Here is a 115343-nt window from a genome sequence, read left to right on the forward strand (position 1 = left end):
CGCTCTGCGGTTCCACGGACTGAACAACCGGCACGCTGACAGGGTGCCCCTTGGTGATCAGGCCGTTCGCGTGGTCGGCATACATCTGACGCGACAGCACGGAAAGCGCGTCACCGGTCGTGTGATCGGCCAGCCGCGGCGACTGCCAGTCAGACGTCGCCGCCACCACCGCGACGTCGTCCCACATCGCCAGGTACGCCTTGGTGGCCTTTTGCGAAGCGGCTTCTGCAGGAGACGCGGTTGCGCGACTCGGGGTCGACGCCGGCACGCTTGGCATAGCGGAAGCGGGAGCCGAGGCTCCACCAGATCGGCAAGCGGTCACACTCAGGCCGATCCCGATCACGGTCACCAGCGCAGCCGTGTGCATGCCCTTGCTCGAAAGACGCGTCATCGTTGACCCCCCAGGTCGCCGGCATCGGTTGCCCACAGGTGCACGCGCTCCCCGGATGGAACACGTCGGGCTTGGCATTGGTGCGATGTCGACTTTCCCGTTTTGAACTCGGCACTCGTGAACTCGTCGGTGAAGTTCACCCGATGGGCTGAGGAAACCGACCAGCGCGCCACGTCCGGCCGCCGGCACGTACACCTTGGTCAAGTGAGAACCGAGGTCGTTGCGCAGTTCGCGCAAATCCATGGGTGGTCGATACTCGGCGCCGTCGTCGTTGGTTTCGCTCTGGGAGCAGCAGGAAGCCTGCTCACACGCCGGTTCGTACCGCTTGGCCGCGTTGCAGCCAGGTCTTGGTGGCTGGGAGCACTGATCACGGCCGTTGTGCTGGGCCTCGTGGCCTGGCGAGTGCGCCCCGGCGGCGAACTCGTGGTCGACGGATTCGTGGCCGTGCTGTCGGTGCCGCTCACAATCATCGACTGGTGCGAGCATCGGCTGCCGCGTGCTCTGGTGTGGCCACAGCTGGGCGGTGCTCTGGTCGGGTTCTCGATCTTGTGTGTCGCACGCGACGATGCTGGGCCCGGTGTACGTGCCGTTACCGCCTTCGTCGCGGTCGCCGGGTTGTTCCTTCTCCTGGCGCTGGTGACGGCCGGAGGCGTGGGAGCCGGGGATATCGGCGCGGCGGGAGTGGTCGGGTTGGTAACGGGCTGGATCGGATGGCCGCCGGTCGCCGGGGCGTTGTCGGTGGCATCGCTGCTGGCGCTTGTCCTCGTCGCGGTCCCGGCGGTCAGGCAGCGCACCGCCGAAGGCTCGGTCCTGGTGCCCTTTGGCCCGTGCCTCTACGCCGGCGCCCTCGCGATGGTCGCAGCGGCCGGATAGTGAAGCGACGGCTAGGAGTAACGAGCGGTGGTCGACCGCCCGCGCACCTGCAGTTCGCAGTCCCGCGCCGCCATTACAGATTGCTTGGGCTGGGGTGGCGCAAGATGGGAGGGGCGCCACCCCAGCGGGCGAAGTCGAGCGCAGCCCTGCCGGCCCCCCGACGGGATCGACAACTCGGACAGGTGACTCGATTCGCATGCCTCCACGATGGAGTGCCGAGGTTCGTTTGGGAACGGAGCGCCGAGCACACTGCTGTGACGTTCTTGTGCTAATTTTGTGCCGGACTTGGCAAGGTGAAAATGATTGCCAGCGGCTAGCTCGTCGCGTTCTCCAACGCTGCGGCGCCGGGCTCCGTTCAGCTCGAGCCGGTGGGTCGTCGGTTCGCAAACGACATAGCCGGACGCCAGCAGGCCATCGCATCCCTGCGCCACCCAGGTCGACACCCGCCCGCCCCTGTCGGCGATCAACGCTTCGCCATACCAGTTCAGGAACCCGCGCTCGACCCGACGCAGGACACATCGGGACTGCACATCGACCTCTGGCGACTCGGACATCAGGCCGCCTCGCCAACCACGAGACTCGGCTCGACGTAAGCGTGGACGCCACCGGTCACCGCACCGAACTCGCGTGAAAGCCGCACGCTCACTCGTCTGGCCGTTTCCGTCCCATGTCGGTTATCAGCCTCCGCGCCATGCGGGACAGGACAGGGACCAGGATGGCTTCGAGGCACCGCTTCCCCTTCGTGCGTGTGCCTGTCCAGCCGTGCGTGAACCTCGACCGCGGTTCGCAGCAGCGCGCGCAGCCGGCCAACCTCGTGCGGACGAAGACTCGCGGTGCCCGAAGCGTCGAACGTCAGCTGCGAACCTCGTTCATCGACCGAAACCCACACGCGCGCTCGGCGTCCCGCATGATCACGGCACCGCACCGCCCACCCACGTCGACCAGACTTCCACCCAGCCCTGAGCAGCACGCCAAGAACACCATGCCTGTCCGGTGACTTCCCAACCCGCGCCGGTCGCGCCTGCCCGACGGCACGGCCTGACTCAGACTCGGGCCGAGGTGCGGAACGCACATGCTCCTGGCCCGCCGGGCCGTGGCGTTTGTCTGCATCGACCCTCGGCACGAGGCCCGGGCCGTGCACCGGTTTCACCGTTGAGTTCACGTCGGGCAAGGTCGCCGCGGCGCGGCGACGGTCCGCACGAATCGGCACCACAGGAGTCGCAGCCTTCGGCCCACAGGTGGAGAACCATCGACTGTCCGAGTCGCGCCGATCCGGAAGCGAGGGCCGCGCCGAACGCCGAACCCGCTTCGTCAGAGTTGGCACCGGCCGCGCGAGCCGACTGCCTTTCCCCTGCGGCAGCACGGGAAAACACCATTCGCACGGGCCCAGATCAACGCATGCATTACCAGTCGGGACGCAGGCAACGCCGCACTCAGACAGGCCAAAAGACCGCCCGCCGCCATGCAGCCGATCTTCGTTGCCGGACACGACCTTGTGGAGAACCCGACCGCTCCACAAACCGGGCCACCTGATCTGCTCCTTGCAGACGTCGTCGTTCATCCGCCCGCTCCCGGAGCGGGAGCGGGGAACCCGGCAGCGCTCGGGGATTCGCCGCCAGGCCCGCCGCGGCTGAGGGAAGGGAGCGGCAGGACGGAGCCTCACAACCTCCGGAGATCCTCCGAAGGACCGGGTTCGACGCCCCGCCACTCGCCTGATGTACCCGGGCACCGGCGCGACAGGGCGTCGCCCAGGCGATTCAGGCAAAGGCGAAGCACGCCCAGATACAACAGGCGTATCTACGAGCCCCGGGCAACGGCGGAGCGGAGTCTCCACGTCGCATGTGCCATTTTCGATCACGGCCACCCCCTACACGAATTGCTCGCACATCTTTATCGGATGCCGTGAGCTTCTCGAATTCGAAGTTTCCAACCTGTCGAAATCAATGGAAACATCGTCAACCAACAGAGGGCAATGAACCCATTCAGGCGAAGCTGATTTTCGCACACCGTCATGTCCCTCATTGCACGCCCCGAGGCCTCACCGGCGAAAGAAATCCCAGAGCAGCCGACGACGTTCGAGACGATCAGGCCAGAACTCATTCCCGGGCTCAGCCTGTCACCACTGCCCCAGGCCTCGGGCTCCGCATACACACTCGGCGACCCTCCCAGGACAGTGGGCGGCCGGCGCTGTCGCACCACCTGGCCGACCCGCACGCGAGGCTCACTGAGCCCGAGACCGGAAGGCCTCCAGCCGCCCGGTAAACTAGCGGGGCGGGCCGCTAGCTCAGTTGGTAGAGCAAGGGACTTTTAATCCCTGGGTCCAGGGTTCGAGCCCCTGGCGGCCCACAAGTTTCCCCAGGTCAAGCTGCATATTTTCAGCGTGCCCAGCGAGGCCTTGGCGGTGAGGACGGTCCGGGCGACGTCGCCTGCTGGCCGGGCGGCTGGCTTGGTTGGAACCCAGCACGCTGGCATCTGCTCGAGCGGCCACGGTGGCGGCGGGCGGCGACCTCGTTCCGGTCGTAGAGCCAGCAACACGCGTCGCATCGAACACCATCCGCAGGATCGCAAGGACCGGACTGCAGCCCGTCACGGCTGTCCGACGACGTCGGTCAGCCGGTCGAAAGAAGCGACACGCCGCCGTGGACGCCGGCGAACAAGTCTCCGTACTCGCTTAAGCAGATGCCGGTAGCCGGGTCGTCAGGTGACGCCTGGCCAACGACGGTTCAGATCGAGGAGCTCGGGGTGGCACCGGCGCGCACCGTTCCGTAGTCAAACGGCAGCGTCGAACAGCGATTTGCCGAGGTACTCGCGACGGGACCGGTCGGCCCCGGGAAGTACGAAGTAGTAGCCGCCGAAGGGGAGGGTGTATTTGTCCAGGGCTTGGCCACTGAGGCGCCGCTGAACGGTGGCGAAGCCGCGCTCGAGGTCGTGCTGGAAGCAGGCGAAGATCAGGCCCTCGTCGCGGTCGGTGTCGGCGCGGCGGTAGGAGTAGCCGCGGTGGAGGATTCGGTTGGGCTCGGTGCCGGGGGTTCGGGGGTTGCCCGCCCACGGACGCGACCTGGTGCGGCTGGTGAGTTTCTTCGGTCTCCAGCAGCACACCATCGTGGTGATCGAACCACGCATCCACCACGTGCCCCTGCTGGCGATCCCCCCGGAAGCCAACCGGGTCGCAGCGGAACGCACGCTGATCGCGACCTCGGCCCCGGACACCACCGATTCGCCGCGCTGATCCTGACCGCCAGCGGCGGCACCGGCGAGGAATGAACCCACCCGGCCGGGAGTACCGAGGTGCCCAACCGTGAGCAACTCGCACGCCAGCTCCACGCGCCGAGCCGCCTCGGCCTCCGAATGAGCGTCGCGGCGGGGGTACGAAAGCCAGCCCTGCCCTGCGCTGGTGGCAGCGCAGGGCAGGGCTGTGCTTGCAGAATCGGCCCCTGCTAGAGGCGCTTCACGGACGAGTCGAAATTGTTGCCACCGTAGTAGGTGAAGTTGTACCTGGAGTTCGGCGGATCGCAGTTTCGTCGGCCGGTGTAGTTGTAGCCCTCGTACACGCAGAAGTTCCACGGCGAGCGGTTCCACTGGGAACTTGCCGCCTTGTCCAGGCCTTGGTTGGCGAGGTTCGGTGAGCCGGTCTTGAAGAAGGCCATCGCCCCGGCGCCGTCGTAGCCATCGAAGAGGCAGTAGTAGCCTTGTGGGCAGCGTTCCCAGCCGCCGGCCTGGCCGCTCATGACACCGTCGGTTTTCCCCGAATTGGCGATGGACTTCTGGACCTCGATTCCGGATGCGCTCACCGGCGAGTGCATCGTTGCGGCATGCGCGGGAGCCTGGACGACGATGCTGCCGGCGGCCAACAGCAGCCCGAGCGCGGGCAGGGCAAGCGGGACGGTTTTGGACATGGGTGTTCCCTTCGATGAATTGCAGAGTGCCTGGATTCGAAATGTTGGAGAGACGCTCTATGAGCTCGACGAGCTAATTATTTTTTCCGCGTAGCTATCACCTGAGCGGAGGCAGCGTCGCGGACCGCCTTCCATGACTGACAGGAGTCGCACCACGCGAATCCGGTGGCAGCACCAGGATCGGCCGCCAGGTCGTCAAGGGTGTTCTCGTCTGCGTCGGTGATCGGGCTACGGTGTCCGCATTGCAGCAGGTAGTGTGTCACGCTCCTCCTTTGCCGTTCTTCGGCGATGACTTGTCGCCCACGGGCCAGTGCGCCCGGCTAGAGGTGCCGCGCCGGGTGGCGCCCGACGACACAGGGCGCCACCCGACCGGCGTGCGGATCGACCGGGTGACGCCACGGACATCCGGTGGGGTGCGCGTCACGCGGAGGGGGTTGCCGATTCGCATATGTCCACTGTGGTCATTCACTCGCGCCCGTGGAAGCGGTGTGCGAACACAGCCGTGTCCTGTTTGTGTGCTGGCGTAGTGACGATCGTGGCAAGAAGAAAACCGTTGTCAAAGAACGGCACGTCGCGCGTTCGATCATCAACATCACGTCAACCGGCGCGGTTCGACCGAAAGATCCCTTTGTTCCGTACGCGGTGGCCAAGGCGGGCCTGAACACCTTGACGCAGGCGCACGCGCAGACGTTCGGCCCGATGGGTGTTCGAGTGAACGCCATTCAGTGCGGCCCATTTCGGACACGAATGGCCGCAGCGTGGGATGAGAAGGCTGTTGCCATGCTTGAACGCACTGCCGCCTTGCGCCGGATTGGCGACCCCGAAGAGATCGGGGCCGCAGCGCTGTACCTCGCGACCAGCGACTCGGCGTTCGTGACCGGCACGATCCTTCAGCTCGATGGTGGCGCGACCTTCTGAGCCCCCGACATCCGCTTCGCAGTGTCCCGAGTGGACACGGCAGATAGAATGATCTTGTGAGCGCCGCCGAACAGGTCGCATCTGGGCGACGGACCTTTCGCGACCTCGGGTCGTGGATGGTCTTCGACGCACAGAGCCGCTTGTACGCGATCGGCGATCGCCTGTACGACGGCGTCTCGGTCAACAACTGCGACAACGCGGCCCGAAAGCTGCTGCCACCGCTGATTGCCCTGGCTCGGCGGACCCGCGAGCCCGTCCGCCAGGAGCGCTCGTACGCCCGCAGCACGTTCGAGGTCGTAGTCAAGCCAGTGCTCGGCGGGCGAGACGCAACGCCCATCGCCTTCCTGGCCCGCTACGTCTACCCGGGCGACCCAGCCTCACCGGCACCCTTGGTCGCGGCCTGGGAGTGGGAAGAACCCGCCACTGGTTCCGACGGCTCGCTGCAGCACTGGTGTGGTGCTGACGCGCCCGCGCTCTACGGGGTGACCCCGCCATCGCCAGGCTGGGAGGGCGGGCGCAGCGGGCGCGATCCGTACCGGTTCATGAATTCGATCCTGGTCGAGGACCACCGCATCCCCACCACCGCGGTCATGTCCGACTTCCGTAGTTCGGCCGTCGGCACGCCCCTGATCAGGTACATGGAGCAGCAGCACGCGGCAAGCGGTGAACGACAGGTCATCCGCGCGGTGGGACAGAAGGAGTCCGACCGCCTCTACGCCGGTTTTTCGATGCGGGTCGACCCATCCGCGGCACGCCACGCCGTGGAGCCGCCGCTGCTCCAGCAGCTCAGCGCCTGCGCGGCCCTCATCGAGGACCCGCTGATCATCGTGGACTCGGTCCTCGGGGCGGTCGTGATGACCAGCCTGGACTACCCGGCCGAACAGTCGCCGATACCCGACACCAGCAAGCTCGCCGAGCTGCTGACACCAGAGGACGTCCCCGCCGTGCTCGAGCTCGTCCGCGACGCCGCAGCTCATCCGGCGAGCCGGCTGCCGGTGGTGGCCGCCCGCGTCAGGACAGCGGACGGCTCGGTGTGGCCGGTGCGCATCCACGCGGTGGGCATCAGCGCCGGCACCACGCCGACCGGTCAATTCGTCATGTGCCGCCTCGAACCTGGCGGCGACCAGCCTTAGGGACCGAGCGGTCGTCGTCCTGCTCACAGCAAGGGCGACGACCTCTCGGCCATCTGGTGGTCAAGACGGTGGCGCGTCCGGGGTGTTCAGGACCGCGTTGAGCGACGCGATCTGCGCTTGGATGTCGAACGCGCGCGGGTCGTGCAGCGTCTCGAGGATCTCGGCGGCCTCGCGATACGCCTCGCGGGCGTTGCGGTCGTGGCCGAGCTTGCTCAGGACGTCGGCCCGTAAGGTCAGCGTGTCGGCTTCGGCCCAGCGCTCGCGGCTCGTCCGCCGCAGTTCGAGAGCTTTGTCCAGATGTGTCAGCGCCGGCCGGTAGGACCCGTGCTGCATCAGCAGCAACCCGAGCTGGTGGTGGGCCAAGCTGATCGCGCTCTTCGTGCCAGACCGCTCCGCCAGCTCGAGGGCGTCGTAAGCCGTCTCCGCCGCCTTCTCGTCCTCCCCGAGCTGCTGCTGTTCGCCGGCGAGCATCGCCTTCGACACGGCGACGCCCAAGTCGAGGCCGGCCTCGGAGAAGAGCTGTTCGGCGCGCGCATACAACTCGCGGGCGTCGTCAGCGTGTCGAAGAGACGCGTGCGCGGAGGCAAGCGCGAACGCCGTCCAAGCCTCCAGGAGGCCGTCCCGGTCATCGGCCCCGAGTTCTCCCTGCAACCGCAGCCCCGTCTGGAGCAGCAGGATCGCGTCCTCGGTGTGGCCCACTTCGTGCCGGACCCAGCCCAGGCTCAACATGCTCCGCGCATGTCCGGCGCGGCTGTTGATTCGCAGGGCTGCCGCGCGTCCGTCCACCGCTGCCGTGAGCCAGGAGCGCCAGTTCTTGGTGATGTAGAAGTACGGGAGCAACATGGCCGGTAGCTTCCAGCCGAGATCGCCGGCAGCGACGCTGCGCGCGACCCCCAGGATGGCATCGGCCTCGGTTTCGAACCATATCAGCGCCGCGTCGTAATCCTTTGGCCCGAACGACAACGGCACGATGTCGTCGACCGGACCGGGGGTGAGCCCGACGCCGGCCCAGTTCGGTGCGAGAGCGTTGCTGGCCGCGTGGGTGGTCTCGGCGTACCAATGCATCAGCCGCGTGTGTGCCCGCGCGAGCTCGCGAGGCGGTTCGTCGGCGCCGGCTCGCTCGTGAGCGTAGGCGCGCAGCAGGTGGTTCATGCGCATGCGGCCGTGCTCAGCGAGTTCGACGAGGTGTGCGCGATGCAGGACATCGAGCGCCCGGCCGGCGTCGGCAACGGAGATCTCGCCCAGGGCCGCGGCGGATTCCGCGCTGATCACAGTGGTCGGGCTGGTGCCGAGCAGCCGGAAAATGCGCGCCGGTTGTGACGGAAGGGCCAGGTATGACACGTCCAGCACGGCGTGAATGTTGACGGCCGCGTCACGCGAGGAGAACAGTGCCAGCCGTTCCGGCATGGTGCTGAGCTGCTCGGCGACGTGGTGGAGGCTGTGTCCGCCGTGCTTCGCGTACTCGGCGGCGATGCGGATCGCCATCGGCAGCCGCCCGGCACACCGCACGACCTTCTCCGCGGCACGAAGGTCGGCGTTCACCCGCGCTTCCCCCACCCTGCGCCGCAACAAGGTCATCGCCTCGTCGATCGTCAACGCCGGCAGCTCGATCTGTACCGCGCCGGTGTGGGTCAGCAAGTCCCCTTGGTGCTCGCGGCTGGTCACGATGAGCACGCTGCCCGCACCCGGCAGCAGTGGCCGGACCTGCGCGTAGTCGGAAACGTTGTCGAGGATCACGATCGCCGGGCGGCTCGACAACCGGGAGCGATACCGGGCCGCGCGTTCGTCGACCGTCCCCGTGAGCTCGGAGCCAGGGGCTCCCAGCGCACGCAGGAAGCCGCCGAGCACTGCCCCGGGTTCTGCCGGCCTACCGGCCGCCAGCCCGTGCAAGTCGACGAACAAGCAGCCGCCCGGATATCGCTCCTGGACCTGTGACGCCCACTGAATCGCCAGTTCCGTCTTGCCCGCCCAAAAGCCTCCTTCGATGAGCACGGTGACCGCGGTCCCGTCCTCGTCCCGGGCTGCCACGGCATCATCCAGCTGACGGAGATACCCCCGGCGGCCAGTGAAGTCCGATGCCGGAGGCGGCAGCTGCATCGGACGAACGTGGTCACCGCCGAGCCGCTGCTCACTGGCGATCCGCACCAGTTCACCGTCGGCACCCAGCACGTCATCCAACCTGCTCACCACAGCCGGCCGACGGTCCCGATGACCGTTGAACACCTTGGAGACGTAACTTTCGCTGTAACCTGCCTCGCTCGCGATCTCCTTGAGCGTCAGGCCTTTCTCTCGACATAACCTCCGCGCGGCCAGCGCGAACACACTCTCATCCCTCATCGGTTGCCTCCCCAGCAACAGCGCGTTCCGGTCACCAGAACCCCACAGGAGCGCCGCGCCAGCGCATGATGTTTCGAACGGGTGTTCCGACGATCAATCGATGTGATCAACGAGCGCCGCGGCGATTACCGAGCGCAGATTTGAGAATGTGATTCACATCTAGATCGCGACCGAGCATGAAGGAACTTCATCACCGATCTCCCCTCACCCTGAAGACCGTGTCGTCAGCCAGCGGGCCAGGCTCAGCCACGCGGCCACCCTCCCCATGAGGCGACGTGATCAGCAGTGCTACATAAATACCTTGATCAACTTCATGGCAACAACGCCCCCGAGGAGCATTAACTCGTTCGGGTGATAAACGTCATGGGGGCGGCCAGCCGTACTGAGTAGATGACCCAAGACGGCGTACGTGGAAATACGTAGTCCATCGAACGCCAGTTTCGAGAACCAGATCAAGAGGTATCGGACATGGTCCGACCTCGAATGGCCGCAGCCTTCTGACGGTCGGCAACTCACAGTCATGGAGCGCCACGTGTACCTCCGCTACCGCATTGGCACTACGAGCCCGAGGCCCGGCCCCCGCTACCGGCAAGGGCCGGTCGAGTTGTGACGATCTGCTGGGCGTGGTGCCGCCGCAGGGCAGCACACTGACGGTCTACGGGACGGGCGGCTTCAAGACGGTGTACAGGGGAGGCAAGCGGTGGTGACGTTCGATGCGTGGTACGACCCGGGTCAGGGGAACCCGCTCCCGTTGAGCACGCCGGCTCAGGTGGATGAGCTGCTGGACCGGATGGTGGCCGAGTCCGAATCGCCGGAAGTCGAGGTGGGCCTCGTGGCCCAGATCGATAGCACGCGCGAGGGTGGCTGGTCGGTTCTCCAGTTTGGCGTGCGTGCGGCGAAGAGCGGCTTCGTCGGCTACATGGGCAAGGACGAGGCAAGCGCCATCAGCGACAGCGGCGCGACGCCGCCGGAACCCGTGGCCTACGACTACCAGTCCCATGAGCGAGAGGTGCCGAGCAACGCGGAGGTCTCGTGGCCCACGGTGCGCCAAGCGGTCCACGACTACGTGGCTTCGGGCGGTGCTCGGCCTGCCGGGGTGCGCTGGCGAGAGGTCTCCTACTAGGCCGTCAGCGGTTGCGGTCGGCCTTCCATCCGCCGGGCGTGGTGCGCGCAGTGTGCCGATTGTCGTAGGGCGTACAAAGTGGACGGAGCCCACTAAGCTCCAACAACAAGGGACGGGCCCCTGGCGTGGTTTCGACGCCAGGAACCCCTCCCGTCTTGTTGTGCTGCTTACTCGGCAGGGGAAACCTGAACCTTCGAGACGGAGGCCAGGAAGCCTCGCCATCCCGTGGCCGGCAGCGTGAACGCGCCGCCCGCCGGATCCTTGCTGTCGCGAACGAAGGCACCGGCTCCGTTGGGGTCGAACGCCACCTCGACGCAGTCGGTCTTGTCTGTGTCGTTGCCTGAGTAGCTGCTCTTGCGCCATGTCAGCGGAGCGTCAGGCATCTTGTCACTCATGACTTTTCAAGTACCTCTATCTGTTGGCGGATGAATTCAATCGACTTGTCGGGCGACAAGGCGATTCGTGCTGCGCGATCAAACAACTCGGCAAACCGCTGCACGTCTTCGGGATTATCCACAAGGTGGGAGTCCGCCAGTGACTCGAAGTAGACCCAGCTCGGCTCGCTGTTGTCGTAGTCGACGACGGTCATGCCGCCCGCGCCGCACCCGTAGTCTCCCGCCTCTTTCGGGACAATCTGGACGGTCACGTTCTCCCAGTTCTCGGCCACGTCGGCGAGGTGGTGAAGCTCGTCCAGCAACACCTCGGCGCCGCCAACCTGGCGGGTCACGGCGATCTCGTCCATGATCACGTGGTAGATCAGCGGCTTCGGGTCTGTCGGGTCGATCCGCTTCTGGCGTTTATTGCGCACGCCGAAGTGCTTGGGCTGAGCGGACTCCGGGTCGGCGAGAGTCGCCCTGAGTGCCTGCATGTACTTGTCATTCTGGAGCAGGCCGGGCACGAGGCCGCCGCCAACCTGGCGCATGCGCCATGCGACGCCAGTCTCGTAGACCAGGCGTCGGAACGCTGATGGCGTGCCCGAGGGAAGACGTACGGGCTTCGGCTCGCTCTTTGCGGCTTCGTACAGCTCGCGCACGCGCTCTGCCTGTTCGTCGGTCGCGCCGTAGAGGTTGGTCAGCATGACGACGACGGGCCACTTCGGCTTGAGCCTGCCGCCCTCGTAGCGACTGATCGTGCCCTTGTCCTGGTCGAGGTGGGCTGCGACCTCCTCAAGCGTCTTCTTGCAGGCGTCGCGCAGTTCGCGCAGGTAGCCACCAAGTCGACGCGAGCCTTGAGTCACGAGTTCGGCCATGTTCGGGAGCATATCGCCTCTTCAATTCAACGCCTTTGCGTTATTTAGTGTTGCTACCGGCGTGTGGCGCAGTCTAGTGTTGCGCGCGTTGGTCCAGTGACAACCAGTAGGCGGAGAACTCGGCAAACCGCTCATGCCCTGGTTGAGGACCAGCCGACGGCAGGTGGGGGCACTGAACTCTGCGTCAGCACCCCTACCTGCCCGGACCGACGACGACGAGCCGCTGGGGACCGTGTGCGACCTGGCGCTGAGGGGTTGATTCGCATGAGGGCAGGGTTCTGGGACGCAGTGCGCGAGGGCGATCCGGCGATCATCACGGTCGGCGTGATCCTGTTGCTGCTGGTCGCGGCGAGCGTGTACCTGCTGCGGGCACGGCGGCCGATCACCCCGAAGCCCGACCGCCTCACCGTGGACGTGCTGAAGGCGCGTTTGGCGAAGGAAGCCGAACACATTCAGTCGAAGATCCGCGACGCTCGCGAGGCGGAATTCGCGCGGCTTGCGGAGGCAACCGCCAGGCGCAACCTCGTCGACGAGGACACACAGGTCATGGACCGGATCCCTCCGGCCACGCCGGAGGAGCAAACCGTGGAGTTCCCCGCGGTCCCGGCGAATGCGGTGCCACAGCAGCAGACGCGGCTGTCACGCAAGCGGCGGCGGCCCTACGCCGGACTGACACCGCGTCCCCGGCCGACGCCGAGACCGGCGACCCTGGCATGAGCGTCTTTGTCTTCGGTTCCCGTCAGCACGCCCCGACGTGTCGTCAACACGGCGAGCATCCGCCGGTGCTCTGCGGGTGCACCGTCCTGGACGTGCCGGCGAAGCCGGACGCGCTCATCGACTTCGAGGACACCCGGCTCGGCCGGGCCTTCTCCGATCTTCTCCGCTCATTTCAACCTCCACCCCACCCGCCTCGGTCCGGCTAGAGCAACCCCGCGCCCGCTCGCCGCACCGATATGCCTGCCCCCGGCCTGGCACCCCTTTCCGGCCCGCCGGGGGCAGGCCCCCGATCTCCGGCCCCGTTTCCTCCTTGCGCGGGGCCGAACCAAACTCAACTGGAGCAGAATCCCATGCAGGACAAGGGAAGGCCGACGCGCGCCGACATCGCCGCCGCCGTGCCCGAGTGGACCAAGTACACCGGCCCGGCCGGGTTGAAGGGCGAGTACGGGGAGACGGCGGACCTCGGCGGGCCGCTGTGGATTACCCGCGTACCGAGCAAAGAGCGCGAGGGCGGCTACGCCTACACGATCTACGACGCCGCAGCCTGGCAGGCCTTCTCCGCGGCGCTGACTCGCGCCTCCGGCTGGGAGCTGCTCCATGCCTAGCCCTCTGCACCAGGAGGACGACCCGGCCGAGGTCGTGAAGGCCATCAAGCGCGGCAACGCGGCCATTTACCCCTGGGAGTGGGTACCGGAGGACGTCAGCCCGCGCGACGGGGAGAGGCAGATGGTCAACTACGGCACGCTCCTCGGAGTTGAGATCGAGGTCTTCCACGTCGACCGATTCAGGCTCTCCTTCGCGGTGAACCCCGTGACGGCTCCGACGCGGGAGCACATGGCGTTGGCGATGGCCGAGCTGAGTCACTACCGCGACGGCAACCCGAGCTGGTGGTCAGATGGCTTCGCGGCGAATCGGCGCCTCGACAGCCCGCCCACTTTTCTGTCACGCGTACGGGCTCGCACGCGTGTCTTGCGCAGGCCCCAGGCGTCGCTCCTGGGGCCTGCTGAGGTGCCCTGCGTCCGCGAAACGTCAGGGCACCAGTCTGGGGACGGGCTGCGTGAGCAGCAGCGCTTGTTCGGTGGGCATCGGCTTGTCGGTGCGCCGGATCACGCATGGCGGTGCGGCATCCCGAGCGAACAAGGACACGACCTCACCTTCGGGACACCGACGACGATGAACCATTCCCCCAGCACCCCCGCCGCTCGGCGCCGTCGCCGCCGGTTACCCCCACCGGACTGGCCGTCCGCTACGAGGCCGGGGAATCCCTCCAGGCTCTTGCTCGCGGCTACCGGATGTCCGCGGCGACCGTCCGCGCGCTACTGATCGACGCCGGGGTCCAGATCCGCCCGCCTGGTCGCAGAAGACGCACCGAACCGGCGCTCGCCGAGATAGCGGACGCCGCGATCAGTCACCCGACACATGCCGCAACCTCGGAACCGGCCACCGTCCATCCGCTGCCATCGCCGCCCCCAGCGCAGCGGAGACCCATCGCCAGGCCAATCAGACGATCTGGCCCTCGTTCGTCCTCGGGCCGCCATTCATGCCCAGGACGCCACAGCCAGTCGCGACAGCCATACCGGGCCAGCCGTGCATCGGGTTCAACACGCCGCACCTCGCACACGTGATCAGCGAGAAACCGGTGCCGACCAGGGCCGGCGAACACACCGCCGCGCTAACCCGGTGCGGACGCGTCGGCCTCGTCGACGCTCCCATCCCACCAAACACTCAGCCCTGCAAGGCATGCCACCCACGCGCCACCACCACGCAGTGACCACTGCGTCCGAAGGACTGGCCCCAGGCCGGAGCCACAGCATGCCCCTCCCACCCGCGACCGCAGACTCTCCTCTCGGCTAGCCCGCTCGCGCACCTCCTCCAGCGGCGTGCGGATCGGCTCGATCGGGTGCAGCGACCAACCCGCCACCGCCCCGGACCGGAGACCGCGGCCGACCTGGACGACTGGGTCCGCCGCCACCACACGCCCCGTGTAGCCTCTCAACACACGACGCGGGGTGGAGCAGCTCGGTAGCTCGCTGGGCTCATAACCCAGAGGTCGCAGGTTCAAATCCTGTCCCCGCTACTGCGAAAAGCCCGGTTTGCACATGGTGCAGACCGGGCCTTGGTCATTGGCGGATCTGTGGCGGATCCGCCAACTTTGTGAGACTGGTGCCTGAACCAGGCGACACGGCGTTCATCACGGTGGCGAGCTCTGTGGCCACGCCAGCCGGCCGGGAGATGTACAGCTGGGCGTACAGCCACCCGTCGGTCTCCAGGCCCTCCGGGTCCACACCCTCGCTCGAGAGCCTGTCCAGGATCTGAGTCTGCTCCTCCGCCGAGGCGAACCTCCGCTGCCGGAACACGCCGTCGACGCCGGCGCTCTGGTAGCCCAGCTCGGCCAGGCGTGCCGCGACCGGGTCGTAGGAGAACATCCGCAGCACGAAATGCGCCATCCACGGCCGTGACCTGTGCGCGATCCGGGCGATGGTCTTGTCCGTGACGTACCCGACGCAGCCGGTTGAGATGACGAGATCGACGCCGCCCAGCAGGTCCTGTTGCTCCGGCGTCGGATCGTCCCGCTCAAGGTCCGCGTGGATCGCGGCGTCGATGAAGCCGGCCGATTGCGCATAGGCCAGCGCCGGACCCGAGTTGTCGAGACCGATGAAACGGATGTCTTCGGTACCCGCGTGCGAGCGGACCCACCCACGGTCGGCCGCGAGCAGTGCTTCGTGGTCGAGGGCGAGCACATCCGGGCCCGTGTAGTAGTCGTAGAGCTGGTCCATCGTCACGTCGCACCGTTGCAGGACCGCGTTGACGCCATACGAGCAGCCGACGTCGAGCACGGTCGGTGCCGCGACGCCGCGTTCGGCGCGGTATTCCTCGATCAGCTTGCTGAAGTAGGGCTTGGCCAGCTGTGGAATGAGGTAGTCGACCCGGCCCAGCGTGCCGAAGAAGGCACGCGGATCGGGCTCGGCATAGATATGGTCGAAGGAGATCTTGCCGGTCGAGTCGAGGGGCACCCCGGTCTCCCTACTAGACGGTATGGCGTGACTGCCTCGGATGAGACGGTCGCGGGCTGGGCTCGCTCACGCATGTTCGGGTTGCTGGGCAGCGGCTGACGGCTCGGCCTGAGCGTACGAGTGTGGGCCTCGATGTCCATGCCCGCTCGGTCGCGGCTGCGGCGATTGATGGTGTGCGAGGCGGGCGCGGCGGCTGACGCCGTCGCATGATCACATCCGGTCTACGAAATTGGCCTTTGTAGCCAAGTTTCCGCACAAAGACTTGGCTACCGATATCACAGGTTATCGGTAGTGTCGGCGCTCGCACGCCGCCATGCGAGTGGTTGTCATCAAATTTATGACATTTGGCTGATCGTCATGGTTTAGTTGACATCATGACGTTGACGGAACTGGAGCCGGACGACGCGGCTCCCTACACCGACGCGACCCGAGCGCGGATGGCGCTCGCGGCCGCCGCGCAGGAGCTGGCCGACTCGGCCCGGTCCTTCGTCCCGATCCACCCGGGCAGCCTGCGCTCCAGCGGCGGCAGTGACGTCGACGCGGTGGACATCGAGGACGCTGTCCGGCTGGTCGCACGTGCCGAGGAGGTCCTCGAGTGCATGGTGGTGTTCGCGGTGATCTCGGGGGCCACCTGGGATGTGGTCGGCGACGGGCTCGGCACCGCGAGGCAGAACGCGAACAAGAAGTACAAGGGGGCGGTCGCACGCTTCCGTGAGGCGCTCGCGCAGCCGATGGCCCTCAAGCCCGACGGCACCGAATACCTGCGCCTGGCGGACGCCGCGCACGAGCCGGAGGTCTGGGCCAGCCGGCTCGACGCGTGGGTGGAACGGCATCACGAACCGCACGAGTTCCGCATCGCGGCTCGTCCGGTGTCCGACGGGCTGGCGCGCCTGCATCCGCAGCTGGAGCTGATGCGTCTGCAGGCTCGGCGCCGGGAATTGACCGACGAGCACCTCGTGCCCCCGGCCGAGGAGATCCTGCCGATCGCCGAGCGTGAACTGGCGCTGTGGAAGCAGATGGGGAAAGCCGGACACGACGTGGCCGAGTCGGTCGAGCGGATGCAGCGGCAGATCACCGAGCTGCGCGCCACCCTCCCGCCGGCGCCAGCCGGCGATCCGGACGCCGCGGGAGGCACCAGCACGTAAGCGCCGGCGACACCACCCGATCGCTGGCCTGGCCGGCAGCCACGACGCCGTCCGTCGCAATCCGAGAGGAAACACCGTGCCCAGATCGACGACCAACCCCCGAATCCCCGAGCCCTACGCGAAGCGTCTGCTGAGCGAGCTGGACGAGATCCACACCGCGTACTCCGCGGTGCTGTCCTCGTCGCAAATCATCAACGTCCATCCGGGTCGTGACAACCGCAACAGCGGCATGGTCTTCATCGGCTACGCGACGTGGGGATGGGCACCGAGTTCGTAAGGCCTCGAGGCGGACCGGATGACGCTGCTGCGCCGAGTTCGTGACTGGGAACCGCGGTTCCGGCTGCTGTTTCCTCACCCCACGCCGTCGGTGAGCGAGCGACTCGAGGAGAACATCGGGCTCTTGGAATCGTGGCTGGTCCGGGCAGGTGGAGAGCGAGACGTGCCCTCCACCGTGGAGCAGGCGAGGCAGCAGCTCGGTGAGGTCGTGGCGGACCTTCGCGGCCTGCTTGGCCTCCTGCCACCCGACGAGTACGCCACCCGACTCACCGTCGACACCAACACGCTCATTGACAACCCGGATCTGACCGTGCACGTCGGCACGCTCGGCACCAAGTACATGGTCCACCTCCTTCCCGTCGTGCTCCGGGAAATCGACGACCTCAAGCGCGGGGGCAGGACTCAGGACCTGCGCGATGCAGCCAAACGAGCCGAGAAAAGGCTCAAGGGCTTGCGAACGAACGGCGACGTTCGTACCGGCGTGCGCGTGGCAGGCGAGGTGTGGGCAGTGTTCGAGCACATCGAGCCGCACAGCGACCGACTCCCGTCCTGGCTCGACCTCACCGTGCCCGACGACCGCTTCGTCGCCTCCACCCTGCTCCTGCAGTCAGATCACCCGGGATCCGCGCTCTACGTCGCAACCGGCGACATCAACATGCAAACCAAGCTCGCAGCCGTCGGCGTGCCGTTCGTCGAACTGCCCTGAGCACGCGATCACGTGTTCCGGTCCACCGAGCAGAACGGTCGTGCTACGCCCTCAGCACAGAAAGGTCCCTTGACCATGAGCTCCTACGACGACACGCCCCGCCGCAGCAGCCTGCCCGCCGCTCTCGACAACGCACTGGCCCGCCAGTTCCCCGACGACACCCTGGACTCCTACGCCTCCCAGCAGGCGCTGGAGGTGCTGGACCGTGTGCTGCCCCATGTCGAGGACGTCGGCGACGTGATCCACACGCTGTTCCCCTACGACGGCCCGCACTCGGCGGACACCGTCGCCGATGCCGCCCGGGCGATGGCGAAGATCGGCCGCTACCTCAACAACGCCACCCAGCGCGAGCGCACGCTGCCCTACGGCAGCTCGATCGGCACGGTCATCGGCAACGTCAAGGCCACTCTGTTCCAACTGGACCAGCTGCTCGACCAGCTCGCCTCGGCCGCGCTGCACCTGGCCGAGGACCCCGCCCTCTACTCCGACCAGGTCCCCTACGACGCGGACATCCCCCGCGCCAAGTGGATGGCCGCCCGCCACGACGCCGACGTCACCACCGCGATGCAGGTCGCCGACGAGCTGCACCAGATCCGCCCAGGCCTCGTCACCTGGGACAGCCAGGGATACCTCCCCGTCGGCGGGATCGCCCACCAGCTCGAGCACCCGCACGCCCTGGCCAACCAGCTCAGCCACAACGAGGACGAGGTCGCCGACGAGACCAAGGACGCATGAGCACCCCGGCCACGCTCTTGCGTACGTCAAGGAACCTTGGCCACCGGTCCCGATACGCAGTTGCCGTTTGTCCCCCCATAGCCCTGTCCCCCTCATTGAGCGGCGAAGCGCAACACGGAGCGCGAGGTTAGCGCGCCCAAACGCCTCAGGCCCCGAGCTTCTTGGCTCACCGACGTCGACGAGGTCGTGCGCTCAGGGGACGAGCGCGAGCGGATGGCGTTGCGCAACACAGCTAGGGCGTCTTGTGCGATTGCTAGCTGCCGCCACCGGCTACCGCGCCGGCTTGTCAATCGAGTCCCGGCTCGCCACCGGAGCTGATCGGCCCGGCTCAGTAGCATCCAGCACATGACCATCAAACTTGAGAACGTCGGCATCGCCGTTCGCGACCTCGAAGCAGCGATCGCCTTTTTCACCGACCTCGGTCTCACGGTTGTCGAGCGTGCCACGGTCAGTGGTGAGTGGACCGAGACTGCTGTCGGCCTTGATGGGAACCACGCCAACATTGCGATGCTTCAGACGCCAGACGGTCACGGTCGCCTTGAGCTCTTCGAGTACATCCACCCCGAAGCGATCGAGACGGATCCCACTCGTCCCAACGAGATCGGCATGCACCGTGTCGCCTTCTCGGTCGAGGACATCGACGAAGCCCTTGAGATAGCCGCGAAGCACGGATGCCGTCCGCTTCGCGGCGTGGCCACCTATGAGGACATCTACAAGCTCACCTACCTCCGCGGTCCCAGCGGCATCATCGTGATGCTCGCCGAGGAGCTGAAGAAGAACTGACGTCCGATCGGCACACCTAGGATGTGTTGCCAACGCCCTCAGGGCTGAAAGTCCGTCCAGTACGCCATCACATATCGCGCCGTCGACGGCGTGCGGGAGTGCCTGCCCGCCGACTTCTCCCACGCCGACCTGCTGGTCTCCTACACCCGCACGTCACTCGGCGACTTCTACGGTGGCTGATAGCTGTAAAGCATGCTCAGTGACGTAGACATCAGAGCAACATGATCATTGCGTCGCATTCCCTTCAGGCCTCGTACCTGATCAACGACCTGCACTACGACGGAACCAAGTACCGGCCCGAGGCCCCCGGCCAGCATCACCGGCCCGAGGCCCCCGGCCAGCATCAGCGGCGACCCCCACGGCGCCGCGTACGTCGGAGACATCCCCGGACCGGCATGGCCACCAGTGGCCGGGTCTACCCCCATGGGCGGATAGCACCAACCCGCATCGACGCGTGGCTCCGCGCCGAAGCACATCCCACAGCGGAAGCCTAATCACCGCTGGTCAGGCATATCCGCCCGCCCGATTTTTCGCGGATGCTACGGCGACCCCTGCACGGTCCGGCGGCGCGCCTTCGGCGCTTGGACTACAGGTCGAGCTTGCTCAGGGCGTTGTTGGTCCAGCGGTCGACGACGCGGAAGTACAGCTGACGAGCCTGGGCCAGGATCGTGCGGTTGCTGCCATGGTGTCTCCCCTTGGTCCTTTTGTCCGGCCCACCGGCTACCCCACGAGCAGGCGTGTACACCTTCGCGAATCCACCGGCGCATGCGCAGGACGGTTCACCGCGCGGTTTCCCGGCTCTTGCGGCGCACGTACCGCTCCTCGCGCATGCGCTCCGCCATCGCGGGGTAGTGCAGTTCGAACGCCGGACGCTCGGACCGGATGCGCGGCAGCTCGTGGAAGTTGTGCCGCGGCGGTGGGCACGTCGTGGCCCACTCCAGGGAATTGCCGTAGCCCCAGGGATCGTCCACGACGACGACCTCGCCGAAGCGGTAGCTCTTCACGACGTTCCAGACGAACGGCAGCATCGACGCGCCGAGCACGAACGAGCCGATGGTCGAGACGGTGTTGAGCGCGGTGAAGCCGTCGGAGGACAGGTAGTCGGCGTACCGGCGCGGCATGCCTTCGGCGCCCAGCCAATGCTGCACCAGGAACGTCAGGTGGAACCCGATGAACGTCAGCCAGAACTGCCACCGGCCCAGTCGCTCGTCGAGCATGCGGCCGGTCATCTTCGGGAACCAGAAGTAGATCCCGGCGAACGTGGCGAACACGATCGTGCCGAACAGCACGTAGTGGAAGTGGGCCACGACGAAGTAGCTGTCGTGCACCTGGAAGTCGAGCGGTGGTGACGCGAGGATCACCCCGGTGAGACCGCCCAGCAGGAACGTCACCATGAACCCGACCGACCACAACATCGGCGTCTCGAAACTGAGCGTGCCCTTCCACATCGTGCCGATCCAGTTGAAGAACTTGATGCCCGTCGGCACGGCGATCAGGAACGTGAGGATCGAGAAGAACGGCAGCAGCACCGCGCCCGTGGCGAACATGTGGTGCGCCCACACGGTCGCCGACAGCGCGGTGATGCCGATGGTCGCGAACACCATCAGCCGGTAGCCGTAGAGCGGTTTGCGGCTGAAGACGGGGATGATCTCCGTGACGATCCCGAAGAACGGCAGTGCGACGATGTAGACCTCCGGGTGGCCGAAGAACCAGAACAGGTGCTGCCACAGGATCGCGCCGCCGTTGGCCGGGTCGAACACGTGCGCACCGAGCCGCCGGTCGGCCTCCAGCCCGAACAGCGCGGCCGTGAGGATGGGGAACGCGAGCAGGATGAGGATCGCGGTGAACAGGATGTTCCAGGTGAACAGCGGCATCCGCCACATCGTCATCCCGGGCGCGCGCAGGCACACGATGGTCGTGGTCATGTTCACCGCGCCGAGGATGGTGCCCAGCCCCGAAACGATGAGCCCCATGATCCACAGGTCGCCGCCGATGCCCGGCGAGTGCACCGCGTTCGACAGCGGCGTGTAGGCCGTCCAGCCGAAGTCGGGCGCGCCACCCGGCGTGAGGAACGCGCTGAGCACGATCAGCCCGCCGAAAAGGAAGAGCCAGTAGGAGAACGCGTTCAATCGCGGGAACGCCACGTCGGGCGCTCCGATCTGCAGCGGCAGGATGAAGTTGGCGAACCCGAACACGATCGGGGTGGCGTAGAGCAGCAGCATGATCGTGCCGTGCATGGTGAACAGCTGGTTGTACTGCTCCTGCGACAGGAACTGCAGCCCGGGACGGGCCAGCTCCGAACGCATCAGCAACGCCATCGCGCCGCCGGCCATGAAGAACGCCGTCGCAGTGACGAGGTAGAGCACGCCTATCTTCTTGGGATCGGTTGTGCGCAGCAACGCCAGGAACACCGAGCCGCGAGGCGTGCGCCTCGGGCTCAGCCTGACGGGTTCCCGCCGGACGCTCGTCTTCGTCTCGGTCACCGTCGGCCTCCCACTCTGGACGCGCTGGACGAGCGCCGATTACCCCGGTGCGTGCCCGGATATACCCGCGGCCGGTGAAGAACCTCGCCGGTTCTGTCGTCGATCATTTGCTCGGCGCAACCGTTTCGAATCCGGCGGCGGCGTCGGTGAAAAGCCCCAGCGCGACGACCATCGCCGAACGCTGCTCCGGTTCCAGGCGGCTCAGCACCAGATCCAGCACGCGGCGGCGCTCCTCGTCGACGCGGTCGACGAGCTGGCGCCCTTTCGCCGTCGGCGCGAGGAGGATCTCGCGCTTGTTCAGCGGGTTCTGGGCTTTCTGGAGCAAACCGAGAGAAACCAGCCGGTCACACGCCCGGGTGACCGTCGACGGGTTCATCGTCAGCTCGTCCGCGACCCGGCCCATCGTGACCGGCGTGCGGTCGGCCGTCACGCGCAGCGCGCGGAACTGCGTGAGTGTCAGCTGCCCGGTCGCGTGCTCGACGCTGGAGTCCGCGATCGTCACCATCGCGCGCAGGGCGGCGAGCGCGACGGCGGAATCGGGCGCAGAATTTTGCGTCACGCAAGCATGGTAGGCCCGGAAAGCGGGTACAGCGACTTCAGAGGCGTAAAAGACGCGACGACGAGGAGCTGTCATGACCCAGACCGTCGGCGACTACCTGCTGCAGCGGCTGCGCGAGTGGGGTGTCGAGCAGGTGTTCGCGTATCCGGGCGACGGGATCAACGGCATCGTCGCCTCGTTCGGGAAGGCGGACAACCGGCCACGGTTCGTGCAGGCGCGCCACGAGGAGATGGCGGCGTTCGAGGCCGTCGGGTACGCGAAGTTCAGCGGTAGGCCCGGCGTGTGCCTGGCGACATCCGGGCCGGGCGCGATCCACCTGCTCAACGGCCTCTACGACGCGAAACTCGACCACGTACCCGTGGTGGCGATCGTCGGGCAGACCGCCCGCAGCGCCATGGGCGGCAGCTACCAGCAGGAGGTCGACCTCCAAGCGCTCTACAAGGACGTCGCGAGCGAGTACCTCGTCGAGGTCAACGTGGCCGAGCAGCTGCCCAACGCACTGGACCGCGCGTTCCGCACCGCGATAGCGGGCCGCTGCCCCACCGCGCTCATCATCCCGGCCGACCTGCAGGAAGAGCCGTACTCGCCGCCGCAGCACGCGTTCAAGCAGGTGCCCTCCAGTCCGCCGAGCACGTCGTGGCCGCGGCCCGTGCCGCCGGAGGCCGACCTCGACGCCGCCGCCGAGGTGCTCAACGCCGGAGAGAAGGTCGCCATCCTGGTCGGCCAAGGCGCCCGTGGCGCCGCAGCCGAAGTGAGCCAGGTCGCGGAGGTCACCGGGGCCGGAGTCGCGAAAGCGCTGCTGGGCAAGGACGTCCTGCCCGACGACCTCCCGTGGGTCACCGGCGCCATCGGACTGCTCGGCACGCGCCCGAGCTACGAGCTCATGCGTGACTGCGACACCCTGCTGATCGTCGGTTCGAACTTTCCGTACTCGCAGTTCCTCCCCGACTTCGGCCAGGCGCGCGCCGTGCAGATCGACCTCGACGGCCGGTTCATCGGGATGCGCTACCCCACCGAGGTCAACCTCGTCGGCGACGCCGGCGCCACCCTCCGCGCACTGCTGCCCAGGCTGGCGAGCAGGGAAGACCGGTCGTGGCGGGAAAAGATCGAGAAGAACGTCGCGTCGTGGTGGGACACCGTCGATCGCGAAGCCGCCGTCGACGCCGAACCGGTCAACCCGATGACCATCGTCTCCGAGCTGTCGCGCCGCCTGCCGGACAACGCGATCGTCACCGCCGACTCCGGTTCCTCCACCAACTGGTACGCCCGCAACCTCCGCATCCGCGGCGACGTCCGCAGCTCCCTGTCGGGCACGCTCGCCACGATGGGACCGGGCGTGCCCTACGCCATCGGCGCCAAATTCGCGCACCCCGACCGGCCCGTGATCGCGCTCGTCGGCGACGGCGCCATGCAGATGAACGGCCTGGCCGAGCTCATCACCATCGCCCGCTACCGCCACCTGTGGAGCGACCCGCGCTGCGTGATCTGCGTGTTCCACAACAACGACCTCAACCAGGTCACCTGGGAGCTGAGGGCGATGGGCGGCGCCCCGAAGTTCGAGGAGTCGCAGAGCCTCCCGGACGTCGACTACGCCGGGTTCGCGCTGTCACTGGGGCTGACCGCAGTCACCGTCGACAAGCCCGGGCAGCTCGGGTCCGCGTGGGACACCGCGCTCACCGCGGACAAGCCCGCGGTGCTCGACGTCCGCTGCGACCCGGAAGTGCCGCCGATCCCGCCGCACGCCACGTTCGAACAGATGAAGTCCGCCACCGAGGCGGTGCTCAAGGGCGATCCTGACGCGATGCACCTCGTGGTGCAGGGCGTGAAGACCAAGGTGCAGGAGATCCTGCCTGGCCGGCGGGACAAGTGACGCGCGGCTCGCCGGCGGTCGACCGGATCACGGCCCGCGCCCACCGCGTGCCGACCGAGACGCCGGAGGCCGACGGCACGCTCGAGTGGGACAGCACCACCATCGTCGTGGTCCACGTTCACGCCGGCCCGGTGCGCGGCCTCGGCTGGACCTACGCCGACGCCGCGTGCGCGTCGCTGATCGAAAAGACTTTGGCGCCGGCCGTGCTCGGGGCGCCGGTGGGCGACGTCCCGGCGTGCTGGGCGGCGATGCAGCGCGCCATCCGCAACCTCGGCCGGCCGGGGCTCGTGTCGTGCGCCCTGTCCGCAGTGGACATCGCGCTCTGGGACGCGGCCGCGCGCTCGCTCGACGTGCCGGTGAGCCGTCTGCTCGGACGCGTGCACGAAGACGTCGCCGTGTACGGCAGCGGCGGGTTCACCAGCCTGAGCGACGACGAACTCGCCACCCGGCTCGAAGGGTGGGTGCACCGGCGGCGGATCCCGCGCGTGAAGATCAAGATCGGCGAAGCCTGGGGCACGCGCGTCGAAAGGGACCTGAAGCGGGTCGAGCTCGCGCGCTCCGTCGTCGGCGACGATGCGGCGCTCTACGTGGACGCCAACGGCGCGTATTCGCCCGGCCAGGCACGCCGGTTGCTGCAGCCGCTGCGCGACGCCGGCGTCGTCTGGTTCGAGGAGCCGGTGTCCAGCGACGACCTCGACGGGCTCGCGAGCCTGCGTTGCCCGGGTGGACCGGACATCGCCGCGGGCGAGTACGGCTACGACCTGCCCGCCTTCGCGCGGCTGATCCCGGTCGTCGACTGCCTGCAGGTGGACGTGACCCGCTGCGGTGGGTTCACCGAGTGGCGCCGCGCCGCGGCCTTGGCGGCCGCCGCCAACCGCGCCGTGTCCGCGCACTGCGCCCCGAACCTCTCGGCGCACGCCGCGGTGGCGACTCCGAACTTCCGCCACATCGAATGGTTCGCCGATCACGAGCGCCTCGAGAACCTGCTCTTCGACGGCTGCCTCGATCCGGCCGGCGGCCGGGTCAACCCATCCCCATCCGTCCCCGGCCTCGGGTTGACCTTCCGGGCCGACGTCGCGGCCGGGTACCCGGCCTAAGGAGGACCGACGATGACCCAGGTGGACCTGCCCGACCCGGTCGTGCGCCACCCGGCCACGCCCGACATCGACCGCGCGGCGCTGGACGAGGCGTTGCGTGCACGTGTACAGGGTGAAGTCCGGTTCGACGACGGCACCCGCGCCGCCTACTCGACCGACGCGTCGAACTTCCGGCAGGTGCCGCTCGGCGTCGTGGTGCCGCGCTCGCCGGACGACGCCGTCGACGCCCTCGAGGTCGCGCGAGAGTTCGGCGCCCCGGTGCTTTCGCGGGGCGGCGGCACCAGCCTCGCCGGGCAGTGCACGAACACCGCGATCGTGCTCGACTGGTCGAAGTACTGCACGAAGCTCGAGTCGGTCGACGAGGCCGCCCGCACGTGTGTGGTCCAGCCGGGGATCGTGCTCGACGAGCTCAACCGGCAGCTCGCCGGTACCGGCCTGCGGTTCGGGCCCGAACCGGCCACGCACATGAACTGCACCCTCGGCGGCATGATCGGCAACAACTCCTGCGGTGCCACCGCCCAGCGCACCGGCAAGGTCGTCGACAACATCAGCCGCCTCGAGGTCCTGCTCGCCGACGGCACGCGGTTCTGGTGCGGCAAGACCACCGACGAGGAGTACGCGGACATCGAGCGGCGCGGTGATCCGCGCGCCGCGATCTACCGGCAGCTGCGGCAGCTGCGTGACGAGTACGCCGACGAGGTCCGTCGCCGCTTCCCGGACATCCCCCGGCGCGTGTCGGGCTACAACCTCGATTCCCTGTTGCCGGAGCACGGCTTCGACGTCGCCGGGCTGCTCGTCGGGTCGGAGTCCACTTTGGTCACCGTGCTGCGCGCGGAGCTGAAACTGGTGCCGGTGCTGCCCGAACGGACGCTGGTCGTGCTCGGCTATCCCGACATCGCGAGCGCCGCCGACGCCGTGCCGAAGATCCTGCCGCACGAGCCGATCGCTCTGGAAGGCGTGGACCACAAGCTGATCCGCGACCAGCGGCTCAAGGACATGAATCCCCAGGCGCTGGGTGACATGCCGCAGGGCCGCGCGTTCCTCATGGTGCAGTTCGGCGGGCAGAGCAGTGACGAGGTCGAACGCCGCGCCCACAAGATGCTGGAGGCGCTGCACGACACCGAACACGAGGCCGACGTCGCCTTCCTCGACGACCCGGCCCGCGAAGACGAGCTGTGGCAGGTCCGCGAGGCCGGGCTCGGCGCGACCGCGCACGTGCCCGGCAAAGCCGACACCTTCGAGGGCTGGGAGGACTCCGCCGTCGCCCCCGAACGGCTGGGTGAATACCTGCGCAAGCTCACTGCGCTGTACGAGGAGTTCGGTTATGCCAGCGACACCGGGCCCAGCCTGTACGGCCACTTCGGCCAGGGCTGCGTGCACACCCGCATCCCGTTCGACCTCTACACCGCCGACGGCGTGGTCACCTACCGCCGGTTCATGCACCGCGCCGCCGCTCTCGTGGCCGAGCTCGGCGGGTCGTTCTCGGGCGAGCACGGCGACGGCCAATCACGGGGTGAACTCCTGCCGAAGATGTTCGGCGAAGAGCTCGTCACCGCCTTCGGCCGGCTCAAGGCGATCTTCGACCCGGCCGATCGGATGAACCCGGGCAAGGTCGTCGCGCCCTACTCGCTCGACGAGAACCTGCGTCTCGGCGGAACGTGGTCGCCGGCCGACCCGCAGGACCTGTACTTCCGCTTCCCCGAGGACGGGGGCTCGTTCGCCCAGGCGGCCAACCGTTGCGTCGGCGTCGGGCGGTGCCGGCAGCACGACACGTCCTCGGGCGACGTGATGTGCCCGTCCTACCAGGTCACCGGCGAGGAGGAACACTCCACGCGCGGCCGCGCACGCCTGCTCTTCGAGATGCTCCACGGCCACGGCGACAGCCCGATCGGCGACGGGTGGCGCTCGGCCGAGGTGAAGGACGCCCTGGACCTGTGCCTGGCGTGCAAGGGCTGCAAGACCGATTGCCCGGCCAATGTGGACATGGCCACTTACAAAGCGGAGTTCCTCGCCCACCACTACGAGGGCCGGCCGTGGCGACGGCCACGTTCGGACTTCACGATGGGCTGGCTGCCCGCGTTCGCCCAGGTGGTCGGGCGGCTGCGGGCCGGGAAGCCGGTCAACGCGCTCACCCGCACGCCCGGCCTCGCGCGGCTGGCGACGCTCGTGGCCGGCGTCGAGGACCGCGAGATCCCGGCGTTCGCCGGCGAAACCCTGCAGCAGTGGTTCGCCCGGCACCACCCGGCCGGCGACGGCGCGCGCGGCACCGTCCTGCTGTGGCCGGACTCGTTCACCAACCACTTCCACCCCGCTGTCGGCCGGGCCGCGGTTCACGTGCTGGAAGACGCCGGGTGGCGGGTGACCATGCCGGTGAAACCCGTGTGCTGCGGGCTCACCTGGATCTCCACCGGCCAGCTCGGCCTCGCGAAGCACATCCTGCAGCGGACCGTCCGCGAACTGGCGCCGCACGTGCGCGACGGTGGCCTCGTCGTCGGCATGGAACCCAGCTGCACCGCGGTGTTCCGCTCCGACGCGACCGAGCTGTTCCCGGGCGACCAGGACGCCCGGCGGCTGCGGAACCAGACCGTGACCCTGGCCGAGCTGCTCACCGAACACTCCCCCGGCTACCGCCCGCCGCGCGTCGACGCGAAAGCGCTCGCCCAGGTCCACTGCCACCAGCACGCGGTCCTGGGCTGGGACGCGGACCGGCGGCTGCTCGAGGCCGCGGGTGTCGACGCGGAACGCCTCGGCTCCGGCTGCTGCGGCCTGGCGGGCAACTTCGGCTTCGAGAAAGGACACCGCGAGGTCAGCGAGGCCTGTGCAGAGCGGGTGCTGCTCCCCCGGGTCCGCGACGCCGACGACGGCACGGTCGTGCTCGCCGACGGCTTCAGCTGCCGCACACAGTTGCACGAACTCGACAGCGGTGGCCGGGAAGGAACGCACCTGGCGGAGCTGCTCGCGTCGGGCCTCGGCCGGCCTCCGGAGCCGCCTCGGCGGCGCAAGCTCGCGGCCTTGGCCGCGACGGTCGCGCTGGGCGCGGCGGGAGCCGCGGTGGCCCGGCGGGTGAGGGCGCGATGAACCCGCGCGGACTGGCGGTCGCGCGAGCCGCGTGGGGCGGCGCGTTGCTCACCGTCGCGAGGGTCGCCGAGGAAGACGAAGTAGCGATGGTGCTCGTCGCGCTCGGCGTTCGGCACCTGGTGCAGGCGACGGTGACGCTGAAGTGGCCGCACAGCGCCGCCTCGCGGTGGGCGTGGCTCGTCGACGGCGCCCACAGCGTGAGCATGCTCGCGCTCGCCGGAGCCTCGAAGCGGTGGCGAACGCCCGCGATGACCAGCGCGGCGACCGCGGCGGCGTGGGCGCTCGTGTCCCGGACCACGAGCAAGTGACGGATCGGAGGAACCCCATGACCGGCAATCCTGTGGTGGTCGTGACCGGCGCCAGTGGCGGGATCGGGCGCGCGGTCGCCCGCGCGTTCGGCGCACGGGGCGCCGGCGTCGCGCTGCTGGCCCGCGGCCGGAAGGGACTGAGCGCCGCCGCCGAAGACATCCGGCGCGAAGGCGGCACTGCGCTGCCGCTCGAAGTGGACGTCGCCGACTTCGACCAGGTGGACGCCGCCGCCACGCGCGTCGAGCAGGAGCTGGGTCCGATCGACACGTGGGTCAACGTCGCGTTCACCTCGGTGTTCGCGCGGTTCTCCGACATCCGGCCCGAAGAGTTCCGCCGGGTCACCGAGGTCAGCTACCTCGGCTACGTGCACGGCACGATGGCCGCCCTCAACCGCATGAAACCACGCGGCCACGGCACCGTCGTGCAGGTCGGCTCGGCGCTCGCGTACCGCGGAATTCCGTTGCAGAGCGCCTATTGCGGTGCCAAGCACGCCATTCAGGGCTTCAACGAAGCCCTGCGCTGCGAACTGCTGGCCGAGCACAGCGGTGTGCACGTGACGATGGTGCAGATGCCCGCGGTCAACACCCCGCAGTTCTCCTGGGTGCTGTCCCGGCTGCCGCACCACGCGCAGCCCGTGCCGCCGATCTACCAGCCCGAGGTGGCCGCCGACGCGGTCCTCTACGCGGCCGATCACCCGCGCCGCCGTGAGTACTGGGTCGGTGGCAGCACGGTCGGCACCCTCCTCGCGAACGCCGTCGCGCCGGGGATCCTCGACTGGTACCTCGCGAAGACGGGGCTCAAATCGCAGCAGACCGGACAGCCGACGCCGGACGACCAGCCCGCCAACCTGTGGCAGCCGGCCGACGGCCCGCGCGGACACGACTTCGGCGCTCACGGCGAGTTCGACGACAAGGCCACGCCGCGCAGCGTGCAGCTCTGGGCCAGCCGGCACCACGGCCTGCTCGCCGCGGCGGGCGGTGCTCTCGCGGTGACGGCGGCCGGGCTGTGGCGATGGGCCCGGACGTGAGCGACTGGCGGGACTTCCCGCCCCACGTCCTGCGCGAGTACGCCTTGCTGGCCGACGGGGAACGGGGAGCGCTGTGCGGCCCCCGGGGCGACATCGCGTGGCTGTGCGCGCCCGGCTGGGCCGACAGCGCCGTGCTGTCCACGCTCGTCGGCGGCCGCGGCGTGTACTCCGTCAGCCCGGTGGAATCGAGCGTGTGGGGCGGGTACTACGAACCCGGCACCCTGATCTGGCGCAACCGCTGGGTCAGCGCCCGAACGGTCGTCGAATGCCGTGACGCGCTCGCCTATCCCGCCGACCCCCGCCGCGTCGTGCTCCTGCGACGTGTCGAAGCCGTGGAACGGGACGTCGCGATGCGCGTGCAACTGGACCTGCGCGACGGGTTCGGCGCTCGGTCGATGCGCGAGCTCTCCCGCGGCGACGACGGGGTGTGGACCGCACGCACCGGCGACCTGCGCATCCGCTGGCGCGGCGCCGGCGACGCGCGAGTCGACGACGAGGACCGGCTCCTCCTGGACCTCGACCTGCCGGGCGGGACCACCCACGACTTGGTCCTCGAGATCAGCCCCGATCCTCTGCCCGAGCCCCCCGGCGCGGACGAGTTGTGGACGGCGACCGAACACGCGTGGCACCAGGCGGTGCCGAGGCTCGACGACACCGTCGCCCCGCGCGACGCCCGGCACACGTACGCGGTGCTGCGCGGCCTGACCACGGCAGGCGGCGGCATGGTCGCCGCCGCCACGCTCGGCCTGCCCGAACGTGCCGAAGCCGGGCGCAACTACGACTACCGCTACGTGTGGCTGCGCGACCAGTGCTACGCCGGGCTCGCCGCCTCGGTCACCGAAGCGCACCCGCTGCTCGACGACGCCGTGGCGTTCACCTCGGCGCGGGTGCTGGAGCACGGGGACAAGCTGCTGCCCGCCTACCGCACCGACGGCCGGCCGCCGCCCGGGGAGACCCCCCTGCGCCTGCCGGGCTACCCCGGCGGAACCCCGATCACCGGCAACCACGTGCGCGGCCAGTTCCAGCTCGACACCCTCGGCGAACTGCTCCAGCTCTACGCGGCCGCCGCCCGGCACGACCGGCTCACCCCCGACGCCGAACACGCCGCCCACCTCTGCGTCGACCTCATCGTCCGCCGCTGGGACGAACCCGACGCCGGCGTGTGGGAACTGCAGGACGAGTGGTGGAGCCACTCCCGCCTCGCCTGCGTCGCCGGCCTCCGAGCCCTCGCCGCGCAGCGCTCCGCCGCCCCCGCGGCGGAGCTGTCCGGCCTCGCCGACAAGCTGCTCGCCGAAACGGCGCGCCGGTGCATCGACGACCGTGGCGCCTGGCAGCGCGCGCCAGGACTGCGCGGGACCGACGCCGCCCTGCTCCTGCCGCCGGTTCGCGGCGCCTTGCCCGCCGCCGATCCACGCACCCTCGCCACCCTCGACGCCGTCCGCACCGACCTGTGCCAGGACGGCTACGTCTACCGCTTCGCCCCCGACGACCAGCCCCTCGGCGAAGCCGAAGGAGCATTCCTGCTGTGCGGCTTCGTCATGGCGCTGGCCGCGTGGCACCAAGGCGACCGCGTCGGCGCGTTCCGGCGGTTCGAACGCACGCGCGCCGCCTGCGGGCCGCCGGGCCTGCTGGCCGAGGAGTACGACGTCCGCCAGCGCCAGCTGCGCGGGAACCTGCCGCAGGCGTTCGTCCACGCCCTTCTCCTGGAAACCGCGCACCGCCTCGCCGGCGACCCGCCCTGACCCGCAACCACTTCTGCGCGCGGCATCACGAGTGCGTGCCTTTCGTCCGGATGAGGACGGTCCGGAGTGGACCCGCACCTGACCGGGTATCCCGTCGCGATGAGGCTGATCTTCGTCCGGCGGGGTCGTCGCGCCGGCGGCGCTTTCCTACGGCTCGGCCGGCGACACGGCCGTCTGCGAAGCCGCGCATCGGTTTGTCGACTCGGTGACAACCGGTGAGCCGGCACAACGCCGGGCAGCCGAGCGACTTCGCCGATCCGTCTCCTGGGCCGAGCACCTCGGTTCGGCCGGCTTCTGGAACCGCACCCTGCGGAACGGGCAGCCGGAGTTCCTGGCGATCGGCTCCATGGCCCTCCGCAGCGTCTACTTGCGACAGCGTGGCTCCCCGGAGGCCACACCGGTCGGCGCGCCGCACCAGGCCGCGGACGAAACCGGCTGAAACCCCGGGATACCACGTATATCGCCGACGGGCGCGGGTACGCGGGAAGCAGACCACGTCCAGCCGACCTCGAGGAGTGGCCGTGATGTGCCCGGCGAGCGTCCCGCAGAACCGCTCGGCGTCAGCACGCTGGGACGGCGTGACCTTCGGGGACCGCACGACCCGCTCCGCGCGGCCCACGATGGTCATGATCGCGACCTGCCGGGCGTATCGGCGCCGCCACCTGTACGCGCGCGCCGCGCACGCGTTGCCGCAGTAACGCCTCCGCGACGAGGCGCCCCGCGGCAACGGGGTCTGGCAGGCGGCACAGCTCCGCCGGCGACGCGCGCCCATGCCCTCCAGGGTCACCCCGCGACCGCCGGCGCCACAACCCGGGGGAACGCAAAAAATCAGCGAGGTGAGCGCACTGACCCGTGGACCCCGAAACTTTTGCTGCGCCCGCCTTGCGGCACGACGTGCCGCCGGAGCTGTCGAGCCGACCCACGAAAGGCCACTACAACACCGACATCCACCGCGGGTGGTGTCCCCTACTCCGGCACCCAGACCGCCTACACGAAGGACGGCACCGAGACCAAGCTGAAGAACGCCGTCTGCGCGGGCACCATCACGCTGTCCGCCGCCCGATCGGCGATCAAGACCAACTGGACCACTGCCCTGCAGGTCACCGGCATCGGCTGAGCCATCGAGCGCTGTGGCACGCCGTCACCGCCGGCGCGGCTCGCACGACGGCGGTGACGACCGGTTCCCGTGCGGACTGGTGAGGTCGCGTATTCGCCTGTCGCGAGTTCGTCGTGGGGATGACGGTGTGTGGTTGTCGGTGGTGTGTCGGTCCCCGGGTAGCTCCGGCACACCTCGCTGTCGAGGATGGGGCCCACAGGCGGCAAAATGCGGCGATGAGCGCACTGCAGGATGCCGTTTGGGTCGTGGGTTTGGTTGGCGGTGGCGGACTGGCCAGCTGGGCTGGCCGGGGCATTGCGAAGGTCGGCTCGTATCGGGAACGACGCCGAGCTCGTAAGCTGCGGTGCTGGTCCGGCTACATCGACCAGGGGATGATCTCCAGCTGGTACGTGCGGCTGGTCGAGGAACCCACTACGCCGACTGCCCGCGTGGTCCTGGAGGTTTGCCAGGGAGGCCCGGACGGCAAGCCAGACTTGGTGAACGCGCACACGATGCGCCAGCGGATCAAAGCAGACAAGATGCTGGCGCGGGTGCCCACGACGAGCGAGTACGAATTCCTGGCCGACCTGCACAAGCAGCGCGGCTACGGCCGCGACCCGGACGCCCAGCCGATTCACTGAACCTAGCGCCGCTTGTTGCGCTCGGCGGGGGCCGGCCGGGTTTTGGCCTGGCCAACAGGGATCGGTCTCCGGCTCACCACGTGATCCCCGGCTGCATAGCGGTCCCAGGGGATGCCGGCCAGCTTGGCGACCTGGGCGAGGTGGTGGTCGGTGAAGCCGAGCATCGCGCGGCGCCGGGCAATGGCACCGCGTCCGCAGCGCTGACCCGCGCTTGCCCGGCGCCGGCGGGTCAGCCGGGAATGGAGCGGGGGTCGTGGCCGTAGGTGTTGCGTTCACCGATCCGCCCGTCCTGGTTGCGGATGAAGTGCTCGACCTTGCGCTCGCGGGCCATGTCGCGGCCCTTGCTCGCGGCGTCTTTCTTGGTGGCGTGGCTGTTCGCGGCCCGGCTGCTGCCCTCGACCTTGTTTTTCCACTGCCCGTCTTCGAAGTAGGTTTCGATGTCGCCCTTCACCGCACTCGTCTCCTTCCCAACCCAGGGCACCACCGTGCCCCTTCTCCGGGGGATACCCGGCATGATCAGCTGAAACACCTGATCGTCACTGGACGGTTCAGTGAGCCGAGTCCTCAGATGTAGAACGCTGCTCCACGATGGGTCTGCCGCAGCGAGCGTGCCGTCGGCGGTACCCGCACGCCGACGCCACAAAACCACACTTGAGAGCCTCTGACCTGCACTGTTCCTCTCAGCACGGTGTCGTCTTCGGGGTTAGGCTCCCGTCAGATGCCAGGTTCGAGCCGGGGAGGTCTGGTGGCAAAACGCACGTCGGATGACCGGTCGCTGGTGCCGGGCTACGTCGAGCCCATGCTGGCCTCTCCGTACGGCGGCCGGCTGCGCGACGACCCGAAGTACGCCTACGAATTCAAGTGGGATGGCTACCGCGCGATCATGCGGGTCGCCGCCGACGGCACGACGGTGTTGACCAGCCGCAACAACAACGACTTCACCGGCCGCTTCCCCGAGTTCGCCGGCGCCCTGGCTGACACGCTCGGCGGGCGGCGCGCGGTGCTCCGGGCGAGGTCGACGCGTCGGCGCTGCCCAACAGCTATCCCCACAACGTGACCCTTGCGCGAGGCGGCAGCGTTGTCGTGATCCACGCCGAGCTGGGTGGCTGCAAACACGTCACGGCGACCGCCGGAAAACAGACCGCGCAACAGGTGGTCGGGCTGATCACCGTGACGACCGCGCCTTCCGGGCAGCTGTGCGCGCCGTACGTGCGCGAACTGTCGCTGACAGAACCGCTCGGCGGCCGGAAGCTGGTGCTGCGTCCTGGTCATGATCTCGTGCAACGCGTACGGCATGCGTTCCGTCTTAGAAGCATGCGGTACTTGACGAAGTTAGTCGGCGCAGTCTCGGCCCTCGTCGCGGTGATGGCCTGTGGCGGCCCGACGACCCAAACCCCACCTGGTTCGGGCGGCGTCTCCGGGGCGCCGAGCGGTACCGTCTCGACCTCGCCGCCCTCGGCGTCTTCGCCATCAGCCAGCCCGCCTGGCGACTCGCGATACGACGTACCCGCCGACAGCACGCCAGTGCCCGCGGGGCAGGTCGACGCGACCGCCCTGCCACCCAGGTTCCCAGCCGAGGCGTACATCACCAACGGAGGCACCGTCCTCTACGTCCGCGCGATAGAGGGCGGTTGCCAGCACGCCCTCGCGGAGGTGACACAGCAGAACGCACAGCACGTGGTCGTGGACCTCAGCCAGACCAAGGTCCCACCCGGCCAACTGTGCACGAAGGATCTGCGATACCCGTACATCTCCGTGACGCTCGCCGCACCGCTTGGCGATCGCACCGTGGTACTGACTCAGTCACCGCCTCGGTGACCAGGTCCACGGCCCCTCAGCAACACAGCCTTGGCAGACTCAGCGGCGAAACAGTGAGCTGACGATGGCATCGCGACCGTTAGTTCAGCCGGTCAGTAGTGAGCACGTCCCATCACCGCGAGACCGCGCGTCATGGCGACGATGAGGCGGGCTGATTCAAGACGGCTTCGGCACCGATGAGGAGGCGAGCGGCGTGCTCGCCGAAGGCGCGTAGGAAGATTATCTCTTTGCCGCCGCAAGTGTGGGCCGGGGAGCCACGCGTGACGCCGGTGATCGTAACCAGGCCAACCATCATCGCGGCGCGGAAGCTCGTTCGGTGACGACGTCGAGCACGCGCTCGTCGAACTGGTGCGCCCGACCATGAGGCCCGCAGCTGTGCTCACTGTCGTGGCCGAAGAGGCGGCGATGAAGCCATCAGCGGTGAAGAAGTTGACCTGGTCACGAAAAGCAGCGCCGGCGGACATCCGCAGCGTTGGCGTGAAGTACAGCAAACACGATGATCTGGCAGCCTCCGAAACCTCGCTGTTGCGCCCGGCGAGGCCCCCTCATCAACGCAAACCACTGCGCCGTGCGTGCTCGTCGGCCAGCGCGATCGCCAGCTGCACGGCAGGGGTGGGATGGAATGGCGTGGGATCGTGAACACCTTGAACACAGCGCGTCGCGTCGCGCAATGAATACCGGTGAAATCCGTTCGCACCGGAGTCGCCGAGAATGCCTTCGCGCCCTGGCCGAGCACGTCGTCGAGGGAGTCGGGCTGTGCTTCGAGCGACTTCTGCTTGAGTGCGGCGAGTCCCAGCTCGCCCGGGCCGTGCTGGGTATCGGCGAACCTGCTGCCTCCGTAACGCGGCCGGCACGGCCTTTGAGTTGGTCGGCCGTGTGCAGCTCAGTTCACCGCGACAGGCGGCAACCATTCACCACCCGACAGCTTGATCGACCTGAACACAAACCTCAGTCCCGGTGTTCACGGCCAGTCGAGACCTCCGGTGACCCGCCCATCATGCGGAGCATGTCGCGGCCCCGGTGCGGAGAAATCGGACGACCAGGGTGGCCGCGAGGAGGAGGAAGACGAGGTTGAGCCAGGTGGTGTAGTTCCAGGAAATGCCTTCGCTCACGACTGCCGCGGACCGCTGTGGGGGGATCAGCCCGGCGACGCCGAAGAGCAGTTCCACCAGGTATCCGGCGCCGACTGTGGCCAGGTAGAACGTGCCGAGCAGCAGGAGCGCCATCCGGGTGCCGTATCACTTCCGGTAGATGTTCAGGATCGGCAGGATCAGCAGGTCGGCGAAGAGGAAGGCGACAATGCCGCCGAAGCTGATCCCGCCGTTCCACAGCACCGCGGCGAGTGGCACGTTGCCAATCGAACAGACGAAGGACAGGATCGCGACAAACGGGCCGACGATCGGCCCCCGCAGCGCGGAGACCAGCGGATGGTCGGTGAAGAAGAAGGCCTGCCAGAACGAATCGGGCACCCACGCCCCGATCGCTCCGGCGATCAGCAGGCCGATCACCAGGTCGCGCAGGATCGCGGCCCACTCCATGACGAACACGTGCGACACCGAGGTGAACCCGCGAGGTGAGAACAGGCGTCGCCAGAATGAACCTTCGCCCCCGATACCGACATGTCCATCGCGGCGTGGCCCTCCATCGACCCAGCCAGGCCGCGATCGGCTTGCTCGCGAGCCTTGGCGACAAGCCGGTCGCGGACGAAGATCCGGAACAGCAGGGCGAGCAGGGCGATCATGACTGGGCCGCCGACGAACTCCGCGGCGGTGAACTGCCGGCCCATCAGCTTCGATACGGCGAGGGGGTACCCAGTGTCGGCGAGGATAACCGGCACAGCCGCCGTCGGCACACCGATCGCAGAGCTCGGCGCAGTGACGGGCACGCGGTCACGCGGGGCATCATTCCCGGAGCCGAGCCGTGGCTAGGGCTCCGACACGCGAGAACCCACCGACGCAGCTGCGATGGCCGCTGGCCGGCGGTGGCCGCAGGTGCTCTGCACCATGGGCCGTTTGGCGTGGACGTGCGCGGTGGCCGGTGTTTCCTATGCGTGGGGTTTACCGGGTCAGCGCTCTTCGTGGTGGTTGTAGAAGCGCAGGGCGAGGACCACCAGAACGAACACCGCGATCACCACCACCGCGACGATGAGTTGGTTCATGCGAGCTCCTTCGCTCGGTGTGTGTCTTCAGGAAAGCACGAAATAGCGCAGCCAGAGGTAGGGCGCCGCGACGAGAACCGTGATGAGGGTGACGACGGCGCCCTTCTTGGTGAACTCCCAGAAGGAGATGGGTGAGCCTGAGCGGGCAGCGATCCCGAGCATGACCACGTTCGCGCTGGCGCCCACCGCGGTCATGTTGCCACCGAAGTCGGCGCCGAGGGCCAAGGCCCACCACAGGGCTTGGGAATGCGCAGGGTCGGGGATGTCCTGGGTGAGAGCGAGGACCAGCGGGCTCATCGTCGCGACGTAGGGGATGTTGTCGATCACCCCGGACAACACCGCGGACACGCCGAGGATCAGGAAGACCGCGACCAGCGCGTTTCCGCCGGTGGCATCCGCGGCGAGGCGCGCGAGGCTCCCGATGACACCCGTCTTGACGAGCGCTCCGATCATGATGAACAGGCCGGCGAAAAACAGCAGCGTCTCCCATTCCACCCCGGCGAGGTATTGCTGGGGCCGGGTGCCGGAGACGAGGACGAGCACGCCGGCGCCGAGCATCGCGACGACCGACGGATCCAGATGGACCACGGAGTGCAGCACGAACCCGGTGAATACGAACGCGAGCACGACGCCGCATTTGATCAGCAGTTTCGGGCGCTGGATGGCTTCGCGTTCATTCAGTGCCATCACGTCGGCGACCCGGGCGGGATCGACGGTGAAGGAGCCGCGGAACAACCACGGCAGCACGAGGAGGAGCACGCCCAGTTCGAGCGCGACGATCGGGGCGAGGTTGACCAGGAAGTCGTTGAACGTGAGCCCGGCGCGACTGCCGATGATGATGTTGGGCGGGTCGCCAATGAGGGTGGCGGTACCGCCGATGTTGGACGCGAAAACCTCGGCGATGAGGAACGGCGCGGGCTTGATCGCGAGCCGGTCGCACACTAGCAGGGTGACGGGGGCGATCAGCAGCACCGTCGTCACATTGTCCAGGAACGCCGAGGCGACCGCGGTGATGAGTGCCAAGAGGATCATGATCCGCAACGGCGAGCCCTTGGCTCGTTTGGCGGCCCAGATCGCGACGAACTCGAACACGCCGGTGCGCCGCAGGATCCCGACGATGATCATCATCCCGAGGAGGAGGAAGATGACGTTCCAGTCGACGCCGGTATCTTCGGAGAAGAACGCGTCGGCCGATCCGCTGACCCCGGTCGCGAGGACGACTCCGGCTCCGGCCAGTGCCGCGGCCATCTTCGGGATCTTCTCGGTGGCGATGAAGACGTAGGCGACGACGAACACGGTGACCGCGATGACGGCGCTCACCGTGACACCGCCTGGTTCAGTGCAGGGCGAGCTCCAGCAGGCGCGAAGCCGAGATGACGCCGAGCAGCGTGCGCCCTTCCATCACGGCGACGAGCGGGCAGCGCAGCCGTGCCATCATCGCGGCGACCTCCACGACCGTGTCGTCCGCGTTCGCCCGCGGCAGTTCCGTGGGCTCGGCCGGCAGGAGTTCGCGGACCGTCCGGCCACCGAGCTTGTCCGCGACGCGATCCGCCATCGACTCGTTCAAGACTCCGGCCAGCGACGGGTCGTCCACAACGTAGGAAGGCACCAGGAACTGCACGACCTGTGAGGCCGGCAGCACCGATTGCGGGCAGCCGTCCGCGTCGGTCACCACCAAACCGGGCAGCCTTCGCCGGGCGAGCAGGCGGACAGCGCTCAGCGCGTCGGAGTCCAGGTCGACGACCGGGAACTCTTCGACCATCTCGGCAGCGTGCATACCGCCAGGTTACGGCGATCCGGGGGCAGGCGCCGGGGCTCATGAGCCGCTCCTGTCGTTACCTTGACGGTCACCAGCGGCCGGTCGGCCGGTGGGCAGGTTGTCCGGTGGCTCGACGCGTAGCAGCTTCGCGATCGGTACGTCGGTCGATGAGTGGAGCACGATCGACAGCGCGATCGTCACCGCGACCAGGTCGAAAACGAGTTCGCTGTCGGTGATGCCCGACTGCAGGGCGAGCAGGCCGTACACCACGGAAGCGAAGCCTTTCGGGCCGAACCACGCGGCGGTCGCCCGTTCGCGCCCGGACAGCGGGGTCCGCAGCAGCGACAGCAGCATCGCGGCGGGCCGGACGAGCAGGATCGCCAGCACGGCCAAGACCCAGCCGCCGGCGTCGAGGTGGGAGAGCCGGTCGGGTGTGATCAGCGCGCCGAACACCAGCAGAGCGGCGAACTTGGTGATCTCGGACAGCAGGTCGCCCAGCGGCTCGAACTGCTCGGCTGCGGTCTTGTCGACGGTCGCCAGTGTCGAACCGGCGGCGAACGCGGCCAGGTAGGGGTTCGCGTGGGTGAGGTGGCAGCCCGCATACAGGATCACCGCGATCGCCAGCGGCCCCAACGCTTGCAGACGTGGTTCCGCCGTGAGCACCTTGAGCCGCCAAGCCAGGCTGACCAGCAGGGGCAGGACGATCCCGAAGGCCAGGCCGAGCAGCAGTTCGACGACGACCGTGCCGAGGTCGGACGAGGTGTGGGTCGCGGTGGCGAGGAAGATCAGCACGAACGGCAGCGCGAGCCCGTCGTTGAGGCCCGACTCGACGTTGAGCAACCGCCGCAGCCGCAGGGGCACGTCGTCGCGGCCGACGATCGCGGCTGCGAACACCGGGTCCGTCGGCGAGAGAATCGCGCCGAGCAGCAAGGACGTCGGCCAGTCCAAGCCGACCAGGAAGTGGGCGGGCACCGCGATACCGACCATCGTCAGGGGCATCCCGAGCCCCAGGGCCCGGCCCGACAGCCGCCAGTTCTCCCGCAAGGCCGGCAAGTTCGCGCGCTGCCCGTCAGTGAACAGGACCGTAAACAGCGCGATGTCGGCCAGCGAGGTGACGAGCGGGTCGCGCGGCGCAATGTGGATCAAGTCGAGACCGCCGCCCCCGAGCAGCGCTCCCGCCAGCAGGAACAACAACGCCGTCGACAAGACCGTGCGCGCCGCGACGCCGGACAGCGACACGCTGATCAGCAACACGACACCGAAGGCGAGAACGAGGGCCATGGCACTCCCCGAGGTCGATGAACCGGCTCGTCACCCGGGCGGGCACGAGCAGGCCGACCAGACTTCCCGGCGCTCCGCGCGTAAAGATGCCGCAAAGACAGGCCTGGGGCAAACGGGGAGTCACTCCTCCTGGCGCAGCGACCACACCAGGCGTTGCGGGGAAAGCCGCTCGGACGCGACGTAGTAGACGGTCGCGCCGCGTGGACGCGAGGTGTCCCCCGCTCGGTTCACGATCAGCCGGTCGCGGTCCCGCACCGCGAGCAGCGTCGCCCCGTGGCGCCGGCGGAGTGACGCCCGGCACAGTTCGACACTCGGAGATCCCGCCGACTCCGGAACCACCGTGGAGTAAGTGCTCGCGCCGCCCTCGGTCATCAGCTCCGCGTAGACGTCGGCGATACCCGGGGACACCAGCTCCTCGGTCACCATGCGCGGGCTGTGCCATTGCACACAGCGGAAACGCCCGTTCACGTACCGCACCAACGACGCCCGGCCGAGGTCCTGCAAGGTGACCACCACATGTGCCCCGGGAGTCAGGTGATTGACCGCGACCGCCAAAGTGGCGTTGTCGTCAACGACGTCGACCAGGACCACTCGAGCCCGATCCGCTCCGGCGCGACGGAGAACGGCTTCGTCAGTCAAGTCACCACGGACGAACTCGACGGATTCGCCGGGCATCGGGTGCACACCGCCGTCGTCGGCGGCCGCCAGGACCACGGGGCCGGCTCCGTCGGCCAGCAGCTGGCAGACGATCCCCTCGGTCCGCCCGGCCACGTAACCGAGCACCATCACGTGGCCACTCACCGAACTCTCTCGAGCCCTTGCATCCGTCGCCCCTTCATCGTTTCCAGCGCCGCGGCCAGGCGAGCGAACACGGTCGTCAACGTGACAATCCCACCCACGATCACGTAGGCCCCGACCACGTGACCGGCCGCCGTCCGCGGCGAAAAGCCGCCGTAGCCCACCGTGGACGCAGTGACGACGAAGTACCACCAGTAGTTGCCGGCCTGAACCAGCTCGCTGCCGGCCGGCTCAGCGAGTGCCATCAGCGGCCAGCTGGTCGCAAAAACGAACGACACCACGAGAACCGGGGCGGCCCACCCCCGGGACCACAGCAGCCGGGAAAGCAAGCGGGACAGCACGACGGTCACGATCTCTCCTCGTGCTCGATCTGACATGGCACGTGTGGGCGCATCACCGGAAACCGAGAGAACCATCCGTCCACGACGGACGCGACGAGTGTTACCCAACCGTGACGACACTCGGCAGGTCGCCGTCACCACCCCGCGCAGTCGGACACCCGCCGCGGCGCGCATTAACATCTCACCTGGTCACAGGGAATTGCCCGGCCCCAATCCACGGCACGATGTCACTGAGTCCACTGTGTCGGCGGAACCGTTCAGCGCGGACAGCCAGGCCGCGCGAGGGAACGGAAATCACACAAACACGCAGACAACTGTTGTCTTGTGCAATCATGTGCCCCGGCAACGAACGGGACGTTGAGAGCATGAGAGACCATTGCCGATAGTTCGAGTTGAAAACCTGTACAAAGTGTTCGGTCACCGCACCCAGGAAGCCGTTCGCCGCCTCGAGAACGGCGCGGACCGCGCCGAGCTGGACCTCCCGGGCGCCACCGCAGCCGTGATCGACCCGACGTTCGAGGTCGAACGCGGCGAGATCTTCGTGGTCATGGGGCTGTCGGGATCGGGCAAGTCGACCTTGCTGCGCACGCTGAACGGCCTGCTCCCGGCGACCGCGAGGCGGGTGCTCGTCGACGCGGCCGATCTCACCACGATGACGACTGCGCAGGTGCGCGAGCTGCGGCAGCAACGGATGAGCATGGTCTTCCAGCACTTCGCGCTCTTCCCGCACCGCACGGTCGCCGAGAACGTCGAGTATGGATTGCGCGTGCAAGGCGTGGTCGCAGCCACCGCAGGACCCGCGCGGGGAAGCACTGCACCTCGTCGGCCTGACCGGCTGGGAGGATCGTCTGCCGGCGCAACTTTCCGGCGGCATGCAGCAGCGGGTGGGCCTCGCGCGTGCCTTGGCGGCCGACACCGAGATCCTGCTGATGGATGAAGCCTTCAGCGCCTTGGATCCTTTGATCCGCAAGGAAATGCAGGATCAGTTGCTGTTGCTGCAGGCGCGGCTGGGCAAGACGATCGTATTCATCACGCACGACCTCAACGAGGCGATGCGCCTGGGTGACCGGATCGCGATGATGCGGGACGGCCGGATCGTCCAGGTCGGTACGGCACAGCAAATCCTGACCGCACCTGCTGACGACTACGTGTCGAAATTCGTCCAGGACGTCGACTGTGCGCGTGTTCTTACCGCGGGCGCGGCCATGGCCTACCCCCACACCACCATCACGCCGAGCGTCGATCCGGACGGGGCGCTGGACATCATGCACCGCGGAGGCAAAACGGTGCCGTCCAGCCGGTCGACGGTGCCGGACGGCTGGACGGCACCGTTACCGAGGACGCCGCCCAAGCTGCCGCAGACAAGGGCGTTACCGATGTACGCGGCATCATCGAGCGGTCCACGCCGCAGGTCGGCGCGGCAACGCTCGCCGGTGAACTCTTCGAAGCGGCTGCGGCATCGGATTTCCCCATCGCCGTGGTCGGGGAAACCGGAAGCTCGTCGGTGTGGTCACTCGTGAATCGCTGTTGCGAGCGCTGGCACCCCCGGCGCACACCACGACGGAATCCACTGGGCGCGGCATTCCCGAGGTGAGCGCGAATGCGTGACTTCCTCATCGCGGACGCGTGAAATGTCCCGCGCATCCCCGTCGGCGACTGGTTCCAGGCTGTCGTGGACTGGCTGCAGGGCAACATCGGGCCGCTTTTCGACGCGATCGACGCGCTGGCCCAGGGCGCGGTCGACGGGCTGTCGGCCGTGCTGATGTGGCCGGCGGCGCTGGTGATGGTCGTGGTCTTCGCGGCGCTGGGCTGGTGGCTGCGGGGCTGGAAGTTCGGGCTCGGCTCGGTGATCGGGTTCGCCGTCATCGACGGGCTGGACCGGACCCTCAAGGCGCCATGGGCAAGGGCGAGCAGCTGCACGCCATCGGCCGCAGCGGCTTCGGGGCGGCCTTTCCTGCACTGGGCAAGATCGCGAAGAACCTGAAGCTCACCGACGATCAGCTCGGTTCGCTCGAGGACCTGATCCAGCAAGCGCCTAAGGGCCAGGAGAAGGCCGCGGCCGGGAAGTGGGCAGACCAGCACCGCCAGTTCGTCGACCAGGCGTTTGCCGGACTATGACGGTCGCGGGGTCCGCTCTGGTCGAGAATCAAGCGGACCCCGAGGGGGCGAGACGGCCGCGCTCCCCACCGCGAAACACGCCGGTAAATCGCGCTTGGCTGGTCCGCCCCACTCGCCCAGATGCGGCACACTGGCAGCATGGCCCGCCCCACGACCGCCGCAGCCGGTACCGATGTCGACGCGATCACGGACGCCGTGCTCACGGCGTCCCGGCTCCTGGTCGCCGTGTCGGCCCGATCCATCGCGGCAGCGGGTGACCTCATCACCTTGCCGCAGTTCCGCGTCCTGGTGATCCTGCACTCGCGCGGAGCCTTGAATCACGCCGCGCTGGCGGAACTGCTGAACGTCACACCTTCGACCACGAGCCGCATGGTCGACCGGCTCACCGCGGTGGGCATGGTCGCCCGGCAGAACAGCCCGTCGTCACGCCGGGAAATCCTGATCGAGCTCACCGACGAGGGCGCTCGGGTGGTGCGGCTGGTGACCAACCGGCGCCGCCGCGAGATCGCCAAGATCGTGGCGAAGATGCCCGAACACGCCCGCCACGGCTTGGTCGAGGTGCTGACCGCCTTCACCGAAGCCGGCAGCGAGCCTTCCGTCGACGCGACCGTGGACGGCATCTGGGGCTGACCGGATCGTCAGGCAAATGTCAGGTGCCGCGGAACCGCCGCGGACGAGAATGAGCCTGTGAGCGCTCCCGATCGCACGAGCCATCGACAGGATCAGCCGCAACCGGGCCGGACGGTGCTGCGGGATCGGTGATGCGCTACGCCCAGCACTGCCCGGTGGCCGGAGCTGCCGAAGTCCTCGGTGAGCCCTGGACCGTACTGATCATCCGAGAACTCCTGCACGGCAGCAGCACTCCCCCGGAGCTGATCCGCGGGCTGCCAGGCCTGTCGCGCGGTCTGCTCGGCAAACGTCTCCACCAGCTGTCCGCAGCCGGGCTGGTGACGGTGGTGCGGTCGAAGGGAACGCTCACCGTGTGCGCCTTGACCGACGCCGGCCGAGCACTCGAAGGCCTGATCGACGTACTCGGGCGCTGGGGACGTCGGTGGCTCCCGCCACCGCGCACCGGCGACCTGGATCCGGAACTGCTGTTGCTCGACATCGCCCGCGGCATCGACCGGCGCCGGTTGCCGGCCGCCCCGGTCAGCATCCACTTCCGGTTCGCCGAAACATCGCGGCAGCGGTGGTGGTGGCTGGTCCTGTCTGACGCAGCCGCCGTGGCCACAGCCGAGGACCCCGCGCTGCCGATCACCATGCAGATCGAGTGCACGCCCTCCGCGCTCGCGGCGATCTGGCTCGGCCACGACAGCTGGCTCAACGCGATCAAGGACCACGCGGTTCGCCTCACCGGCGACCGCGCGGCCGTCCGGTCGGCCGTCGCGTGGCTCGGGACGAGCCGCTACCACCGCCCCGCGGAGCCCCCGCGGTGAACCGCGTACCACCGGGCGACGGCAGACAGCCGGGGTCGCGGCGGCGATGCCGCACGGATTGCTCGGGCCGGTTCACCCACGAGTCGAACGCCAGCAGTGACAACGCCGCGACGACACCCAGCCCGCCCAGCAGCTCGGCGCCGAAGGTCACCGCCAAACCCGACACCAGCAGCACGGGCACGACCGCGAGCCAGCAGTACGGGTCCGGCTTGCCGAACCACCTCCGGTCACCATTCGCCACAGCTTCCCACCTCACCCTTCACCATTGCAGTATGCAACACTTTCTTACGGCATCAATGTGGGGTTGGCGGTATCGTGGTGAACGATGACCGGGAAGGGCCCGAAACGATGACCGTGCGCGTGCTGCTGGTCGAGGACGACGTGATGATCAGCGAGGCGCTCGCCCTGACGCTCGCCGACGAAGGTTTCGACGTCATTTCCACGGGCTCGGGTGAAGAAGCGCTCGAAACTGTGGAAACCACCACTGTCGACGTCGTGCTCCTCGACTTGATGCTGCCGGGCATCGACGGGTTGAGCGTGTGCCGGACCTTGCGCGACAACGGTGATCTGCCGGTCATCGTGATCACCGCGCGCACTGACAGCTCCGACGTGATCGCGGGGCTGGAAGCCGGCGCGGATGACTACGTGACCAAGCCGTTGGTGGCAGGAGAGCTGGCGGCGCGGGTCCGGGCCCTGCTCCGCCGGACGGCTCCCGCTCGCCCGGCACGGCTGCGGGTCGGTGATCTGGAACTGCGCCCCGAAAACGCGAGCGCATACCGGTCGGGTAAGCCGATCCACTTGACCCGTACCGAGTTCCGCCTGCTGACCGAGCTGGCCGCGGCCGACGGTGAGGTTGTCACGAGGGAGCAGTTGCTGCAGCGGGTCTGGGGCCACAGTTACTTCGGTGACACCAGACTGCTCGACGTCCACATCAGACGGCTGCGGCGCAAGGTCGAACCCGATCCCGACGTGCCCACCGTGGTGGTGACCGTGCGCGGGATCGGTTACCGCGTGGGCTCGCCGGCGTGAGTACCGGCGCGCTCAGTCGCGTTTCCCTGCGCTGGCGGGTCTCCGCGGCGTTCGGGCTGGGACTTCTGCTCGTGGTGAGCACGCTCGCCATCGCGGTCTGGAACCTCACGACCGGGTACATGTTCAGCCAGCGCGAGCAAAGCGCGGCACGGCAAGCGGACGTCAACGTCAGGTTGGTCGATTCGGCGATCCGCGCGCACCCCCACAGCCTCGACGAGCTTCTGACCGGGCTCGCCACCGGACCGGACTCGACGATCCTGCTGTCCCTGCCGGACGGCTGGCTCACCGCCGGCCGCCGCGTCCTCCCCCAGGCCCTTCCGGCCGAGCTGGTCGCGCAAGCGCGAGCCGGGCAGCCGGCCCGGCAGCGGTTCACGGCCGATGGCGTTCCGGTCCTCGGTGTCGCCCTGCCCGTCGCCGCCCACAACGGCCTCTACGTCGAGCTCTACCCCCTGCTCGAACTCGATCGGACCTTCCGCTACCTCAGCACCATCCTGATCGCGGGCGCCGTGGCCTGCAGCGTCCTGGGGGTCGCGCTGGGCGCGTGGTCCACGCGCCGCGCCCTGCGCCCGTTGACCGCGCTCACCGCCGCGGCGTCGCGGGTCGCGGGCGGCGACCTGAGCGCCCGGCTGCCGGACCAGGCCGATCCCGATCTCGCTCCCCTGGCCACCAGCTTCAACGCGACCGCCGACGCGCTCGAACAGCGAGTGCGTCGTGACGCTCGGTTCACCACCGACGTCAGCCATGAACTGCGCTCCCCGCTCACGACGATGACCACCGTCGCCGAAGTTCTGGACCGCCGCCGCGAGTCCATGCCGGCGCCGGCGCAGAAAGCATTGCGGCTGCTGCTCGCCGAGCTGCGCCGTTTCCAGCGTATGGTGCTGGACCTGCTGGAAATCTCTTCCGCCGACGAACAGGACGCCGAACACGGCCGTGAGCTGATCGATCTGGCGGCGTTGGCGCGCAACGTCATCGCCAGCAGATCCGGCCCGGGTCCCGCCGTGGACGCACCGGCGGAACCGGCTCTGGTCTTCGGCGACCGGCGACGGCTCGACCGGGTCTTGACGAACCTGCTCGACAACGCCGATCGCTACGCGGGCGGGCCGGTTCGCGTCGGGGTGTTCGCTCACGACGGCGCGGTACGGCTGGAGGTCGACGACGCCGGCGAGGGCGTGCCCGCGGATCTCCGCGAACGCGTCTTCGAACGCTTCGCCCGGGGCGTGCACGCCGGGCGGCGCGGACCGGATTCCGGAACCGGTCTCGGCTTGGCCATCGTCGCCGACCACGTGCGCCGCCACCACGGCAGCGTGCACATCGAAGACCGCCCCGGCGGCGGAGCCCGGTTCGTGGTCGAGCTACCGGAAGCTCGTGGATGACCGGGCTCTCCACCAACGCTCGCCCTCGCCGCGCCGATCGTCAGGCAGTCGTCAGGTGCACCACAGCCGTGGAGCAGCAGAATGGGACGGTCATCACAGCAGCAGGAACGAGGAACCACCCGTGCCGAACCAAACTTCTGTAGCCGTCCCCGCCCAGGTCAGCGAGCGGTTGGCGGAGGAATTCACCGGACAGCTCTCCGCCGCCGCGATCGATACCATCGTGCACGCCGCGGCCCGCGACCTCGAAGGCCAGATCGTTGCGGAAGCACTCGACGAAATGCTGCACCGGCTGGCCCGGTTCCGCCTCGTCCGGCTGGTCGACGCCACGCGCGGAACTCAGAACAGGCTTCCCTCGTCCTCCGGCCAGCCCCAGACAACGTAGGAGACCAGCAGCTCCCGCAGCGCGGCCGCATCCACACCGCGGGCCGGCACGCCACCTTCGCGTGCGCCGGACAACACATCGCGCACAAAACCCTCGACTACGGCGGGCGGCGGCACCGTCGCATCCGCCAACCGGGCAAGCACTGTCGAAGGCTCCCGGCTCGTGTTCTCCAGCACGACTTTCCAGCCACTGCGCGCGGACCAGATCGCCATCACGTCCCGGTCCGGACGGCGGACGCACCGATCGGGCAGTGCCAAGTAGGCGGCTGGTCGCGCCCCGCTCTCACACGCCCGTCCGCCTGGCGGCACCCGAAGGGCGTGGCCGATCGCGCGGACGTACGCAGCGAGCCCGAGTTCCTCCGGCGGCAACGGCCGTTCCCGGATCACCGGCGCGTGTCGCGGTCCGCGAGACGGGCCAGCATCGCGTTGTACGCCTGTAGCGCGTCCTCGTCCTCGTCGACTCGAGTCCCGTCGCCGAGCTCGAGCGCGGACCGGCGCGCGTTCTCCAGCCACGATCCGAGGTCGTCGCCACGCTCGGCCGACCGGAGCCAGCCGCCGATCACGACGACGGCCAATACGGCCATCAGCGCGTCGCCGCCGACCCACATCATCGCGCCGCCCCAGTGCAGGTCTTCGACCAGTCCGGGCCCCCAGTGCCGGGCCACGGCCGCATAGGCGGGGAACGGCTCGTGCGGCGTCATCATCAGAGCGACCCCCACGACCGCGTCGACCACCATCGCGGCGAACAACAGCACCAGCCGCATCAGATAGGGCGTGGGACGTCTGCGCGGTCGTACCCCCAGGATCGGCAGCAGGAGCAGCAGACCGGCGACCAGGTAGCCGGCTTCCTCGAGTCCGTGCAGTGCCGGGACGGTGAGGGCGCCCTGCAGGAAAGGGGTGAGGTGGGTGCCCACGACCACCACCGTGTATAAGGCGAATCCGCAGAGCGGGTGAGCGGCTGCGGCGACGACCGCGCTGCCGCGGGGCAGCAGCTCGAACGGCTGCCCGAACAGCAGCAGCGCTGGCGCGACCATGATGAGCAGCAGGTGCTGAGCCATGTGCACGGTGAACAGCGCCCAGCTGTAGGTGTTCACCCCGCTGCCGAGCGCGAACAGAACCACGATCAGGCCGGCGGAGAACGCGCACGTCCGCCGCGCCGGCCAGGAACCGGCTCGCGCCGAGGCGCAGCCGTACCCCAGCGCTGCGAGACCGACGGCGATCGCGCCGGCCACCGGCGCGTCCCAGTCGGTCAGCAGCGTCCACGCGCTGAGTGGTGCCACGGCGGTCACCGGGGCTCGGCTCGGCCGATAATCATGCCCAGAGTAACTTTTGCAGTGAGCAACACTTGCACGATGCTACTCGGCCTGCTGACCCGGAGAGGAGCGGTGCGGATGACCTCGGTCGCCCCCGTACGCTCGGTGGAACTGGCCATCGGCGGCATGACCTGCGCGGCGTGCGCGGCACGGGTCGAGCGCAAGCTGAACAAACTGGACGGGGTGCGCGCGAGCGTCAACTTCGCCACCGAACGGGCGATCGTGGAGACCGACGCCCCGCCGGACGAGGACGTGCTGCTGCGGCAGGTGAGCCAGGCCGGCTACACCGCCGAGGTGCTGCGGCGCGAGCAGACGAGGGCAGCGCGAGGCGACGAGGCCCGGCGGGTGTGGCGCCGCCTCGTGGTGGCGTTGCTGCTCGGCATTCCGGCGGCGGACCTGTCGTTCACCCTCGCGCTGGTTCCGTCGCTGCGGTTCTCCGGCTGGCAGGCCGTGGTGCTCGCACTGGCCGCACCGGTCCTGACGTGGTCGGCGTGGCCGTTCCACCGCAAAGCCGCGGTGGCGCTGCGGCACGGGAGCACGTCGATGGACACCCTGGTGTCGGCGGGGATTCTCGCGGCGACCGCGTGGTCGCTGTATTCGATGTTCGGGGCGGACACCGCTTCCGGCGCCGACGGAGTGTGGGGGTTACTGCTGCGGCCGGCCGGCTCCATTTACCTGGACGTGGCCATCGGCGTCACGGTGTTCGTCCTCGCCGGCCGCTTGTACGAAGCTCGAGCCAAGCGGACCGCCGGCGCGGCTTTGCGCGCGCTGTCGGAGCTGGGCGCGAAAGCCGTGTCCCTGCTCGACGAGCACGGTGCCGAACGGCGCGTGCGCACGGCCGAACTCAGGGCGGGTGACCGCTTCGTCGTCCGGCCTGGAGAGACCATCGCCGCCGACGGCGTGGTCCTTGACGGCGCGTGCACGGTCGACGGGGCCACGATGACCGGGGAGTCCGTGCCGCGGGAAGTGACCCTCGGCGACACCGTGCTGGGTGCGACGGTCGCGCTCGGGGGCCGCCTGGTCGTGCGCGCCACCCACATCGGGGCCGACAGCCGGATCGGGCTGCTCACCCGGCTCGTCGAACGAGCTCAGCACGACAAGGCCTCCGCGCAACGGCTGGCCGATCGGATCTCGGCGGTGTTCGTCCCCACCGTGGTTGCACTGGCGGTGCTCACCGCGGCGGGCTGGGCGCTCGCGGGCAGCGGTGCGCCGCGCGCGTTCAGCGCCGGGCTCGCGGTGCTGATCATCGCCTGTCCCTGTGCGCTGGGTCTGGCCACGCCAACGGCGCTGCTGGTCGCCTCGGGGCGCGGTGCGCAGCTCGGGATCTTCCTCAAGGGGACCGCGCCGCTCGACTCGGCTCGTGAGGTCGACACGGTCGTCTTCGACAAGACGGGGACCGTGACCACGGGACAGCTCACCGTCACCGGAGTCCGCAGCGAGCAGTACGGCCGGGAGGAATTCCTGCGGCTGGTGGGAGCCGTCGAAACCGCGTCCGAGCACCCCGTCGCTGCAGCGATCACCGCCGAGGCCCGTGCGGAAGCGGGTGAGCTGCCCGTGGTCGAGGAGTTCACGTCGCTCTCGGGACTGGGCGCACGGGGCAGCGTCGAAGGCCACGACGTGCTCGTGGGGTCGACCCGACTGCTGCAGGAGCACGACATCACGCTGCCGCCAAGCTTCCGCGCCGATGTGGAGACCTGGGAACACGCCGGTCTCGGCGTCGTGGCCGCAGCGGTCGACGACACAACGGCGGGTCTCATCGCGGTTGCCGACACCCTGCGTCCCAGCGCGCCGGCGGCGATCTCGGCACTGCACGGTCTCCGGTTGCGCACGATCCTGCTCACCGGTGACCGCGAGACCACCGCGCGCACCGTCGCCGCCCGAGCCGGCATCGACGAGGTGATCGCCGACGTTCTGCCCGACGGCAAAGCCGCGGTGATCGACCGGCTGAAACGCGAAGGCCGCACGGTCGCTATGGTCGGCGACGGGGTCAACGACGCCCCGGCGCTGGCCGCCGCCGACCTCGGACTGGCCATGGTCACCGGAACCGACGTGGCCGCAGGCGCGGCGGACGTGATCCTCGTGAGCACCGACCTGTCCGTGGTGCCACGGTCGCTGCGCCTGGCCCGCGCCACCACCCGGACCATCCGCGGCAACCTGTGGTGGGCGTTCGGCTACAACGTCGCCGCTTTGCCGCTCGCGGCAGCCGGTCTGCTCAACCCGATGGTCTCCGCCGCGGCCATGGCGTTGTCCTCGCTGTTCGTCGTGTCCAACAGCCTGCGGCTGCGCACATTCGACGCCAGCGGTCAGACCACAGTGGACCAGTAAGGCCAGAACGCCTGCAACACCAGCACCACGACAGCGACGTACCACAGCGCGAGCAGTCCGCTGTGGACACGCCGGACGAGTCCGCCGAACGCGGTCCCCCGCAGGTTGTGGAGCGTGGTGTACCAGAACGTGGCGATCGTGACGATCCACACCACCATGCAATACGGGCACAGCGCGTGGATGCGGTACAGGCTGGCGAAGATCAGCCAGTGGACGAACCCGACGCCGAACGTAGCGCCGAGCTGCATCCCCAACCACACCCACCGCGGCGCGGTGTACCCGGTCAGCAGCACCACACCGAAGGTCACCACGACAGAGAAGGCCGCGATCCCGATCAGCGGATTGGGAAAGCCGAACGCGCTCGCCTGCGAGCTGTCCATCACCGAGCCGCACGAGATGACCGGGTTGATCGAGCAGCTGGGCACGTAGGCCGGATCGCGTAGCTTCGCGATCTTCTCCAGTGTGAGGGCGATCGCCGCGGCCAGTCCGAGTGCGCCGCCGACCAGGTAAAGCCAGGCCGGCCCCCGGGCGGTGGTGCCGGTGGCGGTCACGAGGCCAGTGCCCGGTCGAGCTGTGCTCGCAATTGTTGGGCGACCTGGGCGTAGGTGGTGCCGGCCGGGGAGAACTTGCTGCCGTTGACGAAGATCGTCGGGGTTCCGGTGACGCCGGCTTCGTTCCCGTCGGCCTGGCCCTGGTCGATCCGCGCCTGCACCGCCTTCGAGGCCATGTCGGAGTGGAAACGGGCAAGGTCGAGGCCGAGGTCCTTGGCATAGGTGTCGAACCGGGTCTGGGCACGACGGGCGTCGTCGCTGACGTTCTTGCCATCGGCGGCCAGGGCCCACGTGGGGTAATCGCCGTAGAGCTTGTCGTACATCTGCTGGTACTTGCCCTGAAGTGCCGCGGCTTCGGCGGCCCGGGCTGCCGGGACGGCGAGGGGGTGCATGGGGAGCGGGAAGTTCCTGGTGACAAACGTGATCCGGCCCGCGTAGTCGTGCGCGATGCTGCTCGTCACGTTCTGGTAGTAGGCCTCGCACACCGGGCATTGGTAGTCGAGGAACTCGACCACGGTGACCGCGCCGTTGTCCGCCTGGCTCACCGTGTGGCTGTCGGGATGGTGCAGGACGTCCGCGGCGACGGTGCCGGAATTCGGCGCGGGCTCGTCCTTGTGGTTGAACACCAGAACACCACCGATGACCAGTACGGCGACGACGCTCACGGCGATCGTCGTCCACGTGTTCGCCGACAGCCCTTTCCTGGCTGTCACCGGGTTGCGTTTGTTCCGTGCCATTTCTCGAAGGTGTCCTTTCGTAGCGTGTCCGGAACATCGAGGTCGGTGCGCTCCCAGCTCGCCAGCAGCGCGGCGAGCACGGCGAGCAGGACGAGTTCGCTCACGACCAGCGCGAGGATCCCGGCCAGCCGCTGGTCAGTGTGCAGATCGCGCACCCAGGGCAGGGCGAGGGCCTGGTACATGGCCGCCGCGGCTGGGCCGTTTCCGAGCACGCGGTGGCTGGTCACCACGGCCGCGCCGAACACGACGTCCGCCGGCATAGCGGCCAGGACCACCCCGAGGCGGGCGATGTTCGGCATCGGGCGAGGTGGCGGGTCGGTACCGATCACCGGCCAGAAGAACAGGTAGCCGGCCACCAGGAACCAGCAGTCGATCGCCAGATGCGCCCAATGGAAGCGGACCGCGGCGTCGAAGACTCCGGTGAAGTAGAGCCCGAACGGGGAGCCGGCGAACAGCAGCAGCGACGGCGCCGGATGAGTGAGCAACCGTAGCGGCCAGGTGCCGATCAGCACGTCCAGCCGTGGTCGAAGGCCAGGCGCGGACGCTCTGAGAAGACCGAGCGGTCCGCCCAGCGCCAACAGCGCGGGAACCAGCATCGAAAGCACCATGTGAACGGTGAGGTGCACACTGAACTGCGCGGCCGCGTACCGCCCGAAGCCCGACGACGTCGCGAACAGGAGCACGAGGCAGGCACCGAGCCACGCCAGAGTGCGAGAACACGGCCATTCGCCCGCGCGGCGCACCAAGAGCAGGTACCCGATGGCGAGCGCGATCGAGAGCGGGGCGAACACCACATCGGGGCGCCAGTCGACGAGCAGCCGCAGCAGGGTCGGCGGTCCGGTGAGGTCGTAACCCAGCACCACCTGTCCCGTCGTGGCCGCCCTCGAGAAGAACTCGGGCAGCGGGAGGTGCGTCAGATCCACCGACGCGGCGAAAACACCGGCCAGCGCCGCGAACTCGGCACCCGTCCAGGCGAGCCGGCCCGGCCGGCGACGCAGCCGGAAGCCCAGGACGCCGATGCCCAGCACCACCGTCGTCTTCCCGATCAAGACGAGCCCGTAGCCGGAGGTCCAGCCCGTGGCCGGGACCAGCACTCCGGCAAGGACCAGGCCGCTGGCGACGAGAACGAGCCAGCACCCGACTGCGGCGCGGTGGTACCTGAGCAATGCGGAACAATCGGCCGCCGGGCGCCGCCGCAGCACGGCGAAGAGCAGTCCCAGCCACACGCACGCCGTCGGGCCATGCAGGATCAGTGCGCCCAGCGCGAGGTCGTGACCGACGTCGGCCGAACCGTGCCCGGTCACCACCGGAGGTAGCACGTTCAGAACGGCGACCGCCAGCAACACCACCGATGTAGTCCACCGAAGCGCGCCCCGGGCTCCCAGAGCGGTCACCGCCGCCAAGACCGCCGTCACAAGCCAGGCACGCGGTTCCTCGGTCGCCCCCATGAGGTCGATCAAATGCTCAGGCACAAGCACATCGCCCAGCCGCAGCCCAGCGGCGTTCGCCGCGGACAGCGGCACCTCGACGAGGGCGGCCAACATCCAGCAGGCGGCAGCAGCGGACGCCACGCGCAGCTCGCGGTACGCATCAGGCCCCACCGATCCGGACGGGCGCGGCCGCGTGCAGAACACAGTGTAAGCGAGCGAGCCCACGCAGATCACCGCGGCGAAGTCGGCGACCAGCCTCACCACCGGAGCCCCGACGGCGACCACGACGCCCGGGTCCCCGTCGCCCACCGCCAGATACGGCCCCGACCCCGCGAGCCATGCCGCGACGCCGAGACCGACGACCGCGACGGCACTGGCCGTGGCCGCGCGCCGCGTGATCACCGCGCGGCCACCAGCATGAACGCCATGCCGCCGGCCATCGTGGCGAGCGTTGCCCTGGCCCCGAGGTCGGTGCGGGTGACAACCGCCGGGTTCCGCGCGGATTCGGGTCCGGTACGGCCCTGGTGGATCCGCCCCCACACATCGAAAACCCACGCCAAACCCACGATGGTGAGGTACGCCGCGCAGAGCTGCGCCAGGAGGCCCAGCCGCGCCGGCGACTCGGCGCACATCGCGGCCATCACCAGGAAATCCGCCGTCGACAGCACCCAGCGGTGGTCCACACGGCTTCACGCCACCACAGGCTCACAGTTGTCACGACGAGCACAGCCCCGCCGGCCGAGAACAGCACCGCGCCCGCCTCGTAGACGCTCGGATGGGCCATTCTCGGCAACGCGTACATCGCCGCCATGGCCGCGGCCATCACCGTGTGCCCGGCATGCCACCAGCGGTGCCGGCCGTCCATCGCGACGACGTGAGCGAGGTGCACGACAGCAGCGCCGGCGAGGGCGGCCACCCAAGCCAGGCGGGCCCACTGCGGCAGCATCGACGTCACGTCGCCGCCGTCGCGGGATCCAGGGCGGCGAGTACCGCCTGGTGAGTGATCCACCCGCTCAGCCGGTGTTCTCCTTCCAGCACCGGCAGGCCCGTGCCCGGAGCGTTGGTCAGCGCGGTCAGGGCGTCAGCGAGGCTGGTCTCACAGGTCACCAGCGGGGGCAGCTCGGCGAGGTCTCCGACGGTGCCTTCGTGGTCGTCGGCGAGCGCTTCGGCGACTGCGCGCGCGGTGACGCATCCTTGGTAGCGGCCGTCCGATCCGACCACCGGCAGGATCCCGTGACCGGACACGGCGAGGGCGTGCGCTGCGCGCTCCAGCGCCAGCCCCTCGTTCAGCGGATCCGGCAACGGTTCGGCGACCGCAGCCACCCGGGTATCGGCCAGCCGGCGAGCGTCCGGGTGCCGGTCGAGGTCGACACCTCGGCGGCGCAGTTTGAGCGTGTAGATCGTGTCGCGGCTCAACGCCCGGCTGGTCGCGGTCGCGATCACGATCGCCGTGAGCATCGGCAGGATGATCGTGTACTGCCCGGTCAGCTCGAACAGCACGATCACCGCTGTGATCGGTGCCCGGGCCGCTCCGGCGAAGGCCGCGCCCATCCCGATGAGGCCGTAGACCCCGGGCGAGGCGGTGAGATCCGGCAGCCAGGTGTGGGCGACGATGCCGAATGCCGTGCCCGCCATCGCCCCGATGAACAACGACGGCGCGAACACCCCGCCCGAGCCACCGATGCCGATCGTCAAGCTGGTTGCCACGATCTTGCCCACCAGCAACAGCAGCAGGAACCCGATCACGTACTTGCCCTCGACCGCGTTCTGCAGCACCGGATAGCCGACCCCGTACATCTGGGGCAACAACAGCAGCAGGCCCCCGAGGAACACCCCGCCCACCGCGGGCCGCAGCCACTCCGGACCGCGCCACAGCCAGTCGCACAGATCCTCGATCAGGTAGAGCACGCGGGTGAACAGCACACCACACGCCCCGACGATCAGCCCGAGCACGATGAACAGCAGATACTCGACCGGATTGCGCAGAGTGAACGGCGGCAGGTCGAGGAACGGCACGTTGCCGAACACCGCGCGGCCCACCACGCTCGCCGTGACGCTGGCCAGCACCACCGCGCCGAAGGACTCCGCGGCGAAATCGCGCAGGATCAGCTCCATCGCGAAGAAGGGCCCGGCCAGCGGCGCGTTGAACGTCGCCGCGATCCCACCCGCGGCGCCACACGCCACCAGCACCCGCAACCGCGACTCCGGAAGCTTCGCCACGCGCCCCAGCGTCGAGCCCAGGGCCGACCCGATCTGCACGATCGGCCCCTCCCGCCCCACCGAACCGCCCGACCCGATCGTCAGCGCGGACGCAAGGGCCTTCACCGCGCTCACCTGCACCGGGATCCGCCCACCCCGCTCCGCGACCGCGTACATCACCTCCGGCACCCCATGGCCCCGGGCTTCCGGTGCGAACCAATACACCAACGGCCCGTACACCAGCCCCGCGACCACCGGCGCGAGCAGCAGGAACCAGGGTCCGAGCTGGGGAAACCACGGGTGCGCCTCACGTCCCGCGGCCGAATAGTCGGCATGCCCGGAGAACACGTGCGTGAACGTGGTGATCAACCACCGGAACACGACCGCACCCAACCCCGCGCCGGCACCAATAACCAGCGCCAAGCCGATCAAGCCGGTCGTGCTCTCCCGCAACCACCGGCCCAACGGCTGCCGCGGAGGAACCACCAGTCGCCGACCTGTCACACCATTACCTGCAGACACAGTTGCAGTATGCAACACTTGCCGTGAGTAACAGCTGGCGGCCCACGCTACGGTCCGCCTGCGTCGACGACGTCGCCGCGCGGATCAAGCAGCGTGGCGGCCAGAGGAGGAGCCCCATGGTTGGCGTGCGCCAATTCGACGAGCGCGTGACCCTCGACCGCGCCCTGGACCTCTTCACCGAACGCGGCTTCCGCGCCACAACGATGCCCGACCTCGCCACCGCCACCGGCGTCCAGCGCGGCTCCCTCTACCACGCCTACGGCGGCAAAGAGGAGATTTTCCTGCTCGCCTTCGGCGCGTACACCTCCCGCTTCCTCGCCGGCGCAGAAGCAGCCTTGGACCGGCCAACGAAGCACGCTGCGGTGCGATCCTTCTTCGAGTACTGCATCCAAACTTTCACCGAGGGCCACCCCTCCTACGGCTGCCTCTCCACCCGCACTGCCGTCGAAGCGGCGAACGAGGTGCCCCGGGCAGAGTCCGCAGTCCGCACCATGCTGAACGACCTGGAGACCATCGTCTTCATCAAACTGTCTGCTGTCGACGACGGCGCGTCCGCTGCAGTCGACTTGCGCGCAGCCGCCCGCCTGATCGTCACCACAACCCGCGGCCTCGCGGTGATGGAACGCGCGAAATACTCCCCGACCGAACTGAACGCGATCGCGGAAACCCTGGTGGCCTCTCTGTTCAGCCGCTGAGCCTGCCGGTTCTACAGCGAACCAAGCCGTGGTCGCTCGGCCGATCGGTTGGCGACTCGGCCCCGCCACGCCGCCGAGTCACAAGCGCATGGCTGGTGATGCCGTCCATGATCGGCTGTGGCGGGTCTCCGCCGAACTCACCGCCCTGGCCGATCACCTGGCAACTTTGTCACCGCTGGGGCGTCCTGTCAGCATGACGTCGACTTCGGAGAGCGGTGTGGTTGCTGCTGATCCTGCCCGGGAAAGCGGCTATGACGGTATCGCTGAGGGATATTCGGCCGAGAACGAGACCAACCTGATGAACGCCTACTACGAGCGGCCCGCGATGCTGGCCCTCGCTGGCGACGTGACCGGGCGGCGAATCCTCGACGCGGGTTGCGGCTCAGGGCCGCTGTTCGCCGCGCTACGCGATCGGGGCGCTGTCGTGACCGGTGTCGACGCGAGCGCAGGCATGGTGGAGCTGGCCCGGCGACGGCTGGGTGCCGAGGCCGACCTGCGGGTCGCCGATCTGGCTGATCCGCTGCCCTTCCCCGACGGTGAGTTCGACGACGTCGTCGGGTCCCTGGTGCTGCATTACCTGCAGGACTGGGGGCCGACGCTGGCCGAACTGCGACGCGTCCTCACCCCCGGCGGACGGCTCATCGTCTCGGTCGAACACCCCTTCGTCATCACCCTGATGCAGCGCGAGGCCGGGGAAAAACCCAACTACTTTCAGACCCGCAGCCGGACCGAAGAATGGGCGCTGGGCGGCCAGTCAACCAGGTTGATCTTCTGGGACCGCCCGCTGCACGCGATGACCGATGCCTTCACCGCGGCCGGCTTCCGCGTCAACGTCATCAGCGAGCCGCCGCCCGCGCCCGAAGCCCCCGAGTTGTTCCCCGACGAATTCCGGAAGTTCAGCGGCACGAGGTTCCTGGGCTTCCTCTTCTTCGTTCTCCAGGCCGACTGACCAGGGACAGCCACGGCATCGGTGGGCGGATCCGCTTGACCTGCGTCGACGTTGGATTCGGCGGCACATGCCCACCGATGCCCTCCCCGGCAATCACAGACCCCTGGCTAGCACCGGACCAGGGCCACGTGGAGCCGCTACGCCCCCGGTGACCACACACCGTCAGCTCCACGGAGAACCCGCGAACCTTGAATACGCGACCTCACCAGTCTCAACCCCTCACATGTCGGCGCAGGACGTCTTGCTGCACGAGGGCCGAGGCCGTGCCCGTAGGCGGACCGCACGGCCTCGGCCACCGTGGTCTTGCCCGATCCCGAGGGGCCGCGCAGCACGACGAGCGTGGTGTTTTCGTGCCCAGTCAGGGTGTCATGGGGTGGGTCCTTGGTCTGCAGGCGGAGAGAGGTTCTCGCCGGCGGTGATGAGGTCCGCGAGGGTGGGAACGGCACTATCGGCGAGGTGGTGGGCTTGGGTATCGCAGGCGCACGTCGGGCACCGGGTAGAGCTCGGCCGCGGCGCGCGGGCCTGGCCCAGGGTCAGCGGCACCGCCGGGTGCTCGGAGTCTGGCTTGAGCACGCCGAGGTTGCGCCGCTCGGTCGCCGGCAGCGCTGCGGCCACCTCGAAGGTAGTCGCGCCGCGCACGCGCATCTCCCGGTACCACGCGGCCACGGCGCCCAAGCGGGCCTTGCGGGTGTTCGGCGAGACGCCGGCGGCGTCCTGCACGGAGAGCCACGTGCGCAAGCCGTCGCGGGTCATGTCGGCGAGCGGGTTGAGCCCGGCCGCCGCGCACCAAGGGAAGAACGCGCTCGCCTCCGGCAGGGCCTGCACGTTGCGGTGGGTCGGTTCCCCGCGCCACAGCCGCTGGTCCGCGCGCGGGATGCCGAGCGCGTTGGCGTTGGCCTTCTTCGTGTTGGCTGAGGTGTAGGAGGTGTGCAGCCACACCGCCGCGGTGTCGATGACCACCCGGGCCCACGCCGGCTCCGCGTCCCGTCGACGACCAGCTCCCCACCGCCCGCGTCCGCGGCTGCCTCGGCGGCGCCCTCCTCGAGGACCAGCGTCGGCGGGTCAAGGTCGATCGGTGTGACCAAGAGTGGAACCAGGTCGCGATGGTGGGCCTCGAGCTGGGTTGCCATCGCGTCCAGTGCCAGGGCGAGTGGGTCTGGCGCCGGCACCCGCAGCGCGGCCGCGGCCGCACTGCGCAGCGCTGCCGCCGCGTCGGCCACGAGATTGCGCCGCTCGACCAATCGGGCGCGGGAGACCGCGCGGGAGTCGACGTCGACGGGCCTGCGGCCACCGGGCTGATCGGTCTGGTGTGGACGGCTGTTCGTCATCGCGGCAGCGTCAGGCCGGGAGTCTGTCGAGAGCCTGATTCACGCGCTGTTCTCGTTCGCTGTCGGCTTGGGTGGGAGCGAACGAGAACAGCGCGAGGCGCACGCGCGTGGGCGTGGGCGTGTCACGATGCGGGCACAGACGCCAGTTCGCGAGGGTGGGGCTGTCGACGATGCACTCGAACGTTGTGTTCGGTTGCTGGACGTGCCGGGCGATGGCGTCCTGCACGACGGACGCTGTCGACGGATCGGACAAGCCCGAGAACCCGCCGATACCCGCGAGGGCGTCAACGACGGCAGTTGCATAGGTCGCGCGTTGGCACCTGGACGTGCGCACTCGTGCGGTTCGGCTGAAAGGACGTCGCATTGCGGCAGGGGTGGCGTTCGACGGCGCCCGCGGCGTCGTCGGGTCCGAGTTGCATGCCGTCAGTCTCGCAGAACTCTGTCAAAACCCGCGGTAGTTGTGAGAGGTGTTATGCGAATCGCGACCTGCGGATCTCCGGCCCGGATCGGCCGGTTCGCAGAACTCGCACAACTGACCGTTTATGAGAATCCATTGATGGCCGCTGGAGACATGCGGTTGGACATGGGGATGGCGGGTAGCCGTCGAGTGTGACTGAGTCTGCCATCGCCGTTGTGGACATCGACGGAACGCTCATCGATTCCAACTACCAGCACGCGCTCGCCTGGTACCGGGCACTGCGTTCGGTGGGCGAGACCTACCCGGTGTGGCGGTTACACCGGCTGATCGGCATGGGCGGAGACCAAGTGCCCACGGCGGCGGGAGGCAAAGACCTGGAGCGGCGGGCGGGCGAGCGGGCTCGGGAGCAGCAGGGCAAGGAGGTCGACGCGCTGCTCGAGGAGATGGCGCCGTTGCCCGGCGCCCATGACCTGCTCGTGGCGATCAAGGAGCGCGGTCACCGGCTGGTGCTGGCCAGCTCTGGCCAGCAGCGCCACGTGGAGGTCTTCCTGGACAGACTGGACGTCCGCGACATCGCCGACGACTGGACCACCAGCACCGACGTCGAGGCCTCCAAACCAGCGCCGGACCTGCTACAGGTGGCGCTGAAGAAGCTAGGAGCGCCGCCCGACGCGTCGAGCGTGATGGTCGGCGACTCGGTGTGGGACGTCAAGGCGGCGAAAAGAGCCGGGATGCCGGCGATCGCCGTGCGCTCCGGCGGCTTTGGCGACGACGAGCTCCACGAGGCCGGTGCCATCGCCATCTACGACACTCCCGGCGACCTCGCGAAGGCGCTGGACGACACCCCACTCGCCTGATGCCCATGCCGCGCGCCTGAGCGTCCACCGCCTCACCCCGAGGGAGCACCGCAACCGATGACCGCCAACGAGACAGACCCAGCCACGGGGACGAAGAGCACCCGCCCCGAGGCCCCCGCCGAGGCTGCGAGCGACACGCCCACCGGCAACCCCGCCCAGCCACACCCGACCCTCCCCGAGGGGATGGGCGATCTCGATCGCCGCGCGATCGACACCGTGCGCGTGCTGGCGATGGACGCCGTGCAGAAGGTCGGCAACGGCCACCCCGGTACCGCGATGAGCTTGGCTCCGACGGCCTACCTGCTGTTCCAGGAGTGGCTGCGTCATGACCCGAGCGATCCGAACTGGGTCGGCCGCGACCGCTTCGTCCTGTCGATGGGGCACTCGAGTCTCACCCTCTACATCCAGCTCTTTTTCTCCGGCTACGGTCTGGAGCTCTCCGACCTGGAGGCGCTACGCACCTGGGGCTCCCTGACCCCGGGCCACCCCGAGGTCGACCACACACCCGGCGTGGAGACGACGACCGGCCCGCTGGGCCAGGGCGTCGGCAACGCCGTAGGCATGGCGATGGCCGCCCGCCGCGAGCGCGGCTTGATGGACTCCGACGCCGCCAACGGCGGGAGCGTGTTTGATCACACGGTGTGGGTGTTCGCCTCGGACGGCGACCTGGAGGAGGGCGTCAGCGGCGAGGCGTCGTCGCTGGCCGGCACCCAGGAGTTGGGGAACCTGGTTCTGGTCTACGACGCCAACCGGATCTCGATCGAGGACAACACCGATATCGCGTTCACCGAGGACGTCGGCAAGAGGTACGAGGCCTACGGCTGGCAGGTGCAGCACGTCGACGACGGCGAGGACCTGGCCGCGGTCGACCGCGCGCTGGCCGCCGCCAGGGCCGAGACCGGCCGCCCGTCGCTGATCGTGCTGCGGACGATCATCGGCTGGCCCTCGCCGAACAAGCAGAACACCGGTGCCGCCCACGGGTCGGCGCTGGGCGAGGACGAAGTTCGGGCGACCAAGGAGATCCTGGGCTTCGACCCCGACAGGACCTTCGAGGTCGCCCCGGAGGTGCTTGAGCACGCCCGCCTGGTCGCCGAGCGGGGCAAGCAGGCGCACGCCGAGTGGCAGCAACGCTTCGACGCGTGGCGGGCCGACAACCCGGATGGTGCCGCGCTGTTGGGCCGGCTGTCCACCCGCACACTGCCGGAGGGCTGGGCCGACGACCTGCCGACCTGGGACGCCGATCCGAAGGGCGTGGCCACCCGGAAGGCCTCCGGTGAGGTGCTTGCCGCCCTCTACCCGGTCCTGCCGGAGCTGTGGGGCGGTTCGGCCGACCTGGCGGAGAGCAACAACACTGCGGTCAAGGGGACGGCCTCCTTCCTGCCCGCGGACCGGCAGACCAAGATGTGGTCGGGCGGCCCGTACGGGCGCACGCTGCACTTCGGCGTCCGCGAACACGCCATGGGCGCGATCATGAACGGCATCGCGCTGCACGGCGGGACCCGCGTGTACGGCGGCACGTTCCTCACCTTCTCCGACTACATGCGCGGCGCGGTCCGGCTGGCCGCGCTCATGCAGCTTCCGGTCACCTACGTGTGGACACACGACTCCATCGGGCTGGGCGAGGACGGCCCCACCCACCAGCCGATCGAGCACTACGCGGCGCTGCGCGCCATCCCCGGGCTGGACTTCGTCCGCCCGGCCGACGCCAACGAGACCGCAGTGGCGTGGCGCACCATCCTGGAGCACAACGACCGGCCGGCCGGGCTCGCGCTGTCCCGCCAGAACCTGCCCGTCTTCGACCGCGCCGAGTTCGCGTCGGCCGAGGGCGTCGCCAGGGGCGGCTACATGCTGGCCGAAGCCTCCGGCGGCACGCCCGAGGTCATCCTGATGGGCACCGGCTCGGAGGTGCAGATCGCCGTCGCCGCCCGCGAGGCGCTGGAGGCTGACGGCGTTGCGACGCGCGTCGTGTCGCTGCCGTGCTGGGAGTGGTTCGCGGCCCAGAACCAGTCCTATCGCGAGCAGGTGCTGCCGCCCACGGTGCGGGCCCGGGTGAGCGTCGAGGCCGGCGTGCGCATGGGGTGGCGGGAGTTCGTCGGCGACGCCGGCCGGATCGTTGGCCTGAATCACTACGGCGCCAGCGCCGCCTACACCGTGCTCTACGAGCAGTTCGGGCTCACCGCCGACGCGGTCGTCGCCGCGGCGCGGGAGAGCCTTGCCGCCGTCGCGGCGCCGCCGCTCGCCCCCACCGGCCCCGACAGCGTCGGCGGCCCGCACACCCCCACCGGCGACCGCTGACCCGTCCAAATGCCCTGTCCGATCCTCCGAACTTGGAAGGCACTGCCATGACACAGAACGAGAAGTTGGCCGAGTTGTCGGGAGCCGGGGTCGCCGTCTGGCTCGACGACCTCTCCCGCGACCGCACCCGCAACGGCGATCTGCAGACGCTGGTCGACGACTACTCCGTTGTGGGCGTCACCACGAACCCGACAATTTTCGCCGCCGCAGTCAGCGGCTCGGACTCCTACGACGACCAGGTGCACGCGATGGCGGTTCGCGGGGTCAGTGTGGAGGAGGCGCTGCGGACCATCACCGCCGCCGATGTCCGCGACGCCTGCGACCTGCTCGCCCCGGTGGCGCGGCGCACCGGCCGTGACGGCCGGGTGTCGCTGGAGGTCTCGCCCCGGGTGGCGCACGACACCGATGCCACCGCCGCGGAGGCGGCGCACCTGTGGTGGCTGGTCGACCGGCCCAACCTGTTCATCAAGATCCCGGCGACGCAGGAAGGCATGGCCGCAATCACCACCTCCATCGCCGCGGGCATCAGCATCAACGTCACCCTCATCTTCAGCCCCGAGCGGTACAGGATGGTCATGGACGCGTACCTGTCCGGACTGGAGCAGCGCGTGCGGGACGGCGGGTCGCTGACCGGGATCGAGTCGGTGGCCTCCTTCTTCATCTCCCGCGTGGACACCGAGATCGACGAACGTCTGGACAAGGCCGGCGCGGACCCCGCCCTCAAGGGCAAGGCCGCGCTGGCGAACGCGCAGTTGGCCTACCAGTCCTACGAGGAGGTCTTTTCCTCCGACCGGTGGCGCGCGCTGCAAGGCCGGGGCGCCAGACCGCAGCGGCCGCTGTGGGCGTCGACCGGCGTGAAGAGCCAGGACTACCCCGACACCCGCTACATCAGCGACCTCATCGCGCCGGACACGGTGAACACCATGCCGGAGAAGACCCTGAAGGCCTACGCCGATCACGGCAGCCCCGGAACGCCCATCCAGCAGACCTACGACGAGGCGGCGAAGGTCATGAAGGCCGTCACCGAAGCCGGCGTCGACCTCGACGACGTCTTCAAAGTTCTTGAGGACGAGGGAATCCAGAAGTTCGTCGACTCCTGGGAGGAGCTCACCGAGTCAGTCCGCTCGGAGCTCCAGGACAAGAAATAAGCGACCCCACCAAGCACAGCAGGTGATTTGCCTTCCACATCCCGGTGGAACCGATTTCCGGTTTGCCCAGGTGCCGACGCCGCCGACCCCGCCGCCTACCTCGGCGCCGACGTCCTGCGCCGCACCCAGATCGCGAAGCCGTGGGCCGTGCTGCAGAGCTGGTCCACCGACCACGGCACCATCGTCATCGTCTGGAGCCTGGAGCCTGGAGCAGGACGTGGCGACCGAGCCGCAGATCCGCCCCCCGCCCCCGGCGCCGCGGTCTACCTGCGCGTCGGACCTGCGGTCGACTCGTCCGGACCTGAGCTGCGCACCGGGACCCAGCGGCGTTTGCGGCCCTTGCCGTTGATCCACAGCGCGGGTTTTCCGTCGGGGCCGGCGCGGTGGCAGGTCGCGCCGGTTGAGCGCGCACAGTTCTTGGGCACGGATGCCGGTGGTGGTGAGGATCGCGACGATCACCCGGTAGGGCCTTCGGGAAGCAAGCGCCGAATACAACGCTTGCTGTGAGGTTGAACCTGATGGCTATACGTTCGGGCTACTGGCGGGGAATCCATCCACGCACGGGAACGTGCCGCGGATTAGGCGTAACCACGAGATAGGTCGTCCCGACCACAACGAGCGCGGCGCGGACCAGCATCTGGGCCCGGGTGAACAGCCCGGCGAAATGCCCCGGGCCGAGCTGGGCGGCGGTGATCACCGCCGCCCAGGCCAGTACCACCAAGGCGAGGAACACCGTGGCCCACGCGCGCCAGCCGGGCGGCCACCACAGCACGAGGCTGAGCGCGCCGACGAGGGCCGCCAAGTTGGCCAGCAAGGGAAGAGCGGTCGTGCCGGGCCGCGCGACGTCGCCAAGCAGGGCGATGCCGAAGGCGCACAGCGAGCCCGCGGTCATCCGGGCCATCCAGTGCACGGGTGCGAGGCGCAGGAGCGGCGGGCCGGCGAGCGTGAAGGCCAGCCCGGAGACGCCGAGGGCGACGCGGAACACCGGCTGCACGGACAGCAGCTGTTCGACCGGTTGCTGCACCGGGGAGATCCCGGTCGGCAGCACGAACTCCAGCAGCCACGCGGAATAGGTCACCACGCCGATCCCGAGCAGGATCACCGCAGCCAGTCGCGCAGCACGCACCGGCACACCCTAAGCGAAGGTCCCCGGCATGTTGGTCACGCCGGGCGCGAGCACCATGCGAGTAGATGTGGATCACGTCGCCGGATGGCGGCATCCTCACACTGTGCGCACGAATACGTGCAGAATGCTGTCGGGTGTCTCCGCCGGGCCGCATGGGGGTGCCACCGATCATGGGACTGAGTGAGATGGGGATACGGTGCACCGTTCTGTTGTGACGAGCCTGCTGGGCCTGGCCGCGCTGGTCGCGGCGGTGCTGTCGCCGCCGGCGGCGTCGGCCGTACCGGCGGACTTCTACCAGGCGCCGTCGCCGCTGCCTTCCGGCGCGCCCGGCGCGGTGATCCGCACCCAACCGGCGCCGGTCCTCGCGACCGCGTTGACCGCAACGGCCACCACGGTCATGTACCACTCCCGCGACGCCCGCGACGCCGACATCGCGGTCACCGGCACGGTGTTCACCCCCAAGCTGCCGTGGCTCGGCGCCGGCCCCCGGCCGTGGGTGGACCTCGCGGTCGGCACCCAGGGCCTTGGGCAGCAGTGCGCGCCGTCCAAACAATTCGCCACCTCCACCGAGCAGGAACTCGAACCTCTCGAGCTGCTGCTGGCCCAGGGCTGGGGCGTCGTGGTCAGCGACTACGAGGGCTACACCACCGGTTCCAGCCCGACCTACGTCGCCGGGGTCTCCGAGGCGCACACCGTGCTGGACATGGCCCGCGCCGCCTCCGCGATCCCCGGAACGGGCATCTCCCCGGCGACCCACTGGGCCACCATGGGCTACTCCCAGGGCGGCGGCGCGTCGAGCTGGGCGGCGTCACTGGCCCCCTCCTACGCCCCGGACCTCACGCTGATCACCGACGTGTCCGGCGGTGTGCCGGCCGACGTCCAGAACGTGGCCGAGTCACTGGACGGCAGCCTGATCGGCGAGGGTTTGCAGCTGTACGCGCTGACCGGCCTGCAGCAGGCCTACCCCGGCCGCTTCCCGCTCGATGACTCCCTCACGGCCGCGGGCAAGGCCACGGAGGCGTCGTTGAAGACCCAGTGCGTGGTGCAAACCCTCGCCAGCTTCCCGCTGAAAAAGTTCACCGACTACTCCACCGGCGAGACGATCCAGCAGTTCGACACCCGCCCCGACGTCGCCGCCGTCTACGCAGACAACAACCTCATCACCCGACCCGCACCGACCGTGCCCGTGTTCCAGTACCACGCCGCCCTCGACGAAATCGTGCCTCTCGGCCAAGCACGCACCCTGAACCACACCTGGTGCACCGAAGGTGTCCGCACCGTGTTCACCACCGTGCCCGGAGACCACATCACCGGCGAAACCACCGGCCTGCCCGCCGCCATCGCCTGGCTGAGCGACCGATTCGCCGGACGACCCGTGCCCACCACCTGCCCCTGACAACCACCAAGCAGCGAAACCGGCCGGCGGTGACCCGGCAAGAACCACCCGCGAAACCGTAGCGTCACCGCTGCTCTTCGATGCCGGGGTCCATGGCTCGTATGACGTCGAAGACGGGTAGACCGTTGGCGCGTGCCAGAGCGGCCCAGGACTGCGCCAGCCCGGTCTTGCCGTGGTGGTGGTAGATCGCGGCGAGGTACGTGGCACTCTCGCCGAACCCGTGCGCGGCGGCGACGAGCAGCCGCCACTCGGCTAGTTCCAGGTCTCCGTCCTGGAACGCGGCTCGGCCGTCCTTGAATGCCTTCTCGGCCGCTTCGAGGGCGGCGAGCTCGGCGTCCATGCGGGCCAACTCGGCCGGTGTCAGACTCGCCAGCCGCTTCTGCGCCCTCCTGGCGAATCGGCGGGGCCAGAGTTCATCGCCAGCATGCTCCGGCGCGTGCAGCAACTCGGTTACCTCGTCCCGCCCGGTGGGGTTGTCGGTCACAAACGGAAATTCCAGCGCATGCCCCACCGTGGCTCGTCCCCGGGGTGATCCGAACCCGAGCGGATCGCCCACAGGGCCGCCGCGCCGGCAGACGGCTCAGCCGAACCGACCTCAGCAACGAAAATCGCCCTCGTATCCACACGCAACCGCACGACGCAGAGGGCGGCTCGCGCACCCCGCGAACACGAGCTCAGCTCATCAGGTACGGGCGACGACACATCCTGGCCCGCTCGCGACGCTGACACCGAGGGGAAACCCCGGAGGATGCTGTGTTGGAGTCCCACTACGTGTTTCGCGTGTCGGGCCGCCTGTCCGACCGTGCCGCCCACGCCGTCGTCGGGTTTGGCGAGTTGGAAGTCGCCGCCGCCCCACTCGAGACGATCATCTACTGCCACGTCCCCGACGAGGAACACCTGCATTGTCTGCTGGCCCTGTTCCGCGTCTTGGGCCTCGACATGGTGTCCCTGCAGCAAGTCCCGAGATCTCCGGCTGCGTGACGCCGCGGCGATCGGCGCTCGCTGATCGGGCGCCGGGTGGCTGGCAGGCCGTGCACTCTTCGACACCGTCCCCGACGCGCTGGCCGGCCAGGACTGACGCCCAGGCAGCGCGCCGACCACCTACCTGGACCTGGCGCGCAGCGCCCGGACGGGGGCGAAGAGGCCGGCACAGCGACACCGTCCACCTGGTTAGGATCGGCTCACGCGCGGGCGCGCGTACGCCGCACGTGCGAGAACCCGCGGCCTCCTGACTAGCGTCAGGAAGCCGGGTTGATCTCCGAGGTGGTCACCGTGCCCGCGCCGGACAGACCCCACTTGTCGAGGATCTTCTTGTACGTGCCGTCGTCGATCAGCGCCTGAACGGCCTGCTGAACGGCCTTCGAGTAGTCGCCGCTGTCCTTCTTGAGCACGATGCCGTAGGGCGCGGTGTCGTACGGCGCGCCGACGACGTCCAGCCGCCCGCCGGTCTGCTTCACCGCGTAGTCGATCACCGGGGAGTCGGCCAGCTCACCCTGCACGCGCTTGGCCGTCAGCGCCAGGTTCACGTCCGTCTGGGCCTGCAGCTGCGTGACGTCGATGGCCGGCTTGCCCGCCTTGGTGCAGGCGTCCGAGCGCGTCTGCAGGTCCTCGACCTGCGTGGTGCCCTTCTGCACGCCCATCTTCTTGCCGCACAGGTCGTCGAGGTTCAGCCCGTCCGGGTTGCCCTCCAAGGCGGCGAGCGCGGTGCCGGCCTTGTAGTAGCTGACCATGTCGACCGTCTGGAGCCGCTCGGGGTTGATGCTGAACGACGACATCGCGAGCTCGTACTTGCCGGCCTGGATGCCCGGGATGATGCCGTCGAACGCGGAGTTCTGGAACTCCATCTTCAGCCCCAGCTTCTGCCCGATCGCGGTGCCGAGGTCGACGTCGAAACCGGTGACCTTGCCCGACTCGTCCTGGAACTCGTTCGGCGGGTAGCTCTGGTCCTGACCGACAAGGATCTTGCCGTCGCTGGTGACCGACGCCGGCACCATCGCGGCGAGCTTGGCGTCCTTGGCAACCGCCGGGATGTCCGACGAGCCTCCCGCTGCCGCGGCGGAAGAGCTGTTGCTGCTCCCCGCGTCACCGGCGCCACTTCCACCTGCGCCGCAGGCCACGGTCAGGCCGACCAGCGCGAAAGCCGGGAGAAGGGCGAGCGCCTTCATCTGGTGTCCTCGAGCCACTTCGTCACTCCTCGTAGTCCTCACGGGCGAACCTGAAAACGCTGGTGAACTCGGTGGAGAAACGCGAGGCCGGTACCCGCATGACGTCGCCAGGGACCGCGCCCCCCGCGCGGGGGAGGCGTATTCATCAGGTGCCCCAGCGTCGACACGCCGCGCCGGGCGCAGGAGCGCCTCGGTAGTCGTCAGGGTGTAGCGGCCGCCGTCGGGCGAGGTATTAGGGGTCAGGCTGCAGCGCGGGCGTAGCGCTGCAGCCTGAGGCGACGACTCAACCGCCAGGAGGACCATCGAGATGACCCTGTGCTCAGGCTTCACCGAGACGACGCCGGCGCCGCGTTCGCGCAGCGTGAGCCGCATGTTTGCGCATGCCGGCGACGTGGCTCAGCAACCCGCCGGGCTCCGGCACGCAGTACGCGGCCAGGCCGACTATCCATTGTGCGACAGCACGTTGCGCATCGTGATCCGCATGGCGCCGTTCGGACCCCAGGTCGGCGGCATGAACCTCAGGACGTGCCCGCGCTGCGCGGCGCTGGCCGCCGACGTGCTGAACGCCGAACCGACGTAGAACCGGCATCGTCGGCGTCGACGCCCCGGGCCGCCCGGCCATGGTGTCCGTGACGGGTCAGAAGTCCGACCGTCCTTGTCGCGTTGGCAGTGTCCTTGGTGTCGTGGATGTTCGTGGCCGGCTGCTGTCCGAGGGCCGGTGCCCCCGGCAACCGTTGGCGCGGCGGTACCCGCCCGGCAGCCCCGCGAAACCACCCGACGGGGCTGTTGACCTGCACGTTTCCCACCGGCGGCGGGCGGACTGGCGGGTTAGGCTCGCACCAGATGCCGCCGGGCGCAGGCTGCCCGGCGACCGGCGAGCCGGGGAGGTCCGATGGCCAAGCGCACGCCGGGCGACCGGTCCCTGGTGCCCGGCTACGTGGAGCCGATGCTGGCCACCGCAGACGGGGGCCGGACACGCTCCTTACCTGCGACATTGGAGAACATGGACACTCGGGCACCGTCCCGAACCCGACGGGACTCCACCTGCTACCGCTCGATCACGCGGGTCGCCGCAGACGGCACGACCGTGCTGACCAGCCGCAACAACAACGACTTCACCGGCCGCTACCCCGAACTGGCCGGTGCGATGGCCGATGCGCTCGACGAACGGCGCGCGGTGCTCGACGGCGAGATCGTCGCTCTCGACGACGCGGGCCGACCCGACTTCGGGCTGCTGCAAAACCACGACACCAGCGGACGGGCGGTCGCCTACTTCGTGTTCGACATCCTGCAGCTGGGCGACGACGTCCTGCTCGAGCGGCCCTACGACGAGCGCCGGAAGGTCTTGGAGGGGATCGAGCCGTCGGACAAGAATCTCGTCGCGATCACCCCCTCCTACAGCCACGCCGACCTCTCGGCCACCGGCATGACCCCGCAGGACCTGCTCGATGTCGCGGCGACCAGCGGCCTCGAGGGCTTGGTCGTCAAGGTCCGGACCTCGAAGTACCGGCCGGGCCGGCGCAGCCCGGAGTGGTTGAAGCACCCGCTGATCCAGACGCTCGAGGTCGTGATCGGTGGCTGGCGCCCGGGCCAGGGCAGCCGCGACGGTCTGCTCGGCGGGCTGCTGCTCGGCGCGCACGATCGCGACACCGGCGAGCTGCTCTACATCGGTGACGTCGGCACCGGCTTCAACCACCGGCCCTGCTCGACGCCCAGGAGAAACTCGCGCCGCTGGAGCGCGCGCAGAGCCCGTTCGCGAACGAGGTACCGCGCGACCGCGTCCGCGGCGCCCGCTGGGTCGCCCCGACGCTGGTCGGCGAGGTCGTCACCGCCAGTTCACCCCGCGCGAACACCGCCTGCGCCACACCGCGTGGCGGGGCTGGCGCCCGGACAAGACGCCGGCCGAGGTGAAAGTTCCGTTATTGCAGTGAATGCAACACATTTCCAGCTGGGCTATCGCGCTCCGCCCAGGTGACGCGGAACCGGCCGTCGGCCGCTGCCATTGGCCGATCGCCGAGACCTTGAGCTGGGTCCCGGCAACGGGGTTGCCTGCCCGGCCGTGTTCGGGATGTCACCGCTGCGGTTTGCCCCGGCCTTGTCTGTGCGGCATCTTTACGCGTGGAGTGCCGGGAAGTCTGGTCGGCCTGCTCGTGCCCAGCCGGGTGGCGAGCCGCTTGCTCGATCCCGGAGGAGTCGCATGCCGCTCGTTCCCGCATTCGACCTCACGCAGACTCACGGTCCTGTCCCGCTGATCGCTGGCTGTTCCCACCGGACGACGACGTGTCAAGAACGCGACAGGAGCGACTCGTGCCCCCGCGAGTTCCCACCGGTCGTCGTAGCCTGGCCGTATGCACGCCGCTCAGATGGTCGAGGACTACCCGGTCGTCGATCTGGATTCCGATGCGTTGGCCGCTGCTCGTCTCCTGGCGGAGCGAAGGCTGCCTGGGCTGGTGGTGACGGATGCGTCGGGTTGCCCGCAGTCGGTGCTGCCCGCATCAGAGGTGGTGCAGTTCCTGGTGCCCCCCTACGTGCAGGACGACCCGTCGCTGGCCGGAGTGCTGAACGAGTCGATGGCCGACCGGATCGCGGACAAACTCGGTGGCCGGAGGGTGCGGGAGCTGCTGCCGAAGGAGCCTGTGGAGCTGCCGCGGGTGGCTGCGGACGATACGGTCGTGGAGGTGGCCGCGGTGATGGCGCGGCTGCGGTGTCCGCTCGTGGCGGTCATGGAGGGCCGGACGCTGCTGGGCGTCGTGTCGGCCTCGCGACTGCTGGAGCTCGCGCTGCACTGACCCAGGCGGTGGCGCGGTGAGCACGGCCATCGCGGTCACGGTGTTCGTCGTCGCCTACATCTTCATCGCGACGGAGAAGCTCCCGAAGATGGCTGTGGCGCTGGCCGGTGCCGGTGTCGTGCTCGCGGCGGGTGTCAGCGGCTCGGCCGACGCGTTCTTCTCCGAGGACACCGGCGTCGACTGGAACGTGATCTTCCTCCTGCTCGGCATGATGATCATCGTCGGGATCCTGCGCCGCACCGGGGTGTTCGAGTACGTCGCGATCTGGGCCGCCAAGCGCGCCAAGGGATCCCCGCTGCGGATCATGATCCTGCTGGCGCTGATCACCGCGGTCGCGTCGGCGTTCCTCGACAACGTCACAACCGTGCTCCTGATCGCCCCGGTGACACTGCTGGTCTGCGACCGGCTCGACATCAAACCCGCGCCGTTCCTCATGGCCGAGGTCTTCGCGTCGAACATCGGCGGCACCGCGACGCTCATCGGCGACCCACCGAACATCATCATCGGCAGCCGCTCCGGACTGACGTTCAACGACTTCCTCATCAACCTCGCCCCCATCGTGGCGATCGAGCTGGTGATCCTGGTCCTGGTGCTGCCGTGGTTGTTCCGGGGCTCGTTCGACGTCGACCCGCGACGGGTCGCCGACGTGATGGCCCTGAACGAGCGCGAGGCCATCCACAAGCCCAAGCTGCTGCTCAAGTCCGGCGCCGTGCTGCTGCTGGTCTTCGCCGGCTTCGTGCTGCACTCCACACTCCACCTGGACCCGTCCGTGGTCGCCCTGCTCGGCGCCGGGCTGCTCGTTCTTGTGTCGGGCACCCAGCCCAAGGACTACCTGGCCGGGGTCGAATGGGAGACGTTGCTGTTCTTCGCCGGGTTGTTCATCATGATCGGCGCGCTGGTCAAAACAGGGGTCATCGGCACACTCGCTCGCCTGGCCGCAGACGCTACCGGTGGAAACGCGTTGGTCGCGGTGTTCTTGATCCTGGGCGTTTCGGCTCTGTTGTCGGGGGTCATCGACAACATCCCCTACGTGGCAACGATGAGCCCGCTCGTCCTCGCGCTCACGAACGACATCCCGGATCCGTCGCACTCGCAGGCCCTGTGGTGGTCGCTCGCCTTGGGCGCGGACTTCGGCGGCAACATGACCGCCGTCGGCGCCAGCGCCAATGTGGTCATGCTCGGCATCGCCGCCCGCGCCGGCTCGCCGATCTCGTTCTGGGAGTTCACCCGGAAGGGCACGATCGTCACCCTGATCACCGTTCTCGTGGCCGCGCCGTACCTGTGGCTGCGCTACTTTGTGCTGTAAGGAGCCCGCCAACCGACGCTCCGCCCCGGGGCCCAAGGGGGCGACCATGAACGATCTCGTGATCGCGGCCGGAATGATCGCGGCATTCGCTGTCGTGCTGCTCGTGGTCCGCCTCGCCAACCACAGATGGAGATGACCTGCCTCTCGCCGATCACCGCTACCGGAGCCGCCGGTGGCGCCAGCGCAGCAGGGCATGCTGGTAATCGTAAAACGAGCTACCCGGCCAAGATCCAGGTCCCAGCGGTAGGACACACCGACGAAGTTGATGTTCACGCTGCTGCGGTAGACGGTGAGCCTTCCCCGGGACAGGCTGGCCTCACCGAGCGCGCCAGTCGCTGCGGCGAGTGATTCCGGCGGCTGAGCATGTAGCCGCGTGTCCGCAGCTGGACAAGGCAATCGAGGCAATACTGCACGGATGAATAGTGGCCAGTTACCAGTATCCGTGCCCGAGCAGCCCGGCCGCGGCGGCGGGTGAGGCCGATGGCCGAGAAGAAGCTGAACGTGCAGGTCGGCGAGCGCCAGCTGGGGCTGTCCAACCTGGACAAGCCCCTGTACCCGAGCGGGTACACCAAGGGCGAGGTCGTGCACTACTAGTCGAGCATCGCCCCGATCCTGCTCCCCCACCTGCTTGGCCGACCGGTCACGATGGTCCGATTCCCGGACGGCACCGCCTCCGATCAGGCGTTCTTCGAAAAGAACCTGCCCCGCGGCACCCCGGACTGGATCCGCACCGCGGTCCTGCCCAGCTCCGGGGCCCGCAGCGGCCGCGGCCCGGGCACGATCGCCTACCCGCTGATCGGGGACCTGCCGAGCCTGGTGTGGGCGGCCAACCTCGCCGCCCTCGACCTGCACGTCCACCAGTGGACCGTCGGCCCCGATTCGCCACCACGTGCGCCGGACCGGCTCGTAACTCGGCGCCACGTCGGCCCGCGGTTCTGAGCCGCATTCCTTGATCAAGGACGTAGTGTCTTAGTCCGGATAAGGACCCCGCCCGGCCCGGGCTCGGACTTCTGGCACCCGAAACATTTCTTCGACGCCTGCTCGTCCTCGGCCACCCTGCACCCCTGTTCGTGTTCGTCGCGACGACGGTAGGCCGCGCCGCGCGGCGCCATGGGGCCCGACATGCCCTCGCGCGGTGTGGCGTTCACGGCATCTCGCGCCCGCGGCCCCGGCTCGTCGTCGTGCCACTCTTTGAGAACAACGTGACGATGGGCATGTTGCGATCAGCCCACGTCAGGCTATGTATACGAACACCGTTCGAGAGAGAACTTTGCTGCCGGCTCCCCACGGCGAAGTCGTAGTGGGAGCTGTCGATGGCCTTCAACTTGTGTGTAGGCGGTCACTGACCGGATCGTCCAGTACGGCATCGCGGCCTCGAAGACGCGCGGATCGACCGGCGTGGTGGCGTTGTAGTCCAAGCAGACCGGCCCGCCGGCCAGCCCCGGATGCCTATCGGTCGCGGCGGCCAGTTGGGTGGGCGTGCTCGGTCATGCGAGGTCCCCGGTGTTGACCGGCATGTCGGCCAGCCGCCACTCCAGCATGCCGTCGTCCAGCCGGACCGCACGGCGCCGGCGGTCGGTCAGCAGCCGCACCGCGTCGTAGGCCAGCACGCAGTACTCGCCCCGGCAGTACACGACGATGTCGGCTCCCTCGGGCAGTTCGTTGATGCGGTCCGCCAGTTCCTCCACCGGGACACTCAGCGCGCCCGGGATGTGACCGGCCCGGTACTCGTGTAGCGGCCGGACGTCCAGCACCACCACATCCCCGGCCGCCGCGCGCGCCTGCAACTGCTCACGGGTGATCTCCGCTGCGGGCGCGGCGCCGAGGTAGGCGTCACGCGCCGGCGGCACCGCCGGCTGATGGGTCTGGGCGACGGTGCGCAGCAACGCGAACAGCTGCGCGACGTCGTCGCCGGCGAGGCGATAGTGCACCCGCACCCCGTCCCGGCGGGTCGCGACGAAGCCCGCCTGCTTGAGCGTCTGCAGATGCGCCGACGCCGTCGTCAGGTTCAGTCCCGCCGCGGTGGCCAGCGCGTCTACCGTGCGCTCACCCTGCGCCAGCAGGTCGAGCAGTTCCAGGCGCTTGCCGTTGGCGAGTGCTTTCCCGCTGACCGCGAACGCCTCGTACAACCGCGCCTTGGCCGCCGCCTTCACCGAACCACCGTCCGGGCCAGCCGTGGTGTTCTCCACCATCTTCCCATCCTCCATAAATCTATGGATTAATGTATATCAGACGCTGGACACGTCACGCGGCACGCACGGGGCCCGCCCCGACGAGGTTGGAGAACGTTGTGAGCTTCACCGACGATCATCTGCTCCCGCTGGTCGACGAAGGACTCGGCAACAGCGCCTACCTGGTGGACCTGGGAGACGGCCGCGCGCTGGCCGTCGACGCCTCTCGGGATCTGCGGACCCTGAACGCCGCCGCGCGGCGGCGTGGCCTGCGGGTCACCTTCGCCGCCGACACCCACCTGCACGCCGATTTCCTCTCCGGCGCCGTGCAGCTCGGTCACGACACGGGAGCGACGGTGCTCGCCTCCGCGGCGGGAGGCCGGCTGTTCGACCACATCCCTCTGGCCGACGGTGACGAGGTCGATCTCGGCGGCCTGACACTGCGGGCTCTGGCGACCCCCGGCCACACCGACGAGCACCTGTCGTTCCTGCTGCTCGACGGCGAGCGCGAGCTCGGCGTGTTCACCGGCGGCTCGTTGATCGTCAATTCCGCGGCCCGCACGGACTTGCTCGGCCCGGCGCGGGCCGACCAGCTGGCACGCGCCCAGTACCGGTCGCTGCAGCGACTGATCACCCTGCCCGACGCTGTTGCCGTGTGGCCCACCCACGGCGCGGGATCGTTCTGCTCCGCCCCGCCGGGAATTGAACGCACGTCGACCATCGGCGACCAGAAGCGCGCCAACCCGTTGCTGGCGGCACCCGCCGAGGACGCGTTCGTCGGTGATCTGCTCGCCGGCCTCGGAACGTATCCGGCGTACTTCACCCGCCTGTCCGAGGCCAATCGCCGCGGCCCGGCAATCCTGGCCGGCACCCCGGCGCTGCCCGCGCTGCGCCCTGCCACTGTGCGGGCATTGCTCGCGGACGGGGCAACCGTCGTCGATGTCCGCCCCGCGGCCGACTTCGCCGCCGCCCACATTCCCGGCGCGGTGTCGATTCCATTGCGCGAGCAGTTCGCGACGTGGCTGGGCTGGCTGCTGCCCGAGACCACCCCGCTGGTATTCGTCCTCAACCCCGACCAGGACCCCGCCGACATCTCCTGGCAGTCCGCGAAAATTGGGTACGAACGGCTGGCCGGTCAGCTGGCGGTCGGCATCGCCGCCTGGACCGGGGACGGCGGCCAGGTGCGCAGCACCACTTTCACTACCGCCGCCCGCGCACCGACAGGGTCCTATGTGGACGTTCGTCAGGCACCGGAGTACCGCGCCGGTCACGTGCCGGGCGCGATCCACCTCGAACTCGGTGGCCTGACCGCACACGCCGCCGACGTCCCCGCCGGTGCCGTCGTGGCCTGCGGGCACGGTGAACGCGCCATGACCGCCGCCAGCCTCCTCGAGCGCGCCGGCCGCACCGATCTCACGGTGCTCGACGGCGGTCCCGGCGACTACACCCGCGCCCACGACCTGAGCCTCACCGGAGGAGCCGAGCCGTCGTGACCACAGCGGTGCGACTGGGCCTGCGCGAGAACTGGCTCCAATTCACCCTGCTGGTCATCGTCAACGTCTGCGTCGGCGGACTGGTCGGGCTGGAACGCACCACCGTGCCCCTGATTGGCACGGAGACCTTCGGCCTGACCAGCGACCTCGCGGTGTTCTCCTTCATCATCGCCTTCGGCATGACCAAGGCGTGCACCAACCTCGCCGCCGGGGCCCTGATCGCCCGGTTCACCCGTCGGCAGTTGCTGATCGCCGGCTGGTTGATCGGCATTCCCGTGCCGTTCGCCCTCGCCTGGGCACCATCGTGGGGTTGGATCATCGCGGCCAACGTGCTGCTCGGCCTCAACCAGGGCCTGACCTGGTCGATGACCGTCAACATGAAGATCGACCTCGTCGGCCCGGCTCGTCGCGGGCTGGCCACCGGCCTCAACGAAGCCGCAGGTTACGTCGCGGTCGGCGCCGTCGCCCTGCTCACCGGCTACCTCGCCGCCACCCACGGCCTTCGCCCCCTCCCCGAACTCATCGGGGTCGTCTTCGTCGCCGCGGGGCTGGGCCTGTCCCTCGTCGTGCGCGACACCGCCGCGCACGTCGCCCTGGAACTGTCCCACCACCCCGCACCCGCCGACGGCGCCCAATCCGCCGGCCTGGCCGCCACCTTCGCCCGCACCACCTGGCAGAACCGGTCCCTGCGCGGAGCCAGCCAGGCCGGCCTGGTCAACAACCTCAACGACGGGCTCACCTGGGGCGTGTTCCCGCTGCTGTTCACCCAGCACGGACTCGGCCTCGCCGCCGTCGGCCTCATCAAAGGCCTCTACCCCCTTTTGTGGGGGCTTGGCCAGATCCCCAGCGGGCACCTCTCCGACCGTATTGGCCGCAAACCCCTCATCGTCACCGGCATGCTCGTTCAAGCCGCCGGATTCGTGCTCGCGCTCGCCCTGCTCGCCGATCCCCTGCTCGCCGGGATCATCTCCGCCATCGCACTCGGCCTGGGCACCGCCATGGTCTACCCGACACTCATCGCGTCAATCTCCGACCACGCCCACCCCACCTGGCGCGCCAACGCACTCGGCACCTACCGCTTCTGGCGCGACACCGGCTACGCCGCCGGTGCCCTGCTCGCCGGCATCCTCGCCGACACCCTCGGCCTCAACACCACCGTCATTGCCGCCGCCATCCTCACCACCGCATCCGGCCTGCTCGCCGCCCGCTGGATCACCAACCCACGCCCCGCAACCGAAAACAGCCACCCACCGACACCAACCGGAACCGACCAGCAGCCAAACACGGAGCCCCCGAACCCCACGCCGTCCTGAGCGTGGCGATCTGATTACTGGGGCCGGAAACGGCTCCGCTATCGGCACGCTCGTCGAACGAGCAACCGGGTTCGTCATGTTGTTGCATTTGCCGCACACGCACAAGGCCCTCGACGTCCAGGAAGCGATGACGACGGCGATGTCCAGGCTGCCGCGGACTCTGCGCCGGACGTTGACCTGGGACCAGGGCAGGAGATGGCCAACCACATCCAGATCGCCGCAGCGACCGACCTGGACATCTATTTCTGCGACCCGCACTCGCCCTGGCAGCGCGGCACGAACGAAAACACGAACGATCCTCGTCGGCAGTACTTTCCAAAGTTCACCGACTTGTCCGGCTACCACCCGGACTATCTCGAGTTCGTGGCTGCCGAACTCAAGAACCGGCCCCCGCAAACGCCTCGGCTAAGCGCAGCCCCGCCGAAGCACTCGAGCAGCTACTCTCAAAACCAGGCCGCAATCCACCCGGTGTTGCATCCTGAGTGCTTCCCTGGTTTGCACAGTGAGCCAGCCGTCGTCTTCGTCGTGCGGGGTTTCTTGCCCGCCGTGCGGGCTCTGCGGCTTTTGCTCGCCAGTTCCGCGTGGCTTGTCGGTGGATGCGAAAGTATCGAGGTCGCGGATCAACACGGAGACCCGCACAACGTCCTCTGGCGACGGACCCGGCCGATTCACCGAGAATCTGCTCCGACGCGAGGTACGCGGCCGTACCCGTCACCACGCCGGTACCGGTGATACGGGTCGCGAACACCTGCACGGTCTGTCCGGATTCGGCGGCGACGCCAGCATGCACGACCACCATGAGTTCGCCCAGGTCGGTTCTGAGCCGCAGCGACGCCGCACACGTCCGCGGGGGCGAGGATGGCCGGCCCCTAAATGGGAGGTGGGGCGACCATCCCCGCGGAGCAGCGCACAGGCACTGGGGCTTGCGGCGGCCTGTGCACTGCGGTCGTGAGGCCAGCCCGCGGGATACCACGGACGCCGTACGGGCCGACTCCGATGTTTGACGGACAATGGAGCGTCAGTTGTCGGTGGGCGACCTGGTCACGGGGCCCAGAGTGGACCATCCCATCGTCATCACGTCGACCTCGTCGAGCACCACGGTGCCGTTGCTGATCACCTCCTGCAGTTGAGGGAGGAACGCCCGGATCTTGTCCGCCCGGTCGATGAACAGCACGAGGATGGGCATGTGGTCGGCCATGCTCAGCACCCGTGTGGTGTGGATCATGCCGTGAAGGCCGTAGCCTTCGCAGCCGCGCATGACCGTGGCGCCGGCGAGGCCCGCTTTGCGGGCGCGTTCGAGGATTTCCCGGTGCAGCGGAGCGTGGTGCCAGACGTCGTCTTCTCCGATGAGGATCGTCATGCGCAACGCGGTTCCCGTGAGTTGCATCGTCATGCACTCCCTCTCGATGTGGGTGGCACCGCCGAACTGAACTTCGCGTCGCCCCGCGCGCCGGCTCCTAGCTCGCCCGTGACCAGCGCGCCCACGCCGGGGCCGAATCGGTGAAGCGAATGGACTCGAGCTCGTCGAGCACCACCGGCGCGGTGAGCTCGAGGTCATCCAGCTGTGACAGGAACGCCCGGATCTTCTCGGCGGAGTCAACGATGACGATCACCAGCGGCAGGTCTCCGCCGAGCGGCAGCAGACGCTGCGTGTGAATGCGCAAGTTCGCGCCGTAGCCGGCGATACCGCGAAACACATTCGCGTCGGCCAAACCCGCCCGGTGCGCGCGCGACACGATCTCGGCATCCAGTGGCCGGTGATGCCAGATGTCACTTTCGCCGAGGAAGATCGACAATCGCAAAGAACGGCTGATTGTCTTCACGACAGCCTCCCGGTCCGCTGCAGCACGCATCGACCAGGAAACCATCAGCCGGCACTTCCGGCGGTTCGGGCCACATGGGCCCCGGCGGGATCCATCGCCACGTCCAGTACATCCCCGCTGGTTCGACGGGTCAAGTAGCCATCCAGGTCGAAGCGGAGCAAAACGCCCGGGTACCGCGCGCGTGCTCGCCAATCTGGCGCGCGTGCCCGCCGAAACGCCGCAAGCTGCCACCAGCGCATCAGCGCCCGGCGGTGGAGTTCGCCGAACCCGAATCGCGGCCACTCGCCGCCAACAGCCCCCACCTGCGCGATGCAGCCAAGCGGGCCGAGAGAAGGCTCAAGGGCTTGCGGACGAACGGCGACGGTCGTGCCGGCGTGCGCGTGGCCGGTGACGTGTGGGCGGTGTTCGAGCACATCGAGCCGCACAGCGATCGACTTCCGTCCTGGCTCGACCTGACCGTGCTCGACGACCGGTTCGTCGCCTCCACCCTGCTCCGGTAGTCCGACCACCCCGGATCCGCGCTCTACGTCGCGACCGGCGACATCAACCTGCAAACCAAGCTCGCCGCCGTCGGCGTGCCGTTCGTCGAACTGCCCTGAGCACGTCGGCAACTATTGTCGAATGATTCGACATGCCGAGTAGATCGGCACAGTGTGGGTTGCATGCCGAACACCGCTCCCCCGAGCCGGCGTCCGCGCAGGCGATGGCGCTGGCGGCGCTGCAGGCGTGGGCGCGCCACCGGGATCGCCTGCCCGATGACCGGGCGACCGCGACGGCGCGGAAGATCGCCGTGCGGAGTCGATGAAACAGGTCCCGCAGACCCGGTCCGGTTACGATCGCGACGAATACCCTCCCGCTGTGTTCCAGGAAGGCGGCGACGGATCGTCCGTGAAGTACATCGACCCAGGCCACAACCGCGGGGCCAGGCGGTCCATCGCCAACCAGATCTCCGGTCTGGACAACGGCCAGCGCGTGACCATCCTGGCGGATTGACGACCATGACCAGCACCGGCACCAGCCCCCTCGCGCAGCTGCTCAACACGGCCCGCGGGTCACTCGGCCCGCGCATCGATCTCGATCTCGGCCACACCGACGGCCCCCTCGGCGAACTTGCCCGGCTGCTCAGCACCGTTAATGGCTTCACCGTGTTCAACGCCGGGATCCAGCTCTTCCGCGCCGGCCCGACCGGCCTCGGGCCCGAACTGCAGCACTGGAACTCCCCCTCCACGTGGAAGGACACCTACGGCGGGCAGGCCGACGGGTTGTTCTGCTTCGCGCAGGACCTGTTCGGCCGCCAGTTCGCCATCACCGGCAACCACGACGTCGTCACCTTCGACCCCGAAACCGCCGGCCGCACCCTGATCGGCCGCAGCCTCGACGACTGGGCTGCGTGGCTGCTCGCCGATCCCGACGTCCGCGGTGCCCACGCCTTCGCCGGCGCCTGGCAAGACCGCCACGGCCCCCTCGACCACGACCAGCGCCTCATCCCGCTGCGCCTGTTCACCACGGGCGGCATCTACCACGACACCAACCTCGCTGTCAAGGACGCCATCACCTGCATGCGCGCCCGCGGCCCCCTCGCACACACCATCCACGACCTACCCGACGGAGCCCAGGTCCACCTCATGCCCGACCAAACACCCACCAGCACCGACTCCGGCGCCGACGCGAGCCGGATCGCCTACGCCGAGCTCGACGTGTTCGCCGACTACAACAGCTTCTTCGTCCAGGACGAAACCGTCCGGTTCGACCCCGACGACTGGACCATGCCCCTCATCAACGACCTCATCGCCGGAGGCAACGGCGTGCTCGGCGTCGGCACCGCCCGCCGCACCACCGTTCCCGTCATCCTCGACGTCCGCACCACCGCCCCCGACGACAACTTCGACGGCTGGGACCACGTCACCGAAGCCGGCCTTCACACCACCACCGGCCGCATCATCGTCTCGATGCTGAACTACACCCCCAGCATCCCCCGCACCACCATCCCGCCCGGCGACTACAACGCCCGCGTCTACGCCAAAGGGTTCCGCACCATCTCCGACGACGGCCGCTTCGGCGACGACCTGTACCACCTCATCCTCTGGCCCGGCGACATCCACGAACCTCAGGTCCTCAAGCGCTACCCCGACCCCCTCCCCGGCGGCTGAGCGTGTCCGGCACCCTCGGCCCCGCTCCCGGCCGGATTGCCTACGCCGAGCTCGACGTATTCGCCGCCTACGGCAGCTTCCTCGTCCAAGACGACACCGCCCGCCCCGACACCAGCCGAGCCTTCATCACCGACCTGATGAACAACCTTGTCGCCACCACCGACGGCGCCATCAGCGTCGGCACCGCCCGCCGCCGTATCCTCCCCGTCACCCTCGACGTCCGCACCGAAGCACCCGAGGACAACCTCGACGACTGGGACCACGTCACCGAAGCCGGCCTCCGCATCACCAGCGGCCGCCTCGTCGTGTCCACATTCGACTACCGCACCGCCATCCCCCGCACCACCGTCCCGCCCGGCGACTACACCGCCCGCACCTACGCCAGCGGCTTCGACACCATCTCCGACGACCGCATCCACGGCGACGACGCCTATCGCGTCATCCTCTGGCCCGGCCCCACCGTCGAACCCCGCGTCCTCAAGCGATACCCACACCTCCCCATCCCCGGCTGACCAACGGACCCAACGGGCATGATTCTCATCGTCTGCGTGCGGCGGCCCGGATGCGTTTGGAGTTGATCGAGTACCCCGTCTCGCGCATGATGGTCAAGTTGTCGATCATGGCCTCGAGTTGCCTCTTGACGTAGCGAAATGCGGCGTCACTGACGCCGTCGTCGGCGATCGGAGCGCACGCTGACTTGTGCAGGCGGGTGAGCTGTTTGTCGATGGAGCGCATCTTCAGTGCCATCGACTGAGCGCTGCGGCCAGGGTCGCGCGTGGTGGCGTACACGTCTCCGTCGTAGACGAAGCATGTGCCCTCGTCGGCGCAACGGTAATCGCGCACGTGCGCTTTGCCGTTTTCGAACTGGCTTCGCGTGAGGCGCATGGTTTCGCGGATCTGCGTACCCCTGATGCCGACGTCGCCGGCGGCTACGACCGCCGACCACACGCGGTTGGCGGCCTCCGCTGCAGGCATAGGGTCGTGGTGGTTGTTCATGACTCGCCTCCGAGCAGCTTGGCCAGCGCTTCGTCCATCGACGTGTCGCCAGTGTTGATCACGGTCTCGGCCCAGCCTGCTGCCGCCCGCACGCGCTCGATGCTCTCCAGCAGCGTGCGCTTGGTGTTGTCGTCGTATTCCGCGACGTGAAGGGTGGGGATCATGCGTTGCATCTGCGTGTAGAACGTCGTGCAGGTGCCCAAGAGCTCGAGCACTTCGCGTGGTGCCTCCGAGTAGCGCACCTGCGCTGCTCGGCGCGGTGGAGCTGCGGGCGCAGGCTCTTCGTCGTCTGGGACAGACTCCACGTCCTCGTCGATGGCGTAGTACGCCGGGCGATCGGCCTGGCGGAGAATGTGCCGCGCGGACGGATCCTCGAGAACCTGCTGGACCACTTCAGGCCGCCGCAGAATGTCCTTAACGGCAAGGGCCGCATCGTCGTTCTCACGTACAAGGTCTCGTACCCGGTCCACCCGCTCCTGGGGCGTCACCGGATGCAGAGGGGTACGGCCCGCCGCCCGCAGCGCCTCGTTCACTGTCCAGCGGCGCTCACCACTCACCGGATCTACCCGTGGCGTTGAGATCTTGCGGAAACGGCTTGGATGAGCTGACAAGATTTGGTGAATCGTGAAGCTCACGTCCGGATTCCGCTTCCTCTCCGGCCAAGCGATCGCCACGTGCCGGTACTGCTTCAGGGTGCTGGCAGCCAGCCCAATCGCTGCAGCGTAGGCCTGCAGCACCACCTCGACACCATGATCTTCGAAGTCGTGCTGCTGCTTCGAGATCATGGCCAGGGTGATGTCACCCAGCTCGAACTGAACACTTGCCTTCGTCCGCACCAGGACACGACCGCGTCGGACCCAACGGTCCCACTGCCGTGCGGTGAACATCTCGGGGCGCGTCATCTCTTACCTCCTGTCGAACCTGCTCAACAGGGGTGCCGCGCCCTCCGCGAACCTGCGCTGCACAGCGCGAGCCACGGGTGCCGCAACACCCGCTGGCTGATCCTCAACAACCGGACCTCGGTCTCCTCACATGCGCTACTACGGCGCGCCAGGCATGTCAGTGTGCCTGGGATCACACTTGGTCACAAGTTGTGGTCAGCAGCGACCGCCGCACAAGGTGACGTTGGCAACCGCCGGCGCTGATCATGCCGAGGTCGCGGTTGCTCGAAATCCTCTCTGAGCGCCCGTAGGCGATCCAGCTCCGGTCATTGCTGACACCTCGCTACAGGCGATGACCCGGTCAAGCAGGACAGACCGAGGGCCTCCAGGCGCGGCAACTCGCCACAGACGGCAATAAACGCAACCTCATTTGAGGCGTGGTCTATAGTCGCCTCAGACCAAGGAGGCAGCTTGACCCACGCGCATGCTCTGCCGGACCCCGACGACCGCGATGTGTGGCGGGCCTGGGCCACGCAGCACCTTGAACCTCGTGACCTCACCGTAGAACTCCTGCACCGGGTGGCCGAGAACAGCCAGCGCAAGAGGGACGGGACCAGCCCGCTGGCGCCTGCACAGACTCCCGGCCAGGACCAGTGGAGCGAGGCTGTCGTCAGCTTCCGCGAGCAGACAGGCTGGGACCGGGATGAGGAAGGCGGCCTATCCCGCACGTGGCACCCGTCGCACAACTTCTACGTAGTGGTCCGCGCCGGAGATGACAGCACCGGCCTGCCGGACTCCTGCCCGACCCCGAAAACGGGTCTGCGCACGGTTCTCCGGGACCTCATCGACGAGGTGCCCCGCATGGTTCCGCTGTTCGATGTCACCGACGCTGGCAAGCCGATCCCGTCGCCATGTGGCCAGCCTGAACTGTGGCTGTTCATGTTCTCGTTCCGCGACGGCATCCTCTACTCGGAGCTGTCCAGGCCGGCACAGCGGGCCGAGGACAAGATCACGAAGTACCACCAACGGATCCCGCTGCCACCGCTGCCGTACACGCGCAGTAACACTAGTGTGATCATCACCCCTGACGATGAGCTGGACACCGGCCCAGACATCGACATCCAGCCGATCTAGCGCTAGAAGCGGAGTTCTCGCGTGTCCGTCTCACCGTCACGTCTCACGATGGCGCGAAAGCTGCGCGGACTGACACTGGCTGAGCTTGGACGCATAACCGAACTCAGCCCGCAGACGATCAACCGTTGGGAGAATGACCATCAGGAGCCGACACCGGAGTGCCTCGACCGCCTGGCCGAGGCACTCCGGCTGCCGGTCGAGTTCTTCACACAACCGGAAATCGAGCCGATCCCAGTCGACGCCGTGAGCTTTCGGGCTCTGACCAAGACTCCCGCATTCCGGCGCGAGGCCGTGCTCGCAGCCGGCGGAATCGCGAGAGAGATCGCAACCTGGATCTCTGAGCGGTACCGCCTGCCCGCCCCCGACGTGCCCTCGCTCAACCTGCCATCTGACGCTTCGCTTCACGACATCGAGACCATCGCCCTGCGCGTTCGCAGCCAATGGAACCTCGACCAGCGGCCGATCCCCAACATGGTGCATCTCCTCGAAGCACACGGGGTCCGAGTGTTCTCTCTGGTGCAGGAAGTCCGCGACGTCGATGCGTTCTCTTTGTACATCGAGAGCGAGCCGTTCATCTTCATCGACACCAGCAAGACCGCGGAAAGGCAGCGCTTCGACGCAGCCCACGAGCTCGGGCACCTTGTCATGCACCAGGGGCGGGAGCGAGTCCAGGGCCGAGAAGCCGAACGGCAAGCCGATCGATTCGCCGCAGCGTTCCTGATGCCCAGGACGGACATCCTGGCGCACGATCTGCGCAACGCCAGCCCCGACCAGCTCATTGAGGCCAGCCGCCGGTGGCGGGTGTCGGCCATGGCGATCACCCACCGCCTCAGCGAGCTGGGCCTACTCACCGAGTGGGGCTACCGGAGCACCTGCGTCGAGCTAGCGAAGCGCGGGTACCGCCGAAGTGAACCCGGCAGCCAACTCGTCCCTGAGTCATCCCAGGTTCTGGAAAAGGTCTTCGCGCACCTGCGGGCCAACGGATCCGGCGTCAAGGCGATCATCGACAGCACGAAACTCACGCACGAGGAGTTCAACAGGCACATCTTCGGGCTGGCAAAGACCGTGAGCCTGCGTGGTGTCACCACGGGGGCAGCTGCGGCACCTCGGTCGCATCGCGACCATCTGCGCGTGGTCAGCAGTCACCCCTAAGCATGGCCCCAGCGCCCAGCACGACGTCCTCGTCACGACTCTCCTCGCCGTGCAGCCACGTCGCGAGGTGCGGGCAGCGGTTCGGCGATGGCCCGATCTGCCGTGCGGTGTTCGGTCTCGTGAAAAGGGGCAGTCTGGCGCCAGTCGATTAGCGACACGATCTCCGGGGCGTGGCCCGGGCCGGGCCGGGCACGATGAGCTCGATCTCGTGAAACAGCTCCGAGCGCGAGGCCGACGAGCACCATCAGAGATTGGGCCAGGGCCCGCAAAAGTGTCGATGTCCGTTACGCTCGTCGATCCAGCCTTCACGGACCACGCCCAGGGGGATTGTTGATCAGCGACGCTCAGCTCATTCTGGGTTTCTCTCGGCACCTGACCGCTTACGCGGTGTCGGCAGTGCACGCCGAACTGGAGACGTTGCGGTTCGCCGGGCAGGTGTACGAGATGGCATGGCGGCTGCGTAACGCCCAAGTTACCTCGGCCGAGCGGGTACGGGCCATCGGTATCGAAGCCAAGATCGGGCCGTTGGATCTTAACCGGTATGTACTGCCTGCGATGGAGCAGCTGGGCTGGGTTCAATGCGACCGGCGAACCGACGCGGCGCTGGTCAGCGTGTCAGCCTTCGTCCCGCCGAACGCTGCGCTGTTGGGCGCGACGGATCAGCTGCTGGGCATGCTTTTTGCCACGGCGACACAGCGTGCCGCGTTGGAGATCATGCGGGCGACCTCCATTCAGCCGCTGGAGCGTCAGGCGGCTCTGCAAGCGGGCTCTGGGCACGGGGATGAGGCTGCCGAACTGGCGCTGAGCTGCTTGATCACCGTCAATCTCGTGCGCGAGGTGCAAAGCGAGGACGGTCGCGCGGTGGTTTTCAATCCGAATATCTGGGTCGGTGACGCCGAGATGGTGACGGCGGCGCTCCGCACTGAGGACGCGCGCGTGCAGCGGGAGGTCGGAGCGCTGATCGAGGAGGTCATGGCCTCGCCCGGTATCCCGGAGGAGCACGTCAAAAGCACTGAGCAGCGGTGGATCGACTTCGCCGTCAGCGCCGGCTTGGTCGAGCGGTCCCAGGTCGTCGCCAACAGCGATAAGAAACTCCTCTTCACGCCACACCTGCATCGAGACCCGTTCGGTACCGACCCCCGCGACCCGTCCGGCCACATCCGCCAGCTCGTCGGCAGCATGATCTACGCATCGACGTTCGCGTCCTGGAAGCTCACCAGCCCCGGCGCGTTCCTGCACGTCCTCATCCGCGACGGCGAAGCCGGCAACCACGAGCGCATCGCGGAGGACTACGCGATGCTCGAAACTGCGGGAACCATCGAAGTGGTAGGCGACGGCCGTCATGCCCGGATGCGCCTCCTGCAGGCCGATGTAGCGGAGCAGGCGCTCGCGATCCTCGACACGCGCGGCAACACCGCCGGCGGCGAGAATACGACTTTTGCGGGGATCGGTGAGCAACGCTCATACAACCACCTGGAACGCGAGCGCGCCCAGGTCGCCAACTCGGTCGTACTGGACGACGCCGATTCGCGGCGGTTCATGTCAGCACTGCGCGACACGACGGCCCGGAGGAACTTCTAGTGGCGGCCACCCGGACCAATCGCACCCGCCCCGAGGACCCAGGCGCTGACCTGGAACGCCGCGTAGGACGCCTCGAGTTCGCCGAGGGCGCCCTAGCTCGCCTGCGGGTACCGCTGCGGGTGGCCGCCGATCGAGGGCGCGAAATCTTGACCGACCTCGACGTGCTCGCGATCGACATCGACGCCCGATTGCGGACGAGCTTGTCGGTTTTGGAATGCAAAACCACCAAAGGACAGTCAGGCGAGCCGGACCGGCTGTTGTGGCTGTCCGGGCTACAGCGCCTGACCGGCACCCAGCGGGCCGTCCTCGTCCGCCAAACCATCACCCGCCGGGGCCGGGCCATCGCCCAGGCGCTCGATCTGCAAATCATGGACATGCAGACCCTCGCCTCCAGGGAGCAGGGCCACGCCTGGGTACCCGAACGATTCGCCCACATCCAGGGCGAAGGCTGTGAACACGCGGAGCGCCGCACCGACACCCAGCTCAAGGGACTCGACCACATCCCTGGCGGACTGGTGGCGTTTCTACGTGCCGATAGCTTGCTGGCCGACTCGCCCGAATGTCTCAACGCACTGGTTGCGCTGAACGCCGCCACAAACCAGAGCATCGTCCCGAATCCGACTGGCCTCGTCCTCACGAGCCACGCCCTGATCACGCTGCTGCTGGCCGCCATCCGCGACGCCTCCCGCCTAGACGTCGTGCCGGCCGGCAACCTCCAGGAACGGGTCGCCCGCGCCGTCACCCTTGGTGATCCTAACAACGACCAGATCCTGGCGATCCTCAGTCAGGCAGACGAACTCGTCCAACACCAAGTCCGGCGCATCCACGACAGCTACACCAAAGTCGGCGCTACCCGGCAAGACATCGCTGTTGCAAGCCTCAAATCCATCGTCACCGAACCACCCGCCTGGCTCGACCGCTACATCGACCTGGTCACCAAGCTTCGCACCAATCCCGCAATCGCGCGGGACCTCGTCCAGACCGCCGAACTGGCCTGCTTCGACGCACGCTGCGGCGACCACGCCTACACCGAGCCCGCCTTCGACCGCCTGTTCACTCCCGAACACCGATACCTGTTGGTAACTGCGATCAAGGTGCTACGCGACATCGTCGGCGACCAACTCGCCGACACCATCGGGGAATTCGACGACCTGGACTTCCGCCGGACCGCACCGATCATCCCCAACCGGTCCGCCGTGCAGGCCGAGCCCGCTAGCTCCGCTCTCGCGCACGAGGCGCGGCCCGCCGATTAGCTCCGTATCGGCAAATGTGTGCCCGGCCACGACGCCCTAACCAGTTCGTCCAGTGCGTTCTTTACTGCACCAGATGGCCTCCCACCCGGGGCGTGAACCGTCGTGATCAGACCAAACTGCTTGACATGATGGGCGGGCAGGTAGTCCTCGACCATCCCGCGCAACCGACGAGTCCAGGCGTGGTGCGAGTGTGCCTGCCGCACGTTCATCCGTCGTCCTCGTCGTCTGGGCTGGAGTAGACAACCGGTTCGAGGCTGAACCGGATCGCGCTGCCACGTGCCGTCGCGTGGGCGGGCGCAATCGGTCGACGCCGGGCGATAGAAGCCTGCATCCATCGGGTGGCGCATCGCGATTGCCGTCCACGACACGCCGAAGTACCATTTAAGCGCGACACGTCGCGATGAATTACACCGATGTAGTCCACAAGTTGTACTCAGGCCTGACCTGCAGCTTTGCTTCGTCCGCGAAGATGTCCACATTTTGTCGACAGCGCGTTGATCCCGCGCACAGCAACGTGCCCGCAGTATCCCCAGGTTGTCCACAGATGGATCAACAGGGTGATTTGCGCTGGTCGAAGCCGCGAGTCCACCATGGCCCCCAGAACGCGCCGAGCCATAAGCGCAGGAAGGTTAGCCTCGCCCCGATTCGCACTGGCTGTGTCGGGGCAACGGCCGCAAATCGATGAGATTTCCCGCGTCAGGGGGCGCTGCAGAGTGAGGGAGCACGGGTGTGATGAAGCCGGAGGTACAGCGGAAGTGTGACCGGCGGGCGGGTGACCTCCCGCTGACCATCTGGGCCTTGCTGCCCTACACGGTTAGCGGCAAAACGCGCACCTACAACATGGTAAAGCTCATCAAAGCGGTCTCGATTGCCATAATCTGCGTGCTACTGGTCATCGCGGCGGTCATCGGTGGCGCCCTGGTCGCCACTGGACACGTCGCCGACGGACTCCTCGTGGCCGGCAGCGCTGTGGGTACTCCACTGGCCAGTTCTGTGGGCTGGAAGACTTTCATCAAGACGCGCGACTACCTACGCGGGAGACGAGAGTACCCGGCTGCGACTGAGCTTCGCCCCGTCGACGGGCCCGAGCGGGGAGCCGCATAAAGGCCAGCCGGTAGCCGAAAATCCGGCGGGAACCAAAGCTCTGCTCCCGGCCGGCACCCATGGCCGTCCGGCAGAGAGCGAGGTGCATGCGCCGGTGCGGCTGTTGCGATGTAACGATGATGCCCCCCGGCACGACTGTCGCTCGAGAGGGTGATCGTCGTGGAGGAGATGCTGTCAGGAGACGATCTGGCTCCCTACCGGGTGCCTCCGTTGGGATCGTGCTGGTGGTGCGGAAATGACGGGCCCCTGACGCATGAGCACAAATTCAAGAAGGCAGATCTCAAACGCATGTGGGGCGACGGCCCGGCACCGGTATGGGGCGACAGCACGCGAATGCGCCCGATCAAGAGCGCACAGCGGTCGAAGGACGTTCGCTTCACCCCAGGTCTATGCGCACCCTGCAACAACGCGCGCAGCCAGCCGTTCGACCGGGCCTACGACGTGTTCTCTGGCTTCCTGTGGCACAGGCCGAGCGTGTACAACGGCGATGTCCTGGACCTGTCCGACGTTTACGGCGAGAACTGGTCCACCCAGACGCGTTTGCTGGTGGGGTATCTCGCAAAGCACATCGCGAGCAGGATGGCCCACGACGGTTATCAGATCCCGGCCTCGCTGCCGGCATTCCTCAATGGCGCCGACCGGATCGGTGATGTCGAGATCGTGCTGTTCAAAAGCCGCGAGATTCACCAGCGAGAGTCCGAGTTGGACCGTAACGGTATCGACGGCCGCAGCCTTCAGCTCCTCCCGGCCGTTGGACGCGCGAGCCGATCGAGACGACAGCTGGAAATGTACTGCAGCGGCCTGACGATCAGCTCCGTCGGAGTGATGTACCGCTGGAACCTCGGCGCGACGGAAGCGAACTCGTTCCACCACCAGAGGCAACCGCCCCTGCACTGGTACCACGACCTCGCCTAACGCCGACGGTGTCTCGACCGTTCGGGCTATCTCTAGCCCGCGTGACGTCCGATCTGGATACACGGGACCCGACTCGCCGGAGTCGTTCCCTGCTGACGCTGACTGTCCACCTGGCGCCTGGCTGCCAAGTATCCGACCTCTCTGCGGAGGGCGAATGATTCGGCCGTTTCCTGATGTACCTGCACGGGCACATTCTGCCCAGCAGTACCAGTACCCACCTTTCCTGCCGGGCAATTGTCCGGCGGCCGCGTCGACCCCGCCGATGATTCGGCGCCAGTGTGGCACCGCACGAGAGTTTCATTCCCGAGTTGGCCGCTCGCGTGTCGTCCAAAGCAAGCCCGACCACCGAGAAGCAACACGCCAGGTCAGACCGCAAGAACTGCCCCGCTGAGCACAGCAGGAAGAACGGAGACATAACGGAGCCCAGAACGGCCATTAGCAACCGCAAACATGATCTTGAAAGCAAGAAAGCTGCAGGTAGAAGCCCTGCATTCGAACGTTGCTTCAATATCACCGCGATCGAACCCGCGGGCTTTTAATCTTCGGGTCCAGGGTTCGAGCCCCTGGCGGCCCACCACTTTCCGCAGGTCAGAGCCCTGAAACAGGGGACTGGTGATCACCGGGCAAGCCCGCGCAGCCCGGGCGACCGGCTCAGTGCCGCCGCGAGTCGGCAGTGTCACCTGGAGCGGAAGGCGTTGATCTGCTGCCAGACGGTGTCGTGTGGCGCGTCCTGATCGCCGAGGTCGCCAAGTGCCTCGACCGCCTCGATCGCCGCTGCCGCGCGGCGACGTTGGTCGGGGTGCTGCTGCCAGTAAGCCTGCGGGACTTTCAGCACAGCGGTGAGCAGGTCGCCGGGATAGAAGTCACCTTCGGCCAGTGGGTTCTGCTCGAGGTGGGTCAGCGCAACAGGCACCAGTACATCGATGCTCTCCCGCTGGAGCAGCAGCACGCGGAGGTCTTCGGCGTCCATGGCACCCACCGGCTTGGTGCGCAACTCGTAGACCGTCTTGATCAATCGCGTCGCGTCGGCTGGCGGGTTGCCCCAGCGGAGGCCTTCGATCTGCTCGAGGGTGAGCGATTCGTCAACATCAGAACTGGAGCCCATAGCTCCTCGTGTCAGCTGCGACTCGTTGCGGTTGTACTTGAGGCGGCTATCCGCGTAATACCGGCTGCTCACGATAGTCGAGCAACCGGCTTGTCTCACGACAGCATTCGTCGGCTCGTCGCCGGCAAAGGCGAGTGGATACGCTCCGACGCCTCGACCGCCGAGATCGAGGGTGGAACGCCGCGAGTTCTGCCGACGACGGCTCCCAGTGTTTCGGATGGATCGTCGCTGTTGACCGGTGATGTTTGGGCGCGGAGGCTGGATCTTCCGTATTTTGCAGAACCGCAACACCTTGCACCCGACCGCGATTTCGTGGAACAAGAGCCCGTGAACCGGCAAGTCGACCGGGGATAGTCGCTGATTGTCAAGCCTGGCAGCGCCAATGGCCGGCGCGGTAAGATCATTCGGTGCCGAGCGTCGCGAAACAGAAAATGGGTGGGCTGTTCCGGCATCGCAATTTCCGGCATTTTTGGCTGGCCGACGCGATCAGCCAAGTCGGCACCAGGGTGAGTGGAACGGCGATCTCGCTGCTGGTCGTGATCACGCTGCACGCCTCGACGTTCGAGGTTTCGGTGTTGCGGACGCTTCAGACGTTGGCGTACTTGCTCATCGGGCTGCAGGCGGGGGCGTGGTGTGACCGGGTGCGGAACCGGCCGGTGCTGGTGGGTGCTGATCTCGGGCGGGCGGTGGCGCTGGGGTCGATTCCGGTGGCCGCGGTGTTCGGGGCGCTGACGATCTGGCAGGTGTACGCGGCGGTTTTCGTGGCGGGCGTGTTGACGGTGTTCTTCGATGTGGCGCACCAGTCGTTTCTGCCGAGGCTGGTGCCGAAAGCGGATCTGATCGAGGGAAACGCGAAGCTGAAGTTCAGCACGTCCGCGGCCGCGTTGGTGGGGCCCGGGTTGGGTGGGCTGCTCGTGCAGTGGCTGGCGGCACCGGTCGCCGTGTTGGTCGACGCGGTCAGTTACCTGTGGTCGGCGGCGTGGTTGAGCACCGTGCGGGTGCGGGAGGTCGTCGCGCCTGAGCACCGGGAGGCGACGTTGCGGGCGCAGATCCGGGAGGGGCTGCGGCTGGTGCTGCGCCACCCGGTGTTGCGGGCGATCGCGCTGAACAACATGGTGTCGGCGTTGTTTTCGAGCGCGTACTTGGCGATTTCGACGTTGTTCCTGGTGCGGGTGATCGGGTTGTCGGCGGGGGCGGTGGGGCTGTTGGGGAGCCTCGGTCTGGTGGGGGCGTTGCTGGGGTCGGTGCTGGCCAGGCGGCTGAGCAGCAAGGTTGGCGCGGCTCGGCTTCTCGTGACGGTCGCGGTGGTGGAGGGGCTGGCGTACCTGCTGGTGCCCCTGACCGGGCCCGGGTGGCAGCTGGCGTGGTACGTGGTGGCGGGCCTGTTCACGAGCACGTGCGTGATCATCGTGATCGTCTTGCAGGTCAGCTTCCAGCAGACGCTCTGCCCGGATCACCTGCTCGGCCGGATGAACGCCACGATGAACTTCCTCTACTGGGGCGCCGCGCCCGTCGGCAGCCTGCTCGCCGGCGTGCTCGCGACCGGCATCGGGTTGCGACCGATGCTGTGGGTGGCGGGCGCAGGGATGCTGCTCGCTGCGGTGCCGCTCCTCGCGTCGCCGCTGCGGAGGATGGTCGACCTGCCCGCGGGTGAGGACCAGCCCGTGAGCCGGTGAGTGATGGCCTCCACGCGATCAGGCAGGGCCGCCTCCAACGATCCAGCTCAGACGCCGGTGCTGTTGAAGCGCTCGCGGAAGGCCGTGGGGGTCACGCCGAACTCGCGGGCGAAGGCGCGGCGCAGCGACGCCGGCGAGCCGAAGCCGACCTGGCGCGCGATGGTGGCGATGGCGTCGTCGCAGGATTCGAGGCGGGATTTGGCGGCTTCGACGCGGACCTGTTCGACGTAGTGGGCCGGGGTGGTGTCGAGCTCGTCGCGAAAGAGACGGTTGAGGTGGCGGACGCTGAGGCCGGCCGTGCGGGCCATGCCGGCCAGCGAGTGGGGCGCCGCGGGGTTGGCGGTGATGGTGTCGAGGAGTTTGCGCAACGGCTCGTGCCGCGGGTGGGTGGTGCTCGTGCGGACGCTGAACTGCGACTGCCCACCAGGGCGCTGCATGAACACGACCATGTCCTTCGCCGCGGCGCGCGCGACGTCGGCGCCGAACTGGCACTCCACCAAGGCGAGCGTCAGGTCGATGCCGGCGCTGACGCCCGCCGACGTCACCACCTTGCCGTCCCAGACGAAAAGCGCGTCGGGCTCGACCGTCGTCGTCGGGAAGCGCGTGGCGAGCTCGCCGGTGAAGCGCCAGTGCGTGGTGGCGCGGCGGCCGTCGAGCAGGCCCGCGGCGCCCAGGAGGAAGGCGCCGGCGCAGATGGACGCGACGCAGCCCGCCCGGGCCGCGAGGTCGCGCACCGCGTCGACCATGGGCGGCTCGAGGACGGTCGACGCCCAGTCCGCGCCACCGGCGACGAGGAGGACGTCGCAGGAGCCGGTGACGTCGGCGATGCGGCCGTCGACCGCGAGGGCGGTGCCGTTGGAAGTCGCCGCGGGGCGGCCGTCGGGTGAGACGACGGTGATGTCGTAGCGCGCGCCGAAGTCGTTGGCGGTGGTGAGAACTTCCAGCGGCCCGGTGAGGTCGAGCAGCCGGACGCCGTCGTAGGCCAGCACCACGACCCGACGCGCACCGTTCGACGGGCTCACCCGCCACCTCCGTTCAGGGTCGGTTTCGATGCTAGCCGCGGCTTCGGCAGGAAGACGGCCGCGACCAGCGTCGTGAAGGCCATCACGCCGGCGGTGACGGCGAAGCTCAGCGCGTAGCCACCGGCGGCGGCGTGGGCGCTGTCGGCCCCGGCCGAAAGCAGCGACCGGGTGTGCGCGTCACCGACGGCGACAAGCGTGGCCAGGCCCAGTGCCATGCCGATCTGCTGCGAGGTGTTGTTGATGCCGCTGGCCGTACCCGCGTCGGCGCCCGTGGTGCCGTCGACGCTGGCGATCATCCCCGAGATCACCGCGAAGCCGGCGCCGAGCGGGAAGAGCAGCATGCCGATGAGGACGTCACGCACGCTGGAACCGCCGACGTCCACGCCCGCGAACATCACGAACGCGGCGGTGAGCAGGAGCAAGCCGAGCACCATGACGGCGCGCTGCCCGATGCGCGGGATGAGGCGGGCCGTGAGCCAGCCGGTGAGCATGAACAGCGGGCCGATCGGCAGGAACGACAACCCGGAGTACAGGGCGTTCAGGCCGGCGACCTGTTGCACGTACAGCGCCATCGTGAAGAACAGCACCCCCATGGCCGCGCTGAACGTCAGCAGCACGAGGTTGCCGATCGCGCGGCGGCGCGACAGCAGGAAACCCAGTGGCACCAACGGGTTGCTCGCCTTGGACTGCCACCAGCCGAACGCCAGGACCAGCACGACACCCACCACCGCGGCCCACCGGCCGGCCGCGGCGAGGAGGCCGTAGACGATCAGTGTCAGACCCACGGTCGCGAGGACGGCGCCCGCGATGTCGGGGCGGCCGCGACGCGGGCTCCGGCTTTCGGACACCAACGCGGGCGCGCACACGAACGCGACCACCGCGATCGGCAGGTTCACGAAAAACACCCAGCGCCACGACAAGTACGTGACCAGCACGCCGCCCAGCACCGCGCCGAGCGCGGCACCCAAACCGCGCAGCACGCCCCACGTCGACAGGGCGCGGGCGCGTTCGGCGGGTTCGGTGAACAGCACCGTGACCAGCGACAGCGCGGCGGGCGCCACCAGCGCGCCGCCCACGCCCTGCAGTACGCGGCTGATGACGAGCATCGCGGGCGTCACCGCCACGCCGCCGATCGCCGACGCCACCGCGAACAACGCGAGCCCGGCCAGGAACACGCGGCGCCGCCCGAGCGCGTCGGCGATCCGCCCGCCCAGCAGCAGGAGGCCGCCGAACGGGAGCGTGTAGCCGTTGACCACCCAGGAAAGCCCGACGTGGGAGAAGGCGAGGTCGTGCTGGATCGGGGCGAGCGCGACGTTGACGACGGTGGTGTCCAGCAACAACATCAGTTGCGCCACGGCGAGGACGATCAGCCCCCACCACCGCCTCCGGGCGGCAGTGGCGGACGCCGTGCTGGGCAACGCTGAGGACATCGAAGGCACTCCCAAGACACTCCACGGGCCAGGCCGCGAGTTCCCGCGGCATCGTGGCGGGGGCGGCGCCGTCCGGAGCGCGCAAGTAGAGGAGAAGCGGGCCTTCGAGCGCGGCCGTCAGCTGCAGGGCCAGCGCGCGGATCCCCGGGACGTCGGGGCAGGCCTCGCGCAGCAGCACCTGCACGTGCAACAGCGACGGGCTCGCGGAAACCGGGATCGGCTGCGCCGGGTCGAGCGCCGCGCGGGCCAGCGCCGTGCGTTCGATGAGGAACTCCATGCGCGCGTGGCCGAAGGCAACGAGGCGTTCGACGGCCGGCGCGCCCGGGCCGAGCGGGGGCGGGCCGTTGAGGATCCGCTCCTGAAACGCCGTCTCCTCCACGTCGAGCAGCGCGAGGAAGATGCCCGCGCGCGTGCCGAAGCGGCGGAAGACGGTGCCCTTGCCCAGGCCGGCGCGCTCAGCGAGGCCGTCCATCGTGACCTTGTCGGCGCCGAGCTCGTCGACCATCGCGCGCGCGACCTCGATCAGGTGCGCACGGTTGCGGGCCGCGTCGGCGCGCTCCTCGCGCGGGCCGCCCAGGGGGATCGCAATGGGTTCCACGAGCGGCACGCTACCCGTCGCAGGTCACCGCAAGATGGCCGTCGCGAGATCCCACAGCGCATGCCCGGGCCGCGGCGCGAGAAGATCGCGTTACTGGCCGGGGGCAGTTCCGACTACTTCGTGCGCTGCGAGCAGGACCCCAGACAGCAACCCCAAGTGACTCCGAGGAGCGGTTGCGGCTTCTGGCTACTTTGGACAGTCCGGTCGACCGCGTGGCGCCGCTTTCTCCGGCCGCCGCGGCGGAGTGACTCAGCGGTCGGACACCGTCGTCACGAAGCGCGTCGCGATGTCGCGGAGTTTGGTGTTGGTCGTCTGAGATTCGACGACGAGGCGCTGCATCGCTTCGTCCGCGTCGATGCGGTGGATGGCCATGAGCATGCCCTTGGCCTGCTCGATCACGGCGCGGGTCTGCATGGCGTGTTCGAGCTGCTCGGCGCGGGCGCGCGCGTCGCGGTAGCGGTGGTGCGTGCGCAGGCCGAAGGCGACCATCGTGACGTAGACCTTGAGCAGCTGGCCGTCCAGCTCGCGGAAGCCGTGGTCGCCGAAGCCGAAGAGGTTCAGCGCGCCGGAGAGCTCGTCGTCGACGCGCAGGGGGGCCGCGAGGTAGCTGCCGATGCCGAGCTCGGCGGCGACGTCGGTGAACTCTGGCCAGCGACGGTCCGCGGCGGGCAGCGAGAGACGCACGATCTCGCCGGTTTCGGCGGCCTGCAGGCAGGGGCCTTCGCCGGCGGCGTACTGCGCGGCGTCGACCTGTTCGGCGCGGGGATCGGTGGTCGCGGCCGTTTCGCCCTTTCCCGAGCGGATCACGGTCACGCTCGCCATGTCGGCGCCGGGAACAGCGCTCACGGCTTCGGCGCAAATCACCTCGAAGAGAACGGGTTCGAGCCGGTCGTCCTCGAGGGCCCGGGTGAGCCCGCGCATGGCCTCGGCGAGCTCGTCGAGCTCTTCCGACATTTTCGTCTCCTCATCCACTCCGCCTGTCTCCTGTCGTATGCGTGCGGGCGAGCTGGGTGGCGGATTGGGTTGCGTCGAACGCCTCAGGGGGAGAGGGCTGACAATCTCGGCCGGGTCAGTCCCAGCCCGGATCGCAGCGGCCGCGCGCTTCGGCGTCGACCGCTTCGCGCAGAGCCGACCGCAACTGCACGCGCGCGAGGACCCCTCGTACGGCGGTGTCGCACGGCGCCGTGCCGTCCTGGGCGGTCATGCCTCCAACCGTCCTCCTGAAACCGGCCGAGCGCCACCTCGGCAACGCGGTGAACTCGGCGGCGGTCTGCGGGTTGCGCCAAGGCGGGGACCGAATCGCTCGAACATCCGCAGTACAGCCCCGTCGCGAACTGGGCGCGCGCGGTGTTCAACCGGGAGCTTCCCCTCTTCACCGACTGACGGGCGTCGGTCATCAGGGGGAACCTCACGCGGACGCGGAGAGCACTTCCTCGGTTTCGTCGAGCCACGTCGTGAAGACCGTCTGCGCCGCGCGGGCCAGCGTTGGGCCGTGGGTGGCGGCGTCGGCGCGGAGAGTGCGGGGGTCGACGCCGGCGGTGGTGAGCTCGAAGGTGTGGCCGATGAGCCAGGGTTCGAGGCGCGTGTGGTCGGCTTCGAGGTGGAACTGGAGGGCGAGGGTGCCCGGGGCGGGGCTGAAGGCCTGGTGGGGAAAGCCCGGGGTTTCGGCCAGGGTCGTCGAACCGGCGGGGATGGCGAGCTGGTCGCCGTGCCAGTGGAGGACGGGGACACCGTCCAAAGGGGACAGCACCGAGTCGCGGCCCGCGGGTGTCAAGCCCAGCGGGGAGTAGCCGATTTCCTTCTTGCCGGTCGGCGTGACGTCGGCGCCGAGGGCGGCGGCGATGAGCTGGGCACCGAGGCAGATGCCCAGGGTGGGGCGGCCAGTCGAGAGCCGCGTGGCGAGCGAGGCGAGTTCGTCCGGCAGGAACGGGTACAACGCGGTGTCGTCGACGCCGATGGGGCCGCCGAGCACGACCACGACCTCCGGGGCGGACAGCACCTCCGGCGTGATCGGGTCGACGCCGGCTTCGAGGTAGTCGACGGTGTAGCCGCGGGCGAGCAGCAGCGGCGACTGTTGACGAGTCCCTCTGTTACCTGCCCGCCGAAGAAGCCCTCCGCCGGTTCAAGGATCGCACCCTCGCGCCCAGCGAGCTCATGGCCGCCGTGATCGACCGCTGCGAAGAGGTCAACCCGCACGTCAACGCCATCACCAACCGGTTCTACGACCAAGCCCGGCAGCAGGCGGCCGACGCCGACCAGCGCTACCGCGACGGAAGCGCGCGCCCGCTCGAAGGAATTCCCTTCGCCGTCAAGGAACTGCACCCCGTGAAGGGCGTGACGACTTCGTGGGGCTCCAAGATCTTCGAAGGCGTCGAGGCCGACCACACACTGCCGGCCATGCAGCGCATGTTCGACGCCGGCGCCATCATGCACATCCGCACCACCACGCCGGAGTTCGCCCACTGCGGCCACTGCCACAGCCCGCTCTACGGCATCACCCGCAACCCATGGAACCTCGACTTCAGCAGTGGCGGTTCGTCGGGCGGGTCGTCCGTCGCCGTCGCAACCGGCATGGCCGTGCTGGCCGGGGGTGACGACGGTGGTGGCTCGCTGCGCATGCCCGCGTCGTCGTGCGGGATCGTCGGGTACAAGGCGCCGTTCGGGCGCAACCCCTCGGCGCTGCTGGACACGATGTTCGAGGCCATCGTGCACGTCGGCGTGCTCGGCCGGACGGTCGGCGACGTGGCGCTCGCGCAGAACGTGGTCTCCGGGCAGCACCCGGACGACATCACGACGCTGCGCGAGCGCGTGACGATTCCCGCTGGTCCCGGCTCCGTGGACGGCCTGCGGATCGCGTACTCGCCGGACCTCGGTTACGTCGAGGTCGACACCGAGGTGGCGCGGCTGACCGAGGTCGCCGTCGCGAAGCTGGCCGACGCCGGCGCGATCGTCGAAGAGGTGGACCTCGGCTGGAACGAGAGCACCTACGACGCCTGGGTCACGCACTGGCAGGGACTGTTCGCGACCATCGCCGGGGAGCACATCCCGCAGTGGCAGTACAAAATGGACCCGTTCGTGCGCCACCTCATCCTGCAGGGCCGGCAGCTCGATCACGTGCGGGTGAAGAAGACCGAGCTCGTCCGCACGGAAATGTGGACGAAGCTGTCGGCCGTCTTCGCGAACTATGACCTGATGGTCTGCCCGACGCAGGCCGTGCCCGCGCTGGCGGCGAACCACCAGAACGACGACAAGTCCTTCACCGTCAACGGAAAACCGGTCGACGCGTACCTCGCGTGGGCGCTGACCTACCCGTTCAACCTGCTGGGCCAGCTCCCGGTGCTCACCGTGCCGTCGGGCATCAGCGAATCGGGCGTGCCGACGGGGCTGCAGATCGTCGGCAAGCCGTATCACGACGAGGCGGTGTTCTCTGCGGCCAAGGCGTTCGAGGCCGTCGCGCCGTGGGCGCAGCGGCACCCGAACCTTTAGGCCACAGTGGTTTCGGACACAGTGGTTTCGGACTGAGCGGTTTCGGACTGAGTGGTCTCGGACTCGGCTTTCTCGGATTCCGTGCTGTCAGGCGTGTCGGTTTCGGGTGTTTCAGAGGGGAGCTCAACCGGGCTCCCCTCTTCGCCCGCCCGGCGCTTGCGCAGCCGCCGAACCACGAAAACAACAACGAGCACCAGCAAAACCAGCACGACCAGCAACGTCCACGGAACCGCCCAGCCACCGGCCGAGCCCGTCACCACGTCGCGCGGAGCGACGGAGCCGGACGCATCCGTGAGCAGCGGCGTGATCGACACGTCGGCGGCCACGCGCACCCCCGGAACCACACCGTGGACCGGTACCGAAACGTGCCACGTCTCCCCCGGCAGCAGCTGCGGCGAGTCCGGGATCGCGGCGGCCGGGATGGTCCAGGCGCCGAACAAGCTGGAAACCGAAGCGCTCTGCCGAGCGGCGGTGATCGCGTTACCCGTGTTGTGCAAGGTGTAGGACAGCGTGGCGTCACCCGTGCCGAACGGGTTCGCCGTGCCCGAGTAGTCGACATGCGCGTCCTCGACGGACAGCGCGGGCGTCAGGTCACCGCCCACCCGCAGGCGGATGCGGATGCCGAGCCGACGCTCGACGGTGCCCTGCTGCACCGACGTGACGATGCCGCCCAGGAAGTCGCCGGCTTTGGTGCCGGCGGGAACGGCGACGGTGAAGGGCACGTCGGCCGATTCGCCGGGCCCCAGCTTCAGGTGGTCGCTCGCCGCGCGCGCCCACGCGCCGACGCCGACCGACTTCTTGTCGCGAGCGAGGAGGTCGACCTGCCCGTCGGGCCGGGTGAACGCGTCCGCCGTGTACACGGCCAGCTCCAGCGGCGCCGTGCCGTTGTTGACGACCTTGAGGCCGTCGTGCACCTGCTCTCCCGCCTCGGCGGTGTAGCTGTAGTTGACGCGGTCGGCACCGAACTCGTTGTCCGCGGTGCTGACCGCCCAGGGCACAGTGCCCTGAGAAGCAGTGCCCTGAGAACCAGTGTCCTGGGCAGCAGTGTCCTGAGCAGCGGCGGGCATCGCCGTGGTGGCGGCGAACCCGGCGGCGAGCAGCACGGCGGCGAGCGCGCGGGTGAGCTTGGAACGCATGTGCAGTCCTCGGGCAGGTGGGCAGAACGGAAGGGGCGGCAGGGGCGGGTGCCGGCGAGCACCCGCCCCTGCCTGGTGGATCAGGCGAGTCAGCTCAACGCGGTGAGCGTGGAGCCGAGCTTGCCGAGGGTCTGGCTCAGCCAGCACGGACCGTCGTGGTCGTCGTGACCGTGACCGCCGTCGCCGTGGCCGCCGTTGCCGCTGCCACCGCCGTTGTGGCCGTCGTTGCCGTGGCCGTTGTCAGCCTTGGTGTGGATGACGACCTGGTCGACAAAGGAACCGACCTTGCCCGCAGGCGAAGCGCCCTCGTCCGGGCCGCACCACTTGACGTTGCCGCGCTCGACGGCCGCGTTCGGAGCGGCACAGGTACCGCTGCGGACTTGCTGAACCTCGAGCTTGTCGTCCCGCACCTGGACCTTCACGTACGTGCGCACGTGCTCCTGGTTCTCGACCGAGTTGGCCCAGTGGTTGTCCGGGTTCAGCGGGTCGGCGCCGTAGTTCGGGTCCTTCGTGGTGTCCGGGTCGGTGAGGTCGTAGTACTTCGACCCCGACGCGGAGTTCGCCGTCACGTAGACGACGCCGCCCGGGCCCTGCTGGACCTGGGTGGCGCCCGGCTGCTCGGCCGGGTTGGCTTTCTTGCCGTTCTTGATCACGTAGCTGCGCGAGTAGCTGTGGTCGTGACCCTGCAGAACCAGGTCGACACCCAGGTTGGAGAACGCCGTCGGGAAGTCCTGGCGGCGCAGCTGGTTGTCACCGTCGTTGGCGTGATCCGCCGGCGAGTAGATCGCGTGGTGGTACACGAGCACCGTGTACTTGGCCTCGCCGCCGTGCTTCTTGATCACGTCGGTGACGTAGGCGATGTGCGCCTCGTCCGCGTTGTTGGCGTAGGCGTTGCTGTTCAGGTCGATGAACAGCACACCCTTGTAGGTGTACCAGTAGTCGCCACCGGAGTTCGTGTTCTGCGAGCCGTTGTAGAACGGCGTCGAACGGTCGGTGTTCGGCGTCCAGAAGTGCTGCTCGTAGGCCTTGCCGCCGACGTCGTGGTTGCCGATGGTGGCGGCCCACGGGTACTGGCGCAGCTTGTCCGAGCCGAGGAACGCGTCCCAGTCCGCCTCGACGTTGGCGGACTCGACCTGGTCACCACCCGACACGAGGAGCTCGGCCTTCGGGTTGGCGGCCAGCGACACGTTCAGGGTGTCGGCCCAGCCGGCGCCGTCCTTTGCGACGTCACCCGACGAACCGATCTGCGGGTCACCGTAGAACAGGAAGTCGAAGTCACCCTTGAAGGACTGCGTCTTGAAGGAGTACGTCGGCGACCAGCCGTCACCGTTGCCGATGCGGTAGGAGTACGCCGTGTTCTGCTGCAGGCCGTCGAGCGTGGCGTGCGCGTTGAACCCGCCGTTGACCGCGTTGCTGCCGACGACCGCCGCGAACTTCTTGGCGTTGGTGGGGAACTTGCCGTGGTTGAGCCAGTTGGTCGGCACCAGTTCGACCGTCTGGTCGGCATTGGTCGCGGTGTACCACGACAGCACGCGCTGCGATTCCTTGGCGCCGACACCGAGGACGATGGTGTTCGCCTTGGCCGGCGGGGTCGGCGTCCACGTCGCGGCAGTCGCCGAACCGTTGCCGAACGCCAGCATGAGGCTCACGCCCACCGTCGCGATGCCGAAGGCGAGGTTCCGCCCGGATCTGGAAGGTTTCATCGGATGTACTTTCCCTTTCGGGTAAATGGGTCGGGAAGACCGATTGATAGCGTTTCCGCCCATGGTGTGCGTTAGGTGAACTTCGCCGGAAGGGCGGGTGGCCCGCCCAGGAATTACGTGGTCAGCCCGCCGCGATGCGCTCGACGAACCACGTGAGACCCATCACGGAGACGCCCGCCGCGATGACCCCGGTCGTCCATTGTGGAGCGAAGTTCGCGCGGCGGCGGATCAGCACGAGGAGCGGGAAAACGATCGCGATGATCGCCAGCTGCACCGTCTCGATGCCGACGTTGAACACGAGCAGCGACCACAGAAGTGTCCAAGACCACGCGGTGTCGATGCCCAGGGCCGAAGCGAACCCGAGGCCGTGGCAGAGGCCGAAGCAGAACACCACGGCGAGCCTGATCCACCCGGTGCGGTCGAGGCTGAAGTGGCCTTCGCCGGTGAGGTCGTCCTCGATGCCGTTGACCTTGCGCCGCCACAGCCGCCACAGCGGCCAGGCCGCGACCACCGCGATCGACAGGGCGATGAGGGGCTCGATGATCGCGGCCGGCACCGTCACCAGCCCCAGCGCGGCCAGCACGAACGTGACGGAGTGGGCCAGCGTGAACGTGGTCGCCGCCAGCACGATCTCGCGCAGGCGCCGGGAGCCGGCGATGAGCGCGAGCAGGAAGAGGATGTGGTCGAGACCAGTGAGCAGGTGTTCCGCGCCGAGCCGGAAGAACTCCCAGAACCGCTCGCCGAACGACTGCTGCGTGGAGAACGACGGCTGGTGCGCGTCGAGCGCGGCGCTGCCCGAGGTCAGGTCGAGGTCATAGGTGACGACCGTCTTGGTGTCGCGGACGTAACCCTCGGCATCAGGGAACAGCGCGCTGCGCACCTCGTGGGCATCGGCGCTGCCGCAGCGGTAGTCGAGGTCCAGCAGCGCGTAGGGGACGCCTTCCCGCTGCTCCATGCGGAAACCGCCGTCTTTCGTTGGCGCGCAGGGACTTTCCGTGGTCACGTGGAAGCGTTCCGTCACGTACTTGATCACGGCGGCCGAATGGTCTTCGAGCGCTCTCGCCTGCGCGGCGGAATCGTGTGCGTCGAACGCAGCAGTGCCCTGCTTGAACAGCGGGTCGTCGTGCTCCGCGTCAGCGACGGAGACGACCAGTAGGTCGTACTCGAGGCCGAGCTCCGCACGCACTTGTCCTGACCCAGGCGACGTGACGTCGGCGTAGACGACCGACGAGAACCCGTGCGCGGACGCGGTCGAGGTGCCGAGAATAACCGCCAGCGCGGCGAACGCGAAAACTGTTGCCAGGCGGGTGAAACGTCTGAGGGGGCGGGGCATGGACTTCCTCTTTCCGGTTGCTCGCCCGCACTTTGCTGGGCGCAAGCGAACAACCGGAGGAGCGCGGGCGAACAAGCAGCGACCGGATTCCGACGGAAGAATGCGACGCACCGGAAACCGGTGGCGATCAGGTAGGAAGGAGATCGATCCACGCACCACTGCCCTGAAAGGACGATCCGGCTTGCGTTCACGATTCGTGGTCGTCGGTGCACTCACGGCAGTGCTCCTGAGCGGGTGCGGCGCCACCGACGATTGGTCGGGACCACACCCCGCGCCCACCGCCGTCGGCGTGCTCGGCCAGGGGTTCACCAGCACGCCACCGACTCCGGAAGCGACGATCACCCCGCGGCCGGGTTCGTGGGACGCCGTGCACCCGGCGCCGGGCTACCGCGTGGTGCTCCTGACCGCCGGCGACGACCCGCAGACGAAAACCCTGGTCGGCGCGGTCAAGGACTGGGCTGAGCAAGAGCAGGTGAGCCTCAAGGTCGTCACGGCCGACGATCCCGTCCGCCACACCGACAGCATCGTCGAGGCGATGGACCTCGCGCCGGACCTCGTCATCACGGCCGGCAGCGAACTCGTCGACGCGATCACCGTGGTCACCGCCAGCCACCTCGACCGGCAGTTCCTCGTGCTCGGCGCGGAAATCGCGGAACCGACCGCCAACGTCACCGCCGCCAACTGGCCGGGCGCCACCTTCCGCGGCGCCGGTCTCACCACCGCCACGGGCGACGACCCGGGGTCGTTCACCCCGGCCCGGGCGGCGGCGGCTGTGCGGGCGGGTGTGGCCAGCGTCCTGAGCGGACTGACGGGAATCGTCATCCGGCTGAAGTAGGTACAGCAAAGGGAGGGAAGCCGGGGCTTCCCTCCCTTGTGCACGGTCCCCTCCGGACGGTCACTTCCGGATCGTGAGCAGATCCGCCAGGTCGATGCGCTCGTAGAACTCGCGGTGGATGCGGTCGGCGACCGCCGAGACCTCGGCCGAACCGTCGTCGGACGGGTCGATGATCACGCGGTAGGGCCGTTCGCCGCGGGGCAGGGCGACGATGCGGGCGATCTCGGCGGCTACCGAGGAGACGTCGGCGTCGGCCGGTTCCAGGGCGGCGAGCTTGCCCGAGACCTGCTCCATCAAGCCGGCGTACTTGGTCTCGTAGTCGGCGACCACGACGTCGTCGGCCGGGCGGCCCGAGTGCGCGAAGTGGTTGGTGCCCGAGGTGAACGCGCCGGGGACCACGATCGACGTCTCGATGCCCCACCGGGTCAGCTCGGTCGAGTAGCTGACGGCGAGGGCATCCATCCCGGCCTTGGCGGCGAAGTACGGCGCGAGGTACGGCGGGGTGCCGCCCTTGACGCTGGAGCTGGAGACCCACACGACCAGGCCCTCGCCGCGGCGGCGCATGCCGGGCAGCACGGCGCGGTTCACGCGCTGGGTGCTGAGCACGTTCACGTCGTAGAGCTGGGCGAGCTGTTCCGGCGTGAATGCCTCGGCCGGGCCGGTGACCATGTGGCCGGCGTTGTGGATCAGCACGTCAATCGTGCCCCTGTCGGCCTCGATCTGCGCGACAGCCGCGTCGATGGAGTCCTGCGAGTTCACGTCCAGCTCGATGGCACGCAGGTCGACATCGTGCTCCTTCGAGTAGTCAGCGACGGCCTGGACCTGCGGGGCGTTGCGACCGGTCGTCTCGCGCATGCCGGCGTAGACGGTGTGGCCCTGGTCGGACAGCGCGCGGGCGGTGAGGGCGCCGAAGCCGCTGGAAGCACCGGTGATGACGATGGTCTGGGACATGGGAGTTCTCCTTCGAAGCAGCAGGCGGGGACGGAGGGAGAGGCCGGCTCAGATGGCTCCGCCGTTGGTGTAGATGACCTGGCCGTTGACCCAGCGGGCCGGACCGGCGAGGAAGGCGACGGCTTCGGCCACGTCCTCGGGCACGGCGAGGCGCTCGAGCGGCGGAACCTTGGCGAGCCGGTCGATGACCTCCTGCGGCTTGCCTTCGAGGAACAGCGCGGTGGCGGTGGGACCGGGGGCCACGGCGTTCACGGTGATGTCGCGGCCGCGCAGCTCACGGGCCAGGATCAGGGTGATCGCGTCGACCGCACCCTTGGAAGCGGCGTAGGCGGTGTAGTCGGTGAGCGCCAGCTTGGTGACCGAGGTCGAGAAGTTGACCAGCGCGCCACCGGGGCGCAGGCGGCGGGCGGCCTGCTGGTCGACCACGAAGGTGCCGCGGATGTTGATGCGGTGCATGCGGTCGAGGTCGGCGAGCTTGAGCTCGGTGAGCGGCGACAGGAGCATGATGCCCGCGGTGTGCACGACCACGTCGACGCCGCCGTAACGCTGCTCCGCGGTGTCGAACAAGGCCGCGACCTGGAACTCGTCAGCCACGTCGGCCTGCGCCGTGCTGGCCACCCCGCCCGCGGCGGTGATCGCGGCGACGACCTCTTCGGCGCGCTCCGGGTTGCCCGAGTAGTGCACCAGTACCTTCATGCCGTCCTTGGCCAGGCGCTCGGCCACGACCCGGCCGATCCCGCCCGAACCGCCGGTGACGATGGCGACGCGGTCCTGGGTGTTCTTCGTGCTGGTCATCTCTGCCTCCGTATCGGTGTTCCGCTCTGTCGATATCGACGCTACAGCCTAACTCGTATCCGCGCTAGAGCATTCCCGTATCAACGATATGACCTGGGTAACACGGGTACGGATCGTCGTTACTTGCGCTATCCGGCCCGATGTGGCACAACGCACGCGGCGTTTCGTCCGGATCGGACCCGCCCGTTCCCTGCCGCACTCCTGCGCGCCGACGACGGGACATCTTGTTTTCACGGGGCGGTGCTGGGGTGACGTGCGCACATCCCCGTGCACCGGAACGAGGAGCTGTCTTGAAACGCAGTCGAAGAAGCAGCGCGGTGGTGGCCGCTCTGCTCGCGGGAAGCGTGGTCACCTTCGGGGCCACCGGAACAGCGGAGGCCTCGGCACCCAAGCCGTGGCTGCCGGCCACTCCCGCGAACTGGAGCCTCGTCGTCGACCGGACGAAGACGACGCCGGTAACCGTCACGCGCGGCGTGACCCAGTACTCCGAGACCTATGACACCGTCGGCGGCCGCCAGCACACCCAGGTGCTCGACGTGAACCTCGGTGACCCGAACGTACGCCTCGGCGTGGTCGAAGCCGGTGACGTGATCACCAACCCGGCCGACGAGACCGTCAGCTCGATGGCCGCCCGCACCCACGCGGTGGCCGGCGTCAACGGCGACTTCTTCGAGATCAACGCCAGCGGCCGCCCACTCGGCGGCGTGATCACGAACGGCAAGCTGCTCAAGAGCCCGCGCCCGAACTTCAACGCGCAGCTCGGTGTGCGCGCCGACGGCACGATGGTGCTCGGTCCGCAGACGTTCTCCGGTTCGGTCAAGGACGGTGCCGCGAGCACTCCCCTGACCTCTGTCAACGTTGTCAACGACGTCGCGTCCGGCGGCATCACCGAGATCACCCCCGACCTCGGCGGCGCGACAGCCCTCCCGGCAAGCACGCTCGTGCTCGGGCACGAGACGCAGGCGGCCACGTTCGTCGCCGACTCCGTGCAGACGGGCGTGACCGCGGCGCCGGCCCTGACGAAGGGCCAGCTCGGCCTCCTCGGCGGCGGCGCGGGCGGCACGTGGCTGGCGAGCACCGTCCACAGTGGAGACTCGGTCTCGGTGACGGCCGACACCGGCGGCCTCAAGCAGCTGCTGTCCGGCTCGACCATGCTGGTCAAGGACGGCGCGGTCTACAACGACCCCACCGGCAACCCGCCGGGCGGCGTCAACCCCGAGACCGTCGTCGGCGTGAGCAAGGACGGCAAGCACACGATCATCGCCACGCTCGACGGGCGCCTCGGCGCCAGCGCGGCGCTGGGCGTCACGCCGGCGCAGGTCGCGGGCTACATGGTGGCCCACGGCGCGTACAACGCCGTGCTCTTCGACGGCGGCGGCTCCACCGAGATGGCCGCCCGCAAGCCGGGTGACCCCGCTGTTTCGGTGATGAACAGCCCGTCGGACGGCCACGAGCGGCCCGTCGCCAACGGCCTGTTCCTCTACTCGACCGAGCAGGCCCCCGGCTTCGCGCGCACGATGGTCGTGAACGGCGGTAAGGGCGTGGACACGGTGCCCGGCGCGACCGTGCCGGTTCCCGCGTTCGGCCTCGACTCGCTCGGCAACCCCGCGCGCGAGAAGGCTTCCGTGCAGGTTGTGCCCTCGACGCTCGGTTCGTGGAAGGACGGCCAGTTCACCGCGGGCCACGCGGGCACCGGCGTGCTGATCGCCCGCGCGGGCATCGCGGTCTCCGTGCAGCCGCTGCGGGTCGTCGACCGGCTCGGGTCGCTGCAGATCTCCCCGACCGACCCGGACCTGAACAACGGTGGCACACAGACGTTCACCCTGTCCGGCTCGACGTCGACGGGCACCGCGGTCGCCATCCCCGCCGCCGCGGCTTCGTGGTCGGTGAGCGACGCGTCGCTCGGCAGCGTCGACAAGTCCGGTGTGTTCACAGCGGACGCGGTGAACTCGGGCCTGGAGAAGGTGACGGCGAAGGTCGGCGGCACCACGGCGACCGCGACCGTGGCCATCGGCAGCGTGTCGCAGGAGCTCAACGACTTCAGCGATCCGGCCGCGTGGAGCCTGCGCAACACCACGGGCCAGCCGGCCGCGATGGTCGCCGCGCCGGGCGTGGTCCCGCCGGGATCGACAGCTTCGGCCTCGACACAGCTGACGTACACGATGCCCGCGGGCTCCGGCGTGAAGCAGCTCGTGCTGTCGCCGAAGTCCACGATCACGGCCGGCGCCAACACCAGCGGTCAGAACCCGACCGGCATCGGCGTGTGGGTGAAGGGCGACGGCACCGGCATCCAGCTGGCCGAGTCGTACATCGGCATCGACGGCGCCACCACCACGCTGTACCCGACCACGGTGACGTGGCAGGACTGGCGCCTGGCGATCGCGACGCTGCCGCCGGGGCTGAACTTCCCGCTGCGGATCAGCTTCGTCGACTTCCTCACGATCAACCCGAGCCAGACGACCTCGGGCACGCTGAACGTGAGCGGTCTGCAGGCGCTGTACTCGCCGCGCCCGCTGGTCACGCCGCCGTACCAGGCGATTCCGCAGAACCCGTCGTGGCTGAAGTTCTCGGAGAACGCCGCGGACTTCTCGCGTTCGGGCTCGACGATGCTGCTCGGCGACGACGCGCACATGGTGGCGAGCGACCCGGGTTCGGCGTCTTCGAACGTCATGGACACCATCAAGGGCCGGCTGCCGACGTTGCCTTCGCAGGCACGGCCGTCTTCGGTGCAGGCGCTGGGTGACATGTCGGACGACGGCGCGGTCGCCGACCTGCAGTACGCGCAGCAGAAGATCGCCGCGCTGGGCGTGCCGTACCACGACGTGGTGGGCAACCACGAGATCAGCCAGGGCGTGCTGCCGGAGAACGGCAACTTCGCCCAGGTCTTCGGCGCCACGCACTACCAGTACAAGGCCGGCGACGCGCAGGTGATCGTCACCGACAACGCGCACGGCAGCCTGCAGTCGTCAGACGCGTTCCAGTCGCCCGCCGAGGCGCAGTACCCGTGGCTGGTCAAGCAGCTCACGGCCGCCTCGTCGCAGACCGTGCTGGTGACCACGCACATGCCGGCGTACGACCCGCACCCGGTGGCCAACAGCCAGTTCAGCGACCGGTGGGAAGCCCGCATGTACGTGCGGCTGGTGCAGCGCTACCAGCAGACGCACCCGGACAAGCACGTGGTGATGCTCTACGGCCACGCCCGCGGGTTCGCCGACCAGGTCATCGACCCGCTGGGCAACCCGACGTCGCCGGCCGCCGGGGGCATCCCGCAGCTGACGATCGCGGACCTCGGCATGCCGGCGTACGCGCCTTCGGACGAGGGCGGCATCTACCACTTCGTGCTGCTGCACACCGCTCGTGGTGACGTGCAGTTCTCGGTGGAGCCGGTGCTGTCGTCGATCGCGGTGACGGTGCCCGCCGCTTCGCTACGGGTGGGTGTGTCCGCAGTGGCTACGGCCACGGGCGCCGAGGTCGGCGGGGACAACCTCCCCGCGGCCACGATGCCGATCGCCGATCCGGCTTCGCACGTGTGGTCGTCGAGCGACTCTCGTGTTGCTTCGGTGGACGCTGTGACTGGGAAGGTCACGGCGCGTCGACCGGGCACCGTGACGATCTCGGTGACCAGCGGTGGCGTGACGGGTTCGGCTCAGCTGACCGTCACCCGCTGATTCCTCTTGCCGGGCGCGCTCCGTTTCCGGGACGCGCCCGGCTTTTTCGTCGGTCAGGCGGCCAGTTCCTCGATCGAGACGCGGTCTGCGTAGAACGCGAGGTGGCCCTTGATCGGGGACACCGCGTCGTAGGGCTCCTCGTACGTCCAGACGGCGTTGTCGCCCGCGGAGCCGGCCGGGGTCAGGGAGTAGTACGACGCGTTGCCCTTGTACGGGCAGTACGTGTGGTGCTCGGTGCGCGCGAGGGCGGCGAAGTCCACGTCCTCACGCGGGATGTACTGCACCGCCGGGTAGGTGGACTCGCGCAGCACCTGCGCCCGGGTCGTGTCGGCGATGACCGTGTCGCCCAGCTTCACGAGCACGCGGGCCGGGTTGACCTCGACCGTGATCGGGTGGTCGGGGCCGGGGATCTTCTGCTGCGTTGCCTGGGACATGGGTCTCCTCGTTCCGCTGCGGGTTCTCTTCGGTGACAACCACGAAGCGGCGCGGACCCTTCCCGGTCGCCTGGTCGAGCTTCGATTCCGTGGCCGGATCAGCCTCGCTGAACTGGGCAGACGGCCGATCCTGCTGGCCTTCGCACAGGAGAGCGGCCTGATCCGCACGACGCCCGGTGGCACGCACCTGGTCGTCGAAGACCTGCAGCCGATCGACTTCGGCACCAGCGGCACCCTGCGCGACGAGGTCTTGACGCCCGGCTACCTATGGAAGTTCCAGCGGCGCGAGTGGGGCTACTGCGAAATGACGCTGACGGTCAACGCCGGCCGCGAAGCCGAACTCACCCTCACCAAGGCCGCCGCCGTGCGCGCCCTGTCCGCCGAGAACTCCAGCCGCCACCCGGCCACGCGCGAGGGCTGGCGGGAGATGCTCCGCGAGCTGAAGACCCGCGTTCCGAAGACCCGCCACATCGGCGAGTGAGGTCACGGAAGCCGACGGGCGTCGCGGCCGACGCGAGCGGCATCGAACACGTGCGCAGACGCATGTTCGCTCGTTTCTGCGGCGGATCTCACCGCGGGTTCCGGTGGGGACGGAGACCCTGATCATCAGGGGATTTGTCCGGATGCCGGAACCGACGAAAGCAGCCGGGGGGATACCTGTTTTCCGCGGGATCGACGGCTACGTGCAGTTCTGCGTGGTGTTTCGAGGCAGCTCAGGCCGAGACGCGTTTGGGGGCCGTCCGCCACAGCCAGTACAGGCCGACCAGCGGCAGCACGAGCGGGATGAAGACGTAACCCTGGCCGTAGACCGACCACACCGTGGCGTCGGGGAAGGCCTGGCGGTCGAAGATGCTGAGGGTGCCGATCGTCAGCACCCCGAGGAACTCGACGCTGCACGCCACGAGCGCGACCCGCCACCAGCGTTCGCCGCCTTTGGCGAGGGCGAAGGTCGCGAGGAGGTAGACGACGGCGGCGAAGGCCGAGAGCACGTAGGCCAGCGGCGCTTCGTGGAACTTCGTGCCGATCTGGACGCCGGCGCGCGAGGTCGCGGCCAGCGCGAAGATCGCGTACACCGCGACCAGCACCCGGCCCGGACCCGTGGCCGTCTTACGCGCTTGCTCCACTCCACACCTCGTTCAGTCGCAGCACCATCACCGGGATGGCCAGGCAGGCGATGCCGAGCACGACCGTGCTCGACCGGCTCCGCTCGGCCAGCGCCCACGCCGCGCCGACCGGCAGCACGACCAGGCAGCCGATCAGGTAGGCCAGGAACGTGGCGAGACTGCCGGGCTTCTCACCACTCGCGAGCAGCACGATGCCGACCACGAGCTGGGCGACGAGCAGCACCTCGACCACGCCGAGCGCGACGAGCAGCGGGGTGTCCGGCAGGCGCTTGCGCGCGGACTGCGCGAAGCTCCACAGCGCGACCAGCAGTGCGCACACCGCCACCGCCACCGCGAAACCGAGAATCACCCGTTCCTCCTTCTGCCGCGCTCGCCACAACGTACCCGCTGGCGTTTCCGGGGCTGTTCGCCGAGGGCCGCCGACGTGGCCGGCGCCACGACCGTCGGTCTCCTGTGGACTGAGCCGTCCCGCAGCTCCACGCGACCGTCGATATCGGCCGCCGGAATCCGTTGATGGCATTCTGCCAATTTCGCGGTACAGTTTATGCCGCACTTCGCCGGACCTGCATGAACAATGCGAGCCGCCGGGTGTTACACCACGACCGAGTGGTGGAGTAATCCGTGAAATCACACAGGGTCCCCGGTATCGGACTCCGGCGGCACTTCTGTCTACCCTGATCAGCCCAGCCGAACCCCCGGGTTGGCGGATTGGCCTGTGCACCTCCGGCGTGCGGGAATATTCCTCGTCAGGGAGTGCGGAAGTACGCGGAGGGTGCGGTTTCATGGACATGCGGTATGAAGCGTTCTGCTTCGCGGATCCGCTGTTCTTCGACGAACAACGCGAAACCGGAGCGGCCGCCGACGACTTCGCCGCCGGGCTGCCGGCGCCGGGACCGATGTGGACGGTGGGCACCCGCGGCATCTGGCGCGTGCTGCATCCGCAGGGCGTTGACCTGCCAGAACAGGGCTGGAAGGTCCACGTTTCGGCCGGAATGGACAATGCGGACCGCGTGCTGGCGACGGTGCACGAGTACTGCGTGGACCGTCGTGTGGCGTTCAAGCACCTGCGGTCCCGGACCATCCTGCTGGCGCGGAATTCCAAATACGCACCTCGCGACGGAAGCGGCAAGTTGATCACGATTTATCCGCTCGACGAGTGCGAACTGGCACGGGTTCTTCAAGATCTTTCCGAGCGGCTGAGTGGCGAACACGGTGCTTATATGCTCAGCGACCTTCGGTACGAATCCGGACCGTTATACGTACGTTATGGCGGATTCGCCGAACAATGGGCGGAACACGACGGCACACGAGTGCTCGCGATCCGCAAACCCGACGGTACACCTGTGCCCGACCGGCGTGAGCCCGTTTTCTCGGTACCCGATTGGGTGAAGATTCCGGCGTGTCTGGACGCGAGCCTCGCGGCGCGCAAAGGCAGCGATCCGGGGCAGTTCACCTACCGCGTGACGAGCTCCCTGCACTTCTCCAACGGCGGCGGCGTGTACGTCGCCGAGCGCAAGGCGGACGGGGCGGAGGTCGTGCTCAAGGAGGCCCGGCCCCACGCCGGGCTGGACCGCGAGCTGGTCGACGCCGTCGAACGGTTGGAGCGCGAACACGAGATGCTGCAGCGGCTGGCGGACGTTCCCGGCGTTCCGGACGTGTACGAGCGCTTCACCGTGTGGGAGCACCACTACCTGGCGATGCAGCGGATGCCGGGGACGTCGCTGGGCAACTGGCTCGCGCTGCACTACCCGCTCACGCGCCGCGACAGCACCGAGGCCGACCTGCTGGCGTACCGCGACCGGGCGCTGGGGGTGCTCGCACAGGTGGAGCGGATCGTCGCCGACCTGCACGAACGCGGGGTGGTGTTCGGCGACCTGCACGCGCTGAACGTGCTGGTGGCCGACGACGACACGGTGTCGCTGATCGACTTCGAGATGGCGTTCGACGTCGCTTCGGGCTCGCGGCCGGCATTGGGGGCGCCCGGATTCCGCGCGCCGGCCGACCGGCACGGGTTCGACATCGACCGGTACGCGCTGGCGATGCTGCGGCTGTGGCTGTTCCTGCCGTTGGCGACGCTGCTGGAGCTGGCGCCGGCGAAGCTGCGGGGTGCGGCGGAGTTCGCGCAGCGGCGGTTCGGGCTGGCCGACGGGTACGCGGACGAGCTGGTGCGGGTGCTGGGCGACGACCGGGCCGGGGGTCTTACCGAGCTCGACGAGCAGCGGCCCGACTGGACGCTGGTGCGCAAGCAGATCGTGGAGGGTGTGCTGGCTTCGGCCACCCCGTCGCGACTGGACCGGTTGTTCCCGGGCGACATCGAGCAGTTCCGGGTGGGCGGCGCGTGTTTCGGCTTCGGCGCGGCGGGCGTGCTGTGGGCGCTCGACGTGGCCGGAGCCGGGCGGTTCCCGGAGCACGAGCAGTGGCTGCTCGACGCCGTGCGCCGCGAACCGCCCGCGCGGCCTGGGTTCTTCGACGGCAGCCACGGGATCGCGTACGTGCTCGAGCACTTCGGCCACCGCGACGCGGCTTCTGCGGTGCTGGCCGCGTCACGCACGCTGGTGGACCAGACCACTGACCACGCCTTCGAGGGCGGGCTCGCCGGGATTGCCTTGACCCAGCTGCACTTCGCGACTTCGCGCGGCGACAACGAGTACGGGCGGCAGGCGCTGGCCACCGCCGTGCGGCTCGCCGAGACGTTGGAGACAGCCGCGCCGCCGGGGAAGTTCGCGCGGGCGGGGCTGTTGAGCGGGTGGTCGGGGCCGGCGTTGCTGTTCATCCGGCTGTACGAGCGGACCGGTGAGCCCGCGTGGCTGTCGTTCGCGGACCAAGCGCTGCGCCGCGACCT

112 protein-coding genes, 2 tRNA genes and 5 pseudogenes (2 of these 119 running past the window's edge) are annotated in these 115343 nt (G+C 68.5%); 68 read left to right on the top strand and 51 right to left on the bottom strand.

Annotation, left to right across the window (positions count from 1 at the left end; translation table 11 throughout):
* Window positions 1–391 carry the 5' portion of a hypothetical protein gene (locus AB0383_RS16650; RefSeq protein WP_366187736.1) on the bottom strand. 188 nt of this gene lie to the left of the window's left edge, so the window shows 391 of its 579 coding nt (coding positions 1–391); its start codon is at window positions 389–391; its stop codon lies beyond the left edge, outside the window.
* Between the two features lie 117 nt (window positions 392–508).
* Here AB0383_RS16650 and AB0383_RS16655 point away from each other — a divergent pair, with 117 nt between their 5' ends.
* Entirely contained in the window at window positions 509–1264 is a 756-nt protein-coding gene (locus tag AB0383_RS16655; RefSeq protein ID WP_366187737.1) for a prepilin peptidase, read from the top strand.
* Between the two features lie 2273 nt (window positions 1265–3537).
* Window positions 3538–3610, top strand: a tRNA-Lys gene (locus AB0383_RS16660).
* Between the two features lie 423 nt (window positions 3611–4033).
* On the opposite strand, the gene AB0383_RS16665 is transcribed toward AB0383_RS16660, so the two are convergent.
* Window positions 4034–4366: a hypothetical protein gene (locus tag AB0383_RS16665; protein WP_366187738.1), complete on the bottom strand. Its 333-nt coding sequence runs from the start codon at window positions 4364–4366 to the stop codon at window positions 4034–4036.
* Between the two features lie 4 nt (window positions 4367–4370).
* Between AB0383_RS16665 and AB0383_RS16670 the strand changes: the two genes are divergently transcribed.
* The gene (locus AB0383_RS16670) at window positions 4371–4493 is read left to right on the top strand and encodes a hypothetical protein (RefSeq protein ID WP_366187739.1); all 123 of its coding nucleotides are present in this window, start codon (window positions 4371–4373) and stop codon (window positions 4491–4493) included.
* Window positions 4494–4701: 208 nt separating this feature from the next.
* On the opposite strand, the gene AB0383_RS16675 is transcribed toward AB0383_RS16670, so the two are convergent.
* A complete protein-coding gene (locus AB0383_RS16675) occupies window positions 4702–5160 on the bottom strand; it encodes a peptidase inhibitor family I36 protein (protein WP_366187740.1) in 459 nt (152 codons plus the stop codon).
* Window positions 5161–5637: 477 nt separating this feature from the next.
* Between AB0383_RS16675 and AB0383_RS16680 the strand changes: the two genes are divergently transcribed.
* Window positions 5638–6078, top strand: coding sequence for an SDR family oxidoreductase (locus tag AB0383_RS16680; protein ID WP_366187741.1), 441 nt, complete (start codon window positions 5638–5640; stop codon window positions 6076–6078).
* A gap of 56 nt (window positions 6079–6134) precedes the next feature.
* Window positions 6135–7211: a hypothetical protein gene (locus AB0383_RS16685; RefSeq protein ID WP_366187742.1), complete on the top strand. Its 1077-nt coding sequence runs from the start codon at window positions 6135–6137 to the stop codon at window positions 7209–7211.
* Window positions 7212–7271: 60 nt separating this feature from the next.
* Here the strand turns inward: AB0383_RS16685 and AB0383_RS16690 are convergent, their stop codons facing one another.
* Window positions 7272–9548: a helix-turn-helix domain-containing protein gene (locus AB0383_RS16690; RefSeq protein WP_366187743.1), complete on the bottom strand. Its 2277-nt coding sequence runs from the start codon at window positions 9546–9548 to the stop codon at window positions 7272–7274.
* A gap of 700 nt (window positions 9549–10248) precedes the next feature.
* Here AB0383_RS16690 and AB0383_RS16695 point away from each other — a divergent pair.
* Window positions 10249–10671: an Imm1 family immunity protein gene (locus tag AB0383_RS16695; RefSeq protein WP_366187744.1), complete on the top strand. Its 423-nt coding sequence runs from the start codon at window positions 10249–10251 to the stop codon at window positions 10669–10671.
* A 167-nt stretch (window positions 10672–10838) separates the two neighbouring features.
* Here AB0383_RS16695 and AB0383_RS16700 read toward each other — a convergent pair whose 3' ends face one another.
* Both AB0383_RS16700 and AB0383_RS16705 read right to left on the bottom strand, forming a co-directional pair.
* Complete coding sequence (locus tag AB0383_RS16700) at window positions 10839–11066, bottom strand: DUF397 domain-containing protein (RefSeq protein WP_366187745.1); 228 nt, start codon at window positions 11064–11066, stop codon at window positions 10839–10841.
* On the bottom strand, window positions 11063–11920 hold the full coding sequence (locus AB0383_RS16705; protein ID WP_366187746.1) for a helix-turn-helix transcriptional regulator: 858 nt from the start codon (window positions 11918–11920) through the stop codon (window positions 11063–11065). Before AB0383_RS16705 ends, AB0383_RS16700 begins: the two co-directional genes overlap by 4 nt.
* A 288-nt stretch (window positions 11921–12208) precedes the next feature.
* On the opposite strand from AB0383_RS16705, the gene AB0383_RS16710 reads away from it, so the two are divergent.
* The 3 genes from AB0383_RS16710 (at window position 12209) to AB0383_RS16720 (ending at window position 14714) form a co-directional block, all read left to right on the top strand.
* A complete protein-coding gene (locus AB0383_RS16710; RefSeq protein ID WP_366187747.1) occupies window positions 12209–12637 on the top strand; it encodes a hypothetical protein in 429 nt (142 codons plus the stop codon).
* A gap of 350 nt (window positions 12638–12987) precedes the next feature.
* Complete coding sequence (locus AB0383_RS16715; RefSeq protein WP_366187748.1) at window positions 12988–13242, top strand: hypothetical protein; 255 nt, start codon at window positions 12988–12990, stop codon at window positions 13240–13242.
* A 1398-nt stretch (window positions 13243–14640) separates the two neighbouring features.
* Window positions 14641–14714, top strand: a tRNA-Met gene (locus AB0383_RS16720).
* A gap of 43 nt (window positions 14715–14757) precedes the next feature.
* Here AB0383_RS16720 and AB0383_RS16725 read toward each other — a convergent pair.
* The gene (locus AB0383_RS16725) at window positions 14758–15651 is read right to left on the bottom strand and encodes a class I SAM-dependent methyltransferase (protein WP_366187749.1); all 894 of its coding nucleotides are present in this window, start codon (window positions 15649–15651) and stop codon (window positions 14758–14760) included.
* 374 nt (window positions 15652–16025) lie between these two features.
* Between AB0383_RS16725 and AB0383_RS16730 the strand changes: the two genes are divergently transcribed.
* The 5 genes from AB0383_RS16730 to AB0383_RS16750 all read left to right on the top strand — a co-directional run bounded on the left by AB0383_RS16730 (window position 16026) and on the right by AB0383_RS16750 (window position 19296).
* Window positions 16026–16796, top strand: coding sequence for a hypothetical protein (locus AB0383_RS16730; RefSeq protein ID WP_366187750.1), 771 nt, complete (start codon window positions 16026–16028; stop codon window positions 16794–16796).
* Window positions 16797–16872: 76 nt separating this feature from the next.
* Window positions 16873–17073 carry a hypothetical protein gene (locus AB0383_RS16735; protein ID WP_366187751.1) on the top strand — a complete coding sequence of 67 codons (201 nt, stop codon included), beginning with the start codon at window positions 16873–16875 and terminating at the stop codon, window positions 17071–17073.
* Window positions 17074–17091: 18 nt separating this feature from the next.
* Window positions 17092–17778: a PIN domain-containing protein gene (locus AB0383_RS16740; protein WP_366187752.1), complete on the top strand. Its 687-nt coding sequence runs from the start codon at window positions 17092–17094 to the stop codon at window positions 17776–17778.
* Window positions 17779–17853: 75 nt separating this feature from the next.
* Window positions 17854–18513: a hypothetical protein gene (locus tag AB0383_RS16745; RefSeq protein WP_366187753.1), complete on the top strand. Its 660-nt coding sequence runs from the start codon at window positions 17854–17856 to the stop codon at window positions 18511–18513.
* A 345-nt stretch (window positions 18514–18858) separates the two neighbouring features.
* Window positions 18859–19296 (top strand): VOC family protein, encoded by a 438-nt coding sequence (locus AB0383_RS16750; protein WP_366187754.1) that lies wholly within the window; start codon window positions 18859–18861, stop codon window positions 19294–19296.
* A gap of 586 nt (window positions 19297–19882) precedes the next feature.
* On the opposite strand, the gene AB0383_RS16755 is transcribed toward AB0383_RS16750, so the two are convergent.
* The 3 genes from AB0383_RS16755 to AB0383_RS16765 all read right to left on the bottom strand — a co-directional run bounded on the left by AB0383_RS16755 (window position 19883) and on the right by AB0383_RS16765 (window position 22338).
* Entirely contained in the window at window positions 19883–20041 is a 159-nt protein-coding gene (locus AB0383_RS16755; RefSeq protein WP_366187755.1) for a hypothetical protein, read from the bottom strand.
* 34 nt (window positions 20042–20075) lie between these two features.
* A complete protein-coding gene (ctaD, locus tag AB0383_RS16760; protein WP_366187892.1) occupies window positions 20076–21737 on the bottom strand; it encodes a cytochrome c oxidase subunit I in 1662 nt (553 codons plus the stop codon).
* 145 nt (window positions 21738–21882) lie between these two features.
* The gene (locus AB0383_RS16765) at window positions 21883–22338 is read right to left on the bottom strand and encodes a MarR family transcriptional regulator (RefSeq protein WP_366187756.1); all 456 of its coding nucleotides are present in this window, start codon (window positions 22336–22338) and stop codon (window positions 21883–21885) included.
* A 73-nt stretch (window positions 22339–22411) separates the two neighbouring features.
* Between AB0383_RS16765 and AB0383_RS16770 the strand changes: the two genes are divergently transcribed.
* From AB0383_RS16770 to AB0383_RS16810, 9 genes are all read left to right on the top strand, one after another.
* Window positions 22412–24208: a thiamine pyrophosphate-requiring protein gene (locus AB0383_RS16770; RefSeq protein ID WP_366187757.1), complete on the top strand. Its 1797-nt coding sequence runs from the start codon at window positions 22412–22414 to the stop codon at window positions 24206–24208.
* On the top strand, window positions 24205–25305 hold the full coding sequence (locus AB0383_RS16775; protein WP_366187758.1) for an enolase C-terminal domain-like protein: 1101 nt from the start codon (window positions 24205–24207) through the stop codon (window positions 25303–25305). The genes AB0383_RS16770 and AB0383_RS16775 overlap by 4 nt, the downstream gene beginning before the upstream one ends.
* 12 nt (window positions 25306–25317) lie before the next feature.
* The gene (locus AB0383_RS16780) at window positions 25318–28383 is read left to right on the top strand and encodes an FAD-binding and (Fe-S)-binding domain-containing protein (protein ID WP_366187759.1); all 3066 of its coding nucleotides are present in this window, start codon (window positions 25318–25320) and stop codon (window positions 28381–28383) included.
* On the top strand, window positions 28380–28691 hold the full coding sequence (locus AB0383_RS16785; protein WP_366187760.1) for a hypothetical protein: 312 nt from the start codon (window positions 28380–28382) through the stop codon (window positions 28689–28691). The genes AB0383_RS16780 and AB0383_RS16785 overlap by 4 nt, the downstream gene beginning before the upstream one ends.
* A 17-nt stretch (window positions 28692–28708) precedes the next feature.
* Window positions 28709–29719, top strand: a complete 1011-nt coding sequence (locus AB0383_RS16790) for an SDR family oxidoreductase (protein WP_366187761.1) — start codon at window positions 28709–28711, stop codon at window positions 29717–29719.
* Window positions 29716–31461, top strand: coding sequence for a glycoside hydrolase family 15 protein (locus AB0383_RS16795; RefSeq protein ID WP_366187762.1), 1746 nt, complete (start codon window positions 29716–29718; stop codon window positions 31459–31461). The genes AB0383_RS16790 and AB0383_RS16795 overlap by 4 nt, the downstream gene beginning before the upstream one ends.
* A 205-nt stretch (window positions 31462–31666) precedes the next feature.
* A complete protein-coding gene (locus AB0383_RS16800) occupies window positions 31667–31900 on the top strand; it encodes a DUF6766 family protein (RefSeq protein ID WP_366187763.1) in 234 nt (77 codons plus the stop codon).
* A gap of 85 nt (window positions 31901–31985) precedes the next feature.
* Window positions 31986–32159: a hypothetical protein gene (locus tag AB0383_RS16805; protein WP_366187764.1), complete on the top strand. Its 174-nt coding sequence runs from the start codon at window positions 31986–31988 to the stop codon at window positions 32157–32159.
* A gap of 634 nt (window positions 32160–32793) precedes the next feature.
* On the top strand, window positions 32794–33198 hold the full coding sequence (locus tag AB0383_RS16810) for a hypothetical protein (RefSeq protein WP_366187765.1): 405 nt from the start codon (window positions 32794–32796) through the stop codon (window positions 33196–33198).
* A 229-nt stretch (window positions 33199–33427) separates the two neighbouring features.
* Here AB0383_RS16810 and AB0383_RS16815 read toward each other — a convergent pair whose 3' ends face one another.
* Window positions 33428–33649, bottom strand: coding sequence for a DUF2188 domain-containing protein (locus AB0383_RS16815; RefSeq protein ID WP_366187766.1), 222 nt, complete (start codon window positions 33647–33649; stop codon window positions 33428–33430).
* Window positions 33650–33943: 294 nt separating this feature from the next.
* Here AB0383_RS16815 and AB0383_RS16820 point away from each other — a divergent pair, with 294 nt between their 5' ends.
* The 3 genes from AB0383_RS16820 to AB0383_RS16830 all read left to right on the top strand — a co-directional run bounded on the left by AB0383_RS16820 (window position 33944) and on the right by AB0383_RS16830 (window position 35655).
* Window positions 33944–34255, top strand: a complete 312-nt coding sequence (locus AB0383_RS16820) for a hypothetical protein (protein WP_366187767.1) — start codon at window positions 33944–33946, stop codon at window positions 34253–34255.
* A complete protein-coding gene (locus AB0383_RS16825) occupies window positions 34252–35016 on the top strand; it encodes a hypothetical protein (protein ID WP_366187768.1) in 765 nt (254 codons plus the stop codon). The genes AB0383_RS16820 and AB0383_RS16825 overlap by 4 nt, the downstream gene beginning before the upstream one ends.
* Window positions 35017–35403: 387 nt before the next feature.
* Window positions 35404–35655 (top strand): hypothetical protein, encoded by a 252-nt coding sequence (locus tag AB0383_RS16830; RefSeq protein WP_366187769.1) that lies wholly within the window; start codon window positions 35404–35406, stop codon window positions 35653–35655.
* A gap of 356 nt (window positions 35656–36011) precedes the next feature.
* Here AB0383_RS16830 and AB0383_RS16835 read toward each other — a convergent pair whose 3' ends face one another.
* The 7 genes from AB0383_RS16835 to AB0383_RS16865 form a co-directional block, all read right to left on the bottom strand.
* Window positions 36012–36242: a hypothetical protein gene (locus AB0383_RS16835; RefSeq protein WP_366187770.1), complete on the bottom strand. Its 231-nt coding sequence runs from the start codon at window positions 36240–36242 to the stop codon at window positions 36012–36014.
* 12 nt (window positions 36243–36254) lie between these two features.
* Window positions 36255–36554 carry a permease gene (locus tag AB0383_RS16840; protein ID WP_366187893.1) on the bottom strand — a complete coding sequence of 100 codons (300 nt, stop codon included), beginning with the start codon at window positions 36552–36554 and terminating at the stop codon, window positions 36255–36257.
* Between the two features lie 647 nt (window positions 36555–37201).
* On the bottom strand, window positions 37202–38494 hold the full coding sequence (locus tag AB0383_RS16845) for an ArsB/NhaD family transporter (RefSeq protein WP_366187771.1): 1293 nt from the start codon (window positions 38492–38494) through the stop codon (window positions 37202–37204).
* 16 nt (window positions 38495–38510) lie between these two features.
* A complete protein-coding gene (locus AB0383_RS16850) occupies window positions 38511–38951 on the bottom strand; it encodes a CBS domain-containing protein (protein WP_366187772.1) in 441 nt (146 codons plus the stop codon).
* A 39-nt stretch (window positions 38952–38990) separates the two neighbouring features.
* The gene (locus AB0383_RS16855; RefSeq protein WP_366187773.1) at window positions 38991–40214 is read right to left on the bottom strand and encodes a cation:proton antiporter; all 1224 of its coding nucleotides are present in this window, start codon (window positions 40212–40214) and stop codon (window positions 38991–38993) included.
* A gap of 120 nt (window positions 40215–40334) precedes the next feature.
* A complete protein-coding gene (locus tag AB0383_RS16860) occupies window positions 40335–41015 on the bottom strand; it encodes an NAD-binding protein (protein ID WP_366187774.1) in 681 nt (226 codons plus the stop codon).
* Window positions 41012–41362 (bottom strand): ion channel, encoded by a 351-nt coding sequence (locus AB0383_RS16865; protein ID WP_366187775.1) that lies wholly within the window; start codon window positions 41360–41362, stop codon window positions 41012–41014. Before AB0383_RS16865 ends, AB0383_RS16860 begins: the two co-directional genes overlap by 4 nt.
* Window positions 41363–41900: 538 nt before the next feature.
* Here AB0383_RS16865 and AB0383_RS16870 point away from each other — a divergent pair.
* The 9 genes and pseudogenes from AB0383_RS16870 to AB0383_RS16910 all read left to right on the top strand — a co-directional run.
* A pseudogene (locus AB0383_RS16870) lies at window positions 41901–42059 on the top strand (ATP-binding cassette domain-containing protein); the annotation flags it as partial.
* Between the two features lie 49 nt (window positions 42060–42108).
* Window positions 42109–42873: an ATP-binding cassette domain-containing protein gene (locus AB0383_RS16875; RefSeq protein ID WP_366187776.1), complete on the top strand. Its 765-nt coding sequence runs from the start codon at window positions 42109–42111 to the stop codon at window positions 42871–42873.
* 152 nt (window positions 42874–43025) lie between these two features.
* Window positions 43026–43337, top strand: a complete 312-nt coding sequence (locus AB0383_RS16880; RefSeq protein WP_366187902.1) for a hypothetical protein — start codon at window positions 43026–43028, stop codon at window positions 43335–43337.
* Entirely contained in the window at window positions 43250–43471 is a 222-nt protein-coding gene (locus AB0383_RS16885; RefSeq protein ID WP_366187777.1) for a glycine betaine ABC transporter substrate-binding protein, read from the top strand. The genes AB0383_RS16880 and AB0383_RS16885 overlap by 88 nt, the downstream gene beginning before the upstream one ends.
* 138 nt (window positions 43472–43609) lie before the next feature.
* Window positions 43610–44101, top strand: a complete 492-nt coding sequence (locus tag AB0383_RS16890) for a MarR family transcriptional regulator (protein WP_366187778.1) — start codon at window positions 43610–43612, stop codon at window positions 44099–44101.
* Window positions 44102–44232: 131 nt separating this feature from the next.
* On the top strand, window positions 44233–44907 hold the full coding sequence (locus AB0383_RS16895; protein WP_366187779.1) for a helix-turn-helix domain-containing protein: 675 nt from the start codon (window positions 44233–44235) through the stop codon (window positions 44905–44907).
* Window positions 44908–45255: 348 nt separating this feature from the next.
* On the top strand, window positions 45256–45936 hold the full coding sequence (locus AB0383_RS16900; RefSeq protein WP_366187894.1) for a response regulator transcription factor: 681 nt from the start codon (window positions 45256–45258) through the stop codon (window positions 45934–45936).
* Complete coding sequence (locus AB0383_RS16905) at window positions 45933–47309, top strand: ATP-binding protein (protein WP_366187780.1); 1377 nt, start codon at window positions 45933–45935, stop codon at window positions 47307–47309. The genes AB0383_RS16900 and AB0383_RS16905 overlap by 4 nt, the downstream gene beginning before the upstream one ends.
* A 121-nt stretch (window positions 47310–47430) precedes the next feature.
* Window positions 47431–47691 (top strand): hypothetical protein, encoded by a 261-nt coding sequence (locus AB0383_RS16910; protein ID WP_366187781.1) that lies wholly within the window; start codon window positions 47431–47433, stop codon window positions 47689–47691.
* On the opposite strand, the gene AB0383_RS16915 is transcribed toward AB0383_RS16910, so the two are convergent.
* Together AB0383_RS16915 and AB0383_RS16920 are read right to left on the bottom strand one after the other, a co-directional pair.
* Window positions 47646–48077, bottom strand: a complete 432-nt coding sequence (locus tag AB0383_RS16915) for a DUF6292 family protein (protein WP_366187782.1) — start codon at window positions 48075–48077, stop codon at window positions 47646–47648. The two genes, AB0383_RS16910 and AB0383_RS16915, sit on opposite strands and share 46 nt — an antisense overlap.
* Window positions 48074–48970, bottom strand: a complete 897-nt coding sequence (locus tag AB0383_RS16920; protein ID WP_366187783.1) for a cytochrome c oxidase assembly protein — start codon at window positions 48968–48970, stop codon at window positions 48074–48076. The genes AB0383_RS16915 and AB0383_RS16920 overlap by 4 nt, the downstream gene beginning before the upstream one ends.
* 111 nt (window positions 48971–49081) lie before the next feature.
* On the opposite strand from AB0383_RS16920, the gene AB0383_RS16925 reads away from it, so the two are divergent.
* Window positions 49082–51328, top strand: a complete 2247-nt coding sequence (locus AB0383_RS16925) for a heavy metal translocating P-type ATPase (RefSeq protein ID WP_366187784.1) — start codon at window positions 49082–49084, stop codon at window positions 51326–51328.
* Here AB0383_RS16925 and AB0383_RS16930 read toward each other — a convergent pair.
* Genes AB0383_RS16930 through AB0383_RS16955 form a run of 6 tightly spaced genes read right to left on the bottom strand, consistent with a single transcriptional unit; the run spans window position 51307 to window position 56749 of the window.
* Window positions 51307–51879: a vitamin K epoxide reductase family protein gene (locus AB0383_RS16930; protein ID WP_366187785.1), complete on the bottom strand. Its 573-nt coding sequence runs from the start codon at window positions 51877–51879 to the stop codon at window positions 51307–51309. The two genes, AB0383_RS16925 and AB0383_RS16930, sit on opposite strands and share 22 nt — an antisense overlap.
* Window positions 51876–52616, bottom strand: a complete 741-nt coding sequence (locus AB0383_RS16935; protein WP_366187786.1) for a thioredoxin domain-containing protein — start codon at window positions 52614–52616, stop codon at window positions 51876–51878. Before AB0383_RS16935 ends, AB0383_RS16930 begins: the two co-directional genes overlap by 4 nt.
* Window positions 52589–54448 carry a cytochrome c oxidase assembly protein gene (locus AB0383_RS16940; RefSeq protein ID WP_366187787.1) on the bottom strand — a complete coding sequence of 620 codons (1860 nt, stop codon included), beginning with the start codon at window positions 54446–54448 and terminating at the stop codon, window positions 52589–52591. The genes AB0383_RS16935 and AB0383_RS16940 overlap by 28 nt, the downstream gene beginning before the upstream one ends.
* Complete coding sequence (locus tag AB0383_RS16945) at window positions 54445–54714, bottom strand: hypothetical protein (RefSeq protein ID WP_366187788.1); 270 nt, start codon at window positions 54712–54714, stop codon at window positions 54445–54447. The genes AB0383_RS16940 and AB0383_RS16945 overlap by 4 nt, the downstream gene beginning before the upstream one ends.
* Window positions 54687–55001, bottom strand: a complete 315-nt coding sequence (locus tag AB0383_RS16950; RefSeq protein WP_366187789.1) for a hypothetical protein — start codon at window positions 54999–55001, stop codon at window positions 54687–54689. Before AB0383_RS16950 ends, AB0383_RS16945 begins: the two co-directional genes overlap by 28 nt.
* Complete coding sequence (locus AB0383_RS16955; RefSeq protein ID WP_366187790.1) at window positions 54998–56749, bottom strand: chloride channel protein; 1752 nt, start codon at window positions 56747–56749, stop codon at window positions 54998–55000. Before AB0383_RS16955 ends, AB0383_RS16950 begins: the two co-directional genes overlap by 4 nt.
* A gap of 134 nt (window positions 56750–56883) precedes the next feature.
* Between AB0383_RS16955 and AB0383_RS16960 the strand changes: the two genes are divergently transcribed.
* Entirely contained in the window at window positions 56884–57462 is a 579-nt protein-coding gene (locus AB0383_RS16960) for a helix-turn-helix domain-containing protein (RefSeq protein ID WP_366187791.1), read from the top strand.
* A 193-nt stretch (window positions 57463–57655) separates the two neighbouring features.
* A complete protein-coding gene (locus tag AB0383_RS16965) occupies window positions 57656–58411 on the top strand; it encodes a methyltransferase domain-containing protein (protein ID WP_366187895.1) in 756 nt (251 codons plus the stop codon).
* A gap of 366 nt (window positions 58412–58777) precedes the next feature.
* On the opposite strand, the gene AB0383_RS16970 is transcribed toward AB0383_RS16965, so the two are convergent.
* Window positions 58778–59371 (bottom strand): hypothetical protein, encoded by a 594-nt coding sequence (locus AB0383_RS16970; RefSeq protein ID WP_366187792.1) that lies wholly within the window; start codon window positions 59369–59371, stop codon window positions 58778–58780.
* Between the two features lie 378 nt (window positions 59372–59749).
* On the bottom strand, window positions 59750–59965 hold the full coding sequence (locus AB0383_RS16975; RefSeq protein WP_366187793.1) for a hypothetical protein: 216 nt from the start codon (window positions 59963–59965) through the stop codon (window positions 59750–59752).
* Window positions 59966–60348: 383 nt separating this feature from the next.
* Between AB0383_RS16975 and AB0383_RS16980 the strand changes: the two genes are divergently transcribed.
* From AB0383_RS16980 to tal, 3 genes are all read left to right on the top strand, one after another.
* Window positions 60349–61014: an HAD family hydrolase gene (locus tag AB0383_RS16980; RefSeq protein ID WP_366187794.1), complete on the top strand. Its 666-nt coding sequence runs from the start codon at window positions 60349–60351 to the stop codon at window positions 61012–61014.
* Between the two features lie 183 nt (window positions 61015–61197).
* Window positions 61198–63309, top strand: a complete 2112-nt coding sequence (gene tkt, locus AB0383_RS16985) for a transketolase (protein WP_366187896.1) — start codon at window positions 61198–61200, stop codon at window positions 63307–63309.
* A gap of 47 nt (window positions 63310–63356) precedes the next feature.
* Window positions 63357–64457 carry a transaldolase gene (gene tal, locus AB0383_RS16990; protein ID WP_366187795.1) on the top strand — a complete coding sequence of 367 codons (1101 nt, stop codon included), beginning with the start codon at window positions 63357–63359 and terminating at the stop codon, window positions 64455–64457.
* A 535-nt stretch (window positions 64458–64992) separates the two neighbouring features.
* Here the strand turns inward: tal and AB0383_RS16995 are convergent.
* Window positions 64993–65583 (bottom strand): hypothetical protein, encoded by a 591-nt coding sequence (locus AB0383_RS16995; protein ID WP_366187796.1) that lies wholly within the window; start codon window positions 65581–65583, stop codon window positions 64993–64995.
* Window positions 65584–65794: 211 nt separating this feature from the next.
* Between AB0383_RS16995 and AB0383_RS17000 the strand changes: the two genes are divergently transcribed.
* On the top strand, window positions 65795–66979 hold the full coding sequence (locus AB0383_RS17000) for a lipase family protein (RefSeq protein WP_366187797.1): 1185 nt from the start codon (window positions 65795–65797) through the stop codon (window positions 66977–66979).
* A gap of 64 nt (window positions 66980–67043) precedes the next feature.
* On the opposite strand, the gene AB0383_RS17005 is transcribed toward AB0383_RS17000, so the two are convergent.
* On the bottom strand, window positions 67044–67319 hold the full coding sequence (locus tag AB0383_RS17005) for a hypothetical protein (RefSeq protein WP_366187798.1): 276 nt from the start codon (window positions 67317–67319) through the stop codon (window positions 67044–67046).
* Window positions 67320–67735: 416 nt separating this feature from the next.
* Between AB0383_RS17005 and AB0383_RS17010 the strand changes: the two genes are divergently transcribed.
* Window positions 67736–67960 carry a hypothetical protein gene (locus tag AB0383_RS17010; RefSeq protein WP_366187799.1) on the top strand — a complete coding sequence of 75 codons (225 nt, stop codon included), beginning with the start codon at window positions 67736–67738 and terminating at the stop codon, window positions 67958–67960.
* Between the two features lie 257 nt (window positions 67961–68217).
* Here the strand turns inward: AB0383_RS17010 and AB0383_RS17015 are convergent, their stop codons facing one another.
* Complete coding sequence (locus AB0383_RS17015; RefSeq protein ID WP_366187800.1) at window positions 68218–69162, bottom strand: ABC transporter substrate-binding protein; 945 nt, start codon at window positions 69160–69162, stop codon at window positions 68218–68220.
* Window positions 69163–69451: 289 nt separating this feature from the next.
* On the opposite strand from AB0383_RS17015, the gene AB0383_RS17020 reads away from it, so the two are divergent.
* The 6 genes and pseudogenes from AB0383_RS17020 (at window position 69452) to AB0383_RS17045 (ending at window position 74178) form a co-directional block, all read left to right on the top strand.
* Window positions 69452–69724 (top strand): hypothetical protein, encoded by a 273-nt coding sequence (locus AB0383_RS17020; protein ID WP_366187801.1) that lies wholly within the window; start codon window positions 69452–69454, stop codon window positions 69722–69724.
* 423 nt (window positions 69725–70147) lie between these two features.
* Window positions 70148–70624: pseudogene (locus tag AB0383_RS17025) on the top strand (DNA ligase); the annotation flags it as partial.
* Window positions 70625–70875: 251 nt separating this feature from the next.
* The gene (locus AB0383_RS17030; RefSeq protein WP_366187897.1) at window positions 70876–71055 is read left to right on the top strand and encodes a hypothetical protein; all 180 of its coding nucleotides are present in this window, start codon (window positions 70876–70878) and stop codon (window positions 71053–71055) included.
* 437 nt (window positions 71056–71492) lie between these two features.
* Window positions 71493–71933, top strand: coding sequence for a CBS domain-containing protein (locus AB0383_RS17035; RefSeq protein WP_366187802.1), 441 nt, complete (start codon window positions 71493–71495; stop codon window positions 71931–71933).
* Between the two features lie 16 nt (window positions 71934–71949).
* The gene (locus tag AB0383_RS17040; RefSeq protein WP_366187803.1) at window positions 71950–73239 is read left to right on the top strand and encodes an ArsB/NhaD family transporter; all 1290 of its coding nucleotides are present in this window, start codon (window positions 71950–71952) and stop codon (window positions 73237–73239) included.
* Between the two features lie 609 nt (window positions 73240–73848).
* Window positions 73849–74178: a hypothetical protein gene (locus AB0383_RS17045; RefSeq protein ID WP_366187898.1), complete on the top strand. Its 330-nt coding sequence runs from the start codon at window positions 73849–73851 to the stop codon at window positions 74176–74178.
* 548 nt (window positions 74179–74726) lie between these two features.
* Here the strand turns inward: AB0383_RS17045 and AB0383_RS17050 are convergent.
* Window positions 74727–75431: a metalloregulator ArsR/SmtB family transcription factor gene (locus tag AB0383_RS17050; RefSeq protein ID WP_366187804.1), complete on the bottom strand. Its 705-nt coding sequence runs from the start codon at window positions 75429–75431 to the stop codon at window positions 74727–74729.
* A gap of 98 nt (window positions 75432–75529) precedes the next feature.
* Between AB0383_RS17050 and AB0383_RS17055 the strand changes: the two genes are divergently transcribed.
* The 3 genes and pseudogenes from AB0383_RS17055 to AB0383_RS17065 form a co-directional block, all read left to right on the top strand.
* Window positions 75530–76903 carry an MBL fold metallo-hydrolase gene (locus AB0383_RS17055; protein WP_366187805.1) on the top strand — a complete coding sequence of 458 codons (1374 nt, stop codon included), beginning with the start codon at window positions 75530–75532 and terminating at the stop codon, window positions 76901–76903.
* The gene (locus AB0383_RS17060; protein ID WP_366187806.1) at window positions 76900–78216 is read left to right on the top strand and encodes an MFS transporter; all 1317 of its coding nucleotides are present in this window, start codon (window positions 76900–76902) and stop codon (window positions 78214–78216) included. The genes AB0383_RS17055 and AB0383_RS17060 overlap by 4 nt, the downstream gene beginning before the upstream one ends.
* A 4-nt stretch (window positions 78217–78220) precedes the next feature.
* Window positions 78221–78698: pseudogene (locus tag AB0383_RS17065) on the top strand (IS30 family transposase); the annotation flags it as partial.
* A 536-nt stretch (window positions 78699–79234) separates the two neighbouring features.
* Here AB0383_RS17065 and AB0383_RS17070 read toward each other — a convergent pair.
* Window positions 79235–79609: a DUF190 domain-containing protein gene (locus AB0383_RS17070; protein WP_364179806.1), complete on the bottom strand. Its 375-nt coding sequence runs from the start codon at window positions 79607–79609 to the stop codon at window positions 79235–79237.
* Window positions 79610–79673: 64 nt separating this feature from the next.
* Entirely contained in the window at window positions 79674–80039 is a 366-nt protein-coding gene (locus tag AB0383_RS17075; protein WP_366187807.1) for a DUF190 domain-containing protein, read from the bottom strand.
* A gap of 74 nt (window positions 80040–80113) precedes the next feature.
* Here AB0383_RS17075 and AB0383_RS17080 point away from each other — a divergent pair, with 74 nt between their 5' ends.
* The 4 genes and pseudogenes from AB0383_RS17080 to AB0383_RS17095 all read left to right on the top strand — a co-directional run bounded on the left by AB0383_RS17080 (window position 80114) and on the right by AB0383_RS17095 (window position 82701).
* Complete coding sequence (locus AB0383_RS17080) at window positions 80114–80539, top strand: hypothetical protein (protein WP_366187808.1); 426 nt, start codon at window positions 80114–80116, stop codon at window positions 80537–80539.
* A 277-nt stretch (window positions 80540–80816) separates the two neighbouring features.
* Window positions 80817–81032 (top strand): annotated as a pseudogene (locus AB0383_RS17085) (NucA/NucB deoxyribonuclease domain-containing protein); the annotation flags it as partial.
* A 5-nt stretch (window positions 81033–81037) separates the two neighbouring features.
* Window positions 81038–82189, top strand: a complete 1152-nt coding sequence (locus tag AB0383_RS17090; protein ID WP_366187809.1) for a hypothetical protein — start codon at window positions 81038–81040, stop codon at window positions 82187–82189.
* 2 nt (window positions 82190–82191) lie between these two features.
* Window positions 82192–82701, top strand: coding sequence for a hypothetical protein (locus tag AB0383_RS17095; RefSeq protein WP_366187810.1), 510 nt, complete (start codon window positions 82192–82194; stop codon window positions 82699–82701).
* Between the two features lie 25 nt (window positions 82702–82726).
* Here AB0383_RS17095 and AB0383_RS17100 read toward each other — a convergent pair whose 3' ends face one another.
* Entirely contained in the window at window positions 82727–83185 is a 459-nt protein-coding gene (locus AB0383_RS17100) for a hypothetical protein (RefSeq protein ID WP_366187811.1), read from the bottom strand.
* Entirely contained in the window at window positions 83182–84087 is a 906-nt protein-coding gene (locus AB0383_RS17105; protein ID WP_366187812.1) for a DUF6192 family protein, read from the bottom strand. The genes AB0383_RS17100 and AB0383_RS17105 overlap by 4 nt, the downstream gene beginning before the upstream one ends.
* A 450-nt stretch (window positions 84088–84537) precedes the next feature.
* Here AB0383_RS17105 and AB0383_RS17110 point away from each other — a divergent pair, with 450 nt between their 5' ends.
* The 6 genes from AB0383_RS17110 (at window position 84538) to AB0383_RS17135 (ending at window position 91205) form a co-directional block, all read left to right on the top strand.
* Window positions 84538–85200 carry a hypothetical protein gene (locus AB0383_RS17110; RefSeq protein ID WP_366187813.1) on the top strand — a complete coding sequence of 221 codons (663 nt, stop codon included), beginning with the start codon at window positions 84538–84540 and terminating at the stop codon, window positions 85198–85200.
* Window positions 85201–85248: 48 nt separating this feature from the next.
* Window positions 85249–86352 carry an ImmA/IrrE family metallo-endopeptidase gene (locus AB0383_RS17115; protein ID WP_366187814.1) on the top strand — a complete coding sequence of 368 codons (1104 nt, stop codon included), beginning with the start codon at window positions 85249–85251 and terminating at the stop codon, window positions 86350–86352.
* Window positions 86353–86682: 330 nt separating this feature from the next.
* Complete coding sequence (locus AB0383_RS17120) at window positions 86683–87933, top strand: hypothetical protein (RefSeq protein ID WP_366187815.1); 1251 nt, start codon at window positions 86683–86685, stop codon at window positions 87931–87933.
* 146 nt (window positions 87934–88079) lie between these two features.
* Complete coding sequence (locus AB0383_RS17125) at window positions 88080–89186, top strand: hypothetical protein (protein ID WP_366187816.1); 1107 nt, start codon at window positions 88080–88082, stop codon at window positions 89184–89186.
* Window positions 89187–89915: 729 nt separating this feature from the next.
* Window positions 89916–90290 carry a hypothetical protein gene (locus tag AB0383_RS17130; protein WP_366187817.1) on the top strand — a complete coding sequence of 125 codons (375 nt, stop codon included), beginning with the start codon at window positions 89916–89918 and terminating at the stop codon, window positions 90288–90290.
* A 159-nt stretch (window positions 90291–90449) separates the two neighbouring features.
* Window positions 90450–91205: a hypothetical protein gene (locus AB0383_RS17135; RefSeq protein ID WP_366187818.1), complete on the top strand. Its 756-nt coding sequence runs from the start codon at window positions 90450–90452 to the stop codon at window positions 91203–91205.
* Between the two features lie 676 nt (window positions 91206–91881).
* Here AB0383_RS17135 and AB0383_RS17140 read toward each other — a convergent pair.
* On the bottom strand, window positions 91882–92310 hold the full coding sequence (locus AB0383_RS17140) for a contact-dependent growth inhibition system immunity protein (protein ID WP_366187819.1): 429 nt from the start codon (window positions 92308–92310) through the stop codon (window positions 91882–91884).
* A 407-nt stretch (window positions 92311–92717) separates the two neighbouring features.
* Here AB0383_RS17140 and AB0383_RS17145 point away from each other — a divergent pair, with 407 nt between their 5' ends.
* Window positions 92718–93986: an MFS transporter gene (locus AB0383_RS17145; protein WP_366187820.1), complete on the top strand. Its 1269-nt coding sequence runs from the start codon at window positions 92718–92720 to the stop codon at window positions 93984–93986.
* 47 nt (window positions 93987–94033) lie between these two features.
* On the opposite strand, the gene AB0383_RS17150 is transcribed toward AB0383_RS17145, so the two are convergent.
* The 6 genes and pseudogenes from AB0383_RS17150 to AB0383_RS17175 all read right to left on the bottom strand — a co-directional run bounded on the left by AB0383_RS17150 (window position 94034) and on the right by AB0383_RS17175 (window position 99101).
* Window positions 94034–95008, bottom strand: coding sequence for a GlxA family transcriptional regulator (locus AB0383_RS17150; RefSeq protein ID WP_364171789.1), 975 nt, complete (start codon window positions 95006–95008; stop codon window positions 94034–94036).
* Complete coding sequence (locus AB0383_RS17155) at window positions 95005–96438, bottom strand: MFS transporter (protein ID WP_366187821.1); 1434 nt, start codon at window positions 96436–96438, stop codon at window positions 95005–95007. Before AB0383_RS17155 ends, AB0383_RS17150 begins: the two co-directional genes overlap by 4 nt.
* 397 nt (window positions 96439–96835) lie before the next feature.
* A pseudogene (locus tag AB0383_RS17160) lies at window positions 96836–97045 on the bottom strand (helix-turn-helix domain-containing protein); the annotation flags it as partial.
* 240 nt (window positions 97046–97285) lie between these two features.
* Window positions 97286–97990 (bottom strand): GAF and ANTAR domain-containing protein, encoded by a 705-nt coding sequence (locus tag AB0383_RS17165; RefSeq protein WP_364171797.1) that lies wholly within the window; start codon window positions 97988–97990, stop codon window positions 97286–97288.
* A gap of 115 nt (window positions 97991–98105) precedes the next feature.
* Window positions 98106–98240 (bottom strand): hypothetical protein, encoded by a 135-nt coding sequence (locus tag AB0383_RS17170; RefSeq protein WP_364171799.1) that lies wholly within the window; start codon window positions 98238–98240, stop codon window positions 98106–98108.
* Between the two features lie 204 nt (window positions 98241–98444).
* Entirely contained in the window at window positions 98445–99101 is a 657-nt protein-coding gene (locus AB0383_RS17175) for a glutamine amidotransferase (protein ID WP_366187899.1), read from the bottom strand.
* A gap of 89 nt (window positions 99102–99190) precedes the next feature.
* Between AB0383_RS17175 and AB0383_RS17180 the strand changes: the two genes are divergently transcribed.
* On the top strand, window positions 99191–100522 hold the full coding sequence (locus AB0383_RS17180) for an amidase (RefSeq protein ID WP_366187822.1): 1332 nt from the start codon (window positions 99191–99193) through the stop codon (window positions 100520–100522).
* Here the strand turns inward: AB0383_RS17180 and AB0383_RS17185 are convergent.
* The 3 genes from AB0383_RS17185 to AB0383_RS17195 all read right to left on the bottom strand — a co-directional run bounded on the left by AB0383_RS17185 (window position 100519) and on the right by AB0383_RS17195 (window position 104694).
* Window positions 100519–101658, bottom strand: coding sequence for a DUF916 domain-containing protein (locus AB0383_RS17185; RefSeq protein WP_366187823.1), 1140 nt, complete (start codon window positions 101656–101658; stop codon window positions 100519–100521). The two genes, AB0383_RS17180 and AB0383_RS17185, sit on opposite strands and share 4 nt — an antisense overlap.
* 89 nt (window positions 101659–101747) lie before the next feature.
* On the bottom strand, window positions 101748–103361 hold the full coding sequence (locus AB0383_RS17190) for a metallophosphoesterase family protein (RefSeq protein ID WP_366187824.1): 1614 nt from the start codon (window positions 103359–103361) through the stop codon (window positions 101748–101750).
* 121 nt (window positions 103362–103482) lie between these two features.
* Window positions 103483–104694, bottom strand: coding sequence for a HupE/UreJ family protein (locus AB0383_RS17195; RefSeq protein WP_366187825.1), 1212 nt, complete (start codon window positions 104692–104694; stop codon window positions 103483–103485).
* A gap of 181 nt (window positions 104695–104875) precedes the next feature.
* Here AB0383_RS17195 and AB0383_RS17200 point away from each other — a divergent pair, with 181 nt between their 5' ends.
* A complete protein-coding gene (locus tag AB0383_RS17200; protein WP_366187826.1) occupies window positions 104876–105529 on the top strand; it encodes a hypothetical protein in 654 nt (217 codons plus the stop codon).
* Window positions 105530–105589: 60 nt separating this feature from the next.
* Here AB0383_RS17200 and AB0383_RS17205 read toward each other — a convergent pair whose 3' ends face one another.
* Both AB0383_RS17205 and AB0383_RS17210 read right to left on the bottom strand, forming a co-directional pair.
* Complete coding sequence (locus AB0383_RS17205) at window positions 105590–106480, bottom strand: SDR family oxidoreductase (protein ID WP_364171810.1); 891 nt, start codon at window positions 106478–106480, stop codon at window positions 105590–105592.
* Window positions 106481–106528: 48 nt separating this feature from the next.
* Window positions 106529–107275, bottom strand: coding sequence for an SDR family oxidoreductase (locus tag AB0383_RS17210; RefSeq protein WP_364171812.1), 747 nt, complete (start codon window positions 107273–107275; stop codon window positions 106529–106531).
* A gap of 320 nt (window positions 107276–107595) precedes the next feature.
* On the opposite strand from AB0383_RS17210, the gene AB0383_RS17215 reads away from it, so the two are divergent.
* Window positions 107596–110943 carry a phosphodiester glycosidase family protein gene (locus tag AB0383_RS17215; RefSeq protein WP_366187827.1) on the top strand — a complete coding sequence of 1116 codons (3348 nt, stop codon included), beginning with the start codon at window positions 107596–107598 and terminating at the stop codon, window positions 110941–110943.
* Between the two features lie 53 nt (window positions 110944–110996).
* On the opposite strand, the gene AB0383_RS17220 is transcribed toward AB0383_RS17215, so the two are convergent.
* Complete coding sequence (locus AB0383_RS17220) at window positions 110997–111377, bottom strand: DUF427 domain-containing protein (protein WP_366187828.1); 381 nt, start codon at window positions 111375–111377, stop codon at window positions 110997–110999.
* Between AB0383_RS17220 and AB0383_RS17225 the strand changes: the two genes are divergently transcribed.
* Window positions 111376–111858: a hypothetical protein gene (locus AB0383_RS17225; RefSeq protein WP_366187829.1), complete on the top strand. Its 483-nt coding sequence runs from the start codon at window positions 111376–111378 to the stop codon at window positions 111856–111858. The genes AB0383_RS17220 and AB0383_RS17225 overlap by 2 nt on opposite strands.
* 232 nt (window positions 111859–112090) lie before the next feature.
* Here AB0383_RS17225 and AB0383_RS17230 read toward each other — a convergent pair whose 3' ends face one another.
* Together AB0383_RS17230 and AB0383_RS17235 are read right to left on the bottom strand one after the other, a co-directional pair.
* A complete protein-coding gene (locus AB0383_RS17230; RefSeq protein ID WP_354873318.1) occupies window positions 112091–112462 on the bottom strand; it encodes a hypothetical protein in 372 nt (123 codons plus the stop codon).
* A 22-nt stretch (window positions 112463–112484) separates the two neighbouring features.
* Entirely contained in the window at window positions 112485–112850 is a 366-nt protein-coding gene (locus AB0383_RS17235; RefSeq protein WP_366187830.1) for a hypothetical protein, read from the bottom strand.
* A gap of 433 nt (window positions 112851–113283) precedes the next feature.
* On the opposite strand from AB0383_RS17235, the gene lanKC reads away from it, so the two are divergent.
* Window positions 113284–115343 carry the 5' portion of a class III lanthionine synthetase LanKC gene (gene lanKC, locus AB0383_RS17240; protein ID WP_366187831.1) on the top strand. It continues 484 nt past the right edge of the window, so 2060 of the gene's 2544 nt are visible here — the first part of the coding sequence; its start codon is at window positions 113284–113286; its stop codon lies off the right edge, out of view.

Origin of the sequence: Amycolatopsis sp. NPDC051373, from assembly GCF_040689465.1 — a bacterium.
Lineage (GTDB): Bacteria > Actinomycetota > Actinomycetes > Mycobacteriales > Pseudonocardiaceae > Amycolatopsis.

Excerpts from the sequence above, each read along its gene's own strand:
- AB0383_RS16665 (WP_366187738.1), bottom strand. The coding sequence starts at position 4,366 with ATGGTGTGCTGCTGGAGACCGAAGAAACTCACCAGCCGCACCAGGTCG.
- AB0383_RS16675 (WP_366187740.1), bottom strand. The coding sequence starts at position 5,160 with ATGTCCAAAACCGTCCCGCTTGCCCTGCCCGCGCTCGGGCTGCTGTTG.
- AB0383_RS16690 (WP_366187743.1), bottom strand. The coding sequence starts at position 9,548 with ATGAGGGATGAGAGTGTGTTCGCGCTGGCCGCGCGGAGGTTATGTCGA.
- AB0383_RS16700 (WP_366187745.1), bottom strand. The coding sequence starts at position 11,066 with ATGAGTGACAAGATGCCTGACGCTCCGCTGACATGGCGCAAGAGCAGC.
- AB0383_RS16705 (WP_366187746.1), bottom strand. The coding sequence starts at position 11,920 with ATGGCCGAACTCGTGACTCAAGGCTCGCGTCGACTTGGTGGCTACCTG.
- AB0383_RS16715 (WP_366187748.1), top strand. The coding sequence starts at position 12,988 with ATGCAGGACAAGGGAAGGCCGACGCGCGCCGACATCGCCGCCGCCGTG.
- AB0383_RS16730 (WP_366187750.1), top strand. The coding sequence starts at position 16,026 with ATGACGTTGACGGAACTGGAGCCGGACGACGCGGCTCCCTACACCGAC.
- AB0383_RS16740 (WP_366187752.1), top strand. The coding sequence starts at position 17,092 with ATGACGCTGCTGCGCCGAGTTCGTGACTGGGAACCGCGGTTCCGGCTG.
- AB0383_RS16745 (WP_366187753.1), top strand. The coding sequence starts at position 17,854 with ATGAGCTCCTACGACGACACGCCCCGCCGCAGCAGCCTGCCCGCCGCT.
- AB0383_RS16750 (WP_366187754.1), top strand. The coding sequence starts at position 18,859 with ATGACCATCAAACTTGAGAACGTCGGCATCGCCGTTCGCGACCTCGAA.
- AB0383_RS16770 (WP_366187757.1), top strand. The coding sequence starts at position 22,412 with ATGACCCAGACCGTCGGCGACTACCTGCTGCAGCGGCTGCGCGAGTGG.
- AB0383_RS16780 (WP_366187759.1), top strand. The coding sequence starts at position 25,318 with ATGACCCAGGTGGACCTGCCCGACCCGGTCGTGCGCCACCCGGCCACG.
- AB0383_RS16785 (WP_366187760.1), top strand. The coding sequence starts at position 28,380 with ATGAACCCGCGCGGACTGGCGGTCGCGCGAGCCGCGTGGGGCGGCGCG.
- AB0383_RS16790 (WP_366187761.1), top strand. The coding sequence starts at position 28,709 with ATGACCGGCAATCCTGTGGTGGTCGTGACCGGCGCCAGTGGCGGGATC.
- AB0383_RS16805 (WP_366187764.1), top strand. The coding sequence starts at position 31,986 with ATGTGCCCGGCGAGCGTCCCGCAGAACCGCTCGGCGTCAGCACGCTGG.
- AB0383_RS16810 (WP_366187765.1), top strand. The coding sequence starts at position 32,794 with ATGAGCGCACTGCAGGATGCCGTTTGGGTCGTGGGTTTGGTTGGCGGT.
- AB0383_RS16835 (WP_366187770.1), bottom strand. The coding sequence starts at position 36,242 with ATGGCGCTCCTGCTGCTCGGCACGTTCTACCTGGCCACAGTCGGCGCC.
- AB0383_RS16840 (WP_366187893.1), bottom strand. The coding sequence starts at position 36,554 with ATGGAGTGGGCCGCGATCCTGCGCGACCTGGTGATCGGCCTGCTGATC.
- AB0383_RS16850 (WP_366187772.1), bottom strand. The coding sequence starts at position 38,951 with ATGCACGCTGCCGAGATGGTCGAAGAGTTCCCGGTCGTCGACCTGGAC.
- AB0383_RS16855 (WP_366187773.1), bottom strand. The coding sequence starts at position 40,214 with ATGGCCCTCGTTCTCGCCTTCGGTGTCGTGTTGCTGATCAGCGTGTCG.
- AB0383_RS16875 (WP_366187776.1), top strand. The coding sequence starts at position 42,109 with ATGGATTGCGCGTGCAAGGCGTGGTCGCAGCCACCGCAGGACCCGCGC.
- AB0383_RS16885 (WP_366187777.1), top strand. The coding sequence starts at position 43,250 with ATGGGCAAGGGCGAGCAGCTGCACGCCATCGGCCGCAGCGGCTTCGGG.
- AB0383_RS16890 (WP_366187778.1), top strand. The coding sequence starts at position 43,610 with ATGGCCCGCCCCACGACCGCCGCAGCCGGTACCGATGTCGACGCGATC.
- AB0383_RS16895 (WP_366187779.1), top strand. The coding sequence starts at position 44,233 with ATGCGCTACGCCCAGCACTGCCCGGTGGCCGGAGCTGCCGAAGTCCTC.
- AB0383_RS16900 (WP_366187894.1), top strand. The coding sequence starts at position 45,256 with ATGACCGTGCGCGTGCTGCTGGTCGAGGACGACGTGATGATCAGCGAG.
- AB0383_RS16925 (WP_366187784.1), top strand. The coding sequence starts at position 49,082 with ATGACCTCGGTCGCCCCCGTACGCTCGGTGGAACTGGCCATCGGCGGC.
- AB0383_RS16935 (WP_366187786.1), bottom strand. The coding sequence starts at position 52,616 with ATGGCACGGAACAAACGCAACCCGGTGACAGCCAGGAAAGGGCTGTCG.
- AB0383_RS16960 (WP_366187791.1), top strand. The coding sequence starts at position 56,884 with ATGGTTGGCGTGCGCCAATTCGACGAGCGCGTGACCCTCGACCGCGCC.
- AB0383_RS16965 (WP_366187895.1), top strand. The coding sequence starts at position 57,656 with ATGACGTCGACTTCGGAGAGCGGTGTGGTTGCTGCTGATCCTGCCCGG.
- tkt (WP_366187896.1), top strand. The coding sequence starts at position 61,198 with ATGGGCGATCTCGATCGCCGCGCGATCGACACCGTGCGCGTGCTGGCG.
- tal (WP_366187795.1), top strand. The coding sequence starts at position 63,357 with ATGACACAGAACGAGAAGTTGGCCGAGTTGTCGGGAGCCGGGGTCGCC.
- AB0383_RS17005 (WP_366187798.1), bottom strand. The coding sequence starts at position 67,319 with ATGGACGCCGAGCTCGCCGCCCTCGAAGCGGCCGAGAAGGCATTCAAG.
- AB0383_RS17020 (WP_366187801.1), top strand. The coding sequence starts at position 69,452 with ATGACCCTGTGCTCAGGCTTCACCGAGACGACGCCGGCGCCGCGTTCG.
- AB0383_RS17035 (WP_366187802.1), top strand. The coding sequence starts at position 71,493 with ATGCACGCCGCTCAGATGGTCGAGGACTACCCGGTCGTCGATCTGGAT.
- AB0383_RS17050 (WP_366187804.1), bottom strand. The coding sequence starts at position 75,431 with ATGGTGGAGAACACCACGGCTGGCCCGGACGGTGGTTCGGTGAAGGCG.
- AB0383_RS17070 (WP_364179806.1), bottom strand. The coding sequence starts at position 79,609 with ATGACGATGCAACTCACGGGAACCGCGTTGCGCATGACGATCCTCATC.
- AB0383_RS17080 (WP_366187808.1), top strand. The coding sequence starts at position 80,114 with ATGGGCCCCGGCGGGATCCATCGCCACGTCCAGTACATCCCCGCTGGT.
- AB0383_RS17090 (WP_366187809.1), top strand. The coding sequence starts at position 81,038 with ATGACCAGCACCGGCACCAGCCCCCTCGCGCAGCTGCTCAACACGGCC.
- AB0383_RS17100 (WP_366187811.1), bottom strand. The coding sequence starts at position 83,185 with ATGAACAACCACCACGACCCTATGCCTGCAGCGGAGGCCGCCAACCGC.
- AB0383_RS17105 (WP_366187812.1), bottom strand. The coding sequence starts at position 84,087 with ATGACGCGCCCCGAGATGTTCACCGCACGGCAGTGGGACCGTTGGGTC.
- AB0383_RS17115 (WP_366187814.1), top strand. The coding sequence starts at position 85,249 with ATGGCGCGAAAGCTGCGCGGACTGACACTGGCTGAGCTTGGACGCATA.
- AB0383_RS17140 (WP_366187819.1), bottom strand. The coding sequence starts at position 92,310 with ATGGGCTCCAGTTCTGATGTTGACGAATCGCTCACCCTCGAGCAGATC.
- AB0383_RS17155 (WP_366187821.1), bottom strand. The coding sequence starts at position 96,438 with ATGTCCTCAGCGTTGCCCAGCACGGCGTCCGCCACTGCCGCCCGGAGG.
- AB0383_RS17165 (WP_364171797.1), bottom strand. The coding sequence starts at position 97,990 with ATGTCGGAAGAGCTCGACGAGCTCGCCGAGGCCATGCGCGGGCTCACC.
- AB0383_RS17170 (WP_364171799.1), bottom strand. The coding sequence starts at position 98,240 with ATGACCGCCCAGGACGGCACGGCGCCGTGCGACACCGCCGTACGAGGG.
- AB0383_RS17180 (WP_366187822.1), top strand. The coding sequence starts at position 99,191 with ATGGCCGCCGTGATCGACCGCTGCGAAGAGGTCAACCCGCACGTCAAC.
- AB0383_RS17185 (WP_366187823.1), bottom strand. The coding sequence starts at position 101,658 with ATGCGTTCCAAGCTCACCCGCGCGCTCGCCGCCGTGCTGCTCGCCGCC.
- AB0383_RS17190 (WP_366187824.1), bottom strand. The coding sequence starts at position 103,361 with ATGAAACCTTCCAGATCCGGGCGGAACCTCGCCTTCGGCATCGCGACG.
- AB0383_RS17195 (WP_366187825.1), bottom strand. The coding sequence starts at position 104,694 with ATGCCCCGCCCCCTCAGACGTTTCACCCGCCTGGCAACAGTTTTCGCG.
- AB0383_RS17205 (WP_364171810.1), bottom strand. The coding sequence starts at position 106,480 with ATGTCCCAGACCATCGTCATCACCGGTGCTTCCAGCGGCTTCGGCGCC.
- AB0383_RS17210 (WP_364171812.1), bottom strand. The coding sequence starts at position 107,275 with ATGACCAGCACGAAGAACACCCAGGACCGCGTCGCCATCGTCACCGGC.
- AB0383_RS17225 (WP_366187829.1), top strand. The coding sequence starts at position 111,376 with ATGGGTCTCCTCGTTCCGCTGCGGGTTCTCTTCGGTGACAACCACGAA.
- AB0383_RS17220 (WP_366187828.1), bottom strand. The coding sequence starts at position 111,377 with ATGTCCCAGGCAACGCAGCAGAAGATCCCCGGCCCCGACCACCCGATC.